The 112638-nt window shown below is 61.6% G+C and carries 103 protein-coding genes and 1 pseudogene (1 of these 104 cut by a window edge); 50 read left to right on the top strand and 54 right to left on the bottom strand.

Going from position 1 to position 112638, the window contains the following annotated elements; translation table 11 throughout:
* Positions 1–517, top strand: partial view of an HlyC/CorC family transporter gene (locus ACZ89E_RS26755; RefSeq protein WP_133837594.1) — the 3' portion only. 323 nt of this gene lie to the left of the window's left edge; 517 of the gene's 840 nt are visible here — the last part of the coding sequence; its start codon lies off the left edge, out of view; its stop codon occupies positions 515–517.
* A gap of 8 nt (positions 518–525) precedes the next feature.
* Positions 526–2049 carry an apolipoprotein N-acyltransferase gene (gene lnt / locus ACZ89E_RS26750; RefSeq protein WP_476256736.1) on the top strand — a complete coding sequence of 508 codons (1524 nt, stop codon included), beginning with the start codon at positions 526–528 and terminating at the stop codon, positions 2047–2049.
* A gap of 142 nt (positions 2050–2191) precedes the next feature.
* Here lnt and ACZ89E_RS26745 read toward each other — a convergent pair whose 3' ends face one another.
* Complete coding sequence (locus ACZ89E_RS26745) at positions 2192–2953, bottom strand: YdcF family protein (RefSeq protein ID WP_476256735.1); 762 nt, start codon at positions 2951–2953, stop codon at positions 2192–2194.
* 105 nt (positions 2954–3058) lie between these two features.
* Positions 3059–3379: a hypothetical protein gene (locus ACZ89E_RS26740; RefSeq protein ID WP_476256734.1), complete on the bottom strand. Its 321-nt coding sequence runs from the start codon at positions 3377–3379 to the stop codon at positions 3059–3061.
* 281 nt (positions 3380–3660) lie between these two features.
* Here ACZ89E_RS26740 and leuS point away from each other — a divergent pair, with 281 nt between their 5' ends.
* The 5 genes from leuS to ACZ89E_RS26715 all read left to right on the top strand — a co-directional run bounded on the left by leuS (position 3661) and on the right by ACZ89E_RS26715 (position 9798).
* Positions 3661–6267, top strand: coding sequence for a leucine--tRNA ligase (gene leuS / locus ACZ89E_RS26735; RefSeq protein ID WP_463258561.1), 2607 nt, complete (start codon positions 3661–3663; stop codon positions 6265–6267).
* A gap of 87 nt (positions 6268–6354) precedes the next feature.
* Positions 6355–6960: an LPS-assembly lipoprotein LptE gene (locus ACZ89E_RS26730; protein WP_149660882.1), complete on the top strand. Its 606-nt coding sequence runs from the start codon at positions 6355–6357 to the stop codon at positions 6958–6960.
* Between the two features lie 39 nt (positions 6961–6999).
* Positions 7000–8037, top strand: coding sequence for a DNA polymerase III subunit delta (gene holA / locus ACZ89E_RS26725; protein WP_476256733.1), 1038 nt, complete (start codon positions 7000–7002; stop codon positions 8035–8037).
* 212 nt (positions 8038–8249) lie between these two features.
* On the top strand, positions 8250–8414 hold the full coding sequence (arfA, locus tag ACZ89E_RS26720; RefSeq protein WP_094470475.1) for an alternative ribosome rescue factor ArfA: 165 nt from the start codon (positions 8250–8252) through the stop codon (positions 8412–8414).
* Between the two features lie 61 nt (positions 8415–8475).
* A complete protein-coding gene (locus ACZ89E_RS26715; protein WP_149660883.1) occupies positions 8476–9798 on the top strand; it encodes a lytic murein transglycosylase in 1323 nt (440 codons plus the stop codon).
* A gap of 91 nt (positions 9799–9889) precedes the next feature.
* Here the strand turns inward: ACZ89E_RS26715 and ACZ89E_RS26710 are convergent, their stop codons facing one another.
* From ACZ89E_RS26710 to ACZ89E_RS26650, 13 genes are all read right to left on the bottom strand, one after another.
* Positions 9890–10840 carry a S66 peptidase family protein gene (locus tag ACZ89E_RS26710; RefSeq protein WP_149660884.1) on the bottom strand — a complete coding sequence of 317 codons (951 nt, stop codon included), beginning with the start codon at positions 10838–10840 and terminating at the stop codon, positions 9890–9892.
* A 173-nt stretch (positions 10841–11013) separates the two neighbouring features.
* Positions 11014–12039: a lipoyl synthase gene (gene lipA, locus ACZ89E_RS26705; RefSeq protein WP_123404565.1), complete on the bottom strand. Its 1026-nt coding sequence runs from the start codon at positions 12037–12039 to the stop codon at positions 11014–11016.
* Position 12040: 1 nt separating this feature from the next.
* Complete coding sequence (gene lipB, locus ACZ89E_RS26700) at positions 12041–12688, bottom strand: lipoyl(octanoyl) transferase LipB (RefSeq protein WP_133837586.1); 648 nt, start codon at positions 12686–12688, stop codon at positions 12041–12043.
* Positions 12688–12963 carry a DUF493 domain-containing protein gene (locus tag ACZ89E_RS26695; protein WP_133837585.1) on the bottom strand — a complete coding sequence of 92 codons (276 nt, stop codon included), beginning with the start codon at positions 12961–12963 and terminating at the stop codon, positions 12688–12690. The genes lipB and ACZ89E_RS26695 overlap by 1 nt, the downstream gene beginning before the upstream one ends.
* Positions 12964–13043: 80 nt before the next feature.
* Entirely contained in the window at positions 13044–14201 is a 1158-nt protein-coding gene (locus ACZ89E_RS26690; protein WP_149660886.1) for a D-alanyl-D-alanine carboxypeptidase family protein, read from the bottom strand.
* Between the two features lie 181 nt (positions 14202–14382).
* Positions 14383–15396 carry a septal ring lytic transglycosylase RlpA family protein gene (locus ACZ89E_RS26685; RefSeq protein ID WP_149660887.1) on the bottom strand — a complete coding sequence of 338 codons (1014 nt, stop codon included), beginning with the start codon at positions 15394–15396 and terminating at the stop codon, positions 14383–14385.
* Complete coding sequence (mltB, locus tag ACZ89E_RS26680) at positions 15396–16403, bottom strand: lytic murein transglycosylase B (protein WP_149660888.1); 1008 nt, start codon at positions 16401–16403, stop codon at positions 15396–15398. The genes ACZ89E_RS26685 and mltB overlap by 1 nt, the downstream gene beginning before the upstream one ends.
* 17 nt (positions 16404–16420) lie before the next feature.
* Positions 16421–17524, bottom strand: a complete 1104-nt coding sequence (gene rodA / locus ACZ89E_RS26675; protein ID WP_166656017.1) for a rod shape-determining protein RodA — start codon at positions 17522–17524, stop codon at positions 16421–16423.
* A gap of 31 nt (positions 17525–17555) precedes the next feature.
* Complete coding sequence (mrdA, locus tag ACZ89E_RS26670; protein ID WP_149660889.1) at positions 17556–19451, bottom strand: penicillin-binding protein 2; 1896 nt, start codon at positions 19449–19451, stop codon at positions 17556–17558.
* 10 nt (positions 19452–19461) lie between these two features.
* Positions 19462–19929, bottom strand: coding sequence for a 23S rRNA (pseudouridine(1915)-N(3))-methyltransferase RlmH (rlmH, locus tag ACZ89E_RS26665; protein ID WP_007937439.1), 468 nt, complete (start codon positions 19927–19929; stop codon positions 19462–19464).
* A 9-nt stretch (positions 19930–19938) separates the two neighbouring features.
* Positions 19939–20433: a ribosome silencing factor gene (rsfS, locus tag ACZ89E_RS26660; protein ID WP_149660890.1), complete on the bottom strand. Its 495-nt coding sequence runs from the start codon at positions 20431–20433 to the stop codon at positions 19939–19941.
* A 74-nt stretch (positions 20434–20507) separates the two neighbouring features.
* Complete coding sequence (gene nadD / locus ACZ89E_RS26655) at positions 20508–21197, bottom strand: nicotinate-nucleotide adenylyltransferase (protein ID WP_149660891.1); 690 nt, start codon at positions 21195–21197, stop codon at positions 20508–20510.
* 1 nt (position 21198) lies between these two features.
* Positions 21199–22470, bottom strand: a complete 1272-nt coding sequence (locus ACZ89E_RS26650) for a glutamate-5-semialdehyde dehydrogenase (RefSeq protein WP_149660892.1) — start codon at positions 22468–22470, stop codon at positions 21199–21201.
* 176 nt (positions 22471–22646) lie between these two features.
* Between ACZ89E_RS26650 and ACZ89E_RS26645 the strand changes: the two genes are divergently transcribed.
* The 3 genes from ACZ89E_RS26645 (at position 22647) to ACZ89E_RS26635 (ending at position 25727) form a co-directional block, all read left to right on the top strand.
* Positions 22647–23342: a DNA-3-methyladenine glycosylase gene (locus ACZ89E_RS26645; protein WP_149660893.1), complete on the top strand. Its 696-nt coding sequence runs from the start codon at positions 22647–22649 to the stop codon at positions 23340–23342.
* A 69-nt stretch (positions 23343–23411) separates the two neighbouring features.
* Complete coding sequence (locus tag ACZ89E_RS26640; protein ID WP_149660894.1) at positions 23412–24728, top strand: bifunctional DedA family/phosphatase PAP2 family protein; 1317 nt, start codon at positions 23412–23414, stop codon at positions 24726–24728.
* Positions 24729–25160: 432 nt separating this feature from the next.
* Positions 25161–25727, top strand: a complete 567-nt coding sequence (locus ACZ89E_RS26635; protein ID WP_149660895.1) for a hypothetical protein — start codon at positions 25161–25163, stop codon at positions 25725–25727.
* 166 nt (positions 25728–25893) lie between these two features.
* On the opposite strand, the gene ACZ89E_RS26630 is transcribed toward ACZ89E_RS26635, so the two are convergent.
* The 5 genes from ACZ89E_RS26630 to ACZ89E_RS26610 all read right to left on the bottom strand — a co-directional run bounded on the left by ACZ89E_RS26630 (position 25894) and on the right by ACZ89E_RS26610 (position 28574).
* Positions 25894–26472: a hypothetical protein gene (locus ACZ89E_RS26630; RefSeq protein ID WP_133837574.1), complete on the bottom strand. Its 579-nt coding sequence runs from the start codon at positions 26470–26472 to the stop codon at positions 25894–25896.
* A 96-nt stretch (positions 26473–26568) separates the two neighbouring features.
* Positions 26569–26784, bottom strand: a complete 216-nt coding sequence (locus tag ACZ89E_RS26625; RefSeq protein WP_149660897.1) for a hypothetical protein — start codon at positions 26782–26784, stop codon at positions 26569–26571.
* A 113-nt stretch (positions 26785–26897) separates the two neighbouring features.
* Positions 26898–27488, bottom strand: coding sequence for an LON peptidase substrate-binding domain-containing protein (locus ACZ89E_RS26620; RefSeq protein ID WP_149660898.1), 591 nt, complete (start codon positions 27486–27488; stop codon positions 26898–26900).
* A 10-nt stretch (positions 27489–27498) separates the two neighbouring features.
* Positions 27499–28215, bottom strand: a complete 717-nt coding sequence (locus ACZ89E_RS26615) for an LrgB family protein (protein ID WP_149660899.1) — start codon at positions 28213–28215, stop codon at positions 27499–27501.
* The gene (locus tag ACZ89E_RS26610) at positions 28212–28574 is read right to left on the bottom strand and encodes a CidA/LrgA family protein (protein WP_476256732.1); all 363 of its coding nucleotides are present in this window, start codon (positions 28572–28574) and stop codon (positions 28212–28214) included. The genes ACZ89E_RS26615 and ACZ89E_RS26610 overlap by 4 nt, the downstream gene beginning before the upstream one ends.
* A gap of 198 nt (positions 28575–28772) precedes the next feature.
* On the opposite strand from ACZ89E_RS26610, the gene ACZ89E_RS26605 reads away from it, so the two are divergent.
* The 3 genes from ACZ89E_RS26605 (at position 28773) to ACZ89E_RS26595 (ending at position 31718) form a co-directional block, all read left to right on the top strand.
* A complete protein-coding gene (locus ACZ89E_RS26605) occupies positions 28773–29228 on the top strand; it encodes a MaoC family dehydratase (protein WP_149660901.1) in 456 nt (151 codons plus the stop codon).
* 102 nt (positions 29229–29330) lie between these two features.
* The gene (locus ACZ89E_RS26600) at positions 29331–31049 is read left to right on the top strand and encodes a C13 family peptidase (protein WP_149660902.1); all 1719 of its coding nucleotides are present in this window, start codon (positions 29331–29333) and stop codon (positions 31047–31049) included.
* 27 nt (positions 31050–31076) lie between these two features.
* On the top strand, positions 31077–31718 hold the full coding sequence (locus tag ACZ89E_RS26595) for an oxidoreductase (protein ID WP_149660903.1): 642 nt from the start codon (positions 31077–31079) through the stop codon (positions 31716–31718).
* Positions 31719–31813: 95 nt separating this feature from the next.
* On the opposite strand, the gene ACZ89E_RS26590 is transcribed toward ACZ89E_RS26595, so the two are convergent.
* From ACZ89E_RS26590 to ACZ89E_RS26575, 4 genes are all read right to left on the bottom strand, one after another.
* Complete coding sequence (locus ACZ89E_RS26590; protein ID WP_149660904.1) at positions 31814–32098, bottom strand: YceK/YidQ family lipoprotein; 285 nt, start codon at positions 32096–32098, stop codon at positions 31814–31816.
* Positions 32091–32738 carry a flavin prenyltransferase UbiX gene (gene ubiX / locus ACZ89E_RS26585; RefSeq protein ID WP_149660905.1) on the bottom strand — a complete coding sequence of 216 codons (648 nt, stop codon included), beginning with the start codon at positions 32736–32738 and terminating at the stop codon, positions 32091–32093. The genes ACZ89E_RS26590 and ubiX overlap by 8 nt, the downstream gene beginning before the upstream one ends.
* Entirely contained in the window at positions 32735–34084 is a 1350-nt protein-coding gene (mpl, locus tag ACZ89E_RS26580; RefSeq protein ID WP_476256731.1) for a UDP-N-acetylmuramate:L-alanyl-gamma-D-glutamyl-meso-diaminopimelate ligase, read from the bottom strand. Before mpl ends, ubiX begins: the two co-directional genes overlap by 4 nt.
* A gap of 251 nt (positions 34085–34335) precedes the next feature.
* Positions 34336–36255, bottom strand: coding sequence for a sigma-54-dependent Fis family transcriptional regulator (locus tag ACZ89E_RS26575; protein WP_463258568.1), 1920 nt, complete (start codon positions 36253–36255; stop codon positions 34336–34338).
* 301 nt (positions 36256–36556) lie between these two features.
* Here ACZ89E_RS26575 and exaC point away from each other — a divergent pair, with 301 nt between their 5' ends.
* From exaC to ACZ89E_RS26525, 10 genes and pseudogenes are all read left to right on the top strand, one after another.
* Positions 36557–38077 (top strand): acetaldehyde dehydrogenase ExaC, encoded by a 1521-nt coding sequence (exaC, locus tag ACZ89E_RS26570; protein ID WP_054052388.1) that lies wholly within the window; start codon positions 36557–36559, stop codon positions 38075–38077.
* A gap of 191 nt (positions 38078–38268) precedes the next feature.
* Positions 38269–39639 carry an ethanolamine permease gene (gene eat, locus ACZ89E_RS26565; protein WP_149660908.1) on the top strand — a complete coding sequence of 457 codons (1371 nt, stop codon included), beginning with the start codon at positions 38269–38271 and terminating at the stop codon, positions 39637–39639.
* A gap of 170 nt (positions 39640–39809) precedes the next feature.
* Positions 39810–41204 (top strand): ethanolamine ammonia-lyase subunit EutB, encoded by a 1395-nt coding sequence (locus tag ACZ89E_RS26560; RefSeq protein ID WP_149660909.1) that lies wholly within the window; start codon positions 39810–39812, stop codon positions 41202–41204.
* Positions 41205–41212: 8 nt separating this feature from the next.
* Positions 41213–42037, top strand: coding sequence for an ethanolamine ammonia-lyase subunit EutC (gene eutC / locus ACZ89E_RS26555; RefSeq protein ID WP_476256730.1), 825 nt, complete (start codon positions 41213–41215; stop codon positions 42035–42037).
* A gap of 113 nt (positions 42038–42150) precedes the next feature.
* Positions 42151–42612, top strand: coding sequence for a GNAT family N-acetyltransferase (locus tag ACZ89E_RS26550; protein WP_034148104.1), 462 nt, complete (start codon positions 42151–42153; stop codon positions 42610–42612).
* A 351-nt stretch (positions 42613–42963) separates the two neighbouring features.
* Complete coding sequence (locus ACZ89E_RS26545; RefSeq protein ID WP_149660911.1) at positions 42964–43620, top strand: DedA family protein; 657 nt, start codon at positions 42964–42966, stop codon at positions 43618–43620.
* 6 nt (positions 43621–43626) lie between these two features.
* Positions 43627–44439 (top strand): M90 family metallopeptidase, encoded by an 813-nt coding sequence (locus tag ACZ89E_RS26540; protein WP_476256729.1) that lies wholly within the window; start codon positions 43627–43629, stop codon positions 44437–44439.
* 113 nt (positions 44440–44552) lie between these two features.
* A pseudogene (ppa, locus tag ACZ89E_RS26535) lies at positions 44553–45081 on the top strand (inorganic diphosphatase).
* A gap of 231 nt (positions 45082–45312) precedes the next feature.
* Positions 45313–46050, top strand: a complete 738-nt coding sequence (locus tag ACZ89E_RS26530; protein WP_463258571.1) for a S24 family peptidase — start codon at positions 45313–45315, stop codon at positions 46048–46050.
* Between the two features lie 576 nt (positions 46051–46626).
* Complete coding sequence (locus ACZ89E_RS26525; protein WP_149660914.1) at positions 46627–47667, top strand: PDDEXK nuclease domain-containing protein; 1041 nt, start codon at positions 46627–46629, stop codon at positions 47665–47667.
* A gap of 70 nt (positions 47668–47737) precedes the next feature.
* Here ACZ89E_RS26525 and ACZ89E_RS26520 read toward each other — a convergent pair whose 3' ends face one another.
* From ACZ89E_RS26520 to ACZ89E_RS26510, 3 genes are read right to left on the bottom strand one after another with little or no spacing between them, the layout of a single operon-like run.
* On the bottom strand, positions 47738–48823 hold the full coding sequence (locus ACZ89E_RS26520) for a Rieske 2Fe-2S domain-containing protein (protein WP_476256728.1): 1086 nt from the start codon (positions 48821–48823) through the stop codon (positions 47738–47740).
* Positions 48808–50409, bottom strand: coding sequence for a GH3 family acyl-acid amido synthetase (locus ACZ89E_RS26515; RefSeq protein ID WP_476256727.1), 1602 nt, complete (start codon positions 50407–50409; stop codon positions 48808–48810). The genes ACZ89E_RS26520 and ACZ89E_RS26515 overlap by 16 nt, the downstream gene beginning before the upstream one ends.
* Positions 50409–51338, bottom strand: coding sequence for a fatty acid desaturase family protein (locus tag ACZ89E_RS26510; RefSeq protein WP_476256726.1), 930 nt, complete (start codon positions 51336–51338; stop codon positions 50409–50411). The genes ACZ89E_RS26515 and ACZ89E_RS26510 overlap by 1 nt, the downstream gene beginning before the upstream one ends.
* A 175-nt stretch (positions 51339–51513) precedes the next feature.
* Here ACZ89E_RS26510 and ACZ89E_RS26505 point away from each other — a divergent pair, with 175 nt between their 5' ends.
* Together ACZ89E_RS26505 and ACZ89E_RS26500 are read left to right on the top strand one after the other, a co-directional pair.
* Positions 51514–52395 (top strand): metal-dependent hydrolase, encoded by an 882-nt coding sequence (locus tag ACZ89E_RS26505; protein WP_476256725.1) that lies wholly within the window; start codon positions 51514–51516, stop codon positions 52393–52395.
* Positions 52392–53291 carry an esterase/lipase family protein gene (locus tag ACZ89E_RS26500; protein WP_476256724.1) on the top strand — a complete coding sequence of 300 codons (900 nt, stop codon included), beginning with the start codon at positions 52392–52394 and terminating at the stop codon, positions 53289–53291. The genes ACZ89E_RS26505 and ACZ89E_RS26500 overlap by 4 nt, the downstream gene beginning before the upstream one ends.
* Here ACZ89E_RS26500 and ACZ89E_RS26495 read toward each other — a convergent pair.
* Both ACZ89E_RS26495 and ACZ89E_RS26490 read right to left on the bottom strand, forming a co-directional pair.
* Entirely contained in the window at positions 53279–54391 is a 1113-nt protein-coding gene (locus ACZ89E_RS26495) for a hypothetical protein (RefSeq protein WP_476256723.1), read from the bottom strand. The genes ACZ89E_RS26500 and ACZ89E_RS26495 overlap by 13 nt on opposite strands.
* Complete coding sequence (locus tag ACZ89E_RS26490; protein ID WP_476257073.1) at positions 54385–55050, bottom strand: hypothetical protein; 666 nt, start codon at positions 55048–55050, stop codon at positions 54385–54387. Before ACZ89E_RS26490 ends, ACZ89E_RS26495 begins: the two co-directional genes overlap by 7 nt.
* 205 nt (positions 55051–55255) lie before the next feature.
* On the opposite strand from ACZ89E_RS26490, the gene ACZ89E_RS26485 reads away from it, so the two are divergent.
* The 6 genes from ACZ89E_RS26485 to ACZ89E_RS26460 all read left to right on the top strand — a co-directional run bounded on the left by ACZ89E_RS26485 (position 55256) and on the right by ACZ89E_RS26460 (position 61759).
* Entirely contained in the window at positions 55256–56716 is a 1461-nt protein-coding gene (locus tag ACZ89E_RS26485) for a fatty acid desaturase (RefSeq protein WP_476256722.1), read from the top strand.
* A 65-nt stretch (positions 56717–56781) separates the two neighbouring features.
* Positions 56782–57843, top strand: coding sequence for a glycosyltransferase family 2 protein (locus ACZ89E_RS26480; protein ID WP_476256721.1), 1062 nt, complete (start codon positions 56782–56784; stop codon positions 57841–57843).
* A 52-nt stretch (positions 57844–57895) separates the two neighbouring features.
* Entirely contained in the window at positions 57896–58930 is a 1035-nt protein-coding gene (locus ACZ89E_RS26475; RefSeq protein WP_476256720.1) for a hypothetical protein, read from the top strand.
* A 5-nt stretch (positions 58931–58935) separates the two neighbouring features.
* The gene (locus ACZ89E_RS26470) at positions 58936–59661 is read left to right on the top strand and encodes a hypothetical protein (protein ID WP_476256719.1); all 726 of its coding nucleotides are present in this window, start codon (positions 58936–58938) and stop codon (positions 59659–59661) included.
* Entirely contained in the window at positions 59658–60752 is a 1095-nt protein-coding gene (locus ACZ89E_RS26465; RefSeq protein WP_476256718.1) for a glycosyltransferase family protein, read from the top strand. The genes ACZ89E_RS26470 and ACZ89E_RS26465 overlap by 4 nt, the downstream gene beginning before the upstream one ends.
* Positions 60753–60793: 41 nt before the next feature.
* Positions 60794–61759 carry a fatty acid desaturase family protein gene (locus ACZ89E_RS26460; RefSeq protein WP_476256717.1) on the top strand — a complete coding sequence of 322 codons (966 nt, stop codon included), beginning with the start codon at positions 60794–60796 and terminating at the stop codon, positions 61757–61759.
* 69 nt (positions 61760–61828) lie between these two features.
* Here ACZ89E_RS26460 and ACZ89E_RS26455 read toward each other — a convergent pair whose 3' ends face one another.
* Genes ACZ89E_RS26455 through ACZ89E_RS26430 form a run of 6 tightly spaced genes read right to left on the bottom strand, consistent with a single transcriptional unit; the run spans position 61829 to position 72042 of the window.
* Positions 61829–62644 (bottom strand): YfaP family protein, encoded by an 816-nt coding sequence (locus tag ACZ89E_RS26455; RefSeq protein ID WP_149660928.1) that lies wholly within the window; start codon positions 62642–62644, stop codon positions 61829–61831.
* Between the two features lie 3 nt (positions 62645–62647).
* Entirely contained in the window at positions 62648–64267 is a 1620-nt protein-coding gene (locus ACZ89E_RS26450; protein ID WP_476256716.1) for a DUF2300 domain-containing protein, read from the bottom strand.
* A 1-nt stretch (position 64268) separates the two neighbouring features.
* Positions 64269–68843 carry an alpha-2-macroglobulin family protein gene (locus ACZ89E_RS26445; protein ID WP_476256715.1) on the bottom strand — a complete coding sequence of 1525 codons (4575 nt, stop codon included), beginning with the start codon at positions 68841–68843 and terminating at the stop codon, positions 64269–64271.
* Positions 68840–69505, bottom strand: coding sequence for a DUF1175 domain-containing protein (locus tag ACZ89E_RS26440; RefSeq protein WP_372242362.1), 666 nt, complete (start codon positions 69503–69505; stop codon positions 68840–68842). The genes ACZ89E_RS26445 and ACZ89E_RS26440 overlap by 4 nt, the downstream gene beginning before the upstream one ends.
* Positions 69475–71199 carry a DUF2138 domain-containing protein gene (locus tag ACZ89E_RS26435; protein WP_476256714.1) on the bottom strand — a complete coding sequence of 575 codons (1725 nt, stop codon included), beginning with the start codon at positions 71197–71199 and terminating at the stop codon, positions 69475–69477. The genes ACZ89E_RS26440 and ACZ89E_RS26435 overlap by 31 nt, the downstream gene beginning before the upstream one ends.
* 51 nt (positions 71200–71250) lie before the next feature.
* Positions 71251–72042, bottom strand: a complete 792-nt coding sequence (locus ACZ89E_RS26430; protein ID WP_463258590.1) for a YfaP family protein — start codon at positions 72040–72042, stop codon at positions 71251–71253.
* A gap of 277 nt (positions 72043–72319) precedes the next feature.
* Between ACZ89E_RS26430 and ACZ89E_RS26425 the strand changes: the two genes are divergently transcribed.
* The 5 genes from ACZ89E_RS26425 to ACZ89E_RS26405 all read left to right on the top strand — a co-directional run bounded on the left by ACZ89E_RS26425 (position 72320) and on the right by ACZ89E_RS26405 (position 78718).
* Positions 72320–73459, top strand: a complete 1140-nt coding sequence (locus ACZ89E_RS26425; protein ID WP_476256713.1) for a Fic family protein — start codon at positions 72320–72322, stop codon at positions 73457–73459.
* 122 nt (positions 73460–73581) lie between these two features.
* A complete protein-coding gene (locus tag ACZ89E_RS26420; RefSeq protein WP_056743654.1) occupies positions 73582–73824 on the top strand; it encodes an exodeoxyribonuclease VII small subunit in 243 nt (80 codons plus the stop codon).
* Positions 73821–74708, top strand: coding sequence for a (2E,6E)-farnesyl diphosphate synthase (gene ispA / locus ACZ89E_RS26415; RefSeq protein WP_476256712.1), 888 nt, complete (start codon positions 73821–73823; stop codon positions 74706–74708). Before ACZ89E_RS26420 ends, ispA begins: the two co-directional genes overlap by 4 nt.
* Positions 74709–74799: 91 nt before the next feature.
* A complete protein-coding gene (dxs, locus tag ACZ89E_RS26410) occupies positions 74800–76698 on the top strand; it encodes a 1-deoxy-D-xylulose-5-phosphate synthase (protein WP_149660936.1) in 1899 nt (632 codons plus the stop codon).
* Positions 76699–76834: 136 nt separating this feature from the next.
* Complete coding sequence (locus tag ACZ89E_RS26405; RefSeq protein WP_476256711.1) at positions 76835–78718, top strand: TonB-dependent receptor domain-containing protein; 1884 nt, start codon at positions 76835–76837, stop codon at positions 78716–78718.
* 112 nt (positions 78719–78830) lie between these two features.
* Here the strand turns inward: ACZ89E_RS26405 and ACZ89E_RS26400 are convergent, their stop codons facing one another.
* The 12 genes from ACZ89E_RS26400 to nrdR all read right to left on the bottom strand — a co-directional run bounded on the left by ACZ89E_RS26400 (position 78831) and on the right by nrdR (position 87534).
* The gene (locus ACZ89E_RS26400) at positions 78831–79631 is read right to left on the bottom strand and encodes a cobalamin-binding protein (RefSeq protein WP_476256710.1); all 801 of its coding nucleotides are present in this window, start codon (positions 79629–79631) and stop codon (positions 78831–78833) included.
* On the bottom strand, positions 79631–80050 hold the full coding sequence (locus ACZ89E_RS26395) for an MFS transporter (protein ID WP_149660939.1): 420 nt from the start codon (positions 80048–80050) through the stop codon (positions 79631–79633). The genes ACZ89E_RS26400 and ACZ89E_RS26395 overlap by 1 nt, the downstream gene beginning before the upstream one ends.
* The gene (gene ribA, locus ACZ89E_RS26390; RefSeq protein ID WP_054052350.1) at positions 80047–80664 is read right to left on the bottom strand and encodes a GTP cyclohydrolase II; all 618 of its coding nucleotides are present in this window, start codon (positions 80662–80664) and stop codon (positions 80047–80049) included. Before ribA ends, ACZ89E_RS26395 begins: the two co-directional genes overlap by 4 nt.
* A gap of 149 nt (positions 80665–80813) precedes the next feature.
* Complete coding sequence (locus tag ACZ89E_RS26385; RefSeq protein ID WP_476256709.1) at positions 80814–81548, bottom strand: substrate-binding periplasmic protein; 735 nt, start codon at positions 81546–81548, stop codon at positions 80814–80816.
* Between the two features lie 21 nt (positions 81549–81569).
* Entirely contained in the window at positions 81570–82073 is a 504-nt protein-coding gene (locus ACZ89E_RS26380; protein WP_149660941.1) for a phosphatidylglycerophosphatase A family protein, read from the bottom strand.
* Positions 82070–83035, bottom strand: a complete 966-nt coding sequence (gene thiL, locus ACZ89E_RS26375; RefSeq protein ID WP_463258596.1) for a thiamine-phosphate kinase — start codon at positions 83033–83035, stop codon at positions 82070–82072. The genes ACZ89E_RS26380 and thiL overlap by 4 nt, the downstream gene beginning before the upstream one ends.
* 22 nt (positions 83036–83057) lie before the next feature.
* A complete protein-coding gene (gene nusB / locus ACZ89E_RS26370) occupies positions 83058–83558 on the bottom strand; it encodes a transcription antitermination factor NusB (RefSeq protein ID WP_123509921.1) in 501 nt (166 codons plus the stop codon).
* Positions 83555–84031: a 6,7-dimethyl-8-ribityllumazine synthase gene (ribH, locus tag ACZ89E_RS26365; protein ID WP_003185938.1), complete on the bottom strand. Its 477-nt coding sequence runs from the start codon at positions 84029–84031 to the stop codon at positions 83555–83557. Before ribH ends, nusB begins: the two co-directional genes overlap by 4 nt.
* A gap of 91 nt (positions 84032–84122) precedes the next feature.
* A complete protein-coding gene (gene ribBA / locus ACZ89E_RS26360) occupies positions 84123–85214 on the bottom strand; it encodes a bifunctional 3,4-dihydroxy-2-butanone-4-phosphate synthase/GTP cyclohydrolase II (RefSeq protein ID WP_133837507.1) in 1092 nt (363 codons plus the stop codon).
* A 16-nt stretch (positions 85215–85230) separates the two neighbouring features.
* On the bottom strand, positions 85231–85896 hold the full coding sequence (locus ACZ89E_RS26355) for a riboflavin synthase (RefSeq protein WP_463258597.1): 666 nt from the start codon (positions 85894–85896) through the stop codon (positions 85231–85233).
* 43 nt (positions 85897–85939) lie between these two features.
* Positions 85940–87073: a bifunctional diaminohydroxyphosphoribosylaminopyrimidine deaminase/5-amino-6-(5-phosphoribosylamino)uracil reductase RibD gene (gene ribD, locus ACZ89E_RS26350; RefSeq protein WP_476256708.1), complete on the bottom strand. Its 1134-nt coding sequence runs from the start codon at positions 87071–87073 to the stop codon at positions 85940–85942.
* Positions 87070–87534, bottom strand: a complete 465-nt coding sequence (gene nrdR / locus ACZ89E_RS26345) for a transcriptional regulator NrdR (RefSeq protein ID WP_003228656.1) — start codon at positions 87532–87534, stop codon at positions 87070–87072. The genes ribD and nrdR overlap by 4 nt, the downstream gene beginning before the upstream one ends.
* A 127-nt stretch (positions 87535–87661) precedes the next feature.
* Here nrdR and ACZ89E_RS26340 point away from each other — a divergent pair, with 127 nt between their 5' ends.
* From ACZ89E_RS26340 to trxA, 3 genes are all read left to right on the top strand, one after another.
* On the top strand, positions 87662–88126 hold the full coding sequence (locus ACZ89E_RS26340) for a hypothetical protein (RefSeq protein WP_149660945.1): 465 nt from the start codon (positions 87662–87664) through the stop codon (positions 88124–88126).
* A complete protein-coding gene (locus tag ACZ89E_RS26335; RefSeq protein ID WP_476256707.1) occupies positions 88123–88779 on the top strand; it encodes a class I SAM-dependent methyltransferase in 657 nt (218 codons plus the stop codon). The genes ACZ89E_RS26340 and ACZ89E_RS26335 overlap by 4 nt, the downstream gene beginning before the upstream one ends.
* A gap of 175 nt (positions 88780–88954) precedes the next feature.
* Positions 88955–89827 carry a thioredoxin gene (trxA, locus tag ACZ89E_RS26330; protein ID WP_149660947.1) on the top strand — a complete coding sequence of 291 codons (873 nt, stop codon included), beginning with the start codon at positions 88955–88957 and terminating at the stop codon, positions 89825–89827.
* Positions 89828–89950: 123 nt separating this feature from the next.
* Here trxA and ACZ89E_RS26325 read toward each other — a convergent pair whose 3' ends face one another.
* Complete coding sequence (locus tag ACZ89E_RS26325) at positions 89951–90301, bottom strand: hypothetical protein (RefSeq protein ID WP_476256706.1); 351 nt, start codon at positions 90299–90301, stop codon at positions 89951–89953.
* A 135-nt stretch (positions 90302–90436) separates the two neighbouring features.
* Between ACZ89E_RS26325 and ACZ89E_RS26320 the strand changes: the two genes are divergently transcribed.
* The 5 genes from ACZ89E_RS26320 (at position 90437) to ACZ89E_RS26300 (ending at position 94599) form a co-directional block, all read left to right on the top strand.
* A complete protein-coding gene (locus ACZ89E_RS26320) occupies positions 90437–91015 on the top strand; it encodes a DUF2796 domain-containing protein (RefSeq protein WP_476256705.1) in 579 nt (192 codons plus the stop codon).
* A 136-nt stretch (positions 91016–91151) separates the two neighbouring features.
* Complete coding sequence (locus ACZ89E_RS26315; RefSeq protein WP_149660950.1) at positions 91152–91862, top strand: ABC transporter ATP-binding protein; 711 nt, start codon at positions 91152–91154, stop codon at positions 91860–91862.
* Position 91863: 1 nt separating this feature from the next.
* Positions 91864–93129: an ABC transporter permease gene (locus tag ACZ89E_RS26310; RefSeq protein ID WP_149660951.1), complete on the top strand. Its 1266-nt coding sequence runs from the start codon at positions 91864–91866 to the stop codon at positions 93127–93129.
* Between the two features lie 11 nt (positions 93130–93140).
* Positions 93141–93653, top strand: a complete 513-nt coding sequence (locus ACZ89E_RS26305) for a DUF3299 domain-containing protein (RefSeq protein ID WP_463258604.1) — start codon at positions 93141–93143, stop codon at positions 93651–93653.
* A gap of 247 nt (positions 93654–93900) precedes the next feature.
* Positions 93901–94599 (top strand): OmpW/AlkL family protein, encoded by a 699-nt coding sequence (locus ACZ89E_RS26300; protein ID WP_149660953.1) that lies wholly within the window; start codon positions 93901–93903, stop codon positions 94597–94599.
* Positions 94600–94830: 231 nt separating this feature from the next.
* On the opposite strand, the gene ACZ89E_RS26295 is transcribed toward ACZ89E_RS26300, so the two are convergent.
* Positions 94831–95760 carry an NAD-dependent epimerase/dehydratase family protein gene (locus tag ACZ89E_RS26295; protein ID WP_463258605.1) on the bottom strand — a complete coding sequence of 310 codons (930 nt, stop codon included), beginning with the start codon at positions 95758–95760 and terminating at the stop codon, positions 94831–94833.
* On the bottom strand, positions 95753–96637 hold the full coding sequence (locus tag ACZ89E_RS26290; RefSeq protein WP_149660955.1) for a sugar nucleotide-binding protein: 885 nt from the start codon (positions 96635–96637) through the stop codon (positions 95753–95755). The genes ACZ89E_RS26295 and ACZ89E_RS26290 overlap by 8 nt, the downstream gene beginning before the upstream one ends.
* A gap of 346 nt (positions 96638–96983) precedes the next feature.
* Between ACZ89E_RS26290 and ACZ89E_RS26285 the strand changes: the two genes are divergently transcribed.
* Positions 96984–101303: a DEAD/DEAH box helicase gene (locus ACZ89E_RS26285; RefSeq protein ID WP_476256704.1), complete on the top strand. Its 4320-nt coding sequence runs from the start codon at positions 96984–96986 to the stop codon at positions 101301–101303.
* Positions 101304–101435: 132 nt separating this feature from the next.
* On the opposite strand, the gene ACZ89E_RS26280 is transcribed toward ACZ89E_RS26285, so the two are convergent.
* Entirely contained in the window at positions 101436–103556 is a 2121-nt protein-coding gene (locus tag ACZ89E_RS26280; protein WP_476256703.1) for a mechanosensitive ion channel family protein, read from the bottom strand.
* Between the two features lie 372 nt (positions 103557–103928).
* Between ACZ89E_RS26280 and ACZ89E_RS26275 the strand changes: the two genes are divergently transcribed.
* The 5 genes from ACZ89E_RS26275 to ACZ89E_RS26255 all read left to right on the top strand — a co-directional run bounded on the left by ACZ89E_RS26275 (position 103929) and on the right by ACZ89E_RS26255 (position 109291).
* Positions 103929–105131: an MFS transporter gene (locus tag ACZ89E_RS26275; protein ID WP_463258608.1), complete on the top strand. Its 1203-nt coding sequence runs from the start codon at positions 103929–103931 to the stop codon at positions 105129–105131.
* Positions 105132–105308: 177 nt separating this feature from the next.
* Positions 105309–106235, top strand: coding sequence for a DUF72 domain-containing protein (locus ACZ89E_RS26270; protein ID WP_476256702.1), 927 nt, complete (start codon positions 105309–105311; stop codon positions 106233–106235).
* A complete protein-coding gene (locus ACZ89E_RS26265) occupies positions 106232–107029 on the top strand; it encodes an endonuclease/exonuclease/phosphatase family protein (RefSeq protein ID WP_463258609.1) in 798 nt (265 codons plus the stop codon). Before ACZ89E_RS26270 ends, ACZ89E_RS26265 begins: the two co-directional genes overlap by 4 nt.
* Positions 107026–108318 (top strand): cardiolipin synthase ClsB, encoded by a 1293-nt coding sequence (gene clsB / locus ACZ89E_RS26260; protein WP_476256701.1) that lies wholly within the window; start codon positions 107026–107028, stop codon positions 108316–108318. The genes ACZ89E_RS26265 and clsB overlap by 4 nt, the downstream gene beginning before the upstream one ends.
* The gene (locus tag ACZ89E_RS26255) at positions 108305–109291 is read left to right on the top strand and encodes a lysylphosphatidylglycerol synthase domain-containing protein (protein ID WP_149660962.1); all 987 of its coding nucleotides are present in this window, start codon (positions 108305–108307) and stop codon (positions 109289–109291) included. The genes clsB and ACZ89E_RS26255 overlap by 14 nt, the downstream gene beginning before the upstream one ends.
* Positions 109292–109427: 136 nt before the next feature.
* Here ACZ89E_RS26255 and ACZ89E_RS26250 read toward each other — a convergent pair whose 3' ends face one another.
* From ACZ89E_RS26250 to ACZ89E_RS26240, 3 genes are all read right to left on the bottom strand, one after another.
* A complete protein-coding gene (locus ACZ89E_RS26250; RefSeq protein WP_476256700.1) occupies positions 109428–110186 on the bottom strand; it encodes an alpha/beta hydrolase family protein in 759 nt (252 codons plus the stop codon).
* Positions 110176–111285, bottom strand: a complete 1110-nt coding sequence (locus tag ACZ89E_RS26245; protein ID WP_476256699.1) for a DUF3182 family protein — start codon at positions 111283–111285, stop codon at positions 110176–110178. The genes ACZ89E_RS26250 and ACZ89E_RS26245 overlap by 11 nt, the downstream gene beginning before the upstream one ends.
* 262 nt (positions 111286–111547) lie before the next feature.
* Positions 111548–112537 carry a GlxA family transcriptional regulator gene (locus ACZ89E_RS26240; RefSeq protein WP_476256698.1) on the bottom strand — a complete coding sequence of 330 codons (990 nt, stop codon included), beginning with the start codon at positions 112535–112537 and terminating at the stop codon, positions 111548–111550.
* Between the last annotated feature and the right edge of the window lie 101 nt (positions 112538–112638).

The raw sequence follows: 112638 nt of genomic DNA, 5'->3' as shown, positions 1-112638 counted from the left end.
GGGCGTGTTGCTGGCCAAGGACTTGCTGCCGTTGATCCTCAAGGAGAACGGCGACAGCTTCAACATCAAGGACCTGCTGCGCCCGGCCACGTTCGTGCCGGAGTCCAAGCGCCTGAATGTGCTGCTGCGCGAGTTCCGCGCCAACCACAATCACATGGCCATCGTCATCGACGAATACGGCGGCGTGGCGGGTCTGGTGACCATCGAAGACGTGCTGGAACAAATCGTCGGCGACATCGAAGACGAGCACGACGTCGAAGAGGACAGCTACATCAAGCCACTGCCCAGCGGTGACTTCCTGATCAAGGCCCTGACGCCGATCGAGAACTTCAACGAGTTCTTCGACAGCCAGTACTCCGACGATGAGTTCGACACGGTGGGCGGCCTGGTGATGAGCGCGTTCGGGCACTTGCCAAAACGCAACGAAATCACTGAAATCGGGCCGTATCGCTTCCGTATCCTGAATGCTGACAGCCGTCGGATTCACTTGCTGCGCCTGACTCCAATTGCACGCTAAGGATTGAAATGCACCGTCTGACCCGTCCCGGCTGGCCCGGTAATCTGCTGGCCGTGTTGGCCGGTGCAATCACCACCCTGGCGTTGGCGCCGTTCGATATCTGGCCGTTGGCGTTGCTGGCGGTCGGTTTCTTCTATGCCGGTTTGCGAGAACTGAACCCCCGTCAGGCCCTGGGCCGTGGCTGGTGTTTCGGTTTCGGCCTGTTTGGCGCCGGCACCAGCTGGATCTACTACAGCATCCACCATTTCGGTGGGGCGTCGGTGTTGCTGGCCGGTTTCCTGATGCTGATCTTCACCGCGGCGATTGCCTGGTTCTTCGCCCTGCCGGCCTGGATCTGGGCACGCTGGTTGCGCCGTAACGAAGCGCCGCTGGCCGATGCGTTGGCGTTTGCGGCGTTGTGGGTCGGCCAGGAAGCCTTTCGTGGCTGGTTCCTCACCGGTTTCCCGTGGCTCTATTCCGGTTACAGCCAGCTCGACGGCCCGTTGGCCGGGCTCGCGCCGGTCGGCGGGATGTGGTTGATTTCCTTTACCCTGGCGCTGACAGCCGCGTTGATCTGGAACGCTCCACGACTGATTCGCACGGGTCGCACAGGCTTCATCGCGGCGGGCGTGGTGTTGCTGGCCGGGCCATGGGTCGCCGGCCTGTTGCTCAAGGAACATGCCTGGACCACCCCGGCCGGTCCGCCCCTGAGCGTCGCCGCCATTCAGGGCAACATCGAACAAAGCATGAAGTGGGACCCGGCGCAGCTCAACTCGCAGCTGGCGCTGTACCGCGACATGAGCTTCAGCTCCAAGCGCGTCGACCTGCTGATCTGGCCGGAAACCGCCGTCCCGGTGCTCAAGGAGTCCGCCGAGGGCTACCTGAACATGATGGGAAACTTCGCCGCCGAGCGTAAGACTGCGCTGATTACCGGCGTACCGATTCGCCAGGAAGTGCGGCATGAACGACGCTTCTTCAACGGCATCACCGTGGTCGGCGAAGGCGACGGCACGTACCTCAAGCAGAAACTGGTGCCGTTTGGCGAGTACGTGCCGTTGCAGGATATTTTGCGTGGACTGATCGCCTTCTTCGACCTGCCGATGTCGGACTTTGCCCGCGGGCCTGCCGATCAGGCGATGTTGCAAGCCAAGGGTTATCAGATCGCGCCGTTCATTTGCTATGAAGTGGTCTACCCGGAGTTTGCCGCCGGCCTCGCCGCCCGTAGCGATCTATTGCTGACGATTAGTAACGACACCTGGTTCGGCACCTCTATCGGCCCGCTGCAACATTTGCAGATGGCGCAGATGCGCGCATTGGAGGCCGGCCGCTGGATGATCCGCGCCACCAACAATGGCGTGACCGGCCTGATCAACCCCTTCGGGCAGATCACGACCCAGCTTCCGCAGTTCGAACGCGGGATTCTGTATGGCGAGGTGGTGCCGATGCACAACCTGACGCCGTACCTGGAATGGCGTTCGTGGCCGTTGATCATTGTGTGTGTGTTGTTGTTTGGCTGGGCGTTAGTGGCGAGCCGGATGGCCAAGACCGTCTGAAATCTGGCGAGCTTTTGTGGCGAGGGGGCTTGCCCCCGTTGGGGTGCGAAGCGCCCCCATCTACCTGATGTTTGGAACACCGCGTCAGTAGGTTTGCGACTGCTTCGCAGCCGAACGGGGGCAAGCCCCCTCGCCACAGTGTTCAGCGGTAGAACATCGAATACCCGACCTGCCCCACCGCCTCGTTCAACAACTGCCCGCTCTGCCAGATCGATTTGAATTCCGGCATCCAGCCGCCCAGCGGCCGGGCATTGTCCACACCTAAAAACCCCACTGGCGCGGGCACCACTTCAAATCCCGCCTGTTTGAAACTCCAGACCGCCCGCGGCATGTGCCAGGCCTGCGTCACCACCACCACGCGCTTGATCCCTTGCGGCAGCAACACCTCGGCACTGAACTGCGCATTTTCCCAAGTGGTGCGGCTACGCCCTTCCTGCCAGCGCACGGTCACGCCGAAATCGTCGAGCAGCGAATCCGCCATCAACTTGGCTTCGGTGGGCGGCGTGCCGTAATGCAAGCCGCCGCTGGTGAGGACCGGCAGGCCCGAGGCCTTGGCCAACCGTGCGGCATAACGCTGTCGCTCCAGGCCCACGCCGGTTGGTTGGTCGGCGCCCCAGGCGAGGTCGCCCCGCTCACGCCCGGAACCCAGCACCACAATCGCATCGGCGCGCTGACCCAGGGTCGCCCATTCATCCAGGGCCAGCGCCGGCTCCCGTTCCAGGGCCTTGGCGCTCCATTGCACCACCACCGGCAAGCTCATCAGCCAGAACCCGCCAAGCCCCAGGGCAAAGCAAAACCCGGCCAGGCGTGGCCTTGAGCGGCGCAACCACCAGGCAAGCGCGAGCAGCAGCAAAAGAATGCCGGGAGGCAACAGAAGTTGTTTCACGAAATAACGAAAAGGCATCGAGCATCTCCAGAGATGCCCGAAGCCTAAGTGGGTTGACGCCATGCGACAACTAATGCGGAAGGACTATGCTGAAAAAACCATGCGTCATGGCTTCAAGTGCCCTTACTTGAATTGCAGGGACCGGACCTTTACCGCGTCCCTGCCGGGTGTTTTGTCCTTGAGCCAGATGATCTTGGCGGAACGTGGTGCGTCGAGTTGCTTCACTGCTTCAGACAAGCATCCCTGTGTTTCACGTTCACTGCGATCCAGATACGCCTTGACCAGTGCAAACTCTGCGGGGCTCAGGCCACGCAACTCCAGCTCCAGGGGACGTTCATCTCGCAACCGACCGGCGGTTTTTGCCGCGTCCAGAGCCATCCCCAGACGATCGATCAGTCGCTCATACAGCTCCGGTTTTGTAACTTTATGTCGTGACTCAACCATCCCTCACCTCATTGAAGATAAGACTCACTCCCCAATTAGGAGCTTAGCTTCCATCAACAAACCGGCTGAACCCTGCGACCAACGGCCCTCGCGGCAGGTTTGGGGCGACTTTTTGCCTGTAATCAGGGTTTCCCTCGATAGAGTGCGGTCATGTATGCTACGGCGCTTCCTGTAACTCCACTTCCAGCTCGCCTGGACACCGAACCGCCGATTTGGCGCGATCACCGTCCAGGGTTGCATTGAAGAGGATTAGGCCACCCCTATTCAGTTCAAAAGTAGCCATGCACGAACAATATCAGCCCCGTGAAATCGAAGCCGCCGCCCAGTCGTTCTGGGACGAGCAAAAGTCCTTTGAAGTCAGTGAACAGCCAGGCAAGGAGACGTTCTACTGCCTGTCGATGTTCCCTTACCCCAGCGGCAAGCTACACATGGGGCACGTGCGCAACTACACCATCGGCGACGTGATCTCCCGCTACCAGCGCATGCAAGGCAAGAACGTTCTGCAACCCATGGGTTGGGACGCCTTCGGCATGCCGGCGGAAAACGCCGCGATGAAGAACAACGTAGCGCCCGCCAAGTGGACCTACGAAAACATCGCCTACATGAAAACCCAGCTGCGCAGCCTGGGCCTGGCGGTGGACTGGTCCCGCGAAGTGACCACCTGCAAGCCGGACTACTACCGCTGGGAACAATGGCTGTTCACGCGCCTGTTCGAAAAAGGCGTGATCTACAAGAAGAGCGGTACCGTGAACTGGGACCCGGTCGACCAGACCGTCCTGGCCAACGAACAGGTGATCGACGGGCGCGGCTGGCGTTCCGGCGCGCTGATCGAAAAGCGCGAAATCCCGATGTACTACTTCAAGATCACCGCCTACGCGGATGAGCTGCTGTCGAGCCTCGACGATCTGCCGGGCTGGCCTGAACAGGTCAAGACCATGCAGCGCAACTGGATCGGCAAGTCCCGGGGCATGGAAGTGCAGTTCCCGTACAACGTCGACTCCATCGGCGAAAGCGGCGTGCTGAAAGTCTTCACCACCCGCCCGGACACCCTGATGGGCGCGACCTACGTAGCGGTCGCCGCCGAACACCCGCTGGCCACCCTGGCCGCAAAGAACAGTCCCGAGCTGCAAGCGTTCATCGCTGAATGCAAGGGCGGCAGCGTCGCTGAAGCCGACGTCGCCACCCAAGAGAAAAAAGGCCTGCCGACCTCGCTGTTCGTCGAGCACCCGCTGACCGGTGAGAAACTCCCGGTGTGGGTCGCCAACTATGTGCTGATGCATTACGGCGACGGCGCCGTGATGGCAGTCCCGGCCCACGACGAACGTGATTTCGAGTTCGCCACCAAGTACAACCTGCCGATCAAATCCGTGGTGCGCACCAGTTCGGGCGACACCAACCCGGCGCCATGGCAAGACGCCTACGGCGAGCACGGCACGCTGATCAATTCCGGCGAGTTCGACGGCCTCGACTTCGAAGGCGCCTTCGACGCCATGGAAGTCGCGCTGATCAAGAAAAACCTCGGTGCCTCGCGCACCCAGTTCCGCCTGCGCGACTGGGGCATCAGCCGCCAGCGCTACTGGGGCTGCCCGATCCCGATCATCCACTGCGAAACCTGCGGTGATGTGCCGGTCCCGGAAGATCAACTGCCGGTCGTCCTCCCGGAAGACGTGGTGCCGGACGGCGCCGGTTCGCCACTGGCACGCATGCCCGAGTTCTACGAGTGCAGCTGCCCGAAATGTGGTGCACCGGCCAAGCGTGAAACCGACACCATGGACACCTTCGTCGAGTCCTCGTGGTACTACGCCCGCTACGCCTCGCCGCACTATCAAGGCGGCCTGGTGGAAAAATCCGCGGCCGACCACTGGTTGCCGGTGGATCAGTACATCGGCGGTATCGAACACGCGATTCTTCACCTGCTGTACGCGCGCTTCTTCCACAAGCTGATGCGTGACGAAGGCCTGGTGAGCTCCAACGAGCCGTTCAAGAACCTGCTGACCCAGGGCATGGTGATCGCCGAGACTTACTATCGTCGCGAAGCCAATGGTGCTTTCACTTGGTTCAACCCGGCGGACGTGGAACTCGAGCGCGACAGCAAGGCCAAGGTGATCAGCGCCAAGCTGATCGCTGACGGCCTGCCGGTGGAAATCGGCGGCACCGAGAAGATGGCCAAGTCCAAGAACAACGGCGTCGACCCACAGTCGATGATCGACCAGTTCGGCGCAGACACTTGCCGCCTGTTCATGATGTTCGCCTCGCCGCCCGACATGAGCGCGGAATGGTCGGACTCCGGCGTTGAAGGTTCGCACCGCTTCCTCAAGCGCGTCTGGCGCCTGGCCCAAGCCCACGTGACTCAGGGCTTGCCGGGCAAACTGAACGTCGCCGGCCTGAACGACGAGCAGAAAGCCATTCGCCGTTCGATCCACCAGGCGATCAAGCAAGCCAGCCACGACGTCGGCCAGAACCACAAATTCAACACCGCCATCGCCCAGGTGATGACGCTGATGAACGTGCTGGAAAAAGCCCCGCAAGGCACCGCACAGGATCGCGCGCTGATTCACGAAGGCCTGGAAACCGTGGTCCTGCTGCTGGCACCGATCACTCCGCACATCAGCCACGAGCTGTGGAATCAACTGGGTCACGCCGACCCGGTGATCGACGCAAGCTGGCCGGTACTGGATGAGAGCGCCCTGGTACAGGACAGCCTGCAACTGGTGATTCAGGTCAACGGCAAGCTGCGCGGCCAGATTGAAATGCCGGCCAGCGCGACTCGCGAAGAAGTCGAAGCCGCCGCACGGGCCAACGAAAACGTACTGCGTTTTGTCGATGGCCTGACTATTCGTAAAGTGATCGTAGTGCCCGGGAAACTGGTCAATATCGTCGCCAGCTAATTGGATCAGGCGCCAGGTGAGCCTGGCGCCGAGTTAAACCTTTCGGGCCGCACGGTCGGCCCACATGGTTTCAAGGGGAGCAACAAGATGATCAAACGCAATCTGCTGGTGATGGGCCTCGCAGTCCTGTTGAGCGCCTGCGGTTTCCAGCTGCGCGGCACTGGCACCACCGAACTGGCGATCAAGGAACTCGACCTGAGCGCCCGCAACGCCTATGGCGAAACCGTGACGCAACTGCGTCAGGTGCTGTCGAGCAGCGGCGTCAAGGTTTATACCGGTGCACCGTACAAGCTGATCCTGACGGACGAGCAGGAAAGCCAGCGCATCCTCAGCTACGCCGGTGCCGGTCGTACGGGTGAGTATCAGGTGACCACCGTGCTGAACTACGACATCCGTGGCGAGCATGACCTGGCCCTGATGAGCGACAAGCTTGAAGTGCAGAAAATCTTCATCCACGACGGCAACAACCTGGTGGGTTCCGATCAGGAAGCGGCCACTGCCCGCGTAGAAACCCGTCGTGAACTGGTTCAACGCATGATGCTGCGCCTGCAGCAGATCACGCCGACCCAGCTGGAGCAGCTGCAAAATACTGCCAATGCCCGTGCCAAGGCTGAAGCCGATGCACTGAACGCAGCACAGAAGGCTGAAGCGGAAACCCCGCGCCAGTCGCCAGTCGAAATCCCGCAGCAATAAGACTTACGGGGCGCCCAGGCGCCCCGTTTGCCCTCTCTTATGAAACTCGCCCCAGCTCAACTCGCCAAACACCTGCAAGGTGCCCTCGCGCCGGTCTACATCATCAGTGGTGATGACCCGTTGCTGTGCCAGGAAGCAGCTGACGCCATTCGCGCGGCAGCTCGCCAGCAAGGTTTCGATGAACGCCAGGTCTTTGCCGCCGACGCCAGTTTCGATTGGGGAACGCTGCTGCAGGCCGGTGCGAGCATGTCGTTGTTCGCCGAAAAGCGCCTATTGGAACTGCGCCTGCCCTCCGGCAAGCCGGGTGACAAAGGCGCCGCCGCGTTCATTGAATACTGCTCGCGCCCGGCCGAAGACACGATCTTGCTGATCAGCCTGCCCAAGCTCGATGGCGCCGCGCAAAAGACCAAATGGGGCAAGGCGCTGGTTGAAGGTGCGCAGACCCAGTTCGTGCAGATCTGGCCGGTGGATGCCAATCAGTTGCCGAGCTGGATTCGCCAGCGCTTGTCCCAGGCTGGGCTGTCTGCCAGCCAGGACGCGGTCGAACTGATCGCTGCCCGGGTCGAGGGCAACTTGTTGGCCGCCGCCCAGGAAATCGAAAAACTCAAGCTGATGGCCGAGGGTGGCCAGATCACCGTCGAAACCGTGCAGGCGGCCGTGGCCGACAGTGCGCGCTTTGACGTGTTCGGCCTGACCGATGCGATCCTCAACGGCGAAGCCGCCCACGCCTTGCGCATGCTCGAAGGGCTGCGCGGCGAGGGTGTCGAGCCGCCGGTGATTCTCTGGGCCCTGGCCCGGGAGCTGCGCCTGCTGGCCAGCCTGGCGCTGCAATACAGCCAGGGTGTGCCGCTGGACAAAGCCTTCAGCTCGGCCCGGCCGCCGGTCTGGGACAAGCGCAAACCACTGATGAGCAAAGCCCTGCAACGCTACTCGGCGCAACGCTGGGCGCAGTTGTTGCTGGAAGCGCAGCGCATTGATGCACAAATCAAAGGGCAAGCAGCGGGTTCGCCGTGGATGAGTTTGAGTCGGTTGTCGTTGTTGATGGCTGGGCAGCGCCTGAACTTGCCCGCAGAGTAAGGCTTCTTGTGGCGAGGGGGCTTGCCCCCGTTGGGGCGCGAAGCGGCCCTGAGATTTGCAACCGAGTTTTTCCAGGTACTAGGCGGACGCAGGTTTTGCGACTGCTTCGCAGCCGAACGGGGGCAAGCCCCCTCGCCACAAGGGGCTGGACAGAACCCCAACTTCGGCAGATTATTTCCCCCGCAAAACCCACCTATCTGTGAGATCCGATCATGAGCAAAAAGCCATCTAAAAATGGCCCGAACAAGGCCAAATCCATCATCGCCCAGCCACTGTTCCGCAGCCGTCAGGAACGAGCCGGCAAGGGCAAAGGCAGCTACCGCCGCGAAGCCTTCCAGTCTAATAGCTGGGAGGCTTCTTACTTTCTGGCCGCTTGAAGCACAGCCCCCCTTCTCCATGTTAAGGTCTGCACCTGATTCGTATTCCCTGGACCTGTGCATGCCCCTTTGTCTTTCCCGTCGTTGGCACTTACGCCAATTGATCGCTGCCTCCAGCCTCATCTTGCTTGTCGCCTGCGCAGAAAAACCGACCGCCGCCGACGCCCAACCGCTTCAGACCGTCCCCGTCGCGACCGCCCCCGCGGTGATTCCGCCCGTGGTGCCGAGCGGTGACAACCTCGACATCCAGCCGACCCAGACCTTCGCCGAATGGCAGGCGGGTTTTCGCAAGGACGCCCTGGCCGCCGGTATTCGCGCCGATCTGTTCGACCGTGCCTTCGCCAATGTCAGCTTCGACGACAGCGTGATCCGCGCCGACCGTAGCCAACCGGAGTTCTCCCGCCCGGTGTGGGAATACCTCGACGGCGCGCTGTCGCCACTGCGGGTGCGCAAAGGCCAGGCGCTGGTCAGCCAGTATGCCGACATCCTGCAAAGCATCGAGCAGCGCTACGGCGTCGACCGTCAGGCACTCGTCGCGGTGTGGGGCATGGAAAGTAACTTCGGGCAATTCCAGGGCACCAAGTCGGTGATCAATTCCCTGGCGACCCTGGCCTATGAAGGCCGGCGCCCGGGCTTTGCCCATGCGCAACTGATCGCCGCCCTGCAGATCCTGCAACAGGGCGATATCACGCCGGAGAAAATGCTCGGCTCCTGGGCCGGTGCCATGGGTCAGACCCAGTTCATTCCGACCACCTACAACACCCACGCCGTGGATTTCGATGGTGACGGTCGCCGAGATATCTGGGGCAGCCCGGCCGACGCCCTGGCCTCGACCGCGCATTACCTGCAAAGCTCCGGCTGGCAGAAAGGCCAGCCGTGGGGCTTCGAAGCGCAACTGCCTGGCAACTTCAATTACGTCCTGGCTGACGGCACGATGCGCAAAAGCGTGGCCGAATGGCTGCAACTGGGCGTGACCCTGCCCAATGGCGCGCAGGTTCCGGCGGGCGCCGAACACTTGTCGGCCGCCCTGCTGCTCCCGGCCGGTTATCGCGGCCCGGCGTTCCTGGTCCTCGACAACTTCCGCGCAATCCTCAAGTACAACAACTCGTCATCGTATGCCTTGGCGGTGAGTCTGCTGTCCGAACGCTTCAACGGCGCAGGCCTGATCAACGGCACTTGGCCAAAAGACGATTTGCCGCTGAGCCGCAGCGAGCGTATCGAACTGCAAAACCTGCTGAGTGCGCAGAACTACGAGGCGGGCACTGCCGATGGCATCATCGGTGCCAATACCCGTAAGGCAATCCGCAGCGCCCAGCAGTCGTTTGGCTGGCCAGCGGATGGTTATCCGACGCACAAATTGTTGGAAGGTTTGCGTAGCCGTTAAAAGCATCGCGAGCAAGCTTTGCTCCTACAGTGTTGCGCGCTCTGTAGGAGCGAGGCTTGCCCGCGAAGACTGACTAACTGACGACCACGCTCTAACGCTTGACCACCACATCCTGCTCCAACACCAACACCTTGTTCCCCGCATCCAGCTTGACCAGCGCCCCCATGGGCAGCGTCAGGTTCGGGTCGCAATGCCCGCTGCGCCATCCGGCCAGCACCGGAATCCGCAACGGTTCAAAGGTCTGCTTGAGCAGCCGCGCCAACGCAGCAGCCTCCACCCCCGCCACATCCCCGACCAACACCCCGCGCAGCTTGCCGAGCGTGCCGGCCAGGCGCAGATGGGTCAGCAGCCGGTCGATGCGGTACAGCGGCTCGTTGATGTCCTCGATGAACAGAATGGCGCCTTCGGCCTCGATTTCGTACGGCGTGCCCATGGTTGCGGCAATCATCGACAGATTGCCCCCCAGCAAGCGCCCGTGAGCGATGCCAGGCTCGATGGTGCTCAACGGGTAGGCCACCGGGTGCGTGAGCACGCTGCCGGCCTTCAGTTGCCCGCGCAGCATGTTGAAGAACGAAGCCTCGGTAGGCTTTTGCTTGTCCCCCAGCAAATCCGCGTTGAGCAACGGCCCATGAAAGGTCACGAAGCCTGCATGACGGCTGATGGCCAGATGCAACGCGGTGATGTCGCTGTAGCCGATGAAAGGCTTGGCGTTGGCACGCAGCAAGTCGAAGTCGAGGCGATCGAGCAAACGCGGCGTACCGTAACCGCCGCGCAGGCAAATGATCGCGTCGACTTCAGGGTCGGCGAACGCCCCATGCAAATCGTTGAGTCGCACCTCGTCGCTGCCGGCCAGGTAGCCGTCTTGCTGGTAAACACCGGGAAACACCCGCAGCGCATAACCCCGGGCGCGCATCCATTGCACAGCCTTATCAGTGTCCAGGGTGGCGGGGCCGGCGGGCGCAATCACGCCGATCAGCCCTTCCGACGGCAAGGCCGGCACAGGGGCGTGAGGAAAAAGGGTGTGGATCGGTCGAACGGTCATCCATGAATCTCCCAGCGTGAAATCTTCAGCACACAGTAGTCAGGAACGGGCATAAACAGAAGAGGGTCGATCGCGCCGCGCTGTGCGGGAAAAGACCACCGTGGACGTAGGCCAGGCAAAAAAACGCCCGCATGGCCGAAGCCGTGCGGGCGTTTTTGTCGTTCAGCCGCGCATCACAAGGAGGCGATCAGCTCGGCCTTGACCAGCTTCGCCTGCTCGTCGGCGTGGTACGAGGAACGCACCAACGGGCCGGACGCGACGTTCTTGAAGCCCATCTTGTAGCCTTCCTCGGCGAACCAGGCGAACACGTCCGGGTGCACGAAACGCTGCACCGGCAAGTGGCTGCGGGACGGTTGCAGGTATTGGCCGAGGGTCAGCATGTCGATGTCGTGTTCGCGCATGCGCTTCATGACTTCGATGACTTCTTCGTCGGTTTCGCCCAGGCCCAGCATCAGGCCGGATTTGGTCGGAATGTGCGGCATCATCTGCTTGAAGCGTTGCAGCAGGGTCAGCGACCACTGGTAATCCGAACCCGGACGCGCAGCCTTGTACAGGCGCGGCACGGTTTCCAGGTTGTGGTTGAACACATCCGGCGGCTCGGCGGCGGTGATTTCCAGCGCCACGTCCATGCGGCCACGGTAGTCCGGGACCAAGGTTTCGAGCTGCACGTTCGGCGACAGCTTGCGGATCTCGCGGATGCAGTCGGCAAAGTGCTGGGCACCGCCGTCACGCAGGTCGTCGCGGTCAACCGAGGTGATCACCACGTACTTGAGTTTCAGGTCGGCGATGGCGATGGCCAGGCTTTGCGGCTCGTTGGTGTCCAGTGGCTTCGGACGGCCGTGGCCGACGTCGCAGAACGGGCAACGACGGGTGCAGATGTCGCCCATGATCATGAACGTGGCGGTGCCGCCGGAGAAGCACTCGCCCAGGTTCGGGCAGGATGCTTCTTCGCAGACGCTGTGCAGCTTGTGTTTGCGCAGCAGGGCCTTGATGCGGTCGACTTCCGGGGACACCGGGATGCGCACGCGGATCCAGTCAGGTTTCTTCGGCAGCTCGGTGGTCGGAATGATCTTTACCGGGATGCGTGCAACCTTCTCGGCGCCGCGCAGCTTGACGCCGGCTTCTACCTTGGCACGCGGGGCCGGACGCTCGGTGACATCCAGCGTCGGGATCATGGTTTGCACTGCATCAGTAGTCATATCAGTCGATTCCGCCCGTTAGGGTCGTCTGCTCAGCATAGTCGAGGTGTTTGACGAGCTGCGCGCGCAGCCGGGCACTTACCTCGGCAAATTCAATCGATCCTGCGTGATCGCTCAGCTGGGTCATCGCCAGCCCGGCGTAGCCGCAGGGATTAATCCGTCGAAACGGTTCCAGGTTCATGTCCACGTTCAGGGCCAGGCCATGGAAGGAGCAACCATGGCGGATGCGCAGACCCAACGAAGCAATTTTTGCCCCGTCGACGTAGACACCCGGCGCGTCCGGCTTGGCTGCGGCAGTGACGCCGTAGCTGGCCAGCAACTCGATCAGGCAGTGTTCCATGCGGGTGACCAGGTCACGCACGCCGAAACCCAGTTTGCGCACATCCAGCAACAGGTAGGCCACCAATTGGCCGGGACCGTGATAAGTCACCTGCCCGCCGCGATCGACCTGCACCACCGGGATATCTCCCGGCAGCAACAGGTGCTCGGCCTTGCCGGCCTGGCCCTGGGTGAACACCGGCGGGTGTTCCACCAGCCAGATCTCGTCCGCGGCGTCAGTGCCGCGTTCGTTGGTGAAGCGCTGCATGGCATGCCAGACCGGCTCGTAAGCCATCTGGCCGAGCTCGCGAAAGCCCAGCGTGCCCGGCATCACAGCACCATGTGCACGAAACCGGTAGCCCGCAGTTCGCTGTTGATGTCGTACAGCTGGTCTTGACCGGTGGCGATGATGTGTAGCTGGATGGTGGTGTACTTGCCGTTGCTGCTCTGGCGTTCGTCCACTTTCTCATCGTTGATCGTCGCGTGCTTGGCCACGATATCGATGATCTTCTGCTTGATGTCCACAATGGTGTCGCCGATCACTTTGATCGGGTAATCCTTTGCAGGGAATTCGATCTTTGGCGCCTTTACTTCGGTATCTGTCATGGCGTAACGGCCTCGTAAGCCGTGGCAACGGACATGGCCCCGCTCCGGATTGGATCGGGGCCATGCAAGTCCACACTAATTCAGTTGAACAAGCCGTAGAAGAATAGACGGATGCTATCCCACATGCGGCGGAAGATACCACCCTCGTCGACCGCGTCCAGGGCGATCAGGTCAGCGCTGTGCACCACCTTGTCGTCCAGTTTCACTTCGACTTTACCGATCACGTCGCCCTTGGCGATAGGTGCAACCAGTTGCGGGTTCATGGTCATGCTGGCGGCGAGCTTTTTCAGCTGGCCCTTGGGCAGGGTCATGGTCAGGTCTTCAGCCAGGCCGGCCTTGACTTGATTGGTGGTGCCTTTCCAGACAGGGGCCTGAGCCAGCTCGGCGCCTTTCTGATAGAAGGTCTGGGTTTCGAAGAAGCGGAAACCGTAGGTCAGCAGTTTCTGGGTTTCGGAGGCGCGGGCCACTTCGCTGTTGGTGCCGAACACCACGGCGATCAGGCGCATGCCATCACGCACGGCCGAGGACACCATGCAGTAGCCGGCTTCGTCGGTGTGACCGGTTTTCAGGCCATCGACGGTCTTGTCGCGCCACAGCAGCAGGTTGCGGTTAGGCTGCTTGATGCCGTTCCAGAAGAACTCTTTCTGCGAGTAGATCGCATAGTGAGCCGGATCTTCGTGGATGATCGCGCGAGCCAGCAGCGACATGTCGTGAGCCGACGAGTAGTGCTCCGGGTTCGGCAGGCCGGTCGGGTTCATGAAGTGGCTGTTGGTCATGCCCAGGTCGCCGGCCGTCTTGTTCATCATGTCGGCGAACGCGTCTTCGCTGCCGGCGATGTGCTCAGAGAGCGCAACGCTGGCGTCGTTACCCGACTGGATGATGATGCCGTGCAGCAGGTCGCTGACAGTTACCTGCGAGCCAACCTTGATGAACATCCGCGAACCGCCGGTACGCCAGGCGTTTTCGCTGACGGTCACCGGGTCGTTTTCGCCGATCTGGCCACGACGGATTTCCAGCGTCGCAATGTACGCGGTCATCAGTTTGGTCAGGCTGGCGGGTGGCAGGCGCTGGTCACCGTTGTTCTCGACCAGCACGTTGCCGCTGCTGGCGTCCATGAGCACGTAGGATTTGGCGGCCAGTTGCGGTGGCGACGGCATCATTTCTACCGCAAAAGCGGCAGGCGTGATGAACAGCGGGACTAACAGGCACAGGCGTTTGGCAAAGGTGGTGATGTTCATCCGTCTCTCGAAATCGCTAATGGAAACTGCCCGAAGGCAAAACTTAATCAGATGGCTTTCTAACGGGCCATCGCGTGTTCAGTTGCTCACTCAGAACCCTTGCCGGGCTTTTGTTCTTAACGAGCCAACAACCAGGTCCTCCCCCCAAACCGCAAGCGAACCTTCAATCCAGTACTGCGTGTTACTCGGCGGTGACCAGGCTCGGTGAACCGAGATTGGCCAGTCGCACACTGTTCTGCACTTGCTGGATTTCACCCTGCGAACCGATCGGCCCCAGGCGTACCCGATGCAGTGTCTGTTGGTTGCGCACGATCGAGCTGATGAACACCGGAGCGCTCACCATCCCGCTGAGCTTCGATCTCAGGAGTTCTGCAGCGTCCGGGTTGGCGAACGCGCCCACCTGCAGATACTGGCCAGAGGCTGGTGCAGAAGCGTTTTTTTTTGCGGCAACCGGTACAGGCACTGTGTCCGACGCGTGTTGCTGCGGCGGTGGCGTCCATTGTTCGACCGTCCCCGCCGAGGCGGTAATGGTCGGCGCGGCATTTTGCGCTACTTGCGGCTCGTTGAGCATCAAAGGCGCCGGACGGCCTTTGGCGGCCCACCACTGTTGCGGATCGATCCCTTCGACCTTGACCCGCGCCGTGCCGATTTCGGCATAACCGAGCTTTTTGGCGGCGGCGTATGACAAGTCGATGATGCGATCCGAGTAGAACGGCCCACGGTCGTTGACCCGCAGGACCACGCTCTTGTTGTTGTCCAGGTTGGTCACCCGAACGTAACTTGGCAGCGGTAACGTCTTGTGGGCGGCACTCATGCCATACAGGTCATACACCTCGCCATTGGCGGTGTTCTGGCCGTGGAATTTGGTGCCGTACCAGGACGCCGTGCCCGAGGCGACGTAGGTCTTGGAGTCTTGCAGCGGGAAATAGGTCTTGCCCAGCACGGTGTACGGGTTGGCTTTATAAGGCCCGCTGTGCAGCGTCGGCGTGGCATCCGGGATGCGCGACACGTCGACATCCCACCATGGCGCGCCGTCTTTGTGCGCACGGTTGATGTCCAGCCCCGGCGTAGCGCGCACGGCGGTGTTGGAGGACTTCTGGGTCGGCGCGCGGCTGGTCGTACAACTGGCGACCAGCGCCGCCAACGCGACGTACGCCATCAGCTTCAGGGGTTTATTCATAGGCAATGCCCGCATTACTTGACGCCCCGTGCTTGGACCAGCTGTTCAGACAGTTGATGTACGGCCATGGCGTACATCACGCTGCGGTTATAACGCGTGATCGCGTAAAAATTCTTCAGGCCCATCCAGTACTCGGGGCCATTGTCACCTTCCAGGCGGAAAGCGGTGACCGGCATATCATCGCGCAGCGCATCATGACTCGACCACCCCAACGCCCGCAACTCCCCGACGGTTTTCGTCGGCTCGATGCCGGTGGTCAAACCCTCGTCCACCTGATCGCCACGCACATCGGCGCGGCTGACCACTGGCTCGCCAGCGACCCAGCCGTGACGCTTGAAATAGCTGGCAACGCTGCCAATGGCATCGTCCGGATTGGTCCAGATATTAATGTGGCCATCCCCGTCGAAGTCCACCGCATAGGCGCGGAAACTGCTCGGCATGAACTGCGGCAAGCCCATGGCGCCGGCGTAGGAACCCTTGAGGGTCAACGGATCGACCTGCTCCTCCCGGGCCAACAGCAGGAACTCACGCAACTCCTTGCGGAAGAATTCGGCACGGGGAGGATAGTCGAAACCCAGGGTCGACAACGCGTCGATCACCCGGTAATTGCCGGTATTGCGGCCGAAAAAGGTTTCAACGCCGATGATCGAGACAATCACCTGGGCCGGCACGCCGTATTCCTGCTCGGCACGGGCCAATACCGCCTCGTGCTGGCGCCAGAAGTCCACACCACGGGCGATACGCGCGTCGGTGATGAACATCGGGCGATATTCGTTCCACTGTTTAACCCGTTCTGCGGGTTTGGAAATGGCGTCCAGGATCGCCTGCTTGCGCGCGGCTTCGCGGAACACGCCCATCAGCTGTTCACCGGCAAAGCCGTAGTCGCGGGTCATTTCACCGACGAATTCGGCCACCTGGGGTGAACCTTCGTAATCGCCGGCCTGCGCTTGCGCAGTACCAAGGATGCCTACCAGGCCGACCCACGGCGCGTATCGAGTCGCCCAGCCATGCATTGCTTGCATTGAAATCTTCACCTTATTCAAACCTGTGCGATCCACTTACGATGGGTATGGATCGACATCAAAACCCCAAACGCTGACAGCAGCGTCACCAGCGAAGTTCCTCCGTAGCTAATGAACGGCAACGGCACCCCCACAACCGGCAACAGGCCACTGACCATACCGATGTTGACGAAAACGTAAACAAAAAACGTCATGGTCAGGCTGCCCGCGAGCAATTTGCCGAACAAAGTCTGGGCCTGGGCGGTAATTACCAGCCCGCGACCGATCAACAACAGGTAAATCAGCAGCAGTGCACAAATGCCCACCAGGCCGAATTCTTCGCCCAGCACCGCAATAATGAAGTCGGTGTGGCTTTCCGGCAGGAAGTCCAGGTGCGACTGGGTGCCCAGCAGCCAGCCCTTGCCAAACACGCCGCCGGAACCGATGGCGGCCTTGGACTGGATGATGTTCCAGCCAGTGCCCAGCGGATCGCTTTCCGGGTCGAGGAAGGTCAGGATTCGCTGCTTCTGGTAGTCGTGCATGATGAAGAACCACATCGCCACCGCCACCGGCACCGCCGCGGCAATCACGCTGAGGATCCAGCGCCAGCGCAGGCCGCCCATGAACAGCACGAACGCACCGCCCGCAAGGATCAGCAGCGAAGTCCCAAGGTCGGGCTGACGCACGATCAGGATAAACGGCAAGCCGATCAGGAACAGACTGACGCCCACATGCTTGAGCTGCGGCGGCAACGTACGTTTGGACAGGTACCAGGCGATGGTCGCCGGCATCAGGATCTTCATGAATTCCGAAGGCTGGAAGCGGATCACCCCGGGAATGTTGATCCAGCGCGTGGCGCCCATGGCGTTGTGGCCCATGACGTCCACCACCACCAGCAGCAACACGCCGAGCACGTAACCGATCGGCACCCAACGGGCCATGAACCGCGGCTCGAACTGGGCGATGACGATCATCGACACCAGGCCGATGCCGAATGAAGTGGCTTGCTTGGCCAGCAGGTCCCAGCTCTTGCCACTGGCCGAATACAGCACAAACAGGCTGCCAGCGGCGAGGGTCAGCAGCAGAATCAGCAATGGGCCATCAATGTGCAGGCGTTGCAACAGCGTCGCGCGGCGACGCATCACGTCCTCACTGGAGAGGATGCGATCGAAATTACTCTTCACGGGCCGTAGCCTCCGCACTGATAGGGCCGGCGTACTCAGGCTTGAGTCGTCCATCCTGGTCCAGGAGCCAGGCATCCATGACTTGACGTACCACCGGTGCGGCGACGCCGGAGCCGGACTCGCCGTTCTCGACCATCACCGACACCACGATTTTCGGGTTGTCGGCCGGCGCGAAGCCGACGAACAAGGCGTGGTCGCGGTGACGCTCCTGCACCTTGGAGCGGTCGTACTTCTCGCCTTGCTTGATCGCGACCACCTGGGCCGTACCGCTTTTGCCGGCGATCCGGTATTGCGCACCGATTGCCGCTTTGCGCGCGGTACCGCGTGCGCCGTGCATTACTTGCTGCATGCCGTGGTTGACCTTGGTCCAGTCCGACGGGTCGCGCAGGATGATGTCCGGCATCGGATTTTCATCCTTGGGCTTTTCACCTTCGACGGTCTTGGCCAGGTGCGGACGGTTCCACACGCCTTTGTTGGCCACCAGCGCCGTGGCTTGTGCCAGTTGCAGCGGCGTGGATTGCATGTAGCCCTGGCCGATCCCCAGGATCAGGGTTTCGCCCGGGAACCAGGCCTGACGCCGGGTCGCACGCTTCCACTCCCGGGACGGCATCAGCCCCGGCGACTCTTCAAACATGTCCAGCGAGACCTTCTGGCCAATGCCGAACTTGCCCAGGTACGAGGACAAGCGGTCGATGCCCAGCTTGTGGGCCAGGTCATAGAAGTAGGTGTCGTTGGAACGCATGATCGCCGTGTCCAGGTCGACGTAGCCGTCGCCGGTACGGTTCCAGTTGCGGTATTTGTGATCGTAGTTGGGCAGCATGTAGTAGCCGGGGTCGAACACGCGGGTCGACGCCGTGACCACGCCGGAATCGAGGCCGGCAATCGCCACCGCAGGCTTGATCGTCGAGCCCGGCGGGTACAGCCCGCGCAGCACGCGGTTGAACAGCGGCCGGTCGATGGAATCGCGCAACTCGGCATAGGCCTTGAAGCTGATGCCGGTGACGAACAGATTCGGGTCGAAGCTCGGCGCACTGACCATGGCCAGGACTTCGCCGGTGTTCGGGTCCAGCGCTACCACCGCACCGCGGCGACCGCCGAGTGCCGCTTCGGCGGCTTCCTGCAATTTGATGTCCAGGCTCAGGACGATGTCCTTGCCGGGAATCGGATCGGTACGCTTGAGCACGCGCAATACGCGGCCCCGAGCGTTGGTCTCGACTTCTTCGTAACCCACCTGGCCGTGCAGCTCGGGCTCGTAGAAGCGCTCGATGCCGGTCTTGCCAATTTGATGAGTACCGCTGTAACCCACCGGGTCCAGGGTTTTGAGCTCTTTCTCGTTGATCCGGCCCATGTAACCCACGGAGTGCGCGAAGTGCGCGCCCTGGGGGTAATGCCGCACCAACTGCGCGACCACCTCAACACCCGGCAGCCGGAACTGGTTCACCGCGATCCGGGCGATCTGCTCTTCGGTCAGCTCGAACAGGATCGGCACCGGCTCGAATGGCCGGCGCCCCTGCTTCATGCGCTTCTCGAAGATCACCCGGTCCTCGGGGGTCAGTTCCAGCACCTGGACGATCACGTCGAGCACTTGCTGCCAGTCGCCGGAGCGCTCGCGGGTCATGCTCAAACTGAAGCTGGGCCGGTTATCGGCCACCACCACGCCATTACGGTCGAAGATCAACCCGCGAGTCGGCGGAATCGGCTGCACGTGGACGCGGTTGTTTTCCGACAGGGTCGAGTGGTACTCGTACTGGATGACCTGAAGGAAATACAGCCGCGCGATCAGCACGCAGATCAGCGCCACCACCGCAATTGCCCCGAACACGACGCGGCCACGCACCAGACGGGCGTCTTTTTCGTGGTCCTTGATGCGGATCGGCTGGGACATGAGGGCAGAACTACTTGTGGTAAGGGTGGCCGGACAGGACTGTCCAGGCACGATACAACTGTTCGCCGATCAGAATCCGCACCAGCGGGTGCGGCAACGTCAACGGCGACAACGACCAACGCTGATCGGCCCGGGCACAGACTTCCGGCGCCAGCCCCTCGGGGCCGCCGACCATGAAATTCACCGTGCGCGAGTCCAGCCGCCAGCGATCGAGTTCGACCGCCAGTTGCTCGGTGCTCCAGGGCTTGCCGTGGACTTCGAGGGTGACAACCCGCTCGTTTGGCCCGACCTTGGCCAGCATGGCTTCGCCTTCCTGACGGATGAAGCGCGCCACGTCGGCGTTCTTGCCACGAGTGTTGAGCGGTATTTCCACCAGTTCCAGCGCCAGCTCGGACGGAAGACGCTTGGCATATTCATGCCAGCCTTCTTCCACCCACTTGGGCATGCGTGAACCGACGGCGATCAGTCGCAGTCGCACAGCAATCCCTTACAGCTGGTCTTTGTTGAGCTTGATGAAATGCTCGTGGGTGTTTTCCGGGCTGTGGTGAGCCGCGTTCAGCGCACGGCTCTGCTCGGCACCGGACCACAGACGCTCGAGGTCGTAAAACTGACGCGCCGAAGCGGTCATCATGTGCACGATCACGTCGTCCATATCCAGCAGGACCCAGTCGCTGTCACCCTTGCCTTCTTCACCCAGTGGCTTGACGCCCAGGGCTTTGACGGCTTCGCGAACCTTGTCCAGCATCGCGCCGATCTGGCGGTTGGAGGTACCGGTAGCGATGATCATGTAGTCGGTGATGCTCTGCTTTTCGCGAACGTCGATGACCTGGATGTCCTGGCCTTTCACGTCTTCCAGGGCAGCTACGGCAATCTTGACCAGCTCATCACCCTTCAGCGGCTCGGTGGTGAGGACCGGCTCAGGCAGAGGGGCGCTCTTGAACGTGCCTTTGCGCTTTACTTTAGTTACGTCTTTGTTCGTCATATAAAACTCGTTTTGCTCATATGTTCGGGCGTTTCAATACACGTCATTTCGTGCCTTGAAACCTGCCCTTTTTTTCAGTTCGACGCACGGTACAGACCGTGCGCATCGATGTAGGCCAGGACCGCGTCGGGCACCAGGAAACGTACCGACTTACCGCTGGCCAGCAGTTGACGGATCTGGGTGGCGGATACCGCGAGCGGCGTCTGCCAGACGAATGCAATCTGTCCGCTCGGCCCTTTGAGGGCCAGCGGGTCGCTCACCGAGCGTGCCGCCAACAGATTGCGCAAGGCATCCGGCGGTTCGCTGTCGGCATCCGGGCGTTGCAGCACCAGGATGTGGCAATGCTGGAGCAACTCTTCCCAGCGGTGCCAAGTGGGCAGGCCGCAAAATGCGTCCCAGCCCAAAAGTAGAAAAACCTGGGTGTCCGCGGCCATTTCGGCACGCATCAATTCCAGGGTATCGATAGTGTAGGACGGTTTGTCCCGCTGCAATTCGCGGGCGTCCACCACCAACGGCGCCACACCAGCCACCGCGCACTCGACCATCGCCAAGCGATCCTTGGCCGACACCTGCGGCGTGTCCCGATGGGGCGGTCTGGCACTGGGTGTCAGACGCAGCTCATCGAGCCCAAGGGATTCGGCGACTTCCAGTGCACCGCGCAAATGGCCGATGTGCACCGGGTCGAAGGTGCCGCCCAGCACGCCAATGCGTCGAGGCCCAGCCTCGCCGGCAGTGATCGGGGCTGACGGGTCGAGGTCGCCCAAGTCAGACCGACTCCTGTCCGCGCAACTGGCCATCACCGACCACGATGTACTTCTCGCAGGTCAGACCTTCGAGGCCCACCGGGCCGCGGGCGTGCAGCTTATCAGTAGAAATGCCAATCTCGGCACCCAATCCGTATTCAAAGCCATCGGCGAAGCAGGTCGGGGTGTTGATCATCACCGACGACGAGTCGACTTCCGCCACGAAACGCCGGGTGTCCGCCAGGTTTTCACTGACGATGGAATCGGTGTGATGGGAGCCGTATTTGTTGATGTGCTCGATGGCCTGAGCCAGCCCGTCGACCACGCGGATCGACAGAATCGGCGCCAGGTATTCGGTGGACCAGTCGTCTTCAGTCGCGGCAACGGCCTCGATGATCGACCGGGTGCGTTCGCAACCACGCAGCTCGACGCCTTTTTCGCGGAACTGGGCCGCCATCGACGGCAGGAAATCTTTGGCAACGCTTTGATCCACCAGCAGCGTTTCCATCGCGCCGCAGATGCCATAGCGGTAAGTCTTGGCATTGAAGGCGATGCGCTGGGCTTTCGGCAGATCGGCGTGGGCACTGACGTAGACGTGGCAAATGCCGTCCAGGTGCTTGATCACCGGCACGCGGGCGTCACGGCTGACCCGTTCGATCAGGCCCTTGCCACCGCGTGGCACGATGACGTCCACGTACTCCGGCATGGTGATCAGAGCGCCAACGGCAGCACGGTCGGTGGTCTCGACCACTTGCACCACGGCGGCCGGCAGCTCGGCCTCGGCCAGGCCGCGCTGGATGCAGGCCGCAATGGCACGGTTGGAGTGAATTGCTTCGGAGCCGCCGCGCAGGATGGTTGCGTTACCGGATTTCAGGCACAGGCTGGCGGCGTCGATGGTCACGTTGGGCCGGGACTCGTAGATGATCCCGATCACGCCCAGCGGCACGCGCATCTTGCCGACCTGAATGCCCGACGGGCGGAAGCTCATGTCGCGGATGGCGCCGACCGGGTCCGGCAGGGCCGCGACCTGGCGCAGGCCGACGATCATGCCGTCGATGCGTGCCGGGGTCAGTGCCAGGCGTTCCAGCAACGCAGCTTCAAGCCCATTCGCCCGACCGGCGGCCAGATCCAGCTCATTGGCGGCCGTCAACTCGGCACGCGCGGCGTCCAGCGCATTGGCGGCAGCCTGCAAGGCGCGGTTTTTCTGCGCAGTGCTGGCACGGCCGATGATGCGCGACGCTTCGCGGGCAGCGCGACCCAGGCGGGTCATGTAGTCGAGGACGGACTCAGTCATGTCTGATGGGATCTTGGCAAAGATGAAAGCGGCAGATTATAGCTGTCGCGTCCTAGGACTAACAGCGGTGACAGGCGGATGGTCGAAATGGAGGGCAATTTGCCGACGTTCAGCCGTGATTAAGCTGCAAATTGTTATCATCGCCGCTCAATCAGCCCTGATAAACGCCGTTCATCATGTCCAACCTGACTGTTCGCGCCTCCCTTTCGGCCCTGCCCACGGCGCTGCCGGATGCTTTTTTTGACCGCGACGCGCAAGTCCTGGCCCGGGATTTACTCGGTAAAGTCATCCGTCACCGGGTCGGCGACCTGTGGCTCAGCGCCCGGATCATCGAGACCGAAGCCTATTACTGCGAAGAAAAAGGCAGCCACGCGTCCCTCGGCTACACAGAAAAGCGTAAGGCTTTGTTTCTGGATGGCGGCCACATCTATATGTATTACGCCCGAGGCGGTGATTCCCTGAACTTCAGCGCCCAGGGCCCGGGCAACGCAGTGCTGATCAAATCCGCCTACCCGTGGGTCGATGAGTTGAGCGGACCGGCGAGCCTGGCGCAGATGCTGCTGAACAACCCCGACGCCCAGGGTCGTCCTCGCCCCTCGCAAAAACTCTGCGCCGGCCAGACCTTGCTGTGCAAATCGCTGGGGCTGAAGGTGCCGGTCTGGGACGCCAAGCGCTTTGATCATGAAGTGCTGCTGGTGCAAGACATCGGCCCCGCCCCCGCCCACATCATTCAAACCACGCGCCTGGGCATTCCCCATGGCCGTGACGAACACCTGATGTACCGCTTCGTCGATGCGGCGTATGCGCCGTACTGCACGCGGAACCCGCTGCGCCGAGGGCAAGTCGAAGGTCGCGATTATTTTTTGCTGTGAACCCAATTCCCCGTAGTAGCTGCCGAAGGCTGCGCCTACGAGTTTATGAACAATGATGGAGTTGTACGTATGGGCCCATGGCTCGATAGCATCACCGGGTGGTTGACGGTCAATCCACAGTGGCTGGCCGCCGCGGTGTTTATAGTGGCCTGCGTGGAATGCCTGGCGATTGCCGGGTTGATTGTACCGGGCACCGTCCTGCTGTTTGCCGTGGCGGTACTGGCCGGCAGCGGTGCGTTGTCGCTGGGCGAAACGCTGTTGCTGGGGTTTCTCGGCGGTTTGCTGGGTGACGGGGTGTCGTACTTCCTGGGACGCCATTTCCATCAGAACATCCGGCGCCTGCCCGGCCTGCGCCATCACCCGGAATGGATCGCCGGGGCGGAGTCTTACTTTCAGCGCTACGGAATTGCCAGCCTTCTGGTCGGACGCTTCATCGGCCCATTGCGACCGATGCTGCCGATGGTCGCCGGGATGTTCGACATGCCTTTCCCGCGCTTCGCCGCCGTCAGCCTGTTGGCCGCCGCCGGCTGGAGCATTGCTTATCTGCTGCCCGGCTGGGCCACGGGCGCGGCGATTCGCCTGCCCTTGCCGGAGGGTTTCTGGCCGGAAGCGGGCATTGTCGCCGGCAGCATCGCAGTGATGATCGGCTTGAGCGTCACCAGCAGCTTGCGTCGCCATCGCCACGCCACCGCCTACATTGCCGGCCTGGGCCTGGTGATTTTGATCGGGCTGTTTATCGGCTATCCGCACCTGACCGCCCTCGACCAGGGCTTGATGACCCTGGTGCAGGAACACCGCAACCCGATGCTGGATGAGGTGGCGGTCACCTTCACGTTGATCGGCGAGTTCCGCAACATGTTGGTGTTCAGCGCCCTGCTGACGGGTTTGCTGTTGCTCACCCGACAATGGCGCCAGGCGATTTTCGCGGGCGGCGCGTTGCTGTTTACCGCGCTGGGCAACACCGTAACCAAGCAGTTTTTCGCCCGGGTGCGTCCGGAAGTGTTGAGCGACCCACTGACCAGTTACAGCATGCCCAGCGGCCACGCCTCCGGCTCCTTCGCGCTGTTCCTGGCCATCGCCGTCCTGGCCGGACGCGGACAACCGCCACGCATGCGCCTGACCTGGCTGCTATTGGGGTGCCTGCCGGCATTGGCGATTGCGTTGTCGCGGGTTTATTTGGGCGCGCATTGGCCAACCGACGTGCTGGCCGGCGCGATGCTGGCGGCCGGCGTCTGCGCGGCGAGCCTGTGGCTGAGCCAACGCCAGACGCCGCTCAACCCCATGCCACCCAAGGTCTGGTGGCTGGTGCTGCCGTCGCTGCTGGCGTTGTTTGCCTTTTTTGCGTTGCGGCATCTGCCGCATATGATGTTGCGGTATGCGTATTAACATATAGCGCGAACGGCTTGGCACCGCGCCGTTATTTGTGCGTGGGTGCCAGGCTGTCGATATCGCCGCACAATGCCGATTCGAAACTCATCCACGCCTGCCGCTCATAACGTTCATTTTATAGCCGCTTCCTGCACGTGAAAGTTGCAGATATGCCCCCCAAAAACTTTATTTAAGTATCGCCACACTCTGTCATCACAACTTCCAAATTTCGTCATCAGGCATACTCCCCTCCTGTGAGCAAACAAAGACCCGTTGACATATCGCCCTCCTGCCCCACCCAGTATTGGCTTAATACAAAATAAAACTGCCAAACATTTAATCCACATAGAAACACTTTAAAACAGACATCTAGTTGCCATAAACCACGACCACAACCAAACTTCCCGCCGTCAATCAGACACCCCACCAACCCAATGCAAGGATTGCAATATGGCTGATATCAAGAACTCTTTTCTGGCGACACTTTCCCTGGCAGGAAAACCGCTGGTTCTCATGCAACACAAGCTGGAATATCTTCTTACCGATAAGACGCTCACACCTGAACGTCGCGCCGAATTGACGGATTATCTGGGCCGAGAAGATATCCGTAAAATGATTACTACTGCAGACTACGGCACCGTCGAACCACTGGAACTCTATTTTCGCCGTGGAAGCGAAAACTACACTATCTTCATTCGCGACCCGATCAGCTTCCGCGGTAATGCTTTCAGCATGGAATATGCCGCCCGCAGCCTGATCGCCTACAGCAGCGATTCGCCAACCCGCTTTCATTTGAGGCAGGGCCGACGGAAAGTACTGCTGACGGATTTGATCAAAGACGCAGCACCGATTGAGTTGTTCAGCCATTCCAAGGAAGTCAACATCAAGGCCGTACTCAATACTCCAGTACTTGAGCATTTCACCGATCTGCCTTCGCGCATCGACGGCAAAGAGGCGGAATTTGTACTCAGCATTATCGAGCGCAATGTCGCCCCACTGCGTGACGAAATCCAATAAGGCGGTCCGGATCACAGCGCTGACAGAAATGGCGCTGTGATCCATTGGTATTGGATGGCAAGACCAGGCCGACCAAAAACGGTCGGCCACTGTCATTTCTTTCCGCGTTTTAGAACGAAAGGCCCCGTCAAAAAAGCCATCGACCGTCACAGCCGATGGCGTACATTCACTCTGTAATGGGCACGGTTTTATCGACAATCTTGAGAACAAAAGCGACGGGCGTATTGTTCAACGCGTCATGCACCGTGGCATTGGGGTCCACATCCATGAAGTATTTTTTCCCCGCCTCGTCAGCCTTATACAAGGGTCGCCCCCTCCGCTCACTGACGATTTGCACATAAGAGGGGCCCGCGCTGAGGTGTTCAAACTTCGCTCTTTCCACACCATGCTTGCGTATTGAAAACAAATCAGCTGCCGCGCTATCGCTCACTGACAAATGAAAGGTGCCGGCCTCAATCTTTAAACGCCACCCGTCAAACATACCTCGCAACACGGCCGTCACGATGTACTTGTCGTCCTGCAAAGAAAACTTGAACAACAAAGGTTTGTCATCTTCATGATCAGCCAATGTCACAAAACTGGTACCACTGCGGTCTGTCAACGCCACTTCAACGTCCAGGCGTTCACGCCGGGTGATGCGGGGGTCCCGCAGTCTCCGCTTCAGACGCTGCTGATTAAGGACTAACGGCAATCCGTCGACATAAAGATTAGCCATGAAAGCACTGTTACTGTTTTCCAACGACATACAACCACCCACACATATTAATTTTGACGCCACCTTGCTCTTGCCGCGCATCGCCGAAGCCAAGGGGACATAGGCTCAAATTAGAATCGAAGTGTTTTAACCCGCAACCGTTATAGAACCTGCATCATCGTTCAGGCTTACGACTGGCAACTTGGCACGTTTGCGCTTGCGGCGTTCCAACACCATCGAGTCGGCATAAAAGCCGGCGCCTTCAATAATATGTTTGGAGTTGTGATCACTCGCCGCATGCTTTAACAAGTAGCGACCTGCGATATCATCCCAGAACGCCCATTCATCTTCATAAATAATCATCATCACTTCCTTGTTATTAATGAGTTACTCACTCCCTGTGAGTGAGTTCAAACTAAGGGAAGGATGACGCGTGAACAATACTGGCAAAGCATTCAAGTTAATACAAAATACCACTAGGCGAACAACTCGCCCTGCAACTCATCCAGTAACGCCTGAATCGCATCCAGACGTTGTTGCGGATCGTCGAGTTGCAACAGGTCGATCTTGTCCACTTCGGCAAACGGCAGCAAATACGCCAACTGATTGGCCAGTGATTGCTGGCCGGTGGCTTCGGTGCCCATGTTCAGCGCCTCGACCATCGGGTGCTCGGCCAGGGCTTTGAGCAATGCGACGAGGTCGGCATCTTCGTCCTGCAACGGTTGTTCCGGCTCGTCTTCCAGCCACTCGACCTCGGCAAGAGTCAGGTGATCGCGCTGCACTTCCGAGCGCAAGACGTGGAACCGCCGGCCACCCTGCACGCGAATGCCCAACAGGCCGTTGTCCTGCTGCTTGAAGTCGGTGATCAAGGCTTCGCAGCCCACCAGCGCATAACCCGCCGGGGCGATGCCAACCTCCTCGCCGTCGAGGATGCACACCACGCCGAAGCCACTGCCCTGTTTCATGCAGCGGCTGATCATGTCCAGGTAGCGCGCCTCGAAAATCTGCAAGTCGAGGATGCAACCAGGGAACAGCACCGTGTTCAGCGGAAAAAGCGGCAAGCTCATAGACATTTCCTTACACCACCATCGACACCGCCAACGGCAGGAACACCGCCGTGGCCACGCCCATCAGACTCATCGCCAGCGCCGCGAAGGCGCCGCATTCTTCACTTTCCTGCAACGCCACCGACGTACCGACCGCGTGGGCGGTCAGCCCCAAGGCCATGCCCCGGGCTTCAGGGCTATGGACACCGAGCCTCGTCAAAAGACCCGGGCCGAAAATCGCACCGATCACGCCGGTAATCAACACGAACACCGCCGCCAGCGCCGCGACGCCACCGATCTGCTCGGCAACCAGCATGGCGATCGGCGAGGTCACGGATTTGGGCGCCATGGTCATCAGGATCATGTGTTCGGCGCCGAACCACCAGCCCAGTAACACGCCCATGCCCGTGGCGACCACGCCGCCTATCACCAGCGTAGTAAATATCGGCCAGAATAACTGCCGAATCCGTCGCAGATTCAGGTACAGCGGCACCGCCAGAGCAACGGTGGCGGGACCGAGCAGAATGCTGAGGATCTCGGTGCTCTTGCGGTACTCGGCGTAGGTCAGGCCGCAGCCCACCAGAATGCCGATCACCAGCAGCATCGAAACCAGCACCGGTTGCAGGAAGATCCAGCGGGTTTTCTCGAACGCCGCGAGTACCAGTTGATAGGCGCCCAGGGTGATGCCTATACCGAACAACGGGTGGTGGATCACCGAATCGAGGGCGCCCTGCCAATCGAGGATCATGGGCGGTCTCCGCGATGGGCGTGGCGCTTGATGAGGCGCTGCATCAGCACCCCGACGAAGGCCATCGACAGCACCAACGACAACACCAGCGCGCCGGCGATGGCCCAGAAGTCGGCGGCAATGTCCTTGGCATACACCATCACGCCCACCGCCGGCGGCACCAGCAGCAACGGTAGATAACGCAGCAAACTGCCGGCGGCCAGGTTCAGCGGCTCGCCAACCTCACCACGACAAATCAAAAACACCAGCATCAGCAACAGGCCAATAATCGGCCCCGGCAGCACCGGCAACATCAGGTGGTTGATGGCTGTGCCCAGCAATTGGAACAGCACCAGCCAGGTCAGGCCACGTAACAACATCCCGCAATCTCCCCACGCGTTGTCCCCGGCAAAAAGGGGCCGGGCATTATAAGCACGCCGACGCTATAGACCGGCATTCGCCAAAAGCATGGTCAGTTGACCGGAGCAATTTGCCATGTTGATCTAAAGTGGTTCGCAGGGAGGTCAAATCCCCCCAACTCAAAACCAATAAAACCGATGAACCCAAGGAGAGTCTCAATGCCCTATGTTCCCGTTGCAGAGCTCAAAGATTATGTTGGCAAGGAACTTGGACGTTCCGAATGGCTCACCATCGATCAGGAGCGCATCAACCTGTTCGCTGAAGCCACCGGGGATTATCAGTTCATTCACGTCGACCCGGTCAAAGCCGCGCAAACGCCATTTGGCAGCACCATTGCCCACGGTTTCCTGTCGCTGTCGCTGATTCCCAAACTGATGGAAGACATCCTGATCCTGCCGCAAGGCGCGAAGATGGTGGTCAACTATGGCCTGGACAGCGTGCGTTTCATCCAGCCGGTGAAAGTCAATTCACGGGTCCGACTCAAGGTCGACATGAACGAAGTCACCGAGAAGAAACCCGGTCAATGGCTGCTCAAGGCCACCGCGACCCTTGAGATAGAAGGCTCGGACAAACCGGCGTACATCGCCGAACCGCTGTCCCTCTGTTTCGTGTAAACCATCCCGGATGCGAAGCAGCACACGCTGTTTCGCGACCTTCTCTATATATACGACACATAGCTGCGGCATACTCGGTCGCCTAATTGCCCGGATCCCGCTATGCGCTCACTTGCACTCCTTGCTTTGACCCTGATGCTCACCGCTTGCGGCGATGGTGAATCGCTGTTGTCCCCTGACGCCCGCCTGCCGGACGGCGGACGCTATCGAGGGGATCTGGTCAACGGGTTGTTGCAGGGCCAGGGGCGCATCGACTACCCGAGCGGCAGTTGGTACGCCGGCCAGTTCGACAAAGGCCAGTGGCATGGCCAGGGCGAATGGCACGGCAGCAATGGCGAAGTCTATCGCGGGCAATTCCAGCAAGGGTTGTTCGACGGCCAGGGCACGCTGACCACCAATGGCAGCAGCTACACCGGCGGCTTCAAGCTGGGCCGACGCGACGGCGAAGGCACCCTCAAAGAAAACGGCATGACTTACCGCGGTGAGTTCAAGGCCGATCAGTATTCAGGGCTCGGTCGTCTCGAACTCGAAGACGGCAGCTCGTATCAAGGCCAGTTCGCCCACGGCAAGCCCAACGGCGAAGGCCAGCGCGGCGACGCCAGTGGCAATCAGTTCAGCGGGCATTTCGTCGATGGCCAGCTGGAAGGCAACGGCACGTTCAACAGCGCCGACGGCGATATCTACGTCGGCGGTTTCAAGGACAACCAGCTCAACGGCAAGGGTCGCTACGAGAATGCCGATGGCGATGTCTGGATCGGCCAGTTCAAGGAAGGCGTGCTCAGCGGCAAGGGCGAGCTGATCGGCACCGACGGCAGCCATTACATTGGCCAGTTCAGCGATTGGCGCTTCACCGGCCCGGGCCGCTTGAACTTGGCGGATGGCAGTTTTTACGTCGGTGGCTTCGACAACGACAGTTATTCCGGGCGCGGCACCCTGGTGCTGACCGATGGCACGGTGATGAGCGGCACCTGGATCAACGGCCAGCGTGTGCGCGACGCCGACGGCAAATTGCTGCCCGACACCCTGGAACTCGGCTTGCTCGCCCAGGGCCGCTTGCTCGACGAAGCGCTGGCGGCCGTGCCCGCCTCGACCCCGGCGGTCGAGCTGTACACCCTGACCCTCGGCGGCGACGGCAAGCAGAGTGTGTTCCTGCGTGAATCCGACTATGTCGCGAACATGCTCGCCAGCCGCTTCGGCGCTTATGGGCAGATTCGCCTGGTCAACCATCGTGAACACCTCGCCGACCGGCCGATGGCCACCCGGGAAAACCTGCGCCGTGCCGCCCAGACCCTGGCCGAACGCAGCGGCCCGGAAGACTTGCTGTTCATCTACCTGACCAGCCACGGCACCAGCGAACATGAATTCGTACTCGACCAGCCGCGCATGGAACTGGCCGATCTGCCGGCCGACGAATTGGCGGCAGTCCTCGCCCCGCTGAAGAATCGCGACAAGATCATTGTCATCTCTTCCTGCTATTCCGGTGGTTTCATCCCGGCGCTGAAAGACGAACGCACCCTGATCATGACCGCGTCGCGGGCGGACCGGGTGTCCTTCGGTTGCTCCGAGGAGGCCAACTTCACCTACTTCGGCGACGCACTGTTCGCCCAGGCACTGAACCAGACCGACGATCTGGAGCAAGCCTTCAAACTGGCCAAGGCCACCGTGGCCGAGCGGGAACTGGCGGACAACTTCGAAGCCTCTGAACCGCAGATCTGGGCACCGAAAACCGTGCTCTCCCATTGGCAACTGCTGCGCAAGCAACAAGCGCGTAAAGCATTACAAAGTGCTGCTATCAGCAGCAAGGACGCCAAGCTCAACTAAGCTGAACAGTATCAAGGGGGAAACACTATGTACTTGACGCCTCAGCATGTATTGCTTGCCGGAGCTACCGGATTAACCGGCGAACATTTGCTTGATCGCTTGCTCAATGAGCCAACGATTACGCGGGTATTGGCACCTTCACGCCGGCCATTGGCCGAGCATCCCCACCTGGAAAACCCCGTCGGCGACCCGGCAGTATTTCTGCCGCAACTCAATGGTCGCGTCGACATCGCTTACTGCTGCCTCGGCACCACCATCAAACAGGCCGGCTCCGAGGAGGCGTTTCGCGCGGTGGACCTGGACATGGTGGTGGCGTTCGCCAAACGTGCACGGGAGATGGGCGCAAGGCACTTGATCGTGATCAGCGCCTTGGGGGCCGATCGCAGATCCTCGATTTTCTACAACAAGGTCAAAGGCGAGATGGAACACGCACTGCGCGCGCAGAACTGGCCGCAGTTGACCATTTGTCGGCCGTCCCTGTTGCTGGGTGACCGCCTGGAACCGCGCATGGCCGAGCAATTCGCCGGACCGTTTTCGCGCTTGATCCCGGGCAAATACCGCGGCATCGAAGCCTGCCAACTGGCCCGCGCAATGTGGCGGCTGGCGCTGGAAGAGCAAGATGGAGTGCGGGTGGTTGAGTCGGATGAGTTGCGTAAGCTCGGCAAGTAATTCTGCGGCGCCGGAGCCGACGCCTGCGCGGGCAAGCCTCGCTCCTACAGGTTGGTAGCGTTTGATCGTTCCCACGCAGAGCGTGGGAACGATCGTCAAAGTCCGCCCGTCGCCTGGAAACTCACGCCAATCACCGTCAGCAGAGACAGCGGCAACAGCAGCGTGTCGAGCAACGCACTGCCCGGCAAATCCACCCCGGGATAGCTCGGCGCTTCAGCGCCAAACCGATCCATGGCGCAGCAGCCACCGTTCATCGCATACAAATCCAGCCGCGTCCCCGAATACACCACCGGCGCCCCCGGTTTCGCGGCATCGAGCGTGCGCGCCGTGGCGCAGCCGGCCAGTTGCAGCGCCAGCACGACCACCAGCAGCTTATTCATCGCTGCTCAAATGGTGCTCGCCCCAACGCGGCAGCATGTCCTGGGGAATATTCAGCAGATTGAGAATCCGCGCGACGACGAAGTCGATCAGGTCGTCGATGGTCTGTGGCTGGTGATAAAACCCCGGCGAGGCTGGCAGGATCGTCACGCCCATGTTCGACAACTTGAGCATGTGCTCCAGATGAATACTCGAATACGGCGCCTCACGCGGCACCAGAATCAACTGGCGGCGCTCCTTCAAGGTAACGTCGGCGGCGCGTTCGATCAGGTTGTTACAGGCGCCGGTGGCGATGGCTGACAAGGTTCCGGTGGAACACGGCACCACCACCATCGCGGCTGGCGCACCGGAGCCCGAGGCCACCGGCGACATCCAGTCTTCCTTGCCATACACCTTGATCTGCCCGGCAGCGGCGCCGGTGTATTCGGTGAGGAAAGCCTGCATGGTTTGCGGCTTGGGCGGCAACGTGACATCAGTCTCGGTGGCCATCACCAGTTGCGCAGCCTTGGAGATCAGGAAATGCACCTCGCGGTCTTCACGCACCAGGCAATCGAGCAAGCGCAAACCGTACTGGGCGCCGGAAGCACCGGTCATCGCCAGCGTGATGCGTTCCGGGCCGCCGCTCTGGGCAAAAGTGTTCATTGCAGCGCCTCGGCAAGTTTGCCGTGCAGGCCGCCGAAGCCGCCGTTGCTCATGATCACCACGTGGGTACCGGGCTGGGCCTGGCTTTTCACGCGTTCGATGATGCCTTCCAGGGAATCGCTGACGATCGAGGGCACGGTGCACAGCGCGGCGGTCGCGCCCAAATCCCAACCGAGGTTGGCCGGCGCGTACCAGATCACCTGATCGGCATCGACCACGCTTTCCGGTAAACCGTCACGGTGCGCGCCGAGCTTCATGGAGTTGGAGCGCGGCTCGATGATCGCGATCAACGGTGCATCGCCGATCTTCTTGCGCAAGCCGTCGAGGGTGGTGGCGATGGCGGTCGGGTGGTGGGCGAAGTCGTCGTAGATCGTGATGCCACGGACTTCCGCGACTTTCTCCATCCGACGCTTCACGCTTTTGAACGCACTCAGCGCTTCAATGCCCATCGACGGCACGACACCGACATGCCGCGCCGCCGCCAGGGTGGCCAGGGCGTTGGCGACGTTGTGCTGACCGGTCATGTCCCACTCGACCACGCCTTGGGCAACGCCTTCGAACATCACTTCAAACTTCGAGCCGTCTTCGCTCAGCAACTTGACCTGCCACTGACCGCCGACGCCGGTGGTTTGCACCGGGGTCCAGCAACCCATCTCGATCACACGCTGCAAGGCAGGTTCTGTGGTCGGATGGATCACCAGGCCTTCGCTCGGAATGGTCCGCACCAAATGGTGGAACTGTCGCTCGATGGCCGGCAGATCGGGGAAGATGTCGGCGTGATCGAACTCAAGATTGTTCAGGATCGCTGTGCGCGGACCGTAGTGAACGAACTTCGAACGCTTGTCGAAGAACGCACTGTCGTACTCATCGGCTTCGATCACGAAGAACGGCGTACCGCCGAGGCGCGCGGACACCGAGAAATTCTGCGGCACGCCACCAATCAGGAAACCCGGGCTCATGCCCGCGTGCTCCAACACCCAGGCGAGCATGCTGCTGGTGGTGGTCTTGCCATGAGTGCCGGCAACCGCCAACACCCAGCGGCCGCGCAGTACGTGGTCGGCCAGCCATTGCGGGCCGGAGACGTAAGGCAGGCCTTTGTTCAGGACGTATTCGACCGCCGGGTTGCCACGGGACATGGCGTTGCCGATCACCACCAGGTCCGGGGCCGGATCGAGCTGCGCCGGGTCGTAGCCTTGGGTCAACTGAATGCCCTGGGCCTCAAGCTGAGTGCTCATCGGCGGATAGACGTTGGCATCGGAGCCGGTCACGTGATGGCCCAGCTCTTTGGCCAGAACCGCCATCGAACCCATGAAAGTGCCGCAGATACCAAGAATATGAATGTGCATAGTCGACCTCGTAAAACATGGCCGCAGGTTAGCCTAGGGTGGGAAAATTCGCACCTTTGTTTAAGGCTGATCGCAGAACCCGTAGGCGCGAGCGGTGCGGCGATCCGACTTGCCCGCGAAAGCAATGTGTCAGGTTGTGATCGTTCCCATGCTCCGAGTGGGAATGCAGCCCGGGACGCTCCGCGTCCCATCCACAGCCGAACGCGGAGCGTCCGTTGAGGCATTCCCACGCAGAGCGTAGGAACGATCAGTCAGGCAGAGCGGGCGATGCCGTGTTTACGCAGCTTTCGATAGAGGGTATTGCGACTGACACCGAGCTGTTCCGCCGTATGCGTCATATGCCAACGCTGTTGCTCCAACGCATTGAGCAACGCCAGCCGCTCGGCATCGTCCAGCGGATGCTCCGACGGCTCTTCCACCACCAACGCCACCACCGGTCGCACCTGGCGAATCATCGCCGGCAAATCCTCCAACCCGATCCGCCCGCCATCACACAACGCCGCCAAGGTCCGCAGCACATTGCGCAACTGCCGCACGTTCCCTGGCCAGGCGAAACCGAGCAAGGCTTCCCGTGCCGGTTGATCAATCAGCACTGCTTCCCCGCCCGCCTCTTCCGCCAGCAGGAAATCCAGCAACTGGGATTTGTCGCTGCGGTCGCGCAAGGCCGGCAATGCCACTTCCAGGCCATTGAGCCGGTAGTACAAGTCCTCGCGAAAACTGCCGTCCCGCACCCGATCCAGCAAATTTCGGTGGGTCGCGCTGATAATTCTGACGTTCACCGACTCCGGTTCCCCGCCAATCGGCACTACCTGGCGATCTTCCAAAACTCTTAAGAGCCGAGTCTGCAAAGCCAGGGGCATGTCGCCGATCTCATCGAGGAACAACGTGCCGCCATCGGCCTGCTGCAACTTGCCGCGCATGCCTTCCTTGCGCGCGCCGGTGAAGCTGCCGCCGCGATAGCCGAACAGTTCGCTTTCGATCAGGCTTTCCGGGATGGCCGCGCAGTTGAGGGCGACGAAGGCTTTGTTCGCCCGCTGACTGGCCTGGTGCACGGCTTTGGCGAAGGCTTCCTTGCCGGAGCCGGTTTCGCCATTGATCAGCAGCGGCACGTCCCGTTCGAATACGCGCAGGGACTTGCGGAAATCCTCTTGCAACGCGGCATCGCCCAGGCAAATGCCGGACAAGCGCGGACGCTCGGCCACTATCGGACTTGGCACCACCGGCACCGGAATACTCCGAGGCTGACCCCGCAGCAGCGCAAATAGACTGCGCCCATCGCGAGTGCGCAGCGGCCAACTGGCGCTGGCATTCACACTGGCACGCCCCAGCAATTCATCCAGCGAGCAATCGAAAAGCGCTTCCACCGGTTTGCCCAGCAACCCGCCGCGAATATGCCCGAGCAGGTTCAGCGCACTTTGGTTGACCGCGCTGATCCGCCCTTCGCCATCGAACGCCAACAGGCCCTCGCTGAACAGCCCGACGGACTCGGCCTGCAAGTGAAAACGCAGCAGCCATTGATTGTCGAAGTAACGCAGGAAATAACAGCTCTCGATCATCTTCGCCGAGAGGTTGACCAGGGCCATGGTGTGGAACTGGCTCTGGCGCGAGACGTCATGCCGGGCCGAGGACACGTCGAGCACCGCCAGCAGTTCGCCGTGGGGGTCGAACACCGGGCTCGCCGAGCAGGTCAGGCCGGTGTGGCGGCCGCGAAAGTGTTCGTCCTGGTGAATGGTCAGCGCCTGGCGCTCCACCAGGCAAGTGCCGATGCCATTGGTGCCTTCGCAGGCTTCGCTCCAGTCGGCGCCAAGCCAGAGCCCGGCACGCTCGAAAATCTTGCGTTCGGCGGGGGCGGTGACGCAGTTGAGGATCACCCCGCGTGCGTCGGTCAGCAGCACCGCGTGGCCGGCGCCGGAGAGTTGTTGGTGCAGGCTGGTCATTTCGTTGCCGGCGATGTGCAGCACTTGCTGCAAGCGTTCGCGGCTTTCGAGCACGCGCCCATGTTCCAGCACCGTGGGTGCCATGGTCAGGGCCGGGTCGAGGTGATAGTCCTCAAGACAACGCAGCCAGGAACGGGCAATCGACGGATCACTGCCGGGGCCGTGCAGGTGCGACTTGCCCTGGGTAACGGTCAGGACTTGCCGGGCATGGCGACTCAAATGGTTGTCGTGCATTTCTTATTATTCCCCGAAAGGGTCCACGAACCCTGCAGCGCGTTGAGGTCGAGCATCCTCCACGTCGGCGTGCTTTGCAATGCTGGCAAGGCCAGCCCCTCGCTCGCTGTGCCACAAGCGGTACAAACTGTCACCCAAGCTGTACCGAAACCGTCACAGGCACCACCCGCCTGTCCGACAAAAACCGCGCAAGGCCTTGATTTGCTTGCCCTGCAAGGCAGTGGCCCAACCTTTGCTCTACGCTTATAGCAAGCGCACATGCGCGTCTCTCTAATAAGTACAAAGCCAAGGAGAACTCACCATGCGTTACGCTCACCCCGGTACTGAAGGCGCTATCGTTTCGTTCAAGAGCAAGTACGGTAACTACATCGGCGGCGAGTTCGTCGCGCCTGTCAAAGGTCAGTACTTCACCAATACCTCGCCCGTGAATGGCCAACCGATTGCCGAATTCCCACGTTCCACGGCCGAAGACATCGACAAAGCCCTGGACGCTGCCCATGCGGCGGCCGATGCCTGGGGCGCCACGTCCGCCCAGGCGCGCTCGCTGGTGCTGCTGAAAATCGCCGACCGCATCGAGCAGAACCTGGAACTGCTGGCGATCACCGAATCCTGGGACAACGGCAAAGCCGTTCGCGAAACCCTCAACGCCGACATCCCGCTGGCGGCGGATCACTTCCGCTACTTCGCCGGTTGCATCCGCGCCCAGGAAGGCAGCGCCGCCGAGATCGACGGCAACACCGTGGCGTACCACATCCATGAACCCCTGGGCGTGGTCGGGCAGATCATCCCGTGGAACTTCCCGATCCTGATGGCCGCCTGGAAACTCGCCCCGGCCCTGGCCGCCGGTAACTGCGTGGTGCTCAAGCCTGCCGAGCAAACCCCGCTGGGCATCACCGTGCTGATGGAACTGATCGGCGACCTGCTGCCACCCGGCGTGCTGAACGTGGTGCAAGGGTTCGGCAAAGAAGCCGGCGAAGCCCTGGCCACCAGCAAACGCATCGCCAAGATCGCCTTCACAGGTTCGACCCCGGTCGGCTCGCACATCATGCACGCCGCCGCCGAAAACATTATTCCGTCCACCGTGGAGCTGGGTGGCAAGTCGCCGAACATCTTCTTCGCCGACATCATGCAAGCCGAAGAAACCTTCATCGAGAAAGCCGCTGAAGGCCTGGTGCTCGCCTTCTTCAACCAGGGCGAAGTCTGCACCTGCCCGTCCCGGGCACTGGTGCAAGAATCGATCTACGACGACTTCATGAAAGTGGTGATGAAGAAAGTCCTGTCGATCAAACGTGGCGACCCGCTGGACACCGACACCATGGTCGGCGCCCAGGCGTCCGAACAGCAATTCGACAAAATCCTTTCGTACCTGGAAATCGCCAAGGGCGAAGGCGCCGAGCTGCTGACCGGCGGCAAGGTGGAAAAACTCGAGGGCAACCTGGCGACCGGGTATTACATCCAGCCGACCCTGCTCAAGGGCACCAACAAAATGCGCGTGTTCCAGGAAGAAATCTTTGGCCCGGTGGTGAGCATCACCACGTTCAAGGACGAAGCCGAAGCCCTGGCCATCGCCAACGACACCGAGTTCGGCCTGGGCGCCGGCCTCTGGACCCGCGACATCAACCGCGCCTATCGCATGGGCCGCGCCATCAAGGCCGGTCGTGTGTGGACCAACTGCTACCACCTGTACCCGGCGCATGCCGCGTTCGGTGGTTACAAAAAGTCCGGCGTCGGGCGTGAAACCCACAAGATGATGCTCGATCACTATCAGCAGACCAAAAACCTGCTGGTGAGCTACGACATCAATCCGTTGGGCTTCTTCTAAACCCGACGCGGGACCGCGTAACGGCCATCGCGGGCAAGCCTTGCTCCTACGGGAGCGTGGCTTGCTCGCGATGACGCCCTCAAACACACCGTAAATCATCGCCCTGCCGCTCTGGCACGGGCTTTGCGTGCCTGCTGTACCGCCACACCCGAAAGTCCAACCGATCAAACAATAAAAAATAGAGAGGACTTATGACTTCTACTACACAGCTCAAACCCACACTCGGCACCCTGCATTTATGGGGCATTGCCGTCGGCCTGGTGATTTCCGGCGAGTACTTCGGCTGGAGTTACGGCTGGGGCACCGCAGGCACATTGGGTTTCCTCGTCACCGCCCTGATGGTGGCGACGATGTACACCTGCTTCATCTTCAGTTTCACCGAACTGACCACCGCGATTCCCCACGCGGGCGGGCCGTTTGCCTACAGCCGACGGGCGTTTGGCGAAAAAGGCGGATTGATCGCCGGCATCGCCACCCTGATTGAATTCGTCTTTGCGCCACCGGCGATTGCCATGGCCATCGGCGCGTACCTCAACGTGCAGTACCCGGAGCTGGACCCGAAGATTGCGGCGGTCGGCGCCTACTTCGTGTTCATGACCTTGAACATTCTCGGCGTCAGCATCGCCGCGACCTTTGAGCTGGTGGTCACCGTGCTCGCGGTCGCCGAATTGCTGGTGTTCATGGGCGTGGTCGCGCCGGGCTTCAGCTTCAGCAACTTCGTGCTCAACGGCTGGTCGGGTTCCAACGAATTCACCATGGCCTCGATCCCCGGGATCTTTGCGGCGATTCCCTTTGCGATCTGGTTCTTCCTCGCCATCGAAGGCGCGGCCATGGCGGCCGAGGAAGCCAAGGACCCGAAACGCACGATTCCCAAGGCTTACGTCAGCGGCATCCTGACCCTGGTGTTCCTCGCTATCGGCGTGATGGTGATGGCTGGCGGCGTTGGCGACTGGCGCCAACTGTCGAACATCAACGATCCGCTGCCCCAGGCGATGAAAGCCGTAGTCGGCAACAATTCGAGCTGGATGCACATGCTGGTCTGGATCGGTCTGTTCGGTCTGGTGGCGAGTTTCCACGGGATCATTCTGGGTTATTCGCGACAGTTCTTCGCCCTGGCCCGCGCCGGTTATCTGCCTAAAGGCCTGGCCAAACTCTCGCGCTTCCAGACCCCGCACCGGGCGATCCTGGCCGGCGGCGTGATCGGCATCGCCGCGATCTACAGCGATGGCCTGGTCAACCTGCAAGGCATGACCCTGACAGCGGCGATGATCACCATGTCGGTGTTCGGCGCCATCGTGATGTACATCATCAGCATGCTCAGCCTGTTCAAACTGCGCAAAACCGAGCCGAACCTGGAACGCACCTTCCGCGCGCCGGGCTATCCGATTGTGCCGGGGATCGCGCTGTTTCTGGCGGTGGTGTGTTTGATTGCGATGGCGTGGTTCAACACGGTGATTGGCCTGGTGTTCCTCGGGTTCATGGCGGCGGGTTATCTGTACTTCCAGTTGACCGCCAAGCAGCGCGCCGACGCGCCGGCAGACGCTATGCTCGAAGGTATCTGAGTTGCACCGGTGCCGGGCTCAATGCCCTATTTGAGAGCACCCCTGCTCCGTAGGAGCGAGGCTTGCCCGCGAAGAACGATAATGCGGTCCGACAGATTCACCGCGTCATCGTTCTTCGTGGGCAAGCCTCGCTCCTACGGGCCACACTTTTATCAGGAGGACCCCGTCCCATGGCCGCATTTGCCCATTCCGTCGGCGCCCAGACCTACCGTTTCGACAGCCTCAAGGACGTCATGGCCAAGGCCAGCCCGGCGCGTTCCGGGGACTTTCTGGCCGGCGTCGCCGCGCTCAACGATGGCGAGCGTGTGGCCGCGCAAATGGCGTTGGCCGACATCCCGCTGACACACTTCCTACAAGAAGTACTGATTCCCTACGAGGCCGATGAAGTCACCCGATTGATCATCGACACTCACGACAAACAAGCCTTCGCCGTGGTCAGCCACCTCACCGTCGGCGGTTTTCGCGACTGGCTGCTCAGCGACGCCGCCGACGAGCAGAGCCTACGCGCCCTCGCCCCCGGCCTGACCCCGGAAATGGCCGCCGCCGTGTCGAAGATCATGCGCGTGCAGGACTTGGTGCTGGTGGCGCAGAAGATCCGCGTGGTCACGCAATTCCGCGGCACCATGGGCCTGCGCGGTCGCTTATCCACACGCCTGCAACCCAATCACCCGACCGACGAACCGGCCGGCATCGCCGCGAGCATTCTCGACGGCCTCCTGTACGGCAACGGCGATGCAATGATCGGCATCAACCCGGCCACCGACAGCATCGCCTCGATCTGCGCCATGCTGGAAATGCTCGATGCGATCATCCAGCGCTACGACATTCCGACCCAGGCCTGCGTGCTGACCCACGTCACCACCTCCATCGAAGCGGTGAACCGTGGCGTGCCCCTGGACCTGGTGTTCCAGTCGATCGCCGGCACCGAAGCGGCCAACGCCAGTTTCGGCATCAACCTCAACGTATTGCAGGAAGGCTACGACGCCGGTTTGAGCCTGAATCGCGGGACCCTCGGCCAGAACCTGATGTATTTCGAAACCGGCCAGGGCAGCGCTTTGTCAGCTAATGCCCACCACGGCATCGATCAACAGACCTGCGAGACGCGGGCTTACGCCGTGGCGCGACATTTCAAACCGTTTTTGGTGAACACCGTCGTAGGATTTATCGGCCCGGAATACCTCTACAACGGCAAACAGATCATCCGCGCCGGCCTCGAAGACCACTTCTGCGGCAAACTGCTCGGCGTGCCGATGGGTTGCGACATCTGCTACACCAACCACGCCGAAGCCGACCAGGACGACATGGACACCCTGCTGACCTTGCTGGGCGTGGCCGGGATCAACTTCATCATGGGCATCCCCGGCTCCGACGACATCATGCTCAACTACCAGACCACCTCGTTCCACGACGCCCTTTACGCCCGGCAAACCCTGGGCTTGAAACCGGCGCCAGAGTTCGAGCAGTGGCTGGCGAACATGGGCATCTTTACCCAGGCCGACGGCAAGGTTCACTTCGGCAACAACCTGCCGCCGGCCTTCCGCCAGGCTTTGGCGCAACTGGGATGAGTGTTGATATGGATAAACCACCCGTCGATCCGCAAAACCCGTGGCTGGAACTGCGGCGCCTGACCCCGGCGCGCATAGCCCTGGGCCGAACCGGCACCAGCCTGCCGACCAAGGCGCAACTGGATTTCCAGTTCGCCCACGCCCAGGCCCGGGATGCTGTGCATTTGCCGTTCGACCACGCCGGGCTCAGCGCGCAACTGGCCGAGCGCGGCCGGGAAAGTCTGCTGTTGCACAGCGCTGCCACGGACCGGAACAGTTATTTGCAGCGCCCGGATCTGGGGCGCAAGTTGAGCGACGAGTCGGCGCAGACCCTGCGTGATTACGCCTCGGCCCATCCGGGCGGCGTGGATTTGGTGATCGTGGTCGCCGATGGCCTGTCGGCGTTGGCGGTTCATCGCCATACCGTGCCGTTTCTGACACGCATGGAGGAACAGTCTGCGGCGGATGGCTGGTCCATGGCGCCGGTGATCCTGGTGGAACAAGGTCGAGTCGCGGTGGCCGACGAAATCGGCGAGTTGCTGGGCGCGAAAATGGTGGTGATCTTGATTGGTGAACGCCCTGGGCTCAGCTCTCCTGATAGTCTGGGTTTATATTTCACCTACAATCCAAAGATTGGCCTGACCGATGCTTATCGCAACTGCATCTCCAATGTCCGACTGGAAGGCCTCAGTTACGGCATGGCGGCGCACCGCTTGCTGTACCTGATGCGCGAAGCCTGTCGGCGGCAGTTGTCGGGGGTCAATCTGAAGGACGAAGCCCAGGTTCAGACACTGGAGTCGGACGCTGGGGCGGACATGAAAGGAAATTTCCTACTCAGCCCGCCGGATGCCTGAACCGTTTCCGCATTGCGTTTCTGATTCGTTTTCAGGCAGGATCGACGCACGGCCGCCAGGGGTTTCCCATCGCCGTCACGCACGTAAGCCAGCCATTTGAAGCGAGACCTACCATGCGGATTATTCAAGCGACCCTCGAACACCTGGACCTGCTGACCCCGTTATTCGTCAAATACCGCGAGTTTTACGGCTCCCTGCCTTACCCGGACTCGTCCCGGGCGTTCCTCGAAAAACGCCTGCGTCGCAAGGAATCGGTGATTTACCTGGCCCTGTCCGATGACGACAACAACAAACTGATGGGTTTCTGTCAGCTGTACCCGAGCTTTTCGTCGCTGTCGCTTAAACGCGTGTGGATCCTCAACGACATCTACGTCGCCGAAGACGCCCGCCGCCAACTGGTGGCCGACAACCTGATTCGCACCGCGAAGAAAATGGCCAAGGAAACCAACGCCGTGCGCATGCGCGTTTCCACCAGCAGCAACAACGAAGTGGCGCAGAAAACTTACGAGTCGATCGGCTTCAAGGAAGACACCGAATTCAAGAACTACGTGTTGCCGATTAGCGACGAGTTATAACAACACCGGGGCGTGGCCTGGTCTTTGGCGAGGGCGCTTTTGTGGCGAGGGGGCTTGCCCCCGTTCGGCTGCGAAGCCGTCGTAATCCAGACGCTGCGGCACTCCCAGGATTGCAGGGGCCGCTTCGCGACCCAACGGGGGCAAGCTCCCTCGCCACAAGGATTTGTGTGCAGCCTGTCGGCCACTGATTACCCGCGACATCCCCCGCTACAAACTCGACGCGCTTTTCACTATTCCCGCCGTATAATCCCGAGCTTCCCGGCTTGTAAGAAAAACTACACCCGCATGTAGTCTTACACGAAGTCATATGCACAGGTCTGCTGAGCCGGACCATCACCACAGGTGCCCCCCATGGATTTCAACCCGATCGACCTTATCCTGCATCTCGATGTGTACCTCGACATGCTGGTAACCAATTACGGTCCATGGATCTACGCCATTCTGTTCCTGGTGATCTTCTGCGAAACCGGCCTGGTGGTGATGCCGTTCCTGCCGGGTGATTCCCTGCTCTTTATCGCCGGCGCCGTCGCGGCCGGTGGCGGCATGGACCCGGTATTGCTGGGCGGCCTGCTGATGCTGGCGGCGATCCTCGGCGACAGCACCAACTATGTGATTGGACGAACGGCGGGCGAGCGCCTGTTCAGCAACCCGAATTCGAAAATCTTCCGCCGCGACTACCTGCAACAAACCCACGATTTCTACGACAAGCACGGCGGCAAAACCGTGACCATGGCGCGCTTCCTGCCGATCATCCGTACCTTCGCACCGTTCGTCGCCGGCATCGCCCGGATGCCTTACCCGAGGTTCTTCTTCTTTAGTGTGCTGGGCACGATCCTGTGGGTCGGCGGCCTGGTGACCCTCGGCTACTTCTTCGGCAACGTCCCGTTCATCAAGAAAAACCTGTCGTTGCTGGTGGTGGGCATCATCCTGCTGTCGCTGGTACCGATGATCATCGGCGTCGTGCGCAGCCGCTTCGGCGGTTCGAGCTCCAAAGCCGAAACCCGCTAAGCCCCCATGTGGTCCCTGAGCGCCTGGCGTCGCCGGCGCATCCTGGCCAGGCACCCGATTGCCGACGACATGTGGCAGCGGGTGCGCCAGCACTTGAGCTTTCTCGACGGCATCAGCGCCGCCGAGGACCAGTGGCTGCGTGAAGCCAGCGTGCTGTTTCTGGAAGACAAACACCTGACCGCCCTGCCCGGCGTCGAACTCCATCAGGAGCAACGCCTGCTGCTCGCCGCCCAGGCGCAATTGCCGCTGCTGAACCTCGGCGACCTGAACTGGTATCAGGGCTTTCACGAAATCGTCCTCTACCCCGGCGACTTCCTCAGCCCCCAGCGTCATCGCGATGCCAGCGGCGTCGAACACGAATGGGACGGCGAACACAGCGGCGAAGCCTGGCAGCAAGGCCCGATCATCCTGGCCTGGCCCGGCGTCATGGCCAGCGGCGGCTGGGAAGGCTACAACCTGGTGATTCACGAACTGGCGCACAAACTCGACATGCTCAACGGCGATGCGAACGGCCTGCCGCCGCTGCACCCCGACATGCGCGTCAGTGACTGGGCCAAGGTCATGCAACAAGCCTACGATGACCTCAACCGGAAACTTGACCGTCATCCGGACGCCGAAACCGCCATCGACCCCTATGCCGCCGAGAACCCGGCGGAGTTCTTCGCCGTCACCAGCGAGTACTTCTTCAGCGCCCCGGATTTGCTGCACGAGGCTTATCCACAGGTCTACGAGCAGTTGCAGCTGTTTTACCGCCAGGACCCGCTGGCCCGGTTGCAGCAACTTCTGGCCGAGAACCCGGTCTATCAGGCACACGACTAAGGTCTACACGACCTCTGGCACATAGCAACGGTGGCGGAATATGCCTATAATCGCCGCCACTTTTTGGTCAATCCGGCCAAGTGTTTTTGGTCAACTAACGGGGGCACCGCCCAATGAGCTACAGCAAGATTCCGGCTGGCAAAGACCTGCCGAACGACATCTACGTCGCGATCGAGATTCCGGCCAACCACGCGCCGATCAAGTACGAAATCGACAAAGACAGCGATTGCCTGTTCGTTGACCGTTTCATGGCTACCCCGATGTTCTACCCCGGCCAACTACGGTTTCATCCCGAACACCCTGGCTGACGACGGTGATCCCCTCGACGTGCTGGTCGTGACCCCTTACCCGGTTGCCCCAGGTTCCGTGATCCGCGCCCGTCCAATCGGCATCCTGCACATGACCGACGACGGCGGCGGCGATGCCAAAGTCATCGCAGTCCCACACGACAAGCTGTCCCAGCTGTACGTCGACGTGAAGGAATGCAGCGACCTGCCACAACTGCTGATCCAGCAGATCGAGCACTTCTTCGCGAACTACAAAGACCTCGAAAAAGGCAAATGGGTGAAGATCGAAGGTTGGGGCGACTCCGAAGCCGCTCGCACCGAGATCATGAAGTCGGTTGCTGCCTACAAGGGCTGAAGCCAGCTTTAAGCTGCAAGCTTTAAGCTTCAAGAAGAACCCCGGTTGATCCGGGGTTTTTTGTGGGCGCCGACAAATGCCGACTTAAACAAGGCGTTTAACTGACTGGCCGTTTGGTTTTTTATTGTTTAAAAATCCCGAAAAGCGTCTTACATCCGGTCGTAAAATTCCCGCTCAATTTGAACGGTTCGTTTATTCAAACCCCTCCCCCGCGCCCGTAAACTCGCGCTCATGAAAAAGAACACTAGCGGTCCACGGTTTAAAGCGCTGCTCAAAGCGGCGAACATCTCGACAACAGGATTCGCCGAATTCCTGAACACGGCGCCGCAAAACGTCCACAACTGGTACACCCGCGGTGTGCCCGCCCACTGCATGGAAGAAGTCGCCCGAAAGCTGTCCGTCAACAGCAACTGGCTCAAAGCCGCCGAAGGCCCCAAAGACCTGTGCCTGTTCGACGAGTCTGCCAACACCTACGACGCCCAGGCCATCCGAGGCGTCTATACCGTCGTCGAACCCACCGATGTCGAGCTGTCCTTCTACAAAGAAATGCCTGTCACGCCCGGCTCCAGCAAAACCCACGTCATCGAAGACAACAGCCACCCCATCCGCCTGCCCCGCAGCTATCTCGACGCCCTGGAAATCGACCATAAAGACGCCATCTGCGCCCACATGATCGGCAACAGCATGGCCGAGAAGATAGAAGACGGTTCAACCCTGGCCATCGATCGCGGCCTGACACAGATCATCGACGGGGAGATTTATGCGATCGAGCATGACGGCATGTTGCGAATCAAATACCTGCACCGAATGCCCGGGAACGGGTTGCGACTGCGCAGCCACAACAGCGCAGAGTATCCGGATGAGGTTTTTCGGGCGGCGCAGATCGAGGAGCAGAACATTCGGGTATTGGGCTGGGTGTTCTGGTGCTCAACGCTGAACAAGCGACGGCCGCCGGTGCCGTTCCTGTAACGCATGCAATCCATTGTCGCGAGGGGGCTTGCCCCCGTTCGACTGCGCAGCAGTCGTAAACCCGTCAATCGCGGTCTTCCCTTGACACCGCAAATTATGGTTTTACGACTGCTGCGCAGCCGAACGCAGCCTTCGGCAACTGCTACACATCAGCGCAATCGCTCTACCCTGCACTTCCTACTGGGAATCCCCCAAAAAAATCAGTATGCTGCGCCCCACATTTGCGATCACCCCGCCCCGCGGCGCTGATCGCACCGACAAGGCAGATGATTTTCTCGCCAAGTCCCACAGCCGGACGCAAGATCCGGGTGTACGTTTTGAAGGCTGGCGCGGTTTACCAAAAATGAACCAAGCCAGTCCCCGAGAAGCCGGCCACAAGCCGGCTTTTTAATGCCTGTCGAAAAGTCCCCTGTCCAGCTTCAGCAGTGCAGCAACCTTTCTCTCTATCAGCGATAGAAACCTAAAAGTAAGCCGCTTCGCTTTCTTCTGAAGGAAACTTCCTGGAAAGCCAAACCCGCTTGCGCCTGATAAATGCGCTGTCTAGCCTTCGGCCGAAAGAGCTCAAAGGACAAAAGCGTGAGCGACACCCCCGCAGGCCTGACCACGCCCCCCGAAGGCTACGGTGATTGGCTGATCGACCTCAAAAGCCGCATCCACAATGCCCAGCAGCGCGCCGCGCTGGCGGTGAATCGCGAGTTGGTTCTGCTCTATTGGCAGATCGGGCAGGATATTTTGTCCCGCCAGGCCCAACAGGGCTGGGGAACCAAGGTGATCGACCGCTTGGCTCAGGATTTGCGCGCGGCGTTTCCGGATATGAAAGGATTTTCGCCACGTAACCTGAAGTACATGCGCGCATTTGCCGAAGCTTGGCCGGACTCGGAATTTGTGCAACAAGCTGCTGCACAATTGCCTTGGGGTCACAATTTAGTGCTGCTAGACAAGCTCCACGCCCCTGAAACCCGCCGCTGGTACGCAGCCAAAGCCATCGAGCACAACTGGTCGCGCAACATTTTAGTGATGCAGATCGAAACCCGTCTGCTGGAGCGCAGCGGCAACGCAGTCAGTAACTTCGATAGTCAGTTGCCTAAACCGCAATCCGACCTTGCCCGCGAAACACTGAAAGACCCTTACCGTTTCGACTTCCTCGGCCTAACCCTTGATGCCCAGGAGCGCGAGATCGAAAACGCCTTGGTGAAGCACGTCACCGATTTCTTATTGGAGCTGGGCGCAGGCTTTGCCTTCGTCGGCAAGCAAGTGCTGCTGGACGTAGGCGGTGACGAGTTTTTCATCGACCTGCTGTTTTATCACCTCAAGCTGCGTTGCTATGTGGTGATCGAACTCAAGGCTGGCAAGTTCAAACCCGGGCATTTGGGGCAACTGGGTTTTTACCTCGCCGCCGTGGATGCCCAACTCAAACATCCGCAGGACGGCCCGACCATTGGCCTGTTGCTATGCAAGAGCAAGAACACGGTAGTGGCCGAATATGCCCTGCGTGATAACGCCCGCCCCATTGGCGTGGCCGAATATCAATTAGTGGAGTCCTTGCCGGCAGAGCTGCAAACCAGCCTGCCCAGCATTGAGCAGATTGAGCGTGAGCTGGCCAGTGATGACGTCTAGATTCACTTTTTGCATGCAGGCCAGAACGGCCTGCAGCACCGCGGATACCGGTATCAGAAGGTTCAGCCCCTCAAAGCTCAAACCGTATCCGACTCTCCCTCCACTGCCCCACCGGCAACTCCTCCCCCCGCCTCACCGCCACCAACAACTGCTCAACCCCCACATGCACCGCATCCGCCTGCACATTCGCCGGCTTGAAACCCGCCGCATTATCAAGCCCCTCTCTATGCGCCTGAATGATTTTCACGTCCTGGCGAATGACGATGCGGGTGTACAGGTGGATGAACGGGCGCAAGGTTCGCAGTAGCCAGTGGGGTAAGCGGAAGCGGTAGGCGATGTAGGTGTAGACGCGGGATTGGCGGGGGTTGATCGGGGTGATTTGGCTGATGATGTAGAAGGCCGAGCGGTCGCCCCATTGGTAGTCGCAGCGGGTGACGTTGGGGGCAAAGAAGCGATCGGTGTGGACCAGTGGCTCGCCGTCGGGGTTGCTCAGCCAGTTCAGGAGTCCGATTTTGTCGCCGTCGTCGTGATAGGTCACTTCGATGCTATGTGCCTTGCAGGCGAGTGTGGCTTCCATGGTGCGGCCGGTGCCGGACCTGAAGATGCCTTCGTGGACGAAGACGGTGTGTGGCACGTCCATGAAGTTTTGCACCAGGCTGCCGACGTCGGCTTCGAAGGTGTTGATCATGAAATAGGACTGCCAGCCTTTTTCCGCATAGGCCGGTAGCCTGAACACCGGTTTGGCCTGCGGGTCGCCGGTGCCGGTGTACACCCAGATCAGTCCGTCGAGTTCTTGCACGGCAAAATGGCGCTGTTTGAATCGAGGCTCTCGCGGTGTCGATGAGCATTGTTTATCGCCGACGCTGGGGATATGCACCACTTGGCCCTGGGCGTCATAGCGCCAGCCATGGTAGGGGCAGACGAGGCAATCGTCGGCGATTTTGCCTGCCGACAATCGCGTGCCTCGGTGCACGCATTGGTCGAGCAATGCCGCGACCTGGCCGTCTCGCTGACGGAAGAGCACAAGGTTGAGTTCGAGAATCCTTGCCCGGTGCGGCTTGCCCTTGGGCAATTCCTGGCTGGAGCACGCCACATACCATTGTTCGAGGGTGGCATCGCAAGGCACCTCGACGGTGCTGATCAGAAGTGCGGACATTGGGGTTCCGTCAGGGCAAGGATGGCATCGGCTGTTGCAAGCCGATTGATAAGTGGGCGCGGTTTGACGTCCCCGGCGCGGATGCCGCTCAACTCCGCTGCCTGTTGCAGGACCTGGGCGAGCAGATCGGCGTCACCTTTTAGCCATCGAACCCGTAGCGGCGCCAGTTGCCCCAGGCTGCGTGCCTGGGCGTAATGGAAGGCGCCCGACAACGCTGACTCGATCGCCAGCGCCAGCGTGGGTGAATCGATGTCCTCGCCGGTGGCGACCAACGCCAGGTAATACGGTGGCGTGGCCGAAGCATTGGGGATCAGGCACGCGGCAGCCTCTGTAGTAAGGCAGCGGTCAAAAATGCCCTGGACGATTTGCTCATCGAGCTTCTCCCCGACCAGGTCACTGGTCACCTCGGCGCGCCCGATAAACTCCACGCGCGGCGTACGCCCCTGCACACCGACAACCCGGACCCGATCGCCCAATGCGTAGCGATACAAACCGCCACCGGTGGTCAGCAGGACTTGCGCGGTTTCGCCCATGCGCAACGCATGAGCATTACGCAAGGCACCGTCTTCGCAGAGAAATTCCAGGTAATGACTGCCGATCGCCAACGGGCACCCGGCGGCGTCGCCATAGGGCACGCTGACCACGCCTTCGGTGGCGAACAGGCCTTTGGGCAGCCATTGCGCCTGGGGGAAACGCGCCGCCAATGCCTTGAAATAGTGACGGCTGGGACCGTCCATCCAGCAACTGACGGCGGCCAGGCGTGGCCACAGTTCGGTGCACACGCCCTGGGATCTTGCCCGACGCAAGGCGGACGTGCGCGAGGCGGGAAGCGCTTCTTCCAACCATGCAAATGTTTGTGCATGTTCAGGCGTTTCGCCGTCAAACAACGGCTGCAACAGACTGGTCAGGAACGTCGGGCTCCACACACTGATGAAACTCAAATCAGCATCGGCCAGCAACGCCAGCAGGGTCTGCCGGCGCCACTGTGACGGATCGCCGGCAAACCCTGGAATCAGCAACGTCCCCGCCAGGCTGGCGATGTTGCTACCGCTCAAGTACTCCAGATCACTGGCGGAACCGATGGAGATCCCATTCGGCGCGGCCACCGGCATTTGCTGCGGCGGCGACATCGACCAGTAGCCTGAGCCATGACTGATTTCCGGCACTTGGCGATACATGTCGGCGAGCCAGACGTTTAACGCGCTGTGCATTTCACCGAGGAAGGCACGCGTATAGGGAATCGCTTTTTGCAGCGCACTGCTGCCGCTCGTGCGCTCGAAAAACACCGGCGGGACGGAGGTCAAAATCGCTTGCGACTCGTGTTGCGCACGCTCGATCCAGGGATGCAGTTGCGCATAAGTGTGGATCGGTACGTTGTCGCGAAACTGCGTTGAATCGGCGATATGGGCGAAGCCGTGGGCACGCCCGAACGCGCAGTCACGATTGGCGTTGAGCAGGCGTTGCAATATGCGTTCTTGCGCCAATTCCGGCTGTTCAAGTTGTTCGCGCCAATGCTCAAGAGCGGGCTGGGCACTGTCGATAAACCCCTGCCACAGAGCGCGTTTGGCGCCGTTGTCGGCGCTCATCAAAAGTAGGTCTTGTCGAGCTGGGTCAAGTCGTCGGGCAGGCGTTGGGGCGGCAGGAACACTTGCAGCCAGCCAAACCACAACGGCCGGGTTTCCTTGAGGTTGGAGGCCCTGTGCATCTGCTGCCAATGCAGCCCCGATTGCCGATGATGGGTCAGGTTGTAGTTGAAGTTCAGGAATGCCCAGCGCACCAGGCGCGGCGCCCGCATGTTATAGGCGCCCTCGACCACATCCAGCGGCGTGCGCATGTGGTACACCCACTGCAACGACGACCAGGAAAATGCAAAAGCGAGGTAGGCCATGAGCACCACCTGCCATGTCCAGCCCAGCACCAGCCCGACCGACAGCCACACCGCGAGACTGGCGATCACCTCCAGGCGGATACGCCGGAAGTCACTGTTGGAGAAGTCCTTGAAGGCCGCGGCGTAGGTATTGACCTCGGCGGTTTGCGACCATTTGTCAGTGATCCGCGCCGGCAGCAGCGGCAACAAGAGACTGCCGATAAACGCCGCGAGCCAGATACCGCCGAGCACCGCAAAGTAGTACTCGATCCGCTTGCGCAGCAGCGACTCATCCGCGACCGCGAAATCCGCCAGCTCGGCGCGTGTGCGATTACGCGTGTGGTGGCCCAGGTGGTTGATGTGGATCAGCGTGGCCGAGGCCCCAAACAGCGTTGAAGCCCACCACATGACGAAGTAGTTCAGCGGCTTCTTACTGTGGGCCAACCCATGAAAGGACTCGTGCATCATCGAGAACACGCCTTGCATGACCAGGCAAAACGGAATCAGGACCAGCCACTTGAGCCCACCCGCATCGGTGTGCGAAAGCCAGGTCAGCGTCGCCCCCCACACCAGGGTTTGCAGCGCCAGAACACACAGGTTAGCCACGTCGAAACGACGGGTTGGCGAAATGTCAGTGGAACGGCGCATGAGGGATCCTGTGGAAAGGTCATAGGCCGCGAGTATAACGCCCAGTTCTACGCGCTCACGATAAGTTGCCGGGGCCATGCGGCAACGACGCATCGCGGACAACTTCGCTATGACTACTAGTTGCGGTACTCAAGAAAGAGATAGCCTGTAGTTTTTCAAGGCAGCTCCCGTCGATATGTCGTATCTCAAACGCCTGTTCTCCCGGTGCCCGCCTGCACAATCAACTAATACAACAATCCCCCATCGCAACGTTCGCTTTGCACTGGATGCGAGTATTCCCCGTTACTGGTATCGAGACTGGCCCCACGTCACGCGTTTTTTTGATGGGCTGTCGATCATGTTTCCCCTCGGCGAAAAACTGTTCATTGATATAGTGTCGTGCACTTTCGTGGCGCGATCGAAACAGATGCCACGCTGTCCAGGGGCAGTTGACGAGTTTGTTTATCAGGAAGCGTCGCATATCCGTGAACATCGGTTGTACAACCAACTATTGGCGGCACAGGGAGCGCCGATTGATGAACTGGAGAAACTGCTCCTGCGCCGGCAGGAAGTCGGCAATCGGTTCACGCCGGCGACGCGTCTGGCCATGACCGCCAGCCTGGAACATTTCACCGCCATACTCTCCGACCAGTTGCTGCGCCATCCCGCCGTGCTGGAAGGCGCCGACCCGAGGATGGCTATGTTGTGGCGCTGGCACGCCATCGAAGAAACCGAACACAAGGCCGTCGCCTTCGACGTGCTGTGCGCGGTGGTGCGTCATCCGCTGTGGCGCTACCTGATGCGCTGCGGGGTCATGCTGACCATGACGGCGTACTTTGCCGTCGACGTCCTGTATTTCATCTACCGATTGGCCGGGAATGATGGGCAACGCCGTAACTGGCGAGGCTGGCTGCGCTTGCAGTGGTGGTTATTTGTGAACCCCGGCCCACTGACACGCGCCTTTCCGAGGTGGCTGTTCTGGTTCGTCCCGGGGTTTCACCCCAACCGCCTCGACACCACTGATGCCCTGGACGCGGCACGCCGAACACTCGACGAATACGCCGAGCCCACTCGATGAACACGCCTTGGGTGCCAGAGGGCTTTGACGATTGGCCGCTGCATTTTCCGGCCACGCCATTCGTCAGGCCGGCGGCACACCTGGATTGGACGGGGCGATTTATTTCGTGCTGGGACAAGGCCACACCAGACCTTCCCCAAAGCACTCTGGTGGTGCTGGTGGCCGGGCTGTTTTCCGAGTGGTTGCCACGGTGTTTTCAGGAGTGCGCACAGGCGCTGAGGCGCGCGGGTTATCAGGTGCTGCGCATGCCTGTACGTTCTTCGCGCGGGGTGATGGCGCAGGGCAGGCATATCCGCCAAGTGTTGGCCGCCGAACTCCAGCCAGGGCAACGATTTGTCGTGTTGGCACACAGCAAGGGCGGGCTCGATGCGCTGGCGGCACTGACTCAGGACCGTGCCTTGAACGACGCCTGTGATGGCGTGGCGCTGGTGCAACCGCCGACCGGTCCGTCGACGGTCATGGATGAAGTGCTGGGTTGCGCCACCGGGCTATCCGCCCACGGCTACCCCCTCGACCGCGTTCGCCGCGTGCTGGCCAAAACGCCGTGGATGGCCGCGGGCACACGGGATATCAGCAGCCGGCGCGACCCGCAGATCGCTCAATTGCTCAATCAACTGCCCGCCGACTTGCATGCGGCCCACGTCGTCAGTTGGTCCGCCGCCCCCAGCTCACGCTTCGACACCCATCATGCGCGCCTCAATGCGCAACGACCGGGCTGTGCCCATGACGGCCAGTTTTTCATCGAGAACCTGCGCATCGAGGGCATGCCGCAGATTTGCCTGCCGCGACTCGATCACGGCCAGCCAGTACTCGGCGGTGGTGGTTTCGACGCGACCCGGTTCTGGCTGACGCTGCTGAACGTCTTGCATGAGACCCGGCCCGATCAGACCAGATAGATCTCAAACCCCGGGATACGCCCGACATCCAGCGCCAGCGCGGGTGCGCTACTGACGCAAGGCGCCGTGTACAAATCCATGGGCACGGACACTGAGCGATAGCGGTTCATCGCCGTCCACAGCGGATCATTGTCATACAGGCACAGTTGCATCAGCGCGTACCGACCGCGAAGACGCGCCCAGGCGACATCCAGCAGGGCGGCAAAAATCTGCGGGTTTCGCTCCCGAACCTGTAGATGAGTCAGGTAAATGTCCTGCAGCGCCTCGCCCGGGGCAGCAATCGCCGGACGCCCCAACGCCGGCGCGCAGGCATTGAACGCGAGGCGCAGCGCCTGGTGGGACAGCGGCAGTTGCTCCAGCACCACCCGTTTGATACGCCCGGCATCCCAAGGGGCAACACAACCGAGCAGGTTGTCTTGCGCGTCCACGGCCAGCAGAAAGGACTCGATTCCGAAGTCCGGCCAGGTCTCCAGGCGCCGCGAAAACTGCGCCTCGCTAAAAACGCTGCCAAACGGCTGGCCCGCCGATTCACGGTCGAGAAAGGCCCGCAGCGCATCGGCATGGTGGGGTTGCGCCTGGACAATGCGCACGTTCTCCACCGTTCGCGGCGCACTTCCCCAGCCGCGCTGACCATACACGGCGACGTTGCTGTAGCCGCGCCAGTGGGAAAGCATCAGCGGATTGGCACGCCGACCACCGAGCAGCGAGTGTGCCGCCAGCCGATTGCTGCGAATGACACAGCAATAAGCGTGCTGCACCCCGGTTTCGTCGGCCAAGGCTGCGAGCCGAACCTTGACCTCAGCCATCCACGACTTTGACAGGCGCCGGTCTGGCACCAGGCGCAAATCCCCCAGATACGCCACGGGCTGAATGCGTTCCTGCAAATAGCCCTCACGCACCACCAGGCTGGCGATGCCCTTCAACTCACCGCCCTCGCCTTCGGCCATCCAGGTCCGATGGTCCGCGGCATGGCAATGGTGCAGCGCGAAATAGTCCGGCCCGCGATCAAAGCGCATCGGCAAGCCACCTTGCATGGCCCGCTGCGCCTGGAAATCCAGCAGTTTCAGGTTGTCAGCGGCGCTGGCCTGGCGGATCAGCATGGCGACGGGCGCGCGTCGGCAAACAGGCGCAACGCCAACGGCCGAAGATTATCGGGGCGCAATTCACACAGGCAGGCCAACTCATCGCCCGAGGCGTAGCGGGGATTTTTTTCGAGGAAATATAAAACGTTGTTCAGGCGCAAGTGAGGCCCGGGGACCTCGGCCAGTTCCGTGGTCAGGCGACCTTGGGGCACGTCGAAGGACAGCACGCCGGTGTTCGGATCGTAGGCGTCGCCAAAGCGATCGATCGCCAAGTGATCGAGCAAGGCCTGAGTATCACAATCCGTCACCCTGCCCGCGCACGGGGCATAGTTCAGCGCCATGGCGCCCAGATAGCGATAGGTGCGGTGGCCCTTGCAGATCAGAAACCAGTAGAGCGGAACTTCCGGCATCGCCTGCCAGATCTCCCCCGCCAGGCGCATCCAGGCGAATGCCAGTTGCTGGCTGCCCCAATGTTCACGGTCAATGATGGTATCGCCCGAAAAAATCACTTTAATCGGTTGGCCGGCCCAGGTTTTTTCATACAGTTTGAGGGTGGTAAAACCGACAATAACTTCATCCGCACCACGCAAAACGATGCAGTGGGTTTTGTCCTTGAGATCCTGATCAAAGCGTAATCGCGAAGTATCGTGGTACGACGCAGAATAAATCTCGAACATCCGATCAATTTCATTTAGGCGCAGCCGGGAGCATTCAAAGGACGTTGCGCATAAACTCATGGAGACCTTCTGCATCAAGAGCAAGATAGCCGGATTCTGGCGGGATCAATCGGTCAATGCAACGTAGACTTCCGTGGGTCAAACAGGTCTTCCAATGACAAATTTAATGACTACGTGTCCTGATATATCCAGGTGCCCTTAATTCATGCCCCACACCGCTACCGGTCTTGGTTTTAATACGTCCCGCGTGACCCGCCCCTTTAGTTGGCTCGTGGTCTACACCGTGGTGACCGGTCTTTTATATTTTCTGGTCACGCACTTTCCGATGGGGCCGGTGCGGGTTATTCAGCCGGGCATGATTGACGCGCACATCAAGAAGTTGCCTTTCACGCTGGCGCTGTATTTGAGTTATCTGTTGATCATGCCGACCCTGGTGTTGATGGGCCGGCGTTGCGAGTGGCTGCTGCCGGCCTTTTTTGCCGCCGCCCTGGCCTCCGGGACCTGCCTGGTGAGCCACCTGTTCTGGCCCACCCTGGTGATGCGCCCGGACACTTCGTCACAGTTGCTTACGTGGTTCTACCAGATCGACTCACCGCTGGCCGCCTCGCCCAGTGGCCATGTCGCGCTGCCGGTGGCGATCAGCGTGGTCCTGAGTTACCTGCGCGTTCGCCAGGCCTGGCTGTTTGCGCTGTGGAGCCTGGTGCTGGTGATAACCGTGCTGACCACCGGACAACATGTCTTTCTCGACGCGGTGTATGGCATCGCCGTTGGCGCCGTCGCAGGCCTGATCACCGTCCTGCTGCTTCGCCTGAAGGTGGATTTGCGCACCCTGGGCGCGATCCTGCTGGAATGGCTGTGCATCATCGTGACGCTGCGCATCGCGATCTATGTCGCGGACTGGCGCGTGTACGGCCTGGCCTTCGTCATCATTGCCGCGCGCCAACATGCGCTGTTCATCCTGTACCACGACGCCACGCACTACCACCTGACGCGCCATCGCCGTCTCAACGACTTTCTGATCAACCTGGCCATCGGCGTTCCGGGCACGGTGCCCATTGAATTCTATCGGCCGCTGCACCTCGAGCATCATCAGCACACGGGCGCCGCACGGGACCCGGAGCGGCGCTTTCTTTATCATCGGCAACCCTGGCAGTTCAGGCCCTTGAGCGGGAAGTTGCTGCTCCGGCAATTACTGGGCGATTTGTTGATCATCAATATGCTGCGTAACCTGCGCGCTTATAAAAACGCCGGCGGCGCGTCACTGAAGATGACCCGGCCAGTTATGGCGGCGGGCATTATCTGGCTGGCGCTGTTGTCAGTGCTGGTCTGGCAATGTTCTGCACAAACACTGTTGCTGCTGGCCCTGCTATGGTTTGTGCCACTGGCCACGCTGGGCACTTTGTTGCAGAAGATCCGCAGCATTGCCGAACACAGCGGTGGACCGGGTGTAACCCCCGGCTGGCCGGAATGGACGTACGCATGGCGCGTGGGCTGTATCGGCCGGTTTTTCATCTGGCCGTATCACATCAACCTGCATCTGCATCATCATCGCAACGCCAACCTGCCATGGCATGCCCTGCCGGAACTGGTCAGCGCCGATGATCGCCTCATGGACTCCCGGGCGCTGCCGGCCCTGCTCTGGTCGGGGGCGAAGCAAAAAGGCTGAGTTCATTCGCTTCGGGCGAAAACGCTTGGGCTAACACACTTATTACGAAGCAACTCGGGATGCCAATGGCGCATGGAAACAAGGAAGTAACGAGTGGACTGGATGTCGTCGCAGCCAACACGGCATTAGTCGTCGAAACCAATAATCTGCGCGGCGGCCATGACTCACAGGAAGCGTTGGCGAGCCTGAAACGGCTGATCAGCGCCCTGGGCCAACAAACACTGGCACCGCAGACTTTTGCGCAGTGGGTCATCACCCATGACGGTCTGGATGCCCAGGCGTGCAACGAGCTTTCAGAACTGGCCGGGCGGCCGATCGACTTCATCGAAATTGATGCCCGCACCGGCTACTACGATGCGAAAAATGTCGGTTTCGACACTGTCGATCAGAACCGCTGCCAATACGTAGTCTTTGCCGATGCCGATTGCAGTCCCTGCCTCGATTGGCTTGAGCAGTTGCTCTCGCCGTTCGCCCAGCCCGGGGCGACGGCACCGCTGGCGGTCGCCGGGCGCACCAGTTACGACGCGAGCCCGACCGGAAGCGCCCTGACCGCGATCGACTTCATGTATTTCCCCAGCCCGTTGCGCGAAGGCGCCACGCGCAATTTCTACGCGAATAACGTCGCGTTTCGCTGTGACACCTTCGAACAGCATCGCTATGAACCGCTCGATGGCGTGTACCGCGCGCATTGCCAGGTCATGGGCCTGCGCCTGCAAGCTGCCGGGGTGGCGGTGCTGTACGCCCCGCGCGCGCACACCGAACACAAATTGCCGGACACCCGTGGCGAAGTGGTGAAACTGCGTTGGCTCAGGGGCGGCGACAGCGTCGGCCTCACGCCGTACCTGGTGCGCGCCTATATGCCAGCCTGGCTGCAATGGCTCGGCCGCAGCGGGCCCGTGGGCCCTTTTTGCGTGATGGCGGGCCGTCTCGGTTACAGCCTGCGCGCCTTGAACCATCAGGATTTGCCGCCGCTGCACGGTGTGCGACGCCTCGCCGGGATATCGATGGTGATTGGCATGTCGTTGCTCGATACCGCAGGCGCAGTCGTTCGGGGGCTGGGCATCTCTGCCGGTCGCGGGAAAGCTCGCCACTCTGAAGCACTGTCCTATCACCGACCTTTGGATTGATTCCGGGCAACGCCGCAGTTTTTTGCACGTAACCCGATTACAGGAAGTAATGATGAAAACTGACTCCTTCGTTTCACGCTGTTCCTACCTGACGAGCCTGGTCCTGCTGTCACTGAGCATCCAGGCCAACGCCGCGCCCGCCGAGTTTACCGGCCGTGGCGTGTTTCACTTCGCCTCCACCGAAGGCTGCCCGCCCGACCTCATGGGCGGCACGACGGGCAACAACGCGCAGTGCAACCGCATCGCGCTGGATGTGCCAGATGCCCACGCCAGCCTCGACGCTGACGCTCATACCATCGTGATATCTGCCGATGCCGCCCATGACAGCAAAGCCGTGATTGGCGACGTGTTGCTGCATGGCAGCGGTATCGCGGCTGACGGTCAGCGTGTGCCGTTGAGCCTGCATGTGCTGCTGCGTCGATCAGGCAAGACCTGGAAGCCCGACACCTACGTGCACTCGCCGGTGCGCGGTAAATTCGATGACATCGTGATGCCCCCGTACCGGATCAGCGTCCGCGAAGGCAGCACTGAGCGCGTGCTGTTCACCGCCGAACAGGCGCGCAATCTGCTCGCGCACCCATCACTCGCTGCGCGGGTGGCCAACTACTTTGTCGTCGTGCGCCCAAGCGATGAGAAGCATCCTTCCGCCAACGACATCACGATTTCCCTCGGCGTCGGCAAGGTCTCGAAGTCGCTGATGCGGGCCGGTTTTACCTCGGAAGAACCGACCACTACCGATCTGAATCAATTGCTCACCAATGGCAGCTGGAGCCTCAAGTTGCAGGCGTTGAGCAGCCACATTCCGGTGTGGGTGGTGCAGCGCCAGCTGTTTATTTTCGGTCTCGAAGACAGCCCGCTTCTGAAAGACGTGCGCGAGCGTGGCTTCAATAAACAGGACACGCTGGAATTCGGGGCGCGCAACGGCACCGGTTATCTGCGTTACAACGACCGTGAAGAAGCCTTCCCCGCTGCCGCCACTTCGGGCTACGCCTTTATGCAGGACAGCTTTATCGGCTTGATCCTGGCCTGGCACCGCAAGCCGGAAGCGCAAACCACCGCGGCTACCGCACAGCAGTCGGCGCAATGAGGGTGATGGAACAAACCAGCGCCGAAGACGGATTTACCTGTTTGGGCACACCCAAGGCACAAGGCCTGGGCGCGGTGCAGGCGCGTTGGGTGGACCGGATCAAGCGTGCTGCACTGGCACGTTTGCACCGCAGCCAACGCGGCGAAAGGTTGCTGCTGCGCATGTACCTTGCCGGGGAAGACGCAACAGAACGCGCCTTGCTGGAAGAGTTGTTGCCGCAGTCGCCCGACTGGCTTGAGCGTCAGGTCGAGCAACACCTGGCCGATGAACGCCGGCATGTAACGCTGTTCAGCGAAGCCTTGCGCGCGGTGGGGGATGACGGCGAGACGCGCCTGGCCCCGGACTGGCTCAGCCGCCGCAAGATCCAGCGCTGGCAGCGCTTGGCACATCGCTATGCAAAACATTTCGAGCACGGTTTGTTGGTACCCGCTTACGCAACAGGCCTGTGCGCCGAGCAGATGGCCGAGCGCGTCCTCAGTCGCCACTGCGCTGTGATTGGCCCCGAGCATGGGTTCTACCCGTTGTTGTCCCGGGTGCTGGCCGACGAAAAAGCCCACGTCCGGCTGTGCGAACACACCTTGCGGCGCATCGTCGCCCCCCAGGAAACCGGCCACCTGAGCACGTTGCTGGCCGAGATCCGCACGATCGAATCCGGCTTCGGCGTGACCGGCGCACTGGCGATGTACGTGGCCGGTTGGGTCTATGGCGGGACGCGCGGTGGTCACCGATGACTTCGCGCATTCTCTACCTCGCCACCGCCGATGCACGGGGTCATTTGATGCGCGCCCAACTGCTGGTGCACGCGCTGCACAAGGCGGGCGCGCAGGTCGAAGTGCTGACCACTTCGGATCAAGGGCAGCGCTTTCTGGAAAGCTTCGGTATCCAGGCCGAGATCCTGTCGCGGCACTACGCGGTGCAGTTCGACAGCGGGCAGAACATGCTGCGCAAGGCGACCAACAGCAACGTGGCGCACTATGTTTTCCGGCCGGGCCGGATGCTTCGCGACATCCTGCGCTTGCACCGCAAACTGCGCAGCGCCGACCTGGTGATCAATGATTCCTTCCACCCGGCGCTGCTGTTCATGGGTGCGGTGCCCGGGTGGCGGCGCAAGGTCGTGCATGTGTACGGCGCGAGCCTGAAGGTCGCGCTGATCAACAATTTCGAGGGGATGTGGCCGCGTTTTTTCGGGCGGCTATTCGGCTGGATCGTCGGCCTGCAGATCGACGCGGCGCGCTCGTGTATCGAGCATGACTTCGCCTATGAGGTCGACGACACCCAGGCACCGGCAGTGTTTCGATTGCCGACGCCCGTCGCCCTGGCTGACACGCAAACGACGCAAAAAGCGGTGGGCGCGGCGATTTATCTGAACCCGCATTTCAGCGATATCCTCCTGGCCGAAGCCTTGAGCGCGGGCATCGCCGATGCGGGCCTGAGCGCCCATCAGGTGGGCGAAGGCTACGCCGGGGTTGGCGGCTGGCTCGGGGTTGACCCGGACTGGGCCAGCCGTGCGGCGCAGGCACAGGTGATCGTGTCGGCACCGGGCATGGCTGCGCTGTCGATCGCGCGGGTCTATCGGCGGCCGATCATTCTGGTCCTTACCGATCAGCCCGAGCAGGCGACCAATGCCGCCCGCGCGGCACAGCTGCAGTTGGAGCACCGAGTGGTGACCTGGCGCGGTGACGCCGCTGATTTTCGCCGTCAGGTGGCACAAGCTGCCGCGCAATTGACCGAGGCTCAAGCGCCGGATTCCGACGGGGCAGCCGGCAACGCGTGCGCCCAGGCGCGGATCGACGCGTGGGTCAGTCGCTTGCTCAGCTTATGAATCCGCTCACTCACGCCGCCACACACAAGGAGGTGACGCACGTGTCCAGACCCAGTTCCCGTGCCGGCGACAATCCGGCCCTGAATGCTTACACGCTGCCCGCAGAATTCTTTGCGTTGAAACCGTGGCTGACCCTGTTGGCGCTGCTGGCGGACTGGGGCTTGATCGCCGCGTCATTGGCGGCGGCGGCGCTGTGGCCGCACCCGGTCACTTACCTGCTGGCGGCGATCATCATTGCCCGCAGCCAATTGGCGCTGGCGGTGATCATGCATGAAAGCGCCCACGGCGTGGTCGTGCGCCACCAGGGCCTGAATGATGTTATCGGGCAATTGTTTGCCGCCGGGCCGTTGTTCCTGTCGCTGCACACCTACCGCGCCGGGCATTTGAAACATCACCTCGCGCCGATGCGGCATGACGATCCGGTGGTCGCAGTGTTTGGTCTCGGTGACTTTCCGCTGCCCAGGGGCAAGCTCGCCGCCAAGCTGTTGGCGGACCTCTGTGGGGTGGGCTACTTCATCAGCGCCGGCCAGTTTGCCCGGGGCGACTATCGGGACATCATGCCCAAGGTCGACAAATCACCCGGCCGGGTGACGTGGGAAGTGTTTTCAATGCTTGCCAGCAACGGCCTGCTGCTCGGCGTGTTGGCGTGGTCCGGGCACGCCTGGCTCTACCCGGCCTTGTGGTTGCTGCCGGCGATCACCCTGCTGCCGTTCATGGGCCGCATCCGCGCCATCATGGAACACGCCGGCCTGCCCGCCTGCGATGACCAGAGCCAGAATGCGCGGAGCATTGTCCGGAGCAACTGGCAGACCTTCGTGTTCGGCCCGCATGCCATTCACTACCACATCGAGCACCACCTGTTTGTGCGCGTGCCCTTCTACCATTTGCGTAGCGTGCATCAGCAACTGGTGGCCCGGCAGTTGGTGCCCACCGGCAACCTCTATAACGGCTACATCGGGGTCTTGCGCGATGTCAGTCTTGCGGCCGCTAAATTGCCGACCGCCTGATTCGACATCCTGCGGGATTGCTCAACTGGCGGCGTCGACTTTGGGGTTCACAGTCCTCTGGCTACCCCCTCACGGATAACTGAACCCCTTGACCAGCGTCAACTCTCCCACCGCCCGCATCGGCACCAGGAACGTCTCCATCTTCTCGTTGGGCGTGCCTTCCTCCGTAATCACCGTCACTTGCGCCGTGGTCAACGCCTGAACCGCATCCTCCTGCCCTTCTTCGTCATTGCGATAGCCGCCGCCGAAGTAATTCACATACACCAGGTACTGCCCCTTGATCGGCGCCGGCATCGCGAAGATTTCCGGGCCGTAGCCCGTGGTCACGTCCACGTCGAGCGCCGCGCCATTGGGTGCCACCCGGTCGCCGTACCAGATGTGGGCGCCGTCCGGGGTAATCAGGTGCAGGTCCAGATCGGTGTTGTCGCTGTCCCACGACAGCAGCACCCGCAACTTGGCCGGCGTCGCCCCGCCGCTGACATTCAGGAACTGGGTGCGATGCCGTTGCTGGCCATCGGGGCTGCGGACTTCAACGCTGTTGCTGCCATTGGGGAATGAATACGGGCGATCAAAACGGCCTGCCGGGTCGATTTTCAGCGGCATGCTGATACCGTTGACGATCAAGCGTCCCGGTTCTTTCGACTTGGGCGTGGCGTTGATCTGCCCGGTAATGCGCGCGGTGTTGGCCTGGCCTGGCGGTGTATTCACCGACGAGGCCGGGTAGTTGACGCTCTGGCGAAAGTTTTCGCCTTCGCCCTCGAGGGCGCCGGTACGCCAGCCGCCGATGGGGGTGTCGAGTTTGACCGCGGCATCGGCGGCGAAGGTCGTCGGCAATACGCAAAACGAACAGAGGAACAGGAAGACCTGTGGATAACGGAGTTTCATGGCCTATTCCAGCAAGAGGTGGCGGGCGAGCCCTTCGATGTAGGTTTCATCCTGGCCATTGGGATGTGCTTCAAAGGCCAGGTGCAGGTATTCGTGGGTCAGGTCGAGGCGGTCCTGCAGCGACAGCACGCCGCGCACATAAATGCGCTGGCGTTCGCGGTCGACGTAGGGGCGGCCGAAGGCCAGGCGGCAGACGGCGAAGGTGTTGACTTCGTTGTAGCCGACTTCGTTTTCGAGTTGTTGGCGCCAGCCGCGACGTTGTTTTTGTAGCCAGTCTTGCGCGGCGGGTAACGCTTCGCAGGAGGCGACGGGGTTGTCCCAGCGGCTGAGGCTGGCGCGCGGGTAGGCGTGCAGCAGGATCGCGTCGTAGCGTTGGCCGGCGTTGGCTTGTTCAACGGCTTGTTGCCAGGACAGTTTGTCCGGGCCGGGTTGGTCGGAGTGATAGGTGACGGTGCTGCCGGCCAGGACCAGGTCGTTGGTCCACGCGGCAATGTCGCGGGATCCGGCCGTCGCCGGGCGTGGGGCGACCCGTTGGCGGCTGCTGCTGTCGTCGATGCTCAGGCAGTCACCGTTGCGCGTGGCGTTTTGCAGCAGGTAGGTTCTGATTGCGATGGCCAGTGCTTTCGCGGCTTCGGCAGGTTCGGATTTGGCTTCCCGTTGCAGCACGCGGGCGACGTATTCTTCGCGGTCCAGGCGCGCAACCAGCTTGTCGTTGAGTAAAAACAATTCGCCGTCGCTGTGGATGTCCAGTTGATTGCCGTTGGCAAATTCGACGCGGTAGTCGCCCTGCAAAGGGCCCGACTGAATAACCCGATCCCCCGCCAGGACGCGGCCGATCGGATACCGTGAAAACAGCCCGACTTCGACACAACGTCCCGCATCCGCCGGCCAACCCGTCGGCAACACTGACGCCAGCGCCTGACCGTAATGGCGCAGCACCATTTGACTGGTCCCGCGTCCACCGGCCCAGATCGGCGTGCCATCCACCGTCCATCCGGCGAATCCGCCCTGACGCGACGAAGGGTCCTGATCCCCCAACCAGCTCCAGGTTTTCACCCGCAACCGGCCGCCGAGTTCGCCCACGGCGTTGCCGTCAGCGGCGTTCAACACCACGTCCAGCAACACGCGTCGGGCCTGATCCTGAGCGGGCATCACCGCCAGCACTTTCAGCAACTCCGCCACGGAAACCCGCGTAGCCGGCTGCAATGACGGCAGGTTCAGCAACCATTGCGGCGCCTGGCGTGCCTGCCAATAGCTGCGCCAATCAGCGCCATTAATCCCCAATCGCGCCGGCTCGAAGTACAAGCCGCACGACTTCACCAACGCTTGATCGCGGCCAATCTTGCCGCCCGCGGTGCAGCAATACACTTCTTCCTTGGATTGCCCGCGACACTCATACGCAGGTTCCCGCGCACCGGTGTCCACCAGCCAGCCGTAGACAAACAGCTTCCACAAACTCCCTAACGGCGTCTGCAGATCGGAAGGCAACGGCTCGCGGGCCATCACCTGGGTCCGGCTCAGCGACAGCAATTCGCCCTTGAAGCCCAGCCGCAACGGTTCGTCCTGCGCGGTCGCCAGCGCAGGGAGCAAACACAGCAGCCACCAGACCAGAGGCCGGGTCATGTCAGTTGACCGTGACCTGGCCGAGCGCCGGTTTCTGTTCCTGGGCCTGATGCTGTGGCGCATAGACCTGGGTGAAACGCACCGGCGGCAGATTGAACTGGCCTTTCTGCGAGAAGCGCACCAGATGCCGCACACGCAATTCGCCGCTCAAGGCGTCCACCGGAATCGCGTAAGCCAGTTGACCCGGTTCGAAGCGCGCCTTCTCCAGCGCGGTCGGTTCGGTGCCAGCCTTGCCCAGCAACTTGATGCCCCACGTGGTGCGCTCGACATCGGCGCCCGGTGGCAGCGGCACTTCGATCATCCCGTAGCGCAGCGGCTTGGCAGCTTTGCTGGTGATGATCACTTCGTCCAGGTACAGGCTGTCGCTGGACAACGGCTTGGTGCCCACCGCTTCGAGTTTGAATTCGAACGCTTCGTCACCCGGCACCAGACGCGACAGGCGACGGGTGATGGTCACGGCCATCGGGTCGATGGCCGGTTGCTGGGTCTGATAGCTCAACGCAGCACGCAGCGGACGTTCCTGAGTTCCGGTCAACGACAAGGCTGCCGGCACTGGCGTAGCGCCCTGCCAAGTCCAGTACATCTCGCCGGTACTGCCGTAGTTTTTCTTCCAGCCTTCACCCGGTGCCAGGGCGATGGTCGGCGACGCCTGCTCGATGCTGTGTTGCAACCAGCTCAGCGCCAGGGCGCGTTCGAGGGTCGATTGCTGTGGCAGCAGGCGTTGCAACAACTGTTGCGCGTGAGCCTGATCGAAAGCTTGCAGCGACAGGTTCAAGGCTTCGGCAAACGGCTGCGAACTCACGGCCAGACGCTGTTGCGCGTCCGGCACTTGCCGATTGAACGCATCGGGCAGCGTGACCTTGGATTGCTTGGCCAGGGAAGCGGTCAGCGCACGCGCCGCCGCCAGGCCCAGCGCCGAATCCGGATCGCTCATGACCAGGCTGTCTTCGCCATCGTCCATCAGGTTCGCGGCATTGCCGTCGCCGGCCTTCGCCAGGTCATCCATCAAACCGCTGAGCAAGGTGTTCACCGGCAATTGCATCTGCTTGGCGAACGACAGGATCAGCGCCCGTTGCAGCAGCGGCGTGTTCTTCGCCTGCTTCGAATACACCTCCAACACCCGCTGCCAATGCTCCGGCGGCAGGCTCAGTTCCAGGGCTTTGCTGGCGTACCAGTCGGCGTAATAGGCGTAAGCGGTGAGGAACGCGTCCGGCTCGCCGTCCTGGCCCCACCAAGTGAAGCTCGCCGACGGCCCGGCCATTTGCACCAGGCGCAGACGGCTGTTTTGCATGATCAGGCGCAGGCGATCACGCACCTGCGGGTTCGACGACAGCGAAGGATAGGCAATGCTCAGCGGCAGCAAACGGCTGGCCGTCTGCTCGACGCCGCCGTACGGATAGCTCAGCAGATCATCGAGGGCCGAACGGAACAGCGCTTGCGGGCTGTCATCCAGACGCAGGCGAATGTCCGTCGCGTCGGCCGGCAAGGTCAGCGCGGTATCGCCGCTGAGCGCGTCCACCACTTGGCTTTGCGTGACCTGCCAGCCTTCGCCAGTCGCGGTCAGGCGCACGGCCAGGGCGTCGGCGGTCTTGCCGTCCTGCACCAGCTCGGCGGTCCAGTCGCCGCTCGCCAGGGCAAACGCTGGCAGCGCGATGTAGTTGATGCCGCTGTTCAGAGTCACCGGCATACGCTGCTCGGCGCCGCCGTAATGGATCACCAGTTCAGCCTTGACCGGTTTCTCGGCCTGGCTGAAGGCGAACACGCCGAGGGCCGGCTTGTCGCCATTGCGGAACTTGGTCGGGCCGCTCCACTTCAGGTACAGCGGTTTTTCCGAGCGCACGAATTGCTTCTTCTGCCCGACCTGGCCGTCATCGGCGATGGCCCGGGCGGTGATGCGCCAACGGGTCAGGGAGTCCGGCATCTTGAAGGTGAAGCGGGTCTTACCGTTGGCGTCGGTGATCAATTCCGGCTGCCACGCGGCGGTGTCGACGTCTTCACGACGGGGCCGCTCCAGCACCTTCACGCCACGTTCGCTGCGGTTGGCTTTGCCCGGCGCGCCGGGGCTGCCCGGCAACGCCACGTCATAGCTGATGAACGACAGGCTGGCGCTGGTGCGCACGTTGTTGCGGCGCGGGTGGTAGAAGAACTGGTCGATGGTCGGCGCGACTTCCGGTTGCAGCGCGTAGATCATTTCATCCACGACGCTGACCGTCAGGTGCGCCGGAATCGGCTTGCCGGCGAACTGCGTCGTCAGGTCTACCGACACGGTATCCCCCGGCTGATACGACGCTTTATCGGTGGCAATGGCCACGTCGATTTGCGGCGTAATCACCTTGATGCCGGCGTTTTGGAAGCTGTACTGACCGCCCTTGGTGTAGAGCACGGAGAAGGTCAGGTTCGGTGCGAAGTTATCCTTCACCGCAATCCGTGCGCGGTATTGGGTGTCGCTGAGTTTTTCCATCTTCAGCCAGTCAGCGCCCTTGGACAGCAGCGCCGTGGCCTCGACCTTGTCCCGTTCCAGGGACAGCAGCGCATCGCTGACCGGCTCCGGGAAGGTGATCAACGCCATGGCTTCGTCGCCAGCCTTGTACTCGGGTTTGTCGAGGACGATTTCCACGGTGCCCGGCACGGCTTTGACGCCCTCGCCGGTGACCGAATGCCCGGTGGCGCCGACCACGCGGCCATGGTCATCCTTCAACGTCAGGTTGTAGGTGCCCGGCCGCGCGAACGCCACGCTGAAGCCTTTGTCTTTCGCGGTGAGCTTGCCGTCGCCGGTGGTCTGGTCTTCCAGGCGTACCCAGCTGTAGCTGCTCGGGGTGACGGCTTTAGTTTGTTCGCTGCCGCCTTCGTTCACGTAACTGAAGGCAACCTTGTCACCCACCGCGCTGAAGCGTTGCGGTGCACGCAGGCTGAAGCTCGCAGCGCCACGGTCGATCAGGATTTCCTTGGTGGTCTTGACCCGATACGCCGCGCCATCGCTGGCGAACACGGTGAGCATGTAGCGGCTCGGCTTGTCGGCCGCTGGCAGGTCGAGGGTCGCGTTGCCCTTGGCGTCGGTGGTCAGTTCGGTGCTGGTCAGCTCAATCGGGAATTGCCCGAGGTATTGCAGTTCGTTATCGACCATCGACAGTTGCTGGGCGCGCAGGCTCAGGGTCAATTTGGCGTCGGCCACCGGTTTGCCGTCCGGGTACAACAGCACCAGGCTGCCTTTCACCGGTTCGCCGGTGCGGTAGTCCTGCTTGGCCAGGTTCAACGAAATTTCGAAGTGCGGCTTGATGTATTCGGCGACGCGGAAGGCGCTGCTGTAGGCCTGATCCTTGTAGCTGAAACGCAGCTCATAACCGCCCGCCACCGCGTTGTCCGGCAACTGGAAACGGCCCTGGGTGCCGGACTTGGAATCCAGTTTCAGCGCCAATGATTGCAGCGCTGTGCCCGTGGCATCGAGCACAGTCACGTTGACGTCGGCAGCGGTCGGCGCCACGGAATCCCGGGCGTTCTTGAACTCGCGACCGACGATTTTCAGCGACACCCAATCCCCCGGCCGATACAGCGGCCGGTCGGTGAAGGCATAGAGTTTGGTGTCGTAAATTTCGCTGTCGTAATAGAAGTTCTCGGAGACAAACACCCCGCCCTCTTCGTCTTCGCCGATCACGAACGAACGCTCAGGGCTGACGTGTTTCAGGCGCAGTAAACCATCAGCATCGGTCGCACCGCTGCTCATCACACCCAGGCCATCGGTCCACAGCACATTCACTTTCGGCACCGAACTGCCTTCGTGTTTGCGCGCGGCCCACACCAGCAATTCATCACCGGCAATCTTGCTCACCGCCACGGTGTTGGAGACGAAGACCATGGTGGTTGCGCGGTACTTGCCGATCAGCGCTTCCACCAGGTACAGGCCCGGTTTCAGGTGACCCAACGGGATGTACACATTGCCCGGTGCCACGCTGACGAATTCACTGGACGAACCGGCCAGGTTCACGCCCGCAGGCGGCTGGATCGGTTTGGCTTCCCACAGCGGATAACGGAATTGGCTGACAACGGGCAGGCCCGGAATCAGCGCGAATTGCGGCTGAGCGTCGTAAGGCGTTGGCGCGGCAATCGCGGTGCCCATCTTCAGCTCTGGCACTTCCTCGGTGACTTGTTTGCGCGACTCGTAGGAAAACGCCCGCTGCATCACGCGCCGGGATTTGCGATACCAGTTGTCCCACAGGTACGCGAGGGTGTTCGACAGGCCTTCGCCCTTGAACTGACCGTCGCTGACCACGCGGTGCAGGTTCTTCTGGCGCTTGAGGAAATCCAGCGGCTTGTCGATGCGGTACACGCGAATGTCGGCGCCGCCGTAAGGCTCCATGCGGAACCGGCGATAGTCGCGACCCGGCGCTTCGAGGCGCACCATCGCCTGCTCGTCGGCAGCGAAACTGCTGTCGGCCAGCAGGAAAAAGCTTTCACCGGCCACCGGCGTATAGCCGCTCGGCTCGACGGTGTCTTCGGCACTGACCGTGGCAATAGGAACCAACAAGGCCAACAGCAAAGGAATTTTTGAGCAGATACGCAGCATGCGGGCACCGATCATTGGGAGAGAAAGTTCAGTCGATAGACGCCGATGAAGTTGGGGTTGGCTGCGTCGGGTATCCATCGGGTGTCCTTCCATGTCATGAGTTGCTGCAGGCTCGCGGATCGCATGCCGTTGTCAGTGGGGGTGGTGGTGCCGGTGTGATAGGCGATGTAGCGGCCCATCCAGATCATCAGGTGCTGGTCGTCGCCCTGATCGAAAAACATCAGGTCGCCGGGCCGGGCTTGGGACACGTCGCGGCTGACCAGATGGCTGTTGAACTGAATCAATTTGATCGCGTTGACGTACGGCCCGACCTTGCCGCCGCCCTGCTGCCATTGCTGGGCGAGACCTCGCTGGGCCTCGCTCAGTTGCAGTTCCGGCGGCAGGTAGCGGTTGGACAGGCCGTTGCTGCGCAGCCATTTGTCGTCATGGACTTTCAGCGCTTCGTTGGCGGCGAAACGCACCAGGCCCGCGCAATCCTGCTGGAACCAGCGCGGGCTCGGGCCTTGGGTCAGTTGTTCCTGGGCGATGCGCACGAACCAGGCGCGGAACACCTGGGATTGCTGCGCATCCAACGGCGCGGCTTCGGTGGCGAACACCCGACTGCCGAGCAACATCGCCAGCAGGCCGAGGCCTCGGATAAGGGCTGTCACAGGGCTTTCCACTCCAGCGGCAACCATTGCCAGTGGCCGTCGGGCTCGCTGCCTTTTGGCAGAGTCAGCGCATATTTGCCGTAACCGCCGAGCTTGCGCAGTTTCGGGATCAGGTAGGTTTGCGCGGCGTTGTAGAACACCGGTTCCATATCCTGGGGCAGGCTGTCGAGGGTTTCCTGTTGCATCAGTTGCGCCATGGAATCCGGGCCGAAGTAGACCGGCATCAGCAGGTCTTTCGGCACCACGTCGGCCATCGGCGGGAAGCGTTTGTCGAGGGTGCCGAGGGCTTTATCCACCAGCTTGTCGTCGAGGGAAAACAGCAGCGTCGAACCGTGGCGGGCCAGGCTGACCTTCATGAAGGCCTTGCCGGTGATCGTGTCCGGGTTCTCGGCATCCTTGGCTTTATAAGGGCCGAAGTTGGAGCTGACCTGACGCTGCCACTGATGGCTTTCGCCTTCCTTTTTCTCGACCACCGGGAAGGCATGTTCTTCGACGTTGCCTTCATAGGCGCCGACCATCGAGCCAAACAGGTTGCCCAGGTCGCCGTCGAGTTTGGCGCTGTCGCTGTCATTCAGGCTGGCCACCAGCAGCGGCGTGTACAGCCGCGAATCGGCGTACCAGCACAGGCCTGCGGCACCGGCCATGTGTTCGGTCAGGGCCTGGGCGACTTTTTCTTCGGCGCCGAGTTTGACCAGCAAGGGTTTCTGCTGCTCAGCGGCCAGCGGCAAGGCGACACAGGCGCTGGCGCCCATCGGCATGGCTTGCCAGATCGGTTTGAAATCGAAGTCCGGTTGGTTATCCAGTTCGTCCATGGCGAGGAAGCTGTGCCAGCCCTTGTCGTCCATGTCGAAACGCAAGCCGGCGAAGTTCGGGATGAAGCGCTGATAACCCATGGCCAATACGCTGGCGTTGACCGACAGGCGTTGCTTCACTTCCGGCGCGCGGGGTTGCAGGCCGAAGGCTTCGGGGAACAGTTTTTGGCCGCCGAGCAGGGCTTCCAGCGACTGAGTCGAAACCATGCCCGGTTCATCGACCGGACCATGGCCGCCTTCGTACAGCTTGGCCGGGTTCGACAGCACCACCAGTTTGTCGCCATGGGAGGCGAACAGCAGCGACTTGGTGGCGTTGTAGGTCAGTTGATAAAGCGCCACGTCATCGGCGCCGACTTTCACGGTGCCAACCTGGGTCAGTTGGGTGTCATCCAGCGCGACTTTGGCCAGCGGCTCCAGCAGCTTGGCCAGGCCACCGCGATCCATCACCAACAGGAAATCTTTGAGGCGACCGTCCGCCCCACGCCACAGCGCCACGTCTGCCGGTTGATCGAAGAGTTGCTCGATCAGGCTGTCCTGCAATTTCAGGTCATGTTCGTAAATGATCCGCCGCAGGCTGCCGATCAAGCCGAGGCGATCGGCGTGGGCTTCGTAATAGAAGACGAAATCTTCGGTCAGGGTTTCCTTGAGGAACGGCACGGCCAGCAAGTCCTTGGGCAATTGGCTCAAGGAATGGGTTTCCAGCAGACCGTCCGGGCGGCCCATGCCCAGTTTGTCACTGGCCAACACCGCCAGCGGCTCTTTGGGTTTGTGCATGAACCAGCCCAACCCGCCCGCCACGCCAGCCACCAGGCACAGCCCGATCAGCACGGCAGGCCAACGCCGTGGAGCTTTGGCGGCAGGGGTTTCGGCGGCCGGAGAAGCCGCTGGTGAAATCGTGTTATCGCTCATGTTCACGCTCATGTTCCCAAAGCTCAGCAGTTCATCCGTGGAGCGGGATGCTTAATAGTTGAAAGTCTTGACCAGCAACAGGTCACCGATGGCCCGCAGGGGCACGATGAAGGTCTCGCGTTTTTCGTCGACGGTGTTTTCGTTGAGCACCAGGTTGATCTGCGAGGTGATGACCTCGTTCTGGTTGCTGGTCTCATCGAAGTTATAGCCTTCGCTGCCGAAGTTGCCCCAATAGTTCACGTAAACCAGATAGGTGCCGTGCATCGGCGCGGTCATGGTGAACATTTCCGGGCCGGGACCATCGACGCCGTCCGGGTCCAGGCCGCCGCCGTTGGTCAACGCCGTATGGGCGAAGAACGCGTGCTGGCCGTCCGGGGTAATGATGTGCAAGTCGAGTTCGGCTTTCGGGTCGTCCCAACCCAGCACCACGCGAATCCGCGCCGGGGTGCGCAGGTTGTTGGCTTCATAGAATTGAACGCGCTTGAGGGATTTGCCTTCGGCGCTGCGCACTTCGACGCTGTTGGAGCCGGCGCCAAAGGCATACGGCCGGGCGAAACGCCCTTCGTCGTCGGTGTACAGGTTCAGTGGATTGCCGTTGACCGCCAGCGTGTGCGGCCCGCGCTGGGTGCCGATGGCCTTGAGCTGGCCTTCGATCATCGTGCGATTGCGTTGCACGCCCCGGTCGATGGGCGGCGTGGGATAGGCGACTTGCGGGTTTTCACTGCGGTCGAGCAAGCCGTTGTAACGCCAGCCGCCTACCGGCTCCGACAACTCGGCCGTCGGCTCCGCCCGGGCCGCGCAGGCCCAGACCAGCATGATCAGCAGTGAAAGAAAGCAACGCATGTGACGCCTCCTGCCATGCACAACGAAACCCTGCGCCCGGTCCTCGGCGCGTTACAGCTGCAAAAACTGCGTTTCGTCAAAATGACCCATGACTATCGGGTCGTAGAAGGCACGAAGGTTAGCGATGTAGCGATTTTTTAACAATCAGATACATCTTTATTTGTGGTGAAAATCACGGTGATTGTTGGGTGTGAGCCGAATAGCGGGGTTATTCGGCTCACGGGATGAGCCGAATAAGACTATTATTCGGCTCATTGACCTTGGAGTACCCGAATTCATGGCGTCGCACTGGATCTGGCAACAGCCCGACTGGCCGAACTTCAATTGGCAGGCCGACCGCTTGGCGCCGCTATTGCGCGAGTGCGTGCAGGCGCAAGGTCGGTTGATGGGGATGGCCAGTTCCGTGGGCAGTTCGTTGAGCGCCCAGAGCGAACTGGACGCACTGCTGCAGAACATCGTGACGTCCTCGGCTATTGAAGGCGAATCGCTGAATGTCGGCTCGGTTCGCTCATCCCTGGCGCGGCGCTTGGGGCTGGAACAGCTCGATGGCGACCACGTCAGCCAACGCAGCGAAGGGCTGGCGCAGTTGATGCTCGATGCCACCCAGCAGTTTGCGCAGCCCCTGACGTTGGAGCGATTGCTGGAATGGCATGCGTGGCTGTTTCCGGATCAGGAAGCGGACTTCTCTGCCCATTCGGTCCGGGTCGGTGCATTACGCGGTGATGAGCCGATGCAGGTGGTTTCAGGACGACTCGACAGGCCGACCGTTCACTTCGAGGCACCACCTCGCCTGGGCCTTGAGCAGCAATTGAACACTTTCCTCACCTGGTTTGAAGACAGTCGGAGCCAGGAACAGCTCGATCCATTGCTGCGGGCCGGGATTGCGCACTTCTGGTTCGTCACCCTGCATCCCTTCGATGACGGCAACGGGCGCCTGACGCGTACCATTACCGATCTGGCATTGGCCCAGGGCGAGGCGCTGGCCATTCGTTTTTATGCGATGTCGGAGAGCATCCTTGAGGATCGCGCCGGTTACTACCGAGTACTGGAAACCAGTCAGAAGGCAACAACAGACATCACCGAGTGGCTGGAATGGTTCCTGAAAACCCTGCTGCGCAGCTTGCAGCAGGCCATGACCCGGATTGAATCCGTGCTGGGCAAGGCGCGGTTCTGGCAGGTGCATCGAGAATCAACGTTGACGGCGGAGCAGGCCAAGGTGCTGAACCGCTTGCTGGATGGCGGGGAGCGCGGTTTCGAGCAAGGGATCAGCGCGGCGCAGTATCAGGCGGTGGCGAAGGTGTCCAAGGCGACTGCCACTCGTCATCTGACTGAACTGCTGGAAAAGGGCTGCCTTAAACGTCTTCCCGGTGGCGGGCGCAGTACGCGCTACGCAATTAACCATCCTGGCGTTGATTGATGCCACAACGATCCGTAGCAGCCTGCGGCTACAAAGGTTGCTTCAAAACCCCCGCTCATTTGCCCATACCCCCCATGTCTGCTAGTGTCGCGCCGGTTTAACGTCAACCGGAAATAGCCGCCATGGCCCGCAAAAAAGCTGCACTGGATTTCGAACAATCCCTCGCTGACCTGCAAACGCTGGTAGAGCGACTGGAGAACGGCGAGTTGTCGCTGGAAGACTCGCTGACGGCTTTCGAGCAAGGCATCGGTCTGACCCGCGATTGCCAGGCAGCGCTGGCCCAGGCTGAGCAAAAGGTTCAAGTGCTGCTCGAGCGTGATGGCGAGCTGGCCGAGGAACCCTTTGAAGCGGATCAGCCAGAATGATTGCAGCGTATTCGGCGACCAGCCAGGCCCGCGTTAACGCAGCGCTGGAAACCCTGTTCAACCCGCCAAGCCCCGAGCTCGCCCGCCTCTATGACGCCATGCGCTACAGCGTGATGAATGGCGGCAAGCGCGTGCGTCCGCTGCTGGCCTACGCCGCGTGCGAAGCGCTGGGCGGCAAGGCTGAGCAGGCTAACGGCGCAGCGTGTGCGGTGGAGCTGATCCACGCTTACTCCCTGGTACACGACGATTTGCCGGCGATGGACGACGACGATTTGCGTCGCGGCCAACCGACCACCCACAAGAAATTCGATGAAGCCTGCGCGATCCTCGCCGGTGACGGCTTGCAAAGCCTGGCGTTCAGCGCCCTGCTCGACCCGCGCCTGAGCACCTCGGACGCAGAGATTCGTTTGCAAATGGTCAGCGCCCTGGCGTTGGCCGCAGGCCCGGCGGGTATGGTCGGCGGTCAGGCCATCGACCTTGGCTCGGTGGGCTTGAAGCTGGATCAGAAAGCCCTTGAATACATGCACCGGCACAAGACCGGCGCGCTGATCGAGGTCAGCGTCAAACTCGGCGCCCTGGCCAGTGGTCGCGCCGAGAAAGACGAACTGAAGTCCTTGCAGACCTATGCACAGGCCATCGGCCTCGCGTTTCAGGTGCAGGACGACATTCTCGACGTCGAAAGTGACACCGAAACCCTCGGCAAACGCCAGGGCGCCGATATCGCGCGCGACAAGCCGACCTACCCGGCCCTGCTCGGTCTCGACGCGGCCAAGGCTTATGCCCTGGAATTGCGCGATCAGGCCCTGCATGCGCTGCGACCGTTTGACGCGGCCGCCGAGCCTTTACGCGATCTGGCCCGCTATATCGTCGAACGACGTAGCTGACAGCGTATCCGCCAAAAAAGAGTAACGCGTGGGCAGGGGCCGATGCATCGGGTAAACTGCCGCCTCTTCTATACCTATAACGATTCGCCTGATGCCCACGACGTTTCATGAGATTCCCCGCAAGCGCCCGACCACGCCCCTGCTCGACCGCGCTAACACGCCGGACGGCCTGCGCCGGTTAGGCGAAGCCGAGCTGGAAACCCTGGCCGATGAATTGCGCCTGGAATTGCTCTACACGGTCGGTCAGACCGGTGGGCATTTCGGTGCCGGCCTGGGCGTCATCGAGCTGACCATCGCGTTGCATTACGTGTTCGACACCCCGGACGACCGGCTGGTGTGGGACGTGGGTCATCAGGCCTATCCGCACAAAATCCTCACCGGCCGTCGCGAGCGCATGGGCACCCTGCGCCAGAAGGACGGCGTCGCTGCCTTCCCGCGCCGCTCCGAGAGCGAGTACGACACCTTTGGCGTCGGCCACTCCAGCACCTCGATCAGTGCCGCGCTGGGCATGGCGATTGCCGCCCGCCTGCAGAACAGTGATCGCAAGGCGATTGCGGTGATCGGTGATGGCGCGTTGACTGCCGGCATGGCCTTCGAGGCGCTGAACCACGCGCCTGAAGTGAACGCCAACATGCTGGTGATCCTGAACGACAACGACATGTCGATCTCGCGCAACGTCGGTGGTTTGTCGAACTACCTGGCGAAAATCCTTTCCAGCCGCACCTATGCCAGCATGCGTGAAGGCAGCAAAAAGGTCCTGTCGCGCCTGCCCGGCGCCTGGGAAATCGCCCGGCGTACCGAAGAATACGCTAAGGGCATGCTGGTCCCAGGCACGCTGTTCGAAGAGCTGGGCTGGAACTACATCGGCCCGATCGACGGCCACGACCTGCCGACCCTGATCGCTACCCTGCGCAACATGCGCGATCTCAAAGGCCCGCAATTCCTGCACGTGGTCACCAAGAAAGGCAAAGGCTTCGCCCCGGCGGAAGTCGACCCGATCGGTTACCACGCCATCACCAAACTCGATCCCCTGGACGCTCCGGCCGCGGCGCCGAAGAAGTCCGGCGGGCCGAAGTATTCCGGTGTGTTCGGCGAATGGCTGTGTGACATGGCCGCGGCCGACCCGCGTCTGGTCGGGATCACCCCGGCGATGAAGGAAGGCTCGGACCTGGTGGCGTTCAGCGAGCGTTTCCCGCTGCGCTATTTCGACGTGGCGATTGCCGAGCAACACGCGGTGACGTTCGCCGCCGGCATGGCCTGCGAAGGCGCGAAACCGGTGGTGGCGATCTATTCGACCTTCCTGCAACGCGGCTACGACCAGCTTGTGCATGATGTGGCGGTGCAAAACCTCGACGTGTTGTTCGCCATCGACCGCGCCGGTCTGGTGGGCGAAGACGGCCCGACCCACGCCGGCAGTTTCGACCTGTCGTTCCTGCGCTGCATCCCCGGCATGCTGGTGATGACCCCGAGCGACGAAAACGAACTGCGCAAAATGCTCACCACCGGCCACCTGTACAACGGCCCGGCGGCAGTGCGTTACCCGCGCGGCAATGGCCCGAACGCGACGATCGAAAAAGACCTGCAACCGATTGAAATCGGCAAGGGCGTGGTTCGCCGTCAGGGCAACAAAGTCGCCCTGCTGGTGTTTGGTGTGCAACTGGCTGAAGCGCTGAAAGTCGCCGAGACGCTGGACGCGACCGTGGTCGATATGCGCTTCGTCAAACCCCTCGATGAAGCACTGGTTCGTGAAGTCGCCAACAGCCATGAATTGCTGGTGACCATCGAAGAGAACGCGATCATGGGCGGCGCCGGTGGCGCGGTCAGCGAGTTCCTGGCCCGGGAAAACATCCTCAAGTCGATGCTGCACCTGGGCTTGCCGGACAGCTACGTCGAACACGCCAAACCGGCGCAGATGCTGGCCGAGTGCGGATTGGATGAAGCCGGGATCGAAGCGTCGGTGCGTCAGCGCCTGCAACTGCTCACCAAGTAACCCCCGACCTGTAGGAGCGAGGCTTGCCCGCGAAGAGGCCATAACATTCAACATCATTGTTGCCTGTTAAGACGCTTTCGCGAGCAAGCCTCGCGCCTACAAGGACCGCGTTTTTTTCGATTTTTACGAATACATCATGAATTTCTCCCGCCTCGCCCTGACGCTGACCTTGTTGCCAGCCGGCCACCTCCTGGCCGACACCTTCGAACGCGATCAAGCCCTCAAGCTCCCCGACGTGCTGATCAGCGCCAACCGCCAGGTCGAGGCGCGCAACGACAGCAGCGCGGCCAACACGGTGTTCACCCGCGAAGACATCGATCGCCTGCAACCGAGCAGCGTCACGGATCTATTGCGTCGGGTGCCGGGCGTGCAAGTCGGGCAAACCGGCGGGCGCGGCAGCTTGCCGGGGATCTACATTCGCGGCACCAAATCGGCCCAGAGCCTGGTGCTGGTGGACGGCCAGCGTATTGGTAGCACCACCTCCGGCGACAGCAATCTGCAACACATCAACATCGAACAGGTCGAGCGCGTGGAAGTGTTGCGCGGCTCCCGCTCGGTGATTTATGGCAGCGATGCGATTGGCGGGGTGATTCAGATCTTTACCCGTCGTGGCGGCGAACAAGGCCTGCAACCGCGACTGCATATGGGGTTTGGCAGTAATCAGACGTGGGAGCGTAGCCTCGGGCTGTCCGGTGGTGACGAGAAAACCCGTTTCAATCTGGGCGCCAGCCTGGATGAAACCGCCGGGATCAATCGCACCCATGAGTCGTATCCCAGCGATGGCGATCACGATGAATACCGCAATAAATCGGTGAGTTTGAGCCTGAGCCACGCGCTGACAGATGACATCGAAATCGGCGCGAACGTGCTGGATAACCACGGTAAAAGCGCGTTCGACAACCCGTTCGGCCGCTTCGACATGAACACCTTCGAATCGGTCCAGCAGCAGCCTTACAGTGAGTTCGATGTCAGCAGCGTCAGCAGTTACATCGACGCGCGCATCAACGACGTATGGAAAACCCGCCTGGAATTCGGCCACAGCGAAAACCGCGAGAAGACCCTCGACAAGCTCAGCGATGAACGCACGGTGTTCAACACCTACCGCGATTCGGTGAACTGGCAGAACGACCTGACGCTCAACGAGCGCAACAGTTTGATTGTCGGCGGCGACTGGTACGAAGACCGGATCAACAGCAGCACGCCGTTTGATGAAGACAGTCGCTGGAACCGCGCCGCGTTTATCCAGCATCGCTATCAGACGGACAGCTTCTCCACGGAACTGGGCCTGCGGCGCGACCAGAATCAGCAGTTTGGCGGGCAAAACAGTTGGAGCGGCACCTTCACCCTGCCGCTGAACCCGGACAACGATGTGCTGCTGACCTACAGCGAAGGCTTCCGCGCGCCGACCTTCAACGATTTGTATTACCCGGATTACAGCAACCCGGACCTCAAGCCTGAAACCTCGAAAAGCTATGAGCTGCAATGGCGCAGCCAGTTGACCGACACCAGTCGCCTGGAAGCGTCGCTATACCGCACTGACCTGGAAGACGCGATCATCTTCGGCAGCAACAACCGCCCGCAGAACGTGGCGTCGGCGCGGATCAATGGTTTCGAAGCCGCGCTGAAACAGGAACTGTTCGGCTGGCAGAGCAACCTCGGCGTGGCGATCATCGACCCACGGGATCGCGACAGCGGTCACACCTTGGCCCGGCGTGCGCGGCGCACGTTAAGTCTGGATCTGGATCGACAGTTTAATCAGTTGGGGCTCGGCGCCAGTTGGCAGGCGGTCAGCGGCAGTTATGACGATGAGAACAATCAGCAGCCGTTGGGTGGCTATGCGTTGTTCGGGTTGCGCAGCAGTTGGGCGCTGAATCGGGAAGTGAAGCTGGAATTGAAGGTCGATAACTTGCTCGACAAGGGTTACAGCCGGGCGTTGTACAGTTTTGACGGCAGTCAGTATGGGTATCGCGAGGAAGGTCGGGCGTGGATGTTTGGTGTGACCTGGACCCCGGAGTTCTGATCCCGGATTAACGGCGCCTGGGCCGGCCTCTTCGCGGGCAAGCCTCGCTCCTACAGGGGCGCCACCGATACCTGTAGGAGCGAGGCTTGCCCGCGAAGGCCGCGACTCGGTCTTAACGGCCCGGCGCGATAATCCGGCACAACTTGGCCGTCGCCTCAATCATCTGCCCGCTCGGCCGCTCCAATCCCTTGTCCGTCACCAACAACAACCGCCCCTGCACCACCGCCGCCACCTGCGGCCACGCCTTCCAGGCATCGAGCTGCGCCTGATCACTGGCCAGAATCACCTCGGGATTGCGCTGCAACACCGCTTCCACGCTGACCTGCGGTGCCGGCAAGGTCAGGTCGGCAAACACGTTGCGCGCGCCGCACACCTCCAGCGCATCGCTGATGATTTGCCCGCCACCCACGGTGTACAGCGGCCGATCCCAGACTTGATAGAACACCGTCAGCGGATTATCCCGGCGATAGCGCTGGCGCAGGTTATCCAGTTTCTGCCGCAGACCTGCTGCCAGCGCGACGCCCCTCTCCGGTCGGCCGAGTTGCGTGGCAATCGCTTCAATCTGCGCCGTGAGCTGGTCGAGGTTGTGGGGTTCGGCGACGTAGGTGGGAATGTTCAAGCGCTTGAGCTGGTCCCGCTGGGCCGGGCCGACGCTGCCGGGCCAGAGCAATAACAGGTCGGGCTTGAGGCTCAGCAGCCGTTCCATGTCCAGTTGGCCATAGCTGCCAACCGAGGGAAGGTGCTTGAGTTCGACCGGACGCTCACCCGCATCCAGCACGCCGACCAACAAGTCGGCGGAGCCCAGTTCAACGACGATTTCAGAGAGAGAAGGCGCGAGGCTGACCACGCGTTCGACGGAATAAGCCGAGCCGCTGACGGCCAGCAGCAAAACCGCCAGCCAGACGCGCAGCATCAGCCGAGTTGACGCGGGATACGGTAAAGGTAGAACAGCACCGCGGTGGACAGCGCCAGCAACACCAACGGCACCGCTTCGAGGCCGACGAACACGGCCAACGCGCCGATCCACGCTGGCAGGCTCGCCGCCAGAAAGGCGATACGACGCTTGGCTGCCAGGGCAATCCAGGCCGCCGGTTCTTCAGGGGTATCGAGGGCTTTCTGGGTGGCGATCAGCGCATGTTTGTAGCCGCCGAAAAACTTCAGGCTGACAAACATCGAGGCCACACCGGCGATAAACAGCGGCATCGCCAGCACCGGCAGGATCGCCTCGCTCTGGCCGAACACGCCATTGATCACGAACAGCGGCACCAAGGCCAGCGCCAGGTATTGCCACCAGTTGAAGGACAGTCGCCGCCGCACTTGACCGCGAGTCACGCCCGATCAGCCTCGCCCTGATGCTCGTTGCCCATCATGTGGTCGAGCTTGCTGGCCTTGGTGGCCAGGTACAGTTTGTTGTGCGGGTTGTGCCCGGTGTGCAGCGGCACGCGCTCGGCGACGACAATGCCCATGTCGGTCAAGGCTTTGACCTTGCGTGGGTTGTTGGTCATCAGGCGCAGGGATTTCACGCCCAGGTGCTGCAGCATCGGCAGGCACATGGCGTAGTCACGCTGGTCGGCGGCAAAGCCCAAGCGCTCGTTGGCTTCAACGGTGTCGGCACCGCCGTCCTGCAACTCGTAGGCGCGGATCTTGTTCAGCAGGCCAATGCCCCGGCCTTCCTGACGCAAGTACAGCAACACGCCACGACCTTCACGGGCGATGGCCTGCAACGCGGCCTCAAGTTGCGAGCCGCAGTCGCAACGCTGGCTGAACAAGGCATCGCCGGTCAGGCATTCGGAGTGCAACCGGCCGAGCACCGGGGCACCGTCGGCGAAATCACCCAGGCTCAGCACCACGTGCTCGCGCCCGTTCTCTTCATCGAGAAAGCCGTGCATGGTGAATTGCGCAAAAGGTGTTGGCAGCTTCGAAGCGGCGACAAAAACGACAGGCACCTGTGTGCTCCTGATCAATAAGTACTGGAGATTCGCAGAGGCGGCAATTGTAACAGCAGGTTCCGACCGACGCTTAGGCTGAATTATGGGGCATAACGATCAAAAAGTTTGATCAAGCGGCCAAGTCCCGCCGGCCCATTGGCCCGTGTTCAATTCGCATCAAATGGATAAGGCTGTTTCCACTTGGCAAAGATCGGTCTCAACTGGCCGCTTTTCACCAGCAGTTCCATACGCTGGTCGAACAACGCCATCAACGCTCGGGCCTTGGGGTTGTCGGCAAAACACAGGTACAGCGGCAACTCGGCGATGTGGGTGCGGCGGAACAGCGACGGATCCCTGGCCCGGGCGAGCAGGTAATCGATTTCGGTCAGCGCATCGATGTAATAGTCGGCGCGGTTGTGGGTCAGCATCGACAGGATCCCGGCGCGCCGCACCACTTCGTTGTAGCGCTGCACGTTGGGCAGGTACGCCTGATACTTGTAGCCGCGCACCCAGGCCAGTCGGTAACTGCCGAGATTCTCGAGGGTCGGCGACGGATTGCTCGCCAGGCCCAGGGCATAGATGTGATCGGAGTCGAAGTTCCAGTGCGGATAAAGCACGTCGCTGGTTTCGTCGCGATAGGCGCCGACGCAGGCGTCCACTTCCCCGCGCTGGGCCAGGCCAACGGCGCGGGTGTAGGGTTCGGTGCGGATATCGAGCCTGATCCCGGCCGGTTCGAAGATGGCACGCAGCACGTCCCAGCCCAGCCCATGACCGTCAGCGGCGGTGTAGTCTTCCCAGGCTTCGCTGGCCAGATGAATCACGGACGGCGTCGGCGTAGCGTCCCCCGCCTGGGCGAGCGAGCAGAACATCGCGAAAACCACCATCAACCAGCGTCGAGCCATGCCTAATCCCTGCTTCACCACTCAGGCGAAAAACCACACCAGCCCCTGCATCCCCAGCCATGCAAAGACCCCGGCCAATACGTCGTCGAGCATGATCCCGACACCACCGTGCACATGGCGGTCGATCCAGCGAATCGGCCACGGCTTGAGGATGTCGAAGAAGCGGAACATCAGGAACCCCGCCAACAACCAGTACCAGCCATCCGGCACCAGCCACAGGGTGATCCACATCCCGACCATCTCATCCCAGACGATGCCTTCGTGATCGTGTACCCGCAGATCGTCGGCCACTTTGCCGCACAGCCAGAACCCGAACAGCATGGTGATGCCGAGCATCAGCCAGTAGCCCCAGTCGGGCAACATCTGCCACAACGGGATAAAGGGTAGCGCAACTAACGAACCCCAGGTGCCCGGAGCCTTTGGCAAGGTGCCCGAGCCGAAGCCGAACGCCAGGAAATGCCAAGGGTTGCGCCAGACCGAAGGCGGTACGAATTCCGCCGGCGTCTGCTTGGGATGATCGGTCACGGGGTCTCCGGAAAATGTTGATAACCCCGGGTTTGCGGGGTGATGTCGTGCCCATCGGCGTCCAGCAGCCTGACGCCCTGCCCGGCCACGACCCGGCCCACCACATGGACCGGCCAGCCGTCCGCCAGCAACCGGGGCAAAACGACGGGCGGCACGGTGAAGGCCAGCACGTAGTCGTCGCCACCGCTCAGGGCGGCGTTTTCGGCGCCTGTCTGGCCGAGGAAGCTCACCAACGCTTGGGACACCGGCAGCTTGCTCCGGTCAATCTGAATGCCGACTTTCGAAGCGAGCGCGATGTGCCCGCAGTCGGCGAGCAGGCCGTCGGAGATATCCAGCGCCGCCGTGGCGTGGCCGCGCAACGCCTGACCGAGGGCCAGTTGCGGTTGCGGCGACCAGTAATGGCGCAGCAGCGGATCGGCGATGGCCTCGTCCGCAGTCCGCTGGCCAAGCACCAGCGGCAACGCGCCAGCGGCATTGCCCAACTCGCCGCCGACACACAGCAAGTCCCCCGGCTGCGCGCCGCTGCGGGTCAGGGCCTGGCCGCTCGGCACGCGGCCAAACACGGTCAGGGTCAGGCTCAACGGCCCACGGGTGGTGTCACCGCCGATCAGCGCCACGCCACAGCCCTGGGCCATGACATTCAAGCCACGGGCGTAGGCGTCCAGCCAATCGGCGGTCACCGTCGGCAAGGTCAGGGCAAGGGTAAAGGCAACGGGGGTGGCGCCCATGGCGGCCAGGTCACTGACCGCGACAGCCAGCGAGCGCTGACCGAGCAGAAACGGGTCGCAAGGATCTGCGAAATGCACGCCGGCAACCAGCGTGTCGGTGGAAATTGCCAACTGCTCCCCGGGAGGAACAGCCAGCAAGGCGCAGTCATCGCCGATTCCCAGTGCAACGCCCTCGCCGCCCTGCGCACAAGGCGCGGCGGCGAAGAAATTGCGGATCAGCTCAAACTCGCCCATTTGGCAGCCATTCAAGCGCTTATCAGCGCTTGAACGCCTTCACTTCAGCTTCACGCAGACGCGGGGCCAGCTTGTCGAGAACACCGTTGACGAACTTGTGGCCGTCGGTGGAACCGAAGACTTTCGCCAGCTCGATACCTTCGTTGATCACAACGCGGTACGGCACGTCGACGCGCTTGAGCAGTTCCCAGGTGGACAGGCGCAGAACCGCCAGTTCAACCGGGTCCAGCTCTTCGATGGTGATGTCCAGGCAAGGCGACAGCGCAGCGTCGATCTCAGGCTTGTGGGCCGGAACGCCGTGCAGGATGTCGTGGAAGTAGGCGGCATCGACATCGCTGAAATCGTTATCGACCCGGAACTGCGCTTCGATCTCGTTCAGCGACTGCTTGGCCATGTGCCATTGGTACAGCGCTTGAGTCGCGAGCTGACGGGCTTCGCGACGCTTGACGCTTTTCGATGGCTTGCCGGCATCCGCAGGCTTTGGATCGCGTGGGTTGAACTGATCGCTGTCGTCGCTAATCACTTGGCCTCCAACTGTGCCAGCAGGCTGACCATTTCCAGAGCGGACAGGGCAGCTTCGGCACCTTTGTTACCGGCCTTGGTGCCGGAACGTTCGATGGCTTGCTCGATGGAATCAACGGTCAGCACGCCGAAAGCGACTGGAACGCCGAACTCCATGGACACCTGGGCCAGGCCCTTGGTGCATTCGCCTGCCACGTATTCGAAGTGCGGAGTACCGCCACGAATGACCGCGCCCAGGGCGATGATTGCCGCGTATTCGCCCTTCTGGGCTACTTTCTGCGCAACCAGCGGGATTTCGAAGGCGCCAGGGGCACGGATGATGGTGATGTCGCTTTCGCTCACGCCATGGCGAACCAGGGCATCAACTGCACCGCTGACCAGGCTTTCAACGACGAAGCTGTTGAAACGGCCTACTACCAAAGCGTAGCGGCCTTTAGGGGCGATGAAGGTACCTTCGATGGTCTTCAGGGTCATTCGTTAGATCTCTTAAAGAGCCGGGACGCGTTTTCTACGCGTCCCTCAGTGATGTGTTAACCGCGAATCAAGGCCCGGAAACAACCGGTCATTATTCGGAGGGCACGTATTCTACAACTTCCAGATCGAAACCGGATATCGCATTAAATTTCATTGGCGCACTCATCAGGCGCATTTTGCGAACGCCCAGGTCCCGCAGGATCTGCGAACCGGCACCGACGATGCTGTAGGTGGTCGGTTTTTTCGCCGGGACGTGCTCGGCGGTTTCGCGGATATGTGCCAGCAATACATCGCCATCGAGCGGGTGACCGAGCAACAGCACCACGCCGCTGCCAGCCTCGGCGACCGCGGCCATGGCGGCGCGCAGGCTCCAGCGGCCCGGCTGCTTGACCATCAGCAGGTCGCGCAATGGGTCCATGTTGTGCACGCGAACCAGGGTCGGCTCGTCGGCGCACACGGTGCCCAGGGTCAGGGCCATGTGCACGTCGCCTTCCACGGAATCACGATAGGTCACCAGGTTGAATTGGCCCAGTTCGCTGTCCAGCGGCTGCTCGGCAATCCGCTGAACGGTACGTTCGTGGATCATCCGGTAGTGAATCAGGTCGGCGATGGTGCCGATCTTGATGTTGTGTTCGGCGGCAAAGGTTTCCAGTTCGGCGCGGCGGGACATGGTGCCGTCGTCGTTCATCACTTCGCAGATCACGCCGCTCGGCTCGAAACCGGCCATGCGCGCCAGGTCGCAGGCGGCTTCGGTGTGGCCGGCGCGCGCGAGGGTGCCGCCCGGTTGGGCCATCAGCGGGAAGATGTGGCCGGGGCTGACGATGTCTTCAGCCTTGGCATCCTTGGCGGCAGCGGCCTGCACGGTGCGGGCACGGTCGGCGGCGGAGATGCCGGTGGTCACGCCAGTGGTGGCTTCAATCGAGACAGTGAATTTGGTGCCGAACCCGGAACCGTTGCGCGGCGCCATCAGCGGCAGCTTCAGCAGTTCGCAGCGTTCGCGGCTCATCGGCATGCAGATCAGGCCACGGGCGTGCTTGGCCATGAAGTTGATGTGTTCAGGCTGGCAGCACTCGGCGGCCATGATCAGGTCGCCTTCGTTCTCGCGGTCTTCGTCATCCATGAGGATGACCATCTTGCCTTGGCGGATGTCTTCAACCAGTTCTTCGATGCTATTGAGCGCCACAAGGCACCCCCTTGAGTCAGGATTTGAGGTAGCCGTTTTGGGCCAGAAAGCTTTCGGTGATGTTCCCGGATTTTGTAGGCTCTGCGGCCTTATCGCCCAGCAACAGGCGCTCCAGATAACGTGCCAGCAAGTCCACTTCCAGATTCACCCGGCGACCTGGCTGGTAAGACGCCATGATGGTTTCGCTCAGGGTGTGGGGAATGATCGTCAGCAAGAACTCGGCGCCATCGACTGCGTTCACGGTCAGGCTGGTGCCATCGACGGTGATCGAGCCTTTATGGGCGATGTACTTGGCGAGGTCTTTCGGCGCGCGGATACGGAATTCCACCGCGCGCGCATTCTCGGTGCGGGCAACCACTTCGCCCACGCCATCGACATGGCCGCTGACCAGGTGTCCGCCGAGGCGAGTGGTCGGGGTCAGGGCTTTTTCCAGGTTGACCGGGCTGCCGCTTTTGAGGTCATTCATGGCGGTGCAGTCGAGGGTTTCGCGACTGACGTCCGCTGCAAAGCCGTTGCCTGGCAGTTCAACTGCGGTCAGGCACACGCCGTTGACCGCGATGCTGTCGCCCAGTTTGACGTCGCTCAGGTCGAGCTTGCCGGTTTCTACGTAAACCCGCACATCTCCGCCTTTTGGGGTCAATGCACGAATACTGCCGATGGATTCGATGATGCCGGTAAACATGGAGTCCTCCTCGAGAACAGGCCGTCTTGGCTCAGGCCGGGAATTATACGCTCGCGGCTGGTGAAGGAATGGCAGTGACTCGCCAGTCATCGCCAACCGCGCGAATTTCGGTGATTTTCAGCTCGGGCGCGTCCTTCATGTTCGCCAGCGGCCAGTCCAGCAAAGGGCGAGCCGAGGAGCCGAGGAACTTGCCGGCGATGAAGATCTGGAACTCATCCACCAGACCTTGCTGGGCAAACGCCCCGGCCAGGCGCGGCCCCGCTTCGACCAACACTTCGTTGACCCCGCGATTGGCCAGTTCGACCAGCAGTTTGCGCAGGTCCACCAGACCATCGTCGCCGGCCACGATCAGGCATTCCGGGCCGTTGGCGTATTGCTCTTCGATCGCCATGCAGGTCGCGACCAGCACCGGGCCCGCCTTGAAGAACGGTGCATCCAGCGGCACGCGCAAGCGGCCGTCGATCAGTACGCGCAGCGGCGGACGACTCATGGCCAGCGTGGTTTGCTCAGCGTCCAGGCCCAATTCGGCGGCGCGCACGGTCAAACGGGCGTTGTCGGCCAGCACTGTGTCGGCGCCGGTCAGCACTACGCTGGCCTGGGCACGCAGGCGTTGCACTGCCGAGCGAGCGGCCGGGCCAGTGATCCATTGGCTTTCGCCGCTTTCCATCGCCGTGCGACCGTCGAGGCTCATGGCCAACTTGACCCGCACGAACGGCAAGCCATGCTCCATGCGTTTCAGGAAACCTTCGTTGAGCTTGCGCGCTTCACCTTCCAGCACACCGCTTTCGATGGCGATCCCGGCCTGGGCCAGGCGCTGCATGCCGCGACCGGCCACCGACGGATTCGGGTCCTGCATCGCTGCAACCACACGGGCCAGACCGGCATTCACCAGCGCATCAGCGCAGGGCGGCGTGTGGCCGTGATGGCTGCAGGGTTCGAGGGTCACGTAAGCGGTGGCGCCACGGGCCTTGTCACCCGCCGCACGCAACGCGTGGACTTCGGCGTGGGGTTCGCCGGTGCGCACGTGCCAGCCTTCGCCGACAATCTGCCCGTCCTTGACGATCACGCAGCCAACCCGTGGGTTGGGGTGAGTCGTGTAGTGACCCTTGCGCGCCAGTTCCAGGGCGCGGGCCATGTAATGGGCGTCGAGGATGGCTTGTTCTGCGGAGGTGGTCATTCTTTCACCGGCTCACGGGCCAGGCGATCGATCTCTTCGCGGAACTCGTTGAGGTCCTGGAAGCGCCGATACACGGAGGCGAAACGAATGTAGGCGACTTCGTCGAGCTTTTGCAGCTCGGCCATCACCAGTTCACCGACCACGAGGGATTTGACCTCGCGTTCGCCGGTGGCGCGCAGTTTGTGTTTGATGTGCACCAGCGACGATTCGAGGCGCTCGACACTCACCGGGCGCTTCTCCAGCGCCCGCTGCATGCCGGCGCGGAGTTTTTCTTCGTCGAACGGCTGGCGGCTGCCGTCGGTTTTGATCAGGCGCGGCAACACCAGTTCGGCGGTCTCGAACGTCGTGAAACGCTCGCCGCAGGCCAGGCATTCACGCCGGCGGCGCACCTGTTCGCCCTCGGCGACCAGACGCGAGTCGATGACCTTGGTGTCGTTGGCACCGCAGAAGGGACAGTGCATGGTGGCAGGCAACAAAAAAAGGGAGGGCCATGGTAGCGCATCCCCGTGGCAAGACAAGCCATAGGGTTTGCGGTATACAGACGAGCAATATGTTTGATTCATGGATTTCACCTTGCTGGAGCCACAAATGTCGCTACGACCGCTCGTCCTGCTCAGTGTTTTAAGCCTGCTGGTGGCCTGCGGCAGCGATGCGCCCAAGCCGCAGCCGCCGACCCCGGGCCCCGCGCCACAAGCGGCGCAGAAGAAAGCCAAAGAATCCGCTGACCTCGGCCCGCTGCCGGCCTTTCAGCGTGAATTGAGCGGCACCCTGCAAGGCGTGCCCGCCGGCGCCGAAGTGGAACTGGCGCTGCTGGTGATCGACGACAAATCCCGCCCGCAACAATTGCTCGCCAGCTCCAGCCTGATCGGCACCAATCAAATCCTGCCGTTTCACCTGCGTTTCAACCCGGAATCCTTTCCGGTCGGTGCCCGGGTTGAGCTGCGCGGCCGCGCCAGCCAGTCCGGCCAGTTGATCCTGCACCTGCCGTCGCAGACCATCACCCAGCCGACAACCCAGGCCCTGGGCCAACTGCAATTCGTCAAAGCCCCATGATTGCACCGCTCGACCTGCAACAGGCGTTAGGTGAACTGCTCGGCGACGCGCAACTCGTCGCCTGCCATTTGCCGGACACCAACCTGAAACTCTGGCTGATCGACGGTGACAACATGGACCGCGCCTTCAGCCCGGAAGAAACCCGGCGAATCCTGCATGAACCGCCCTATTGGAGTTTCTGCTGGGCCAGTGGCTTGGCGATGGCGCGGTATCTCGCGGCGTTTCCCGAGTGGGTCAAAGGCAAGCGCGTTTTGGATTTTGGCGCGGGTTCTGGTGTGGCGGGGATTGCGGCGGTAAAGGCCGGGGCGCTGGAAGTGGTGGCCTGTGACCTGGACCCGCTGGCGATTGCGGCGTGTCGGGCGAATGCTGAACTCAACGAGGTGCAGCTCAACTACTCGACGGATTTCTTTGCCGAGGCGGATCGTTTTGATCTGATACTGGTGGCCGACGTGCTGTATGACCGGGCGAATCTGCCGCTGCTCGATGAGTTTTTGAGTCGCGGCAAGGAAGCCTTGGTCGCGGATTCGCGGGTTCGGGATTTTCGTCATCCGTTGTACCGGCGCATTGAAATGCTGGAGGCGATGACCTTGCCCGATCTGGCCGAGCCCGAAGAGTTTCGGTATGTGAGCCTCTATCACGCCACCCGCATATGATCGTTCCCACGCTCCGCGTGGGAATGCAGCCCGGGACGCTCCGCGTCCCAAAGCGGACGCAGAGCGTCCATTGAGGCATTCCCACGCAGAGCGTGGGAACGATCTGTGTTCCCGCTTCCGGCCACCCCCCGCCAAGCCTTATAGTGGCCTCATTCACGCTTCCAAGAGATCCCCCATGAGTCAGGAAACGCCGTACATCTTCGACGCCACGACTGCCGATTTCGACCAGTCGGTGATCGAGAACTCTTTTCACAAACCAGTGCTGGTGGATTTCTGGGCCGAATGGTGTGCGCCGTGCAAGGCGCTGATGCCGATGCTGCAAACCATCGCCGAGAGCTATCAGGGCGAGTTGCTGCTGGCCAAGGTCAATTGCGACGTCGAGCCGGACATCGTCTCGCGCTTCGGCATCCGTAGCCTGCCGACCGTGGTGTTGTTCAAGGACGGTCAACCGGTGGACGGTTTTGCCGGAGCACAACCGGAGTCCGCCGTACGCGCCATGCTTGAACCCCATGTGCAAATGCCGCCGCCGGCCGCTGCCGATCCGTTCGAACAGGCTCAGGCGTTGTTCGATGAAGGCCGCTTTGCCGACGCCGAAGCCATCCTCAAAGTGCTGCTGGGCGAAGACAACACCAATGCCAAAGCGCTGATCCTTTACGCCCGCTGCCTCACCGAGCGTGGTGAACTGGGCGAAGCGCAAACTGTGCTCGACGCGGTCAAGACCGATGAGCACAAGGCCGCGCTGGCCGGCGCCAAGGCGCAGATTCAGTTTCTGGGCCAGGCCAAGGATTTGCCGGATGCCGCCGACCTGAAAGCGCGTCTGGCGAAAAACCCGCAGGACGATGAAGCGGTGTATCAATTGGCAATCCAGCAATTGGCCCGCCAGCAATACGAACCGGCGCTGGATTCGTTGCTCAAGCTGTTCATCCGCAACCGCAGCTACAGCGAAGGCCTGCCGCACAAGACCTTGCTGCAAGTGTTCGAACTGCTGGGCAATGATCACCCGCTGGTGACCACGTACCGACGCAAGTTGTTCGCCGCGCTTTATTGATTCTGTAGGAGCAAGGCTTGCCCGCGATGGCGTCCGTATGATCACCATCGCCGTAGGAGCAAGGCTTGCCCGCGATGGCGTCCGTAAGATCGCCATCGCGAGCAAGCTTTGCTCCTACAGTTCCTACGCAGGTTCAACCCAGCTGTACAGCGGCGTATCCCCGCCGCTCACCACCTTCACATCCGCACAATGGCGCAGACGCACCAACAAGCGCTTACCCGACGCCGCACTACCGGTCAGCCCTTTCAACTGCTCCAGCAAATCCGGCCCGCTCAATTGCCCGGCCTTGCGCAGCAGGTCCTTGGCGATCTGCCACAGCGCGTCATCCTGGTTCAGCGGCTTGGCCGCCGGGGCGCTGACGTCCTCGGTTTTGCCCACCTGCAACTGCGCACCGAGCCGCGCCCAATCGCCGTCATCCATCTCCAGGGTCAAATCCACCGGCCAGTCGCCGATGCTTCCGCGTATTCGCAACATAGGTCCGCTCCTGCACATTTCTGACCTGCATGCTCCCATGGGTCTTGTGTATCGCAAAGCGGGCGGTCAAACTCTCCGCACTTTCGTTATAAGATTACATAACAAACCTTTCACTTTACTTTCCGGAGACCCGCCATGCGTCGTCTGCTGCTCGCTCTGCCGTTTGCCCTGTTGCCGTTGGCCGCTGCCTTTGCGGCCAATGAACCTGAACACGGCAGCCTAGGCGCCCACGAACATGGCGTCGGTCGTTTGAATGCGGCGCTGGACGGTCAGACGTTGGAGCTGGAGCTGGAAAGCCCGGCGATGAATCTGGTGGGCTTCGAACACGTCGCCACCAGCGACGCCGATAAAGCCAAAGTCGCCGCCGCCAAGGTGAAACTGGAAAATCCGCTGGTGCTGTTCAACCTGCCGAAAGCCGCCGGTTGCAAAGTCGCGACCCAGGAACTGGAAAGCCCGTTGTTCGGTGACAAGCCGGATGACCACGATGACCACGATGAAGCGGACAAGGACGGTCACGAGCATCACCACGACCACAGTGAAATCCACGCCCACTATCAATTCAGTTGCTCGGCACCCGGCGCGCTGAAGACCCTGGATCTGGCGAACCTCTTCAACACCTTCCCGGCGACCCAGAAGATTCAGGTACAACTGATCAGCCCGAGCGGCCAGCAAGGGGTTGAAGTGACGTCCAAGGCGGCGGCCCTGAAATTCTGATACACCCCGATCCTGTAGGAGCGAGGCTTGCCCGCGAAGACGCCGTCACATTCAACACAGATGTCGACGGATAGATCGCCTTCGCGGGCAAGCCTCGCTCCTACAAGGGTTCACTTCATTACCTGACCGGTTTCACATGACCCAAGCACTCATCGAACTGTCCGACCTGGGCTTCAGTTGGCCCGGTCACCCACCGCTGCTGGATATCCCGGCGTTTCGCCTGGAGCCCGGTGAAACCCTGTTCCTCAAAGGTCCCAGCGGCAGCGGCAAGACCACCCTGCTCGGTCTGCTCGGCGGTGTGCAGAAGCCCGATCGCGGCAGCATTCGTTTGCTCGGCCAGGAACTGACCGAACTCGGCGCCGGCGCTCGCGACCGCTTTCGCGTCGATCACACCGGCTACATCTTCCAGCAGTTCAACTTGCTGCCGTTTCTCTCGGTACGCGAGAACGTCGAGTTGCCTTGCCACTTCTCCACATTGCGCGCCGAACGGGCGAAACAGCGCCACGGCAGCGTCGACCAGGCCGCCGCGACCCTGCTCGCGCATTTGGGTTTGAAGGATGAAAGCATCCTCAGTCGCCGCGCCGACTCGCTGTCCATCGGCCAGCAACAACGGGTCGCCGCCGCGCGGGCGTTGATCGGTCAGCCGGAACTGGTGATCGCCGACGAACCGACCTCGGCCCTGGACTACGACGCCCGCGAGAACTTCATTCGCCTGCTGTTCGCCGAATGCCGCGAAGCCGGGTCGAGCCTGTTGTTCGTCAGCCATGACCAGAGCCTCGCGCCACTGTTCGACCGCAACCTGTCGCTGGCCGAGCTCAATCGCGCCGCCACCCCGTTCGAGGTCTGAGATGTATTTGTTTCGTCTAGCCCTGGCCAGCCTGGCTAACCGCCGCTTCACCGCGATCCTCACCGCGTTCGCCATCGCCCTGTCGGTGTGCCTGCTTTTAGCCGTTGAACGTGTACGCACCGAGGCCAAGGCCAGTTTTGCCAGCACCATCAGCGGCACCGACCTGATCGTCGGCGCCCGCTCCGGGTCGGTGAACCTGCTGCTGTACTCGGTATTTCGCATCGGCAACGCCACCAACAACATCCGCTGGGACAGCTTCGAACACTTTGCCAACAACCCGAAAGTGAAGTGGGCGATCCCGATGTCCCTCGGCGATTCCCATCGCGGTTATCGGGTGATGGGCACCACCGAGGCGTACTTCGAGCACTACCAGTACGGCCGTCAACAACACCTGGAACTGGCCGACGGCCGCGCCTTCGCCACCGACCCGTTCGAAGTGGTGCTCGGCGCCGAAGTGGCGGATGCGCTGCACTACAAACTCGGCGACAAACTGGTGCTGGCCCACGGTGTGGCGGTGATCAGCCTGGTCAAGCACGACGACAAACCGTTCACCGTGGTCGGCATTCTCAAACGCACCGGCACCCCGGTGGACCGCACGTTGCACATCAGCCTCGGCGGCATGGAGGCGATCCACATCGACTGGCACAACGGCGTGCCCGCACAAGGCAAAGGCCGGATCAGTGCCGATCAGGCGCGCAACATGGACCTGACGCCGCAAGCGATCACTGCGTTCATGCTCGGCCTCAACAGCAAGATTTCGACATTCGCGGTGCAACGCGAGATCAACGAATTCCGTGGCGAGCCAATGCTGGCGATCCTGCCGGGCGTGGCGTTGCAAGAGCTGTGGAGTTTGATGAGTACGGCGGAAAAAGCCCTGTTCGTGGTCTCGTTGTTCGTGGTGTTGACCGGGTTGATCGGCATGCTCACGGCGATTCTCACCAGCCTCAATGAACGGCGGCGCGAGATGGCGATCCTGCGTTCGGTGGGCGCGCGGCCGTGGCACATCGCGACGTTGTTGGTGCTGGAAGCCTTTGCCCTGGCGCTGTCCGGGGTGATTGCCGGCGTGGCGCTGCTGTATGTGTGCATCGCCGCCGCCCAGGGTTACGTGCAGGCCAATTACGGCTTGTACCTGCCGCTGTCGTGGCCGAGCGAATATGAATGGACGCTGCTCGGTGGCATCCTGATCGCCGCGCTGCTGATGGGCAGCGTGCCGGCCTGGCGCGCGTATCGCCAATCATTGGCCGATGGCCTGTCGATCCGTTTATGAGGACGTTAAAGATGCCCCGCGCTCTGCTCGCGCTGTTGATGCTGGTCGCCCTGCCGCTGTGGGCGGCCGAACCTGCGGATTTGACCTGGTCGGAAATGATCCCGCCGGACGCCCCGGCGGAAGTGCCGAACATGACGCCGCTGCACGACCTGTCGCAAATGAGCAGCACGCTGGAGTCGGCCCCGGCCGCCAAGCAGGACCTGCCCAACGCACCGGTGGTGAAAAGCCTCGACGGCAAGAACATCCGCTTGCCGGGTTACATCGTGCCGCTGGAAGTGAGTGAAGAAGGTCGCACCACGGAGTTTCTGCTGGTGCCGTATTTCGGCGCCTGCATCCACGTGCCGCCACCGCCATCGAACCAGATCGTGCATGTGAAAAGCGAAGTCGGGGTGAAGCTGGATGAGTTGTATCAGCCGTACTGGATCGAGGGGGCTTTGCAGGTCAAGGCGTCCAGCAGCGAGTTGGCGGATGCGGGGTATCAGATGGAGGCGGACAAGATTTATGTGTATGAATTGCCGGAGTGAATCCGGGGGTTCGGTGTTGTTTGTGAAGACGCCTTCGCGGGCAAGCCTCGCTCCTACAGGGTTTGTGTTTGCCGCAATACCGCGAACGCCACAAACCTTGTAGGAGCGAGGCTTGCCCGCGAAGGCGCCCGCAAAGGTTCCACAAAAACCAGGCCCATCACTGTTTCATTGAGCTGAATCAAAAGACCGTATCAGATGGCTCTTTACCATTGGACATCGAACATTTTTAACGTCCTTTGGAGCCCTCATGAACAAGTCCTTGCTCAGCGCCTCGCTGTTTGCCCTCGCGCTCGCAGCCCCGCTCGCCCACGCCCACGAAGCCGGCGACATCATCGTTCGCGCCGGTGCGATCACCGTCAACCCGAAGGCTGACAGCTCCAGCGTCAAGGTTGACCAGGGCCCGTTGGCGGGTACCAATCTGGGTGGCAAGGCGACCATGAGCAGCGACACGCAACTGGGTCTGAACTTCGCTTACATGATCGATAGCCACTGGGGCATCGAGCTGCTCGCGGCCTCGCCGTTTGAGCACGACGTGAAGATCAAAGGCACCGCCCTGGGCGCGGCCAACGGCAAACTCGGCACCCTGAAACACCTGCCACCGACCTTGAGCGTTGTGTACTACCCACTGGACGGCAAGTCCGTGTTCCAGCCCTACGTTGGCGCCGGTATCAACTACACTTGGATCTACGACGAACACGTCGGCAGCGAAGCCCAGGCCAACGGCTTCAGCAACTTCAAGGCGAAAAACTCCTGGGGCATGGCGTTCCAGGTCGGCGCCGACTACATGATCACCGACAACATCATGCTCAACGCCCAGGTGCGCTACATCGACATCGACACCCGCGCGACCGTGGAAAACAACGCCGTGGCGCCGGGTACTCGGGCCAAGGTCAATGTGGATGTGGATCCGTTCATCTACATGGTGGGCCTGGGTTACAAGTTCTAAGAAAGACCTGAATTGCTTTTGTGGCGAGGGAGCTTGCTCCCGCTGGGCTGCGCAGCAGACCCAAAACCTGCGACCGCGATTCATCTGGCACACCGCGTTCACTGGGTTGCGACTGCTGCGCAGCCGAGCGGGAGCAAGCTCCCTCGCCACAGGGATTGAGTCAACCTGAGCTAAAATGCCAGCCACAAAAAAGGCGCCTCGAAAGGCGCCTTTTTCATGGCGGCGAAAAACTCAGCGTCCCAGCAACCGCGCCAAACCAACGCTCATCGGCGTCTGTTCAGGGTAGGTAAACCGCTCCAGCAAGCGCCGATTATTGGCCCGCGAGTGACGGATATCACCAGACCGCGCCGGGCCGTAGCTCACTGGCGGCAATTCACCCACCACTTGGGACAGCGCTTCGAGCATCTGCTTGAGGGTCGTTGCCTGATTCCAGCCAACGTTCACCGCGCCGACTTCGATCTGCGGTTTCTCGATCGCCTGCACCAGCAAATCCACCAAATCCTCGACGTAGACAAAATCCCGGGTCTGCTCGCCGTCACCAAACACGGTGATCGGCAAACCTTTCTGCGCACGTTCGCTGAAGATGCTGATCACCCCGGAGTACGGCGAGGACGGGTCCTGGCGCGGGCCGAAGATGTTGAAGAAGCGGAACACCACCGGCTCCAGGCCATGCTGGCGGCGGTAGAAATCAAAGTAATACTCGCCGGCCAGTTTGTCCGAGGCGTAAGGCGTCAGCGGCGCCTTGGCGGTGTCTTCGTCAATCGACTCGCCTTCGCCGTTGTTGCCGTACACCGCCGCGCTGGAGGCGAACAGCACCCGCTTGACGCCGGCCTGGCGCATGGCCTCGCAGACATTCAGGGTGCCGATGAAATTGCTCTGATGGGTCTTGACCGGATCGTCCACCGACGCCTGCACCGAGGCCACGGCCGCCAGGTGCGCCACGGCGCTGCAACCGAGCATCGAGCGCGCGACCAATGCCGCATCGGCGACGTCGCCGACAATCAGCTCGACCTTGGGGTTGTCCAGCGGCAGGTTGCTGCGCTTGCCGGTGGACAGGTCATCGAGGATGCGCACCGCGTGGCCCTTGGCGAGCAAGGCGTCGGTGAGGTGCGAGCCGATGAAACCGGCGCCGCCGGTGATTAAAACTGGGCCGTCAGCCATGGCGATAGAACCTATCCAGTAAGCCCGGGAGTGCCGCGCGCCAGGCGCGGGGCTTGATCCCGAAGGTGTGCAGAATTTTCTTGCAGGCCAGCACCGCGTGTTGCGGCTCTTCGGCAGCATCGGGCCGCGCGGCGTGGGCCTGGGCGGTCGGTGCTTCGATGGCCAGCTCGTGCAGGTTGCGTGCTTCGGTGATGATCGCCTGCCCCAATGCAAGCGGCGTGGTCGCCTCATGTCCGGCGTAATGGTAGGTGCCCCACAGCGGCGCCGCACAATCGAGTTGCTTGAGCACCGAAATGATCACCCGGGCCGCGTCGTCCACGGGCGTCGGATTGCCCCGGCGGTCGTCGGCCATCAGCAATTCTTCCGGGGTTTCGGCCCGGGCGAGGAAGCGCCCGAGGATGCCGTCGGCGCTGTCATCGAGCAACCAGCCGAAACGCAACAACACATGTTGCGGACAGGTGGCGCGTACGCTTTGCTCGATCCGCCACAAGGCCTGACCGCGCAGGCCCAGGGGCACCGGCTCGTCTTTTTCGCTGTAGGCGGTAGCACGCGAACCGTCGAAGACGCGATAGCTCGACGGCTGCAGCAGCACGATGTTGTGGTGCTGGCACAATTCGGCCAGGCGCTCGACCGCCCGCTCCTGCCCGGCCAGACGCTGCTCGCTGACGGTCTCCGCCTGGAACCAGTCGAAGTAGTAGGCGAGGTTGATCAGCGCGTCCGGGCGGGTGTCGTCGAGCAGTTGCGTCAGGCTCGCGGCATCCCAGCCGTCTTGTGGTGGGCGGGGGGCGAGGAAGCCGATGTCTTCCTCCGCACCGAGGCGAATCAGCGCCTGCCCAAGGGCATTTCCGCCGCCCAGTAACATAAGGCGCATTCGCATAGAGTCAGCAGGCCCAGTCTGATTGAAACAATGGCTTAATCGACAGCGCCCGCAGGCAATGCCGTCGATAGTTGCCGGAATCGTTGCATTTTGCGGGTTTAGTGCGCAACCGTCATCCGTAAAGTGTAGATCCCCGGATTTTGTCGCGGCCCTTGTGGCGAGGGGGCTTGCCCCCGTTGGGCTGCGAAGCGGCCCCAAAACCGGCCTCCCGGTTTTTAATGACACACCGCGTCGTTCAATTTCACGACTGCTTCGCAGCCGAACGGGGGCAAGCCCCCTCGCCACAGTAGTACCGGTCGGCTTTCAAGACTTGCATCTTCCCCACCCCACCCGCATAACTTACCCCATGAACCTGCCCATCCCCGCCGACAGCGCCCTGGCCGGCTTCCACCCCGCCGTCAGCGCCTGGTTCCGCAACACCTTCCCGACGGTGACTGCCGCCCAGGCTCGGGCGTGGCCGTTGATTCGCCAGCGCCGCTCGACGTTGATTGCCGCGCCCACCGGTTCCGGCAAAACCCTCACCGCGTTCCTCGCCGTGCTGGATGACCTGTTTCACCAAGGCCTGGAGAACGGCGGCCATCTGCCGGACGAAACCCTGGTGGTCTACGTTTCGCCGCTCAAGGCGTTATCCAACGACATCCAGATCAACCTGCAAACCCCGCTGGCCGGGATCACCGAGCAATTGCGCGTCATGGGCCTGCCCGAATTGCAGATCAACACCGCTGTGCGCACCGGCGACACGCCGCAAAAAGACCGCTCGGCGATGCGCAAGACCGCGCCGCACATCCTGGTGACCACCCCGGAATCCCTTTACGTGCTGCTCGGTTCCGACTCCGGGCGCAAAATGCTCGGCACCACGCGCACGGTGATCGTCGATGAAATCCATGCCATCGCCGCCAGTAAACGTGGCAGCCACTTGGCGTTGAGCCTCGAACGGTTACAGGCGCTGTGCCCCGAACCGCTGATGCGCATCGGCCTGTCCGCCACGCAAAAGCCCATCGAAGCGGTGTCACGTTTCCTGGTCGGCCGTGATCGCGAGTGCGCCATCATCGACATCGGCCACGCCCGCCCGCGAGATCTCGACATCGAAGTGCCGCCCGTGCCGCTGTCGGCGGTGATGGCCAATGACGTGTGGGAACTGGTCTACGACCGCCTCGCCGTCCTCGCCCGTGAACATCGCACCACGCTGATTTTCGTCAACACCCGGCGTCTGGCCGAACGCCTGAGCCGGCACCTGAGCGAACGCCTGGGTAAAGAAACGGTGGCCGCGCACCACGGCAGCCTGGCCAAGGAATTTCGCCTCGACGCCGAACAACGGCTCAAGCGCGGTGACCTGCAAGTGCTGATCGCCACGGCGTCACTGGAATTGGGGATCGATATCGGCGATGTCGATCTGGTCTGCCAGATCGCCTCGCCGCGTTCGATTGCCGGGTTCCTGCAACGGGTCGGCCGCTCCGGGCACCAGGTCGGCGGCACGCCCAAGGGTCGTTTGTTCGCCACCACCCGCGACGATCTGATCGAATGCACCGCCCTGCTCGACTGCGTGCGCCGGGGCGAACTCGACACCTTGCTGATCCCGGTCGCGCCGCTGGACGTGCTGGCCCAACAAATCATCGCCGAAGTCAGTTGCCAGGAATGGCAGGAAGATGCGCTGCTGGCGCTGTTCCGCCAGGCTTCGCCCTACGCCAACCTCGACGAAAAACACTATCAGGCGCTGCTGCAGATGCTCGCCGAGGGCTACAACGGTCGCCAGGGCATCCGTAGCGCTTATCTGCATCGCGACGCCGTAAGTCGTACCCTGCGCGGTCGCCGCGGTGCCAAGCTGACGGCCGTGACCAGCGGCGGCACCATCCCCGACAACGCCGACTACAGCGTGTTGCTGGAACCCCAAGGGCTGAACATCGGCAGCGTCAACGAAGACTTCGCCGTGGAAAGCATTGCCGGCGACGTGTTCCAACTCGGCAACACCTCGTATCGCATCCTGCGGGTCGACACCGGCAAGGTCCGCGTCGAAGACGCCCAGGGCCAGCCGCCGACCATTCCGTTCTGGCTCGGCGAAGCGCCGGGGCGCAGCGCGGAACTGTCGTTTGCAGTGGCGCGCCTGCAAGCGCAACTCGATGAACTGCTCGGCGCCACACCCGGCAACTTGCAGCCTGCGATTGACTGGCTGACCGACACCCTGGGCCTGAACCTCGCCAGCGCCGAGCAACTGGTGGATTACCTCGCCCGCGCCCGCCTGACCCTCGGTGCTTTGCCCTCACAAGACACGTTGCTGATGGAGCGGTTTTTCGACGAGTCCGGCGGCACCCAACTGATCATCCACACGCCGTTTGGCAGTCGCATCAACCGCGCCTGGGGCCTGGCCCTGCGCAAGCGCTTCTGCCGCACCTTCAACTTCGAATTGCAGGCCGCCGCCAGCGAGGACGCGATCGTGTTGTCGTTGTCCACCAGCCACAGCTTTGAACTCGATGATGTCTGGCGCTATCTGCACAGCAACAGCGCCGAGCACATCCTGATTCAAGCCGTGCTCGAAGCGCCGCTGTTCGGAGTGCGCTGGCGCTGGAATGCCGGGGTCGCCCTGGCACTGCCGCGTTACACCGGCGGGCGCAAAGTCGCGCCGCAAATCCAGCGCATGAAAAGCGAAGACCTGATCGCCAGCGTGTTCCCCGACCAGATCGCCTGTGTGGAAAACCTCGCCGGCGAGCGCGAGGTGCCCGAGCATCCACTGGTGGAACAAACCCTCGACGATTGCCTGCACGAAGCGATGGACACCGAGGGCTGGCTGGCGCTGCTGCGGCGCATGGAAAGCGGCGATGTCCGCCTGATCAGCCGCGACCTGCCGGCGCCCTCGCCGCTGGCGGCAGAAATTCTCAGCGCCCGGCCTTACACCTTTCTCGACGACGCGCCGCTGGAAGAACGCCGCACCCAAGCCGTGCTCAATCGGCGCTGGACCGATCCGCAATCCACCGACGACCTCGGCGCACTGGATGCCGAAGCGATTCAAGCGGTACGCGACGAAGCCTGGCCCGCGCCCACAGGTGTGGATGAAATGCATGAGGCGTTGATGAGCCTGGCGTGCATCAGCGATGCCGAGGCCCGGGCCAACCCGCATTGGCTGGAATGGCTGAGCACCCTTGCCGAGAGCGGTCGCGCCAGCCGCTTGCAGATCAACCCGGAGCAATCGTTGTGGCTGGCGCTGGAACGGCTAACCTGCCTGCGGGCGATTTATCCACAGGGGATTTGGCTGCCGCCACTGGAAGCATTGCCCGGTTTCGATGAAGCCTGGGACGCCGACGAAGCGGTGCTGGAAGTGATCCGCGCACGGCTCAGCGCGTTTGGCCCGTTACCGTTGAAGGCGATTGCCGAGCCGCTGGGCTTACCGGCGATTCAAGTCACTCAAACCCTGGCGCACCTGGAGCGCGAAGGTTACGTGCTGCGCGGTCAGTTCACGCCGGGCATTGATCAGGACGAATGGTGCGAGCGGCATCTGCTGGCGCGGATTCATCGCTACACGGTCAAGCGTCTGCGCCGGGAAATCGAACCGGTGGCGTTGCAGGATTTCATGCGTTTCCTGTTCGACTGGCAGCACCTGTCCCCGGCGACCCAAGGTCAGGGCAGCGCTGTGTTGCCGTCGATTGTCAGCCAGTTCGAAGGCTATCCCGCCGCCGCGTCGGCATGGGACAGCGACCTCCTGCCGGCGCGGCTCAAGGACTACTCGGCGAGTTGGCTGGATGACCTGTGCCGTAGCGGCAAACTGGTGTGGACACGCCTGACCGCGCGCAACACGAGCACGGCGCTGCGCAGCACACCGATTGTGCTGTTGCCCCGTAGCCAGGTCGGGTTGTGGAGCGGCTTGACCGAGCAAACGCCAGTCAGCGAACTCTCGCCCAAGACGCAAAAAGTCTTCGAAGCCCTGAGCCAGCACGGCGCGTTGTTTTTCGATGAGCTGATTCACGAAGCGCACCTGCTGCGCACGGAACTGGAAATCGCCTTGCAGGAACTGGTGGGCGCCGGGTTGGTGAACGCCGACAGCTTCGCCGGGCTGCGCGCGCTGATCACGCCGGCGAGCAAACGCCAGCAACGCAGCAGTCGGCGCGGGCGCGGGGCGTTTGTCGGCGGCATGGACGATGCCGGACGCTGGGCCTTGCTGCGACGCGGGCCACCGCCGGTGGTTGTGGATAACAAACGCCCGGTGCCGACGCCCGCCGACACCCTGGAACACATCGCCATGACCTTGCTGCGCCGTTATGGCGTGGTGTTTTGGCGTTTGCTGGAACGGGAGGCGGACTGGCTGCCGAGTTGGCGCGAATTACTGCGTACCTTCCATCGGCTGGAGGCCCGGGGGGAGATTCGGGGCGGGCGGTTTGTCAGTGGCCTGGCCGGTGAACAATTTGCGCTGCCCGAGGCGATTCCCCTGCTGCGGGAAGTGCGGCGCCGGCCCCATGACGGGAGCCTGGTGGCGGTGTGCGGGGTGGATCCGCTGAACCTGGCCGGGACGTTGTTGCCGGGGGCGAAAGTGCCGGCGCTGGCGAGTAATCGGTTGGTGTATCGGGATGGGTTGCCGGCTGCAGCAGAGATTGCCGGCAAACAGGTTACTTGGGTGGAGTTGGATCAGCAGGCCAGTGCTGAATTACACAATAAGCTGACCAGACACCATTACCTGTAGGAGCGAGGCTTGCCCGCGAAGAGGCCATCACAGCCAATAGAGATGTTGACTGACAGATCGCCTTCGCGGGCAAGCCTCGCTCCTACAGGGGATTGTGTTTGACCATTCTCATGCGACCCGTAAGAACGATCGTCACTGGGTGCGCGGCTGATCCGGCAACAACACCGCCGAATGCTCCGGCGCCGGTCCCTCCTCTTGCGCTTCAACCACGCCATGCCGAGGCATCAACACCTGCTGTGGATAAGTCTGCGCGAAGTGCACCCACGGGCTGTTATCCACAAGCTTTTTCAGCCGCTGGTTAAACGCCCGGCTCACCGCATATTGCCCGCCGGACACCGTGCGGAACTGCGCCGTCAGCACCACGCCATTGAGGTCCATTTTGTCGACGCCAAACACATCCAGCGGCCCTTGCAGGTTGTACTTGAGAAACGCGTCGTCGCGGATCGAATCCCCCGCCTCGCGAATCAGCTCGATGGCCTTGTCCACATCCGTGTCGTAGGTGAACTGCACCGAGAAAAACGCATAGGCAAATTGCCGCGATTGGTTGGTCACCGCCTTGATCTGCCCGAATGGCACCGAGTGCACGAAACCCTTGCCGTCGCGCAGGCGCAAGGTGCGGATGGTCAGGCCTTCGACCGTACCGGCGTGGCCGGAGTCGAGCACCACCCAGTCGCCGATCGACAGGGTGTCTTCGATGATGATGAACAGCCCGGTGATCACGTCCTGCACCAACTGCTGGGAACCAAAACCGATGGCCAGGCCGACCACCCCGGCACCGGCCAGCAGCGGTGCCACGTTGATCCCCAGGTTGGCCATGGTGGTGATCGCGCAAATCACCACCAGGATGATTTTTATCGCGTTGCGCAGCAGCGGCAGGATGGTTTTGACTCGAGTACTGGGCTGGCGCGCCGAGCGTTTACTGACCGGTGGTTTCAGCGCTTCCTGAATCGCCGTGTCGAGCACCACCCACAGCAGCCAGGTCACGAGGAAGATCAACCCGATGCTGCTCAGCGAGTTGCTGATCGCACGCCCCACCGAATTCTGCTCGGCGAACTCGAATAGCGAAATGCCCCAGATCCGTCCAAGGATCTCGATGAACGCCACGGCCATGACGATGCGCAACAAGGCGTGCAACAAGCTGAGAAAGCGGTCCTTGTAGGCGCTGCTGCGCTGGAATCTTTCGACTTTCCGGGATTTGAACAGGTGCTGGAAAATCGTGCTCAGGAACACCGTGGCGATCAGCAATATCGTGGTGAACAACGCGCAGCGCAGGGCTTTTTGATTGTCCTCGCCGACGCCGATCAGGTTGATCGCCGAGACCATCACCATCAACAGGATCGGCCAGTACCAGAGCCCGGAAAAGATTCGCAGGGATTCCTGCAGCGAGGGTTGTTTGATGCGTTGGGGCAAGGGGCGGTTGCGGATCAGATGCGCCACCGGCCGGCGCAGACGGATGACCAGATAACCGAAGATGATCGAGGCAAACAACCCGGTGAACACCGCGACGCTGCTGGTGATATTGCCGCCCAGTTGTCGAGCGATCTGGGGGCTGGTCAACGCATCGCTGAGTGCCGCGAGGAAGCCGATCAGAAACAGCGGTTTGGGGCAGTAGTCACGGATGATCTGTACCGCCGGGCGCTTGTGGCCGGTGTTGAACATGACAATCACGCAGAGCAGCATCGAGGTCGAGAAAATGCCGCTGCTGGTGGCGTAAGCAAAACACAGCGCCAGCGCCCGACCGGCCGAGGCCTGCATGAAGTGGCTGACGTACAGCGTGAGTGGCAGCGAGGCGATAGCGGGCAAAGTGTAGGGCAACAAGTAGCCGAGCAGGTCCTGGCTGCGTTGCCGGGTGCGCAACCAATGGCCGAGGCTCAAGCGCTTGGCGGCAATCCCGCCGAGCACCGTGAGCAAGGCAAAGGTGCCGAGCCAGATGCCGGACAACATCAGGAAATCGCCGGCCACGCTCCAGCCGGATCGAGCCGAGGGCTGGTTGACCAGTTTGTCGACTTCATCGGCCGCCCGATCCGCCCGCAGGCGCCAGGCGTCGACCAGGTTGTCGTTGAGCTCGAGTTTGTCCTGCACGTCGTCGATGCTGGAACTGATGGCCCCGAGCAAGCCGCCCTGGACCAGCGGCTCAGGTTTTGCGGCCTCTTCAGTGGCGGCGGGAACACCCGGCAGCGTCACGGCTTCCAGCTCGCTGCTCCCCAGAATCAGCAACGCCCCCAGTAGTATCGCGGTCTTGAACTTGAACAAAACGCGGAGCTCCTTGCGAAGGGTCTGTAAGGAACTGATCGGCAAATGCCCGGCAAGTTCGGTTTTGGCCGCGAGATAACCAGCCCAGAGGCTCTCTGTGGCGTGGAACACCCTCTGTGGCGAGGGGGCTTGCCCCCGTTGGGCTGCGAAGCGGCCCTAAAACCTTCCGACCTTGTTCTTCAGGTATACCGCGTTTGCCGGGTTTACGACTGCTTCGCAGCCGAACGGGGGCAAGCCCCCTCGCCACAGGTCATCACCGTTCTTGGTGATATTTGACCCGCACGCAAATATCAAATGCCCAGCCCTCTATTTTTCCGCATAACCCAAACCCCGACACTGCGCTCCATCAAATAACCCACCGGAGTTGCAGTCATGCCCATTGCCTTGCTCGCGCTGACCCTCAGCGCCTTCGCCATCGGGACGACCGAGTTCGTCATCGTTGGCCTGTTACCCACCATCGGCGCCGACCTCGGGGTCAGCCTGCCGTCCGCCGGCCTGCTGGTCAGCCTCTACGCCCTGGGTGTGGCCATCGGCGCGCCGGTGCTGACTGCCCTCACCGGCAAAGTCCCGCGCAAATTGCTGCTGTTGTCGCTGATGGTGCTGTTCACCCTCGGCAACCTGCTGGCCTGGAAAGCCCCAAGCTACGAATCGCTGATCATTGCGCGGATCGTCACCGGCCTGGCCCACGGGGTGTTTTTCTCGATTGGCTCGACCATCGCCACCAGCCTGGTGCCAAAGGAAAAAGCCGCCAGCGCGATTGCAATCATGTTCACGGGCCTGACCGTGGCGTTGGTCACCGGTGTGCCGTTGGGGACGTTTATCGGTCAGCATTTCGGCTGGCGTGAAACCTTCCTCGCCGTGTCGGCCCTGGGTGTGATCGCGTTTATCGGCAGCCTGATCTACGTGCCGAAAAACATCGCCCACAGCAAACCCGCGTCGCTGTTGCAGCAATTGCAGGTGCTCAAACAACCGCGCCTGCTGCTGGTGTATGCCATGACGGCGGTCGGTTACGGCGGCTCGTTCATTGCGTTTACCTTCCTGGCACCGATTCTTCAGGACATCTCGGGTTTCAGCGCCAGCACCGTCAGCCTGGTGTTGCTGGTGTACGGCATCTCGGTGGCGGTCGGTAACATCTGGGGCGGCAAACTGGCGGACAAACGCGGCCCGATCAGCGCCCTGAAAATCATCTTCGCCCTGCTCGCTGCCGTGTTGTTCGTGTTGACCTTCACCGCCGGCAATCCATGGCTGGCCCTGGCCACCGTGCTGGTCTGGGGTGCGGTGGCGTTCGGCAACGTGCCGGGCTTGCAGGTTTACGTGGTGCGTCAGGCCGAGCATCACACCCCGCAGGCGGTGGATGTGGCCTCGGGGCTGAACATTGCAGCGTTTAACCTCGGGATTGCCGGGGGGGCGTGGGGTGGCGGGTTGATCGTCGCGCACATGGGGCTGATTCACACGGCGTGGATAGGCGGGCTGGTGGTGTTGGTGGCCCTGGCGTTGACCATGTGGAGTGGTCGTCTTGATCGGTTGGGGCCGGTGTATGCCGAGAGCTCGACGCGGGTTGTCGCCGGGCACTGACCGTTTGCGATGACGGCGGCACATCCGGCTTTGATGTGACTGATAGACCGCTATCGCGAGCAAGCGTTGCTCCTACAGGTGTGATGCGTTGCGTGTGTACCGTCCGTAGTCCCACGGAAACTTTCTCGTTTGCCCGACAGTCATCCAGAAATGGCGGGCAAACGACGGGAGGGACACATGGCGGCGATTCACATTGGTATTTCCGGCTGGCGCTACACGCCGTGGCGCGGGGGCTTCTATCCAAAAGGCCTGACCCACAAGCGCGAATTGCAATTCGCCTCACGGGCGGTCAACAGCATCGAAATCAATGGATCGTTCTACGCCCTGCAACGGCCCGAACGCTATCTGCAGTGGTACGACGAAACCCCGTCGGGCTTCGTCTTCAGCGTCAAGGCCCCGCGTTTCATCACCCACATCCGCCGCTTGCGGGACATCCATACACCCCTAGCGAATTTCTTCGCCTCCGGGGTGCTGGAGCTCAAGGACAAGCTCGGCCCGATCCTCTGGCAATTCCCGCCCAGCTTCAAATTCGACGCCGAACTGTTTGAACACTTCCTCGAACAACTGCCCCACACCACCGAACAGGCCGCCGCCCTCGCCCGCCAGCATGATTCGCATCTGCACGGCCACGCCAGCCTCAAGGCCCACGGCAAAAAACCGTTGCGCCACGCCGTGGAAATTCGTCACGAGAGCTTCGTCGACCCGGCCTTCACCCGTCTGCTGCGCCGCTACAACACCGCCCTGGTGATCGCCGACACCGCCGGCAAATGGCCGTACCGCGAAGACCTCACCAGCGATTTCGTCTACCTGCGCCTGCACGGTGCCGAAGCACTCTACGCCAGCGGCTACACGCCCCAGGCGCTGAAGCGTTGGGGCGAGCGGATCGAGGCGTGGAACCACGGTCAACAACCCACCGACCCGCAGTTGATCGCGCCACGACAGAAACCCAAGGTGCGCAAATCCCGGGAAGTGTTCTGCTATTTCGATAACGACATCAAGGTCCGCGCACCTTTCGATGCACGCCGCCTGCTGGAACGCTTCCATCTCGATAAAGAGCTCGCCACCCGCCCCGGCGAGCCCGCCGCCGAAGGGGTGCTGTCATGAGCCTTTCCGAACCGATAGGCGGCACCGACGAGCAGCAAACCGTGATCACAGCAGTGCGCAGCTTTACCGTGCTGACGGTCAACACCCACAAGGGTTTCACCGCGCTCAACCGACGCTTCATCCTGCCCGAGCTGCGCGAAGCGGTGCGCAGTGTCTCCGCCGACGTGGTGTTTTTGCAGGAAGTCCACGGCACCCACGAGCAGCATCCCCAGCGCTACAGCAATTGGCCGACCATGCCGCAATACGAATTCCTCGCCGACACCCTGTGGCCGCAGTTCGCCTATGGCCGCAACGCGGTGTACCCGGCGGGCGATCACGGCAATGCGTTGCTGTCGAAATTCCAGATCATCCGCCACGACAACCTCGACGTGTCCATCAGCGGCCATGAGAACCGTGGCCTGCTGCATTGCGTACTGCGCCTGCCCGGTGACGGCCAGGAAGTGCACGCGATTTGTGTGCACCTCGGGCTGCGGGAAAGCCATCGCACGGAACAACTCAAGTTGCTGGCCGAACGCCTGGAAGAACTGCCGAGCGATGCGCCGGTGATTGTCGCGGGCGATTTCAACGACTGGCGCCAGCGTGCCGATGCCTTGCTCAAACCCTGTGGTTTGCGCGAGGTTTTCGCCGAACACCACGGCAAACCGGCGCGCAGTTTTCCGGCGCGCTGGCCGACGTTGCGCCTGGACCGCATCTACGTACGCAACCTCAAGGCCAGCCGCCCGCAAGTATTGGCGGCGCGGCCCTGGTCCCACCTTTCCGACCATGCACCGCTGTCGGTGGAGATCGAGCTATGAACAATCCATCGATGGAAAAAGCCGCCGTGGAACACATCGCCGCGCCGCCACTGGGCGAGCCGGCAGCGGCCGACGTGGAATACGCCTGGCACGGCAACAACCGGGTCGAGTTGCTGGAAAACGGCGAAGCGTATTTCCCCCGGGTGTTTGAGGTGTTGCGCGAAGCCAAGAGTGAAATCCTCCTGGAGACCTTCATCCTGTGGGAGGACAAGGTCGGCACCGAGTTGCAGCAGATCCTGATGGACGCGGCCCGGCGTGGCGTGCGGGTGACCATCAGCCTCGACGGTTTTGGCTGCGGCGAACTGAGCACGGGGTATCTCGCGGCGCTGAACGAGGCCGGCGTGCACATCCAGATGTTTGACCCGGCGCCCAAGCATTTAGGCTTTCGCACTAACTGGTTCCGGCGCCTGCACCGCAAGATCGTGGTGGTCGACGGCACCATCGCGTTTATCGGCGGGATCAATTTTTCCGGCGATCACCTGGCGGACTTCGGCCCGGAGGCCAAGCAGGATTATTCCGTTGAAGTCCAAGGCCCGGCAGTGGCGGACATTCATCACTTCGCGCTGCTGCAAAGCGGCCGTCCGGCCCGGGCCAAATACTGGTGGCAGCGCCGTCGGCAACGACGTTCGGAACTGGCGTTCAGCGACCATGACGGCCAGGTGCGGCTGGTGTACCGCGACAACAACGACCATCGCACCGACATCGAGGAGGTTTATCGCCTGGCTCTGCGTAGCGCCCAACGCCGGGTGGTGATCGCCAACGCCTACTTCTTCCCCGGTTATCGCCTGTTGCGCGAGATCCGCAACGCCGCGCGCCGGGGTGTGGATGTGCGGCTGATCCTGCAAGGCCAGCCGGACATGCTGGTGGCCAAGCTGGCGGCGCGCATGACCTATGACTATTTGCTCAAGGCCGGGGTGCGGATCTACGAATATTGCGACCGCCCGTTGCACGGCAAAGTGGCGCTGGTGGACGAGGACTGGAGCACCGTCGGTTCGAGCAACCTCGACCCGTTGAGCCTGTCGATGAACCTGGAAGCCAACGTGTTGATCCGCGACCGGACCTTCAACCGCGAGTTATTCGAACGCCTGGAAGAGCTGAGCAATCACCACTGCAAGGCCATGTCCCCGGACAAGGCACCGCGCGGGCGGGTCTGGCACATGACCGTGGGCTTCCTGGTGTTCCACTTCCTGCGCCATTTCCCGGCGTGGGCCGGTTGGCTGCCGGCGCACAAGCCACGGCTCAAACCTTTCACTCATCCGACCGGGAGCGACCACCATGAGCCGCGCTGATGCCCCCTCCGTCGCCCAGGCCGACAGCCCGGCAAAATCCCGCTGGAGCCGCTGGAAAAAACCGCTGACGATGCTGTTTTTCCTGGCGCTGATCGTGCTGTTGACCATGCTCGCCCAGCGCCTGGAATGGAACGAGGTGTTCGACACACTGGCGGATTTCAAGGTACGCACGCTGATCATTGCGTCTGGCGTGACGCTGCTGAGTTTCCTGGTTTACGCCTGCTTCGATCTGATCGGCCGCACCTACATCCGCCAGGACCTGACCTGGAAGCAGATCCTGCCGGTGGGGATCATCAGCTACGCCTTCAACCTGAATCTGAGCGCGTGGGTCGGCGGCATCGCCATGCGTTATCGCCTGTATTCGCGCCTCGGCGTGAGCAAAAGCAACATCGCGAAAATCCTCGGGCTGAGCCTGGCCACCAACTGGATTGGCTACATGTTGATTGCCGGCGCGATCTTCAGCAGCGGGCTGGTGAGGATGCCGCCGGGCTGGAAGCTGAGCAGCGATGCGTTGCAAATCGTCGGGGTGGTGTTGCTGCTGCTGAGCGCGGGGTATCTGGCGGCGTGTCAGTTTTCCAAGCGCCGGGAGTGGGCGATTCGCGGGGTGGAAATCGACTTGCCGTCGCTGCGCATGGCGGTGCTGCAACTGGCGCTCGGGGCGTTGAACTGGTCGTTGATGGCGGCGGTGATTTTCACCCTGCTGCCGAGCAAGCTCGACTATCCGCTGGTGCTGGGAGTGTTGCTGATCAGCGCGATTGCCGGGGTCATCACCCACATTCCGGCGGGGCTCGGGGTGCTGGAAGCGGTGTTTGTGGCGTTGCTGCAACATGAGGTGTCGCGGGGCAGTCTGGTGGCGGGGTTGCTGGCGTATCGGGCGATTTATTTCATCTTGCCGCTGTTGATTGCGTTGGTGATGTACCTGGTGGTGGAGGCGAAGGCCAAATCATTGCGGATTTCGAAGAAACCTTCTTGAGATTAGCGGTGATGCGGAAGACGCCTTCGCGGGCAAGCCTCGCTCCTACGGGCTCGTGGTGAATGGGATTTCGCGAACGACACATCCCCTGTAGGAGCGAGGCTTGCCCGCGAATGGTCTCAAGAACACCGCAAACTCAACTGGACTGAATAATGCTCAACCGCTCACCCACCACCATTTCCGTGATCCAGTCCACGAGGGTCGAGGTGTAGGCCTGCTGTGCAATCGGGTCGGTCAACGCGTGATCGGCACCGTCGATGATGCGGTGGGTCAACGAATGGGTCTGCTGGCACGCCGCCCGGTAGCTCATGATCGTCGCATGGGGAATGTGGTCATCCGTCTCCGATTCCACCAGCAACACATCCCCGGTAAACGCCGCGCAGGCATGCAGTGCCCGATTGTTCGCGGCATGTACTAGCGTGCTGCGGTAATCGAGCAAATCCACCTTGTCCAGTTCGCGCTTGGGTGTGTGCCACTGCTCGTCGCGGTACAGCGCCGGGACCCGCAGCGCCAGCCAGCGCACCGGACGCAAGGACGTGAGAATCGCCGCCAGGTAACCGCCATAACTGGTGCCGACCACCGCAATCGCCGAAGTATCGAGGGCCGGATGCGCGAGCAGGCGATCGTACGCCGCCAGCAAGTCGCGCAAATTGTCTTCCCGGGTCACCTGGGACAACGCAATGCCGGTGCCGCCGGTATGCCCGCGCAGATCGAAGGTCAGGCAGACACAACCGAGGCCGGCGATGCCTTTGGCCCGTTCCAGATCCCGTTCCTGACTGCCGCCCCAGCCGTGCACAAACAACACGCCCGGGACTTTCGATTTGGGGCTGAGGAAATGCCCGGTCATCTGTTCGCCGTCGATGTCGATTTCAATGGTTTCGCTTCTAGCCGTCATAGGATTTGACCGTTACGTACTTGAGAAGAAAGTCACTGTCTTGCGCCGGGCCACGATAGACCTCGATGGCGTCCGCCGGCAGCGGCTGCTCGATGTAGGTTTCCACCGACGACACACGAATCGCGCGCATCCCCGGATCGTTGACGAAGCTTTGCAACGCCGCGATTTCGGCGCTGCTGGCACCGCCCATGCGCCAGGATTGTTCGAGCACGCCGCTGCGCTGTTTGCCGTTGCTGTCCAGGCCCTGGGCGATGTCGTAGTTGCGCCGTGACGCATAAAAACCGGGGTAAGCCTCGTCCGCCGCGCTGTCGAACACCTGGGCTTGCTGAATCGCCAGGCGCACATCCTCGGGCAATTCCAGTTCCAGCAGGTCCTCGTAGTAACCCTGGACCACCAGCAGATTGGAGCCTCCATAAACCTGCTCGCCCTGCCCGTCTTCGGTCAAGTATTGATCACCGCAGTAACTCAGCACTTTGTCGCCGATAAACGTCTGGCCAACGCTGTGGGTGATGACCTGGTCGAGGTCCTGCTCCAGCACCACGCCTTCGGTGAACAATTGCTCGGCGTCGGGGCGGGCGAGGATGGCATCGAACTGGTCGAGGCTCTTGATCACTTCCTGGCCGCGCCCGGCGCAGGCATGAATCGGTTTGAGGCGGATCGGGCCGCTGTAGAGCAAGTGCTCCGCCGCCGGCCGCGCATCCTCCAGGGAAAACACGCTAAGACCGTCGAGCACCACACTGCGCACCCGCTCGGAAAACAGTGGCGACCAGCCTTCGGGGGCGAATGCATCGCGGTTGAGCAAACCGTGGCTGATGGCTTTGGTGCAGATAAAGTCGTAGTCGACATAACCGCCCCACAGATCTTCCGGCCCCTTGACGCCAAACTTAAGCGCAGCGGCGGCGCCGACCAACGTCTGGGTCGGCAACAGGTACAGGTCTCGGCCGTTGTGCAATTCGGGGTCGTAGCTGCCGCCGTATTTGAGCCCGAGGATCTGCGCCAGCCAACGGGCCAGCGCTCGATTGGTTTCGACCTCGTGCAGCGGGGCTTCAGGCCGCACGGAATGAGCGACGACCAGTTTTTTGCGGTTTGTTGGGGTCATGCGTCCCCCTTCAATCTGCGCTTGATGAGTGTGGCTTGATGGTGCAGAGATCAGGCCAACGGTGGCCGGTTGGAAATGACTTTGAGATCAGTCATTTGCTCCAGCCGTGGTGGCATTGAGCCCGTTTATTCTGCACGACCTGCTCCCGGGCCCCGGCATTTTGCACGACGCTCCTCTGTAGGAGCATAGCTTGCTCGCGATGACGGCCTGTCAGGCAGATCGATGTTGGATGTTCCGACGCTTTCGCGAGCAAGCTTTGCTCCTACGGATTTCGAGGCGGTGTTATGCCGAACCGGGTCCGGTAATCACTCGGCGCCAGCCCGGTAATTTTCTTGAACGTGGCGCGAAATGCGCTTGGGTCCTGATAACCCACGGTCCAGGCGATGTGATCGATGGTGCCGTTGGTGAACTCCAGCATTTCCCGGGCCTTGCCAACGCGCAGGTGCTGGCAGTACTCGGTAGGCTTGAGCCCGGTCGCCGCGCGGAATCGGCGCAGGAAGGTGCGCTCCTCCAGCCCTGCCCGTTCGGCCATCGCGGTCAGCGACACGTCGGTCGCGCCGGTGCTTTGCAGCCAATGCTGGACCTTGAGAATCGACCCATCGCCATGGCTGAGGATCGGCGCAAAGTTGCTGCCGCACTGGCTCGCGCTGTCGCTGTGTTCGATCACCAGAAACCGCGCAGTGCTGGCGGCGATGCTAGGCCCGAGCAAGCGGTCGACCATGCGCAAGCCCAGCTCGGACCAGGCCATCAGCCCGGCGGTGGTGATCAGGTCGCCGTCATCGACAATGGGCGTATCGGCCAGGAGCTTGATCGCCGGGTAACGTTCGGCAAAGGCTTTGGCCGAGGTCCAGTGGGTGGTGGCGCTGCGACCATCGAGCAAACCGCTTTCGGCCAACAGGATCGAACCCACGCACACGCCGCCCAGCGTCGCGCCTTGCCCGTGTTGCTGACGAATCCAGCGCAGCAGCCCTTGGGGCGCCTGACCTTCGGAAAAACCGCCAATCGACGGCGGGATCATCACCGCCACCAAGCCGCTGTCCGGGCCGGGATGACTGTCGTAGACCCGCTCGGGCACCTGATCGCCCTCGCCCCGCCAATGACTGACCCGCAACAACGGCAACTGCGCCGCCTGATGCTCGGCGGCGATCCGGTTGGCAACGCCGAACAGGTCCGTCAACCCATGCACCGCCGCCATCTGCGCGCCGGGATAGATCAGCACACCCAGTTCGGCGACCGCTCTTTCTAGGCCCATTGTCAGTTTTCCCCCTTCTATTGTCGGTGCGGCCAATCCTCGGAGGGTCGGCCAGCGCCAATACTTGACTCCACACCTACACACACTTCGAGGAAACACCC

The sequence above is a fragment of the Pseudomonas sp. TE3899 genome (genome assembly GCF_056279105.1).
The sequence above is the reverse complement of the archived record's forward strand: the minus strand, read 5'-3'. Positions and strand labels throughout refer to the sequence as shown.

What these genes read in the sequence shown, in the direction of transcription:
- lnt (WP_476256736.1), top strand. Translation starts at nt 526, where the DNA reads ATGCACCGTCTGACCCGTCCCGGCTGGCCCGGTAATCTGCTGGCCGTG.
- ACZ89E_RS26745 (WP_476256735.1), bottom strand. Translation starts at nt 2,953, where the DNA reads ATGCCTTTTCGTTATTTCGTGAAACAACTTCTGTTGCCTCCCGGCATT.
- ACZ89E_RS26740 (WP_476256734.1), bottom strand. Translation starts at nt 3,379, where the DNA reads ATGGTTGAGTCACGACATAAAGTTACAAAACCGGAGCTGTATGAGCGA.
- leuS (WP_463258561.1), top strand. Translation starts at nt 3,661, where the DNA reads ATGCACGAACAATATCAGCCCCGTGAAATCGAAGCCGCCGCCCAGTCG.
- ACZ89E_RS26730 (WP_149660882.1), top strand. Translation starts at nt 6,355, where the DNA reads ATGATCAAACGCAATCTGCTGGTGATGGGCCTCGCAGTCCTGTTGAGC.
- holA (WP_476256733.1), top strand. Translation starts at nt 7,000, where the DNA reads ATGAAACTCGCCCCAGCTCAACTCGCCAAACACCTGCAAGGTGCCCTC.
- arfA (WP_094470475.1), top strand. Translation starts at nt 8,250, where the DNA reads ATGAGCAAAAAGCCATCTAAAAATGGCCCGAACAAGGCCAAATCCATC.
- ACZ89E_RS26715 (WP_149660883.1), top strand. Translation starts at nt 8,476, where the DNA reads ATGCCCCTTTGTCTTTCCCGTCGTTGGCACTTACGCCAATTGATCGCT.
- ACZ89E_RS26710 (WP_149660884.1), bottom strand. Translation starts at nt 10,840, where the DNA reads ATGACCGTTCGACCGATCCACACCCTTTTTCCTCACGCCCCTGTGCCG.
- lipA (WP_123404565.1), bottom strand. Translation starts at nt 12,039, where the DNA reads ATGACTACTGATGCAGTGCAAACCATGATCCCGACGCTGGATGTCACC.
- lipB (WP_133837586.1), bottom strand. Translation starts at nt 12,688, where the DNA reads ATGCCGGGCACGCTGGGCTTTCGCGAGCTCGGCCAGATGGCTTACGAG.
- ACZ89E_RS26695 (WP_133837585.1), bottom strand. Translation starts at nt 12,963, where the DNA reads ATGACAGATACCGAAGTAAAGGCGCCAAAGATCGAATTCCCTGCAAAG.
- ACZ89E_RS26690 (WP_149660886.1), bottom strand. Translation starts at nt 14,201, where the DNA reads ATGAACATCACCACCTTTGCCAAACGCCTGTGCCTGTTAGTCCCGCTG.
- ACZ89E_RS26685 (WP_149660887.1), bottom strand. Translation starts at nt 15,396, where the DNA reads ATGCGGGCATTGCCTATGAATAAACCCCTGAAGCTGATGGCGTACGTC.
- mltB (WP_149660888.1), bottom strand. Translation starts at nt 16,403, where the DNA reads ATGCAAGCAATGCATGGCTGGGCGACTCGATACGCGCCGTGGGTCGGC.
- rodA (WP_166656017.1), bottom strand. Translation starts at nt 17,524, where the DNA reads ATGCGTCGCCGCGCGACGCTGTTGCAACGCCTGCACATTGATGGCCCA.
- mrdA (WP_149660889.1), bottom strand. Translation starts at nt 19,451, where the DNA reads ATGTCCCAGCCGATCCGCATCAAGGACCACGAAAAAGACGCCCGTCTG.
- rsfS (WP_149660890.1), bottom strand. Translation starts at nt 20,433, where the DNA reads ATGACGAACAAAGACGTAACTAAAGTAAAGCGCAAAGGCACGTTCAAG.
- ACZ89E_RS26650 (WP_149660892.1), bottom strand. Translation starts at nt 22,470, where the DNA reads ATGACTGAGTCCGTCCTCGACTACATGACCCGCCTGGGTCGCGCTGCC.
- ACZ89E_RS26645 (WP_149660893.1), top strand. Translation starts at nt 22,647, where the DNA reads ATGTCCAACCTGACTGTTCGCGCCTCCCTTTCGGCCCTGCCCACGGCG.
- ACZ89E_RS26640 (WP_149660894.1), top strand. Translation starts at nt 23,412, where the DNA reads ATGGGCCCATGGCTCGATAGCATCACCGGGTGGTTGACGGTCAATCCA.
- ACZ89E_RS26635 (WP_149660895.1), top strand. Translation starts at nt 25,161, where the DNA reads ATGGCTGATATCAAGAACTCTTTTCTGGCGACACTTTCCCTGGCAGGA.
- ACZ89E_RS26630 (WP_133837574.1), bottom strand. Translation starts at nt 26,472, where the DNA reads ATGTCGTTGGAAAACAGTAACAGTGCTTTCATGGCTAATCTTTATGTC.
- ACZ89E_RS26625 (WP_149660897.1), bottom strand. Translation starts at nt 26,784, where the DNA reads ATGATTATTTATGAAGATGAATGGGCGTTCTGGGATGATATCGCAGGT.
- ACZ89E_RS26620 (WP_149660898.1), bottom strand. Translation starts at nt 27,488, where the DNA reads ATGAGCTTGCCGCTTTTTCCGCTGAACACGGTGCTGTTCCCTGGTTGC.
- ACZ89E_RS26615 (WP_149660899.1), bottom strand. Translation starts at nt 28,215, where the DNA reads ATGATCCTCGATTGGCAGGGCGCCCTCGATTCGGTGATCCACCACCCG.
- ACZ89E_RS26610 (WP_476256732.1), bottom strand. Translation starts at nt 28,574, where the DNA reads ATGTTGTTACGTGGCCTGACCTGGCTGGTGCTGTTCCAATTGCTGGGC.
- ACZ89E_RS26605 (WP_149660901.1), top strand. Translation starts at nt 28,773, where the DNA reads ATGCCCTATGTTCCCGTTGCAGAGCTCAAAGATTATGTTGGCAAGGAA.
- ACZ89E_RS26600 (WP_149660902.1), top strand. Translation starts at nt 29,331, where the DNA reads ATGCGCTCACTTGCACTCCTTGCTTTGACCCTGATGCTCACCGCTTGC.
- ACZ89E_RS26595 (WP_149660903.1), top strand. Translation starts at nt 31,077, where the DNA reads ATGTACTTGACGCCTCAGCATGTATTGCTTGCCGGAGCTACCGGATTA.
- ACZ89E_RS26590 (WP_149660904.1), bottom strand. Translation starts at nt 32,098, where the DNA reads ATGAATAAGCTGCTGGTGGTCGTGCTGGCGCTGCAACTGGCCGGCTGC.
- ubiX (WP_149660905.1), bottom strand. Translation starts at nt 32,738, where the DNA reads ATGAACACTTTTGCCCAGAGCGGCGGCCCGGAACGCATCACGCTGGCG.
- mpl (WP_476256731.1), bottom strand. Translation starts at nt 34,084, where the DNA reads ATGCACATTCATATTCTTGGTATCTGCGGCACTTTCATGGGTTCGATG.
- ACZ89E_RS26575 (WP_463258568.1), bottom strand. Translation starts at nt 36,255, where the DNA reads ATGCACGACAACCATTTGAGTCGCCATGCCCGGCAAGTCCTGACCGTT.
- exaC (WP_054052388.1), top strand. Translation starts at nt 36,557, where the DNA reads ATGCGTTACGCTCACCCCGGTACTGAAGGCGCTATCGTTTCGTTCAAG.
- eat (WP_149660908.1), top strand. Translation starts at nt 38,269, where the DNA reads ATGACTTCTACTACACAGCTCAAACCCACACTCGGCACCCTGCATTTA.
- ACZ89E_RS26560 (WP_149660909.1), top strand. Translation starts at nt 39,810, where the DNA reads ATGGCCGCATTTGCCCATTCCGTCGGCGCCCAGACCTACCGTTTCGAC.
- eutC (WP_476256730.1), top strand. Translation starts at nt 41,213, where the DNA reads ATGGATAAACCACCCGTCGATCCGCAAAACCCGTGGCTGGAACTGCGG.
- ACZ89E_RS26550 (WP_034148104.1), top strand. Translation starts at nt 42,151, where the DNA reads ATGCGGATTATTCAAGCGACCCTCGAACACCTGGACCTGCTGACCCCG.
- ACZ89E_RS26545 (WP_149660911.1), top strand. Translation starts at nt 42,964, where the DNA reads ATGGATTTCAACCCGATCGACCTTATCCTGCATCTCGATGTGTACCTC.
- ACZ89E_RS26540 (WP_476256729.1), top strand. Translation starts at nt 43,627, where the DNA reads ATGTGGTCCCTGAGCGCCTGGCGTCGCCGGCGCATCCTGGCCAGGCAC.
- ACZ89E_RS26530 (WP_463258571.1), top strand. Translation starts at nt 45,313, where the DNA reads ATGAAAAAGAACACTAGCGGTCCACGGTTTAAAGCGCTGCTCAAAGCG.
- ACZ89E_RS26520 (WP_476256728.1), bottom strand. Translation starts at nt 48,823, where the DNA reads ATGTCCGCACTTCTGATCAGCACCGTCGAGGTGCCTTGCGATGCCACC.
- ACZ89E_RS26515 (WP_476256727.1), bottom strand. Translation starts at nt 50,409, where the DNA reads ATGAGCGCCGACAACGGCGCCAAACGCGCTCTGTGGCAGGGGTTTATC.
- ACZ89E_RS26510 (WP_476256726.1), bottom strand. Translation starts at nt 51,338, where the DNA reads ATGCGCCGTTCCACTGACATTTCGCCAACCCGTCGTTTCGACGTGGCT.
- ACZ89E_RS26505 (WP_476256725.1), top strand. Translation starts at nt 51,514, where the DNA reads ATGTCGTATCTCAAACGCCTGTTCTCCCGGTGCCCGCCTGCACAATCA.
- ACZ89E_RS26500 (WP_476256724.1), top strand. Translation starts at nt 52,392, where the DNA reads ATGAACACGCCTTGGGTGCCAGAGGGCTTTGACGATTGGCCGCTGCAT.
- ACZ89E_RS26495 (WP_476256723.1), bottom strand. Translation starts at nt 54,391, where the DNA reads ATGCTGATCCGCCAGGCCAGCGCCGCTGACAACCTGAAACTGCTGGAT.
- ACZ89E_RS26490 (WP_476257073.1), bottom strand. Translation starts at nt 55,050, where the DNA reads ATGTTCGAGATTTATTCTGCGTCGTACCACGATACTTCGCGATTACGC.
- ACZ89E_RS26485 (WP_476256722.1), top strand. Translation starts at nt 55,256, where the DNA reads ATGCCCCACACCGCTACCGGTCTTGGTTTTAATACGTCCCGCGTGACC.
- ACZ89E_RS26480 (WP_476256721.1), top strand. Translation starts at nt 56,782, where the DNA reads ATGGCGCATGGAAACAAGGAAGTAACGAGTGGACTGGATGTCGTCGCA.
- ACZ89E_RS26475 (WP_476256720.1), top strand. Translation starts at nt 57,896, where the DNA reads ATGAAAACTGACTCCTTCGTTTCACGCTGTTCCTACCTGACGAGCCTG.
- ACZ89E_RS26470 (WP_476256719.1), top strand. Translation starts at nt 58,936, where the DNA reads ATGGAACAAACCAGCGCCGAAGACGGATTTACCTGTTTGGGCACACCC.
- ACZ89E_RS26465 (WP_476256718.1), top strand. Translation starts at nt 59,658, where the DNA reads ATGACTTCGCGCATTCTCTACCTCGCCACCGCCGATGCACGGGGTCAT.
- ACZ89E_RS26455 (WP_149660928.1), bottom strand. Translation starts at nt 62,644, where the DNA reads ATGAAACTCCGTTATCCACAGGTCTTCCTGTTCCTCTGTTCGTTTTGC.
- ACZ89E_RS26450 (WP_476256716.1), bottom strand. Translation starts at nt 64,267, where the DNA reads ATGACCCGGCCTCTGGTCTGGTGGCTGCTGTGTTTGCTCCCTGCGCTG.
- ACZ89E_RS26445 (WP_476256715.1), bottom strand. Translation starts at nt 68,843, where the DNA reads ATGATCGGTGCCCGCATGCTGCGTATCTGCTCAAAAATTCCTTTGCTG.
- ACZ89E_RS26440 (WP_372242362.1), bottom strand. Translation starts at nt 69,505, where the DNA reads ATGGTTGCCGCTGGAGTGGAAAGCCCTGTGACAGCCCTTATCCGAGGC.
- ACZ89E_RS26435 (WP_476256714.1), bottom strand. Translation starts at nt 71,199, where the DNA reads ATGAGCGATAACACGATTTCACCAGCGGCTTCTCCGGCCGCCGAAACC.
- ACZ89E_RS26430 (WP_463258590.1), bottom strand. Translation starts at nt 72,042, where the DNA reads ATGCGTTGCTTTCTTTCACTGCTGATCATGCTGGTCTGGGCCTGCGCG.
- ACZ89E_RS26425 (WP_476256713.1), top strand. Translation starts at nt 72,320, where the DNA reads ATGGCGTCGCACTGGATCTGGCAACAGCCCGACTGGCCGAACTTCAAT.
- ACZ89E_RS26420 (WP_056743654.1), top strand. Translation starts at nt 73,582, where the DNA reads ATGGCCCGCAAAAAAGCTGCACTGGATTTCGAACAATCCCTCGCTGAC.
- ispA (WP_476256712.1), top strand. Translation starts at nt 73,821, where the DNA reads ATGATTGCAGCGTATTCGGCGACCAGCCAGGCCCGCGTTAACGCAGCG.
- dxs (WP_149660936.1), top strand. Translation starts at nt 74,800, where the DNA reads ATGCCCACGACGTTTCATGAGATTCCCCGCAAGCGCCCGACCACGCCC.
- ACZ89E_RS26405 (WP_476256711.1), top strand. Translation starts at nt 76,835, where the DNA reads ATGAATTTCTCCCGCCTCGCCCTGACGCTGACCTTGTTGCCAGCCGGC.
- ACZ89E_RS26400 (WP_476256710.1), bottom strand. Translation starts at nt 79,631, where the DNA reads ATGCTGCGCGTCTGGCTGGCGGTTTTGCTGCTGGCCGTCAGCGGCTCG.
- ACZ89E_RS26385 (WP_476256709.1), bottom strand. Translation starts at nt 81,548, where the DNA reads ATGGCTCGACGCTGGTTGATGGTGGTTTTCGCGATGTTCTGCTCGCTC.
- thiL (WP_463258596.1), bottom strand. Translation starts at nt 83,035, where the DNA reads ATGGGCGAGTTTGAGCTGATCCGCAATTTCTTCGCCGCCGCGCCTTGT.
- ribH (WP_003185938.1), bottom strand. Translation starts at nt 84,031, where the DNA reads ATGACCCTGAAGACCATCGAAGGTACCTTCATCGCCCCTAAAGGCCGC.
- ACZ89E_RS26355 (WP_463258597.1), bottom strand. Translation starts at nt 85,896, where the DNA reads ATGTTTACCGGCATCATCGAATCCATCGGCAGTATTCGTGCATTGACC.
- ribD (WP_476256708.1), bottom strand. Translation starts at nt 87,073, where the DNA reads ATGACCACCTCCGCAGAACAAGCCATCCTCGACGCCCATTACATGGCC.
- nrdR (WP_003228656.1), bottom strand. Translation starts at nt 87,534, where the DNA reads ATGCACTGTCCCTTCTGCGGTGCCAACGACACCAAGGTCATCGACTCG.
- ACZ89E_RS26340 (WP_149660945.1), top strand. Translation starts at nt 87,662, where the DNA reads ATGTCGCTACGACCGCTCGTCCTGCTCAGTGTTTTAAGCCTGCTGGTG.
- ACZ89E_RS26335 (WP_476256707.1), top strand. Translation starts at nt 88,123, where the DNA reads ATGATTGCACCGCTCGACCTGCAACAGGCGTTAGGTGAACTGCTCGGC.
- trxA (WP_149660947.1), top strand. Translation starts at nt 88,955, where the DNA reads ATGAGTCAGGAAACGCCGTACATCTTCGACGCCACGACTGCCGATTTC.
- ACZ89E_RS26325 (WP_476256706.1), bottom strand. Translation starts at nt 90,301, where the DNA reads ATGTTGCGAATACGCGGAAGCATCGGCGACTGGCCGGTGGATTTGACC.
- ACZ89E_RS26320 (WP_476256705.1), top strand. Translation starts at nt 90,437, where the DNA reads ATGCGTCGTCTGCTGCTCGCTCTGCCGTTTGCCCTGTTGCCGTTGGCC.
- ACZ89E_RS26315 (WP_149660950.1), top strand. Translation starts at nt 91,152, where the DNA reads ATGACCCAAGCACTCATCGAACTGTCCGACCTGGGCTTCAGTTGGCCC.
- ACZ89E_RS26310 (WP_149660951.1), top strand. Translation starts at nt 91,864, where the DNA reads ATGTATTTGTTTCGTCTAGCCCTGGCCAGCCTGGCTAACCGCCGCTTC.
- ACZ89E_RS26305 (WP_463258604.1), top strand. Translation starts at nt 93,141, where the DNA reads ATGCCCCGCGCTCTGCTCGCGCTGTTGATGCTGGTCGCCCTGCCGCTG.
- ACZ89E_RS26300 (WP_149660953.1), top strand. Translation starts at nt 93,901, where the DNA reads ATGAACAAGTCCTTGCTCAGCGCCTCGCTGTTTGCCCTCGCGCTCGCA.
- ACZ89E_RS26295 (WP_463258605.1), bottom strand. Translation starts at nt 95,760, where the DNA reads ATGGCTGACGGCCCAGTTTTAATCACCGGCGGCGCCGGTTTCATCGGC.
- ACZ89E_RS26290 (WP_149660955.1), bottom strand. Translation starts at nt 96,637, where the DNA reads ATGCGAATGCGCCTTATGTTACTGGGCGGCGGAAATGCCCTTGGGCAG.
- ACZ89E_RS26285 (WP_476256704.1), top strand. Translation starts at nt 96,984, where the DNA reads ATGAACCTGCCCATCCCCGCCGACAGCGCCCTGGCCGGCTTCCACCCC.
- ACZ89E_RS26275 (WP_463258608.1), top strand. Translation starts at nt 103,929, where the DNA reads ATGCCCATTGCCTTGCTCGCGCTGACCCTCAGCGCCTTCGCCATCGGG.
- ACZ89E_RS26270 (WP_476256702.1), top strand. Translation starts at nt 105,309, where the DNA reads ATGGCGGCGATTCACATTGGTATTTCCGGCTGGCGCTACACGCCGTGG.
- ACZ89E_RS26265 (WP_463258609.1), top strand. Translation starts at nt 106,232, where the DNA reads ATGAGCCTTTCCGAACCGATAGGCGGCACCGACGAGCAGCAAACCGTG.
- clsB (WP_476256701.1), top strand. Translation starts at nt 107,026, where the DNA reads ATGAACAATCCATCGATGGAAAAAGCCGCCGTGGAACACATCGCCGCG.
- ACZ89E_RS26255 (WP_149660962.1), top strand. Translation starts at nt 108,305, where the DNA reads ATGAGCCGCGCTGATGCCCCCTCCGTCGCCCAGGCCGACAGCCCGGCA.
- ACZ89E_RS26250 (WP_476256700.1), bottom strand. Translation starts at nt 110,186, where the DNA reads ATGACGGCTAGAAGCGAAACCATTGAAATCGACATCGACGGCGAACAG.
- ACZ89E_RS26245 (WP_476256699.1), bottom strand. Translation starts at nt 111,285, where the DNA reads ATGACCCCAACAAACCGCAAAAAACTGGTCGTCGCTCATTCCGTGCGG.
- ACZ89E_RS26240 (WP_476256698.1), bottom strand. Translation starts at nt 112,537, where the DNA reads ATGGGCCTAGAAAGAGCGGTCGCCGAACTGGGTGTGCTGATCTATCCC.